This is a genomic window from Prauserella halophila, from assembly GCF_024171895.1.
In the GTDB taxonomy this organism is placed as follows: domain Bacteria; phylum Actinomycetota; class Actinomycetes; order Mycobacteriales; family Pseudonocardiaceae; genus Prauserella; species Prauserella halophila.
In genome coordinates this window covers 1,031,432-1,146,774 of record NZ_JAMTCQ010000008.1, presented here as the reverse complement: position 1 = coordinate 1,146,774, position 115,343 = coordinate 1,031,432, and the positions used below count along the sequence as shown (strand labels likewise).

The following is a 115,343-nucleotide window of genomic DNA, read 5'->3' as shown; positions in this document are numbered from 1 at the left end:
AGCCGGAGCTGCGCTACGCCAATCTGGCCGTGCGCGGGCGCCGCGCCCACGAGGTGCGCGCCGAGCAGCTGTCGCCGGCGCTGGCGCTGGCTCCCGACCTCGCCACCGTCATGGCAGGCGTCAACGATCTGATCCGCCCGCGGTTCGACGCCGCGGCGGTCGCAGGCCACGTCGAGCACGTCCTCGGAGTGCTCGCCGAAACCGGGGCCACCGTCGTGACGTTCACCTACCCCGACCCGGGGCTGCGCATGACCGCCGGACGCCTGCTCACCGCGCGCACCCGCGAGTTCAACGAGCGCATCCGTGTCGCCGCCCGGCGCCACGGGGCGGTGGTCGTCGACCTGTCCGCGCACCCCGTGACGTCGGATCCCCGGCTGTGGAGCAGCGACCGCCTGCATCTCAATTCGGTCGGCCACACGCTGCTGGCCACCGCCGTCGCCGACGCCCTCGCGCTCCCGGGTAGCGACAGTGCGTGGACCCGGCCGCTCGCGCCGCGGCCCGTACCGGGCGGGTGGCGCCGCGCCGGAGCCGAACTCCGGTGGGCGGCGGATTTCGTGGGGCCCTGGCTCATGCGCCGCATCCGCGGCCGTTCGTCCGGCGACGGCCGGCAGGCGAAACGTCCCGCACTCACGCCGGTCGACCGCAGCGCGGCTGCCGGAGGAAACGACGAACCCGAAAGTGATCCCGTATGAACGCCTTTCCGAACCTGCTCGCACCGCTCGACCTCGGTTTCACCAGTCTGCCGAACCGGGTGATCATGTCCTCGATGCATGTCGGCCTCGAGGACAGGGCCAAGCACATCGACGAGCTCGCCGAGTTCTACGCCGAACGTGCCCGTGGTGGTGTCGGGCTGATCGTGACCGGCGGATTCGCGCCGAACCGCACCGGGTGGCTCTACCCGGCGGCGTCGAAGATGAGCACGCGGGCGGAGGCGCGGCGGCACCGGACGGTCACCGCCGCGGTGCACGAGGCGGGCGGCAAGATCGCCCTGCAGCTGCTGCACGCCGGGCGGTACGCGTACCACCCGCTGTCGGTCTCGGCGTCCGCGGTGAAGGCGCCGATCAACCCGTTCCGACCGCGCGCCCTGTCCGACCGCGGCGTGCGCGCGCAGATCGCCGCGTTCGCCCGCTCCGCCGCGCTGGCCCGTGAAGCCGGATACGACGGCGTCGAGATCATGGGCTCGGAGGGCTATCTCATCAACCAGTTCCTCGCCTCGCGCACCAACAAGCGCAGCGACCGCTGGGGCGGTTCGGCCGAGAACCGGCGCCGGTTCGCGGTCGAGATCGTGCGGCAGACCCGCCGGGCCGTTGGCGACGACTTCGTGATCGTGTATCGACTGTCCATGATGGACCTCGTCGAGGGCGGGCAGACCTGGCAGGAGGTCGTCGACCTCGCCGAGGCCGTCGAACAGGCCGGAGCCACGATCATCAACACCGGCATCGGGTGGCACGAGGCGCGCGTGCCCACCATCGTGACGTCCGTGCCGCGTGCGGCCTTCACCGACGTCACCGGCAGGGTGCGAAAGCACGTGTCGATTCCGGTGGCCGCGTCCAACCGGATCAACATGCCGCAGGTCGCCGAAGAGGTGCTCACGCGGGGCGAGGCCGACATGGTCGCCATGGCCCGCCCTTTCCTTGCCGATCCGCTGTGGGTGGCCAAGGCGGAAGGGGACCGGAGCGACGAGATCAACACGTGCATCGGGTGCAACCAGGCCTGCCTCGATCACACGTTCTCCCTCAAGCGGGCGTCGTGCCTGGTGAACCCGCGCGCCGGGAACGAGACCACGCTCCGACTGCTGCCGAGCAGGACGACGAAACGGATCGCCGTGGTCGGCGCGGGACCCGCCGGACTGTCGGCAGCCGTGGGACTGGCGACCCGTGGCCACGAGGTCGACCTGTTCGAGGCCGAGGACGAGATCGGCGGCCAGTTCGCGATCGCCCGGCGCATCCCGGGCAAGGAGGAGTTCGCCGAGACCGTCCGTTACTACCGGCGCCAGCTCGCACTCACCGGCGTCACACTGCACCTGGGCACGAAGGCCGGGGCCGCCGAGTTGCGCGAACGGGGTTTCGACGAGGTCGTCGTCGCCACCGGCGTGACACCGCGGACCCCGGACATTCCCGGAATCGACCACCCGTCGGTGCTGTCGTACGTCGATCTGGTCCGCCGTGGCGCCCCGGTCGGCGACCGCGTGGCCGTGATCGGTGCAGGCGGGATCGGCGTCGACGTCAGCGAGTTCCTGACCCACGGGGAATCCCCGACCCTCGACCTGGACGCGTGGCGGGCCGAATGGGGTGTCACCGACCCCGAGGACGGGAAGGGCGGACTCGCCGCGCCCGCGCCGCACCCGTCTCCGCGGCAGGTGTATCTCATGCAGCGCAAGACCTCCCGCATCGGACGCGGACTCGGCAAGACCACGGGCTGGGTCCACCGCGCCGCACTCAGGGCCAAGGACGTCGAGAAGTTCACCGGCGTCAACTACGAGAAGATCGACGACGCCGGTGTGCACGTCTCGTACGGGCCGAAGCGGGAAGGGGCCACCGTCGTCGCCGTCGACAACGTGGTGGTCTGCGCGGGCCAGGAACCGGTGCGGGACCTCGCCGACGAGCTGCGCGCTTGCGGGACGAGCACCCACGTGATCGGCGGCGCCGACGTGGCGGCCGAACTCGACGCCAAACGTGCCATCGACCAGGGAACCCGACTCGCCGCGACCCTGTGAGCTCGAGCGCTGTGGTCGTGGCGCTGGGACTTCGAGCGCTGGGACGTCGAGCGCTGGGACGTCGAGCGCTGGGACTTCGAACGTTGTGGTCTTCGAACGTTGTGATTGTGGCGTTGTGGTCGCGGCGCTCGTGCTGTCCGGCGGCCCTGGAAGGTGCTTCGCTCCGTCAGCAGCAGATGGCTGCGAAGACACTCAGGTTATCTCACTTCGGTGCTTGACAGAAGTTGTAGTCGTCGCTATTAATTTTGGTGAGAGGTGGATGACCCGGAGTCGGTCGGGAGACGGTCTCGGAGTGGTTCACGATGCTGACGACGAGGGATCGACGATTCGGCGCAGCAGCGCCCGCAATAGTGCCCGCAGCGGCATGTGCAGTTCGAACCTGTCGAACCCACCCGCACCTGTCTAGTCCAACTTCGGGAACAAGTTTCTTGCGTCCATCGTTATCAAGAATGAGGGTCGCCGACGAGGCGGCCATGGTGAACTGTGACGACCGGAGGAGGTAGGTAGTGGCCATGTTGATGCGGACCGACCCGTTCCGTGAGCTGGACCGGATCTCGCAGCAGTTCTTCGGGCAGAACGGAACCTCGGCGCGGCCTGCGGCGATGCCGATGGACGCGTTCCGTTCCGGGGACGACTACGTCGTCAAGTTCGACCTGCCGGGCGTTTCGGCCGAGTCGATCGACCTGGACGTCGAGCGCAACGTCCTCACCGTCAGGGCCGAGCGTGGTCCGGACCACGGTGACGGCGATGAGGTGCAGGTCGCCGAGCGTCCGCGGGGCACGTTCTCCCGCCAGTTGTTCCTCGGGGACACACTCGACGCCGACAAGGTGCAGGCCGGCTACGAGGCCGGTGTGCTGACGCTGCGGATTCCTGTGGCCGAACAGGCCAAGCCGCGCAAGATCGCCATCGCCGGTGGTGAGGGGCGTAAGGAGATCAACGCCTGAGTGTCGCCGCCCGGCACGTCCACCGCGGCCCCACCGTTCGACGACCCCGTCCGGGCCGTCGCGGTGGGGCCGCACTCGTCGGTCCGGACGGGGAGGAGCGACCGGCGAACGGGCTCCGAACGCGGTAGTTTGCGGCGTATGCATGAGATGACGCGTGACGCATGGTGGCGATTCGCGAGCGAGGGAACGCGCACGGGCAAGGTCGGCGTGGTCCGCGCCGACGGCTCGCCGCACGTCACCCCGGTCTGGTTCGTCCTCCACCAGGGCGATGCCGGTGACGAGATCGTGTTCAACACCGGAGCCGACAGCGTGAAGGGCAGAGAGTTGCGCCGGGACGCGCGGTTGTCGATGGCGGTCGACGACCAGGCCCCGCCGTACTCGTACGTGCACTTCACCGCCGAGGCGTCGCTGTCCGAGAACGTCGACGAGATGCTTCCCTGGTCGATTGCGATCGGCGGCCGCTACATGGGGGAGGAGAACGCCGAGGCCTTCGGGAAGCGCAACGCGGTCCCCGGGGAGCTGCTCGTCCGGGCCCGCATCACGAAGGTCGTCGCCCACGCCGACCTGGCCGATTGAGCACGAACCCGAAGTCGCCGGCCAAGTATGTGTGCCCGTTGCGTCAGAACGCCGTCCAGGTCCACGGACGCGATGTTTTGCCTCGCAAGCAGGCGATGCGGTGGCGCGTTTCGAGCGCCGCTACTGGACTGACAGCGGCCTTTCCGAGCACGAAGCAGACCCAACGGAGTTCCTGAATATCTGCGAGTACGCGGAATTTCGGCGTGGTCGTGACGTCGTGGCCTCCGTAGGCGTCGACGAATGCGCGGTAGTCGCCGGTTGTCAGCCGGGCGAAGTCGGTGTGGTCGACGGCAAGCGGGATGAGGCTGCTGAACGGTTCTGTGACATCTGAGTTCGCTTGCCGAGAGGCGGGCGTGGAAGCATGTCATTGTGCCCAAGGCATATCCCCGTGAGTTCCGTGAGGACGTCGTGCGGGTTGCTCGGAACCGGGAACTCGGCGTGACGCTGGCGCAGGTCGCCGCGGACCTCGGTGTTCACGAGATGACCTTGCAGAAGTGGTTGCGCCAGACTGATGTCGATGACGGAGATATTGCTGCCATCGCGTAGCGGCCGGCGCGCCTCGCCGCGCCGCGACCCGGCGCTCATCGGGACGTGTGACCGAGAGCGGGTTAGGCCGCCTGAGCGGCTGGCCACGTGAGGCTTACCGGCGCACAGCCGCCGGTTCGACAACCGGCGTGGCTTTCGCGAAATTGGACTATTCCGTTGTCAGTGGAAGTGGTAGATTATGTGTCATGGCGATACCCGGAGGACGAGGGAGCGGGTCGGCGGACCTCACAGGTCTCGGTGAGCCGCCTGCTCGCGAGTCTGAGGTCTTACGACGCGGGCTGGTGCTGCTGGAGCGGCGACTGCCGTCATCGTGGTCGATGTCCAGCGAACGTGACTTGCGCGTGGATGCCGGCCGACTCGACGCCGTCGTCGAGTTAACCGGGCCGGACGGTGCCGCTTCGCGTATCGCAGTCGAGTCGAAGCTTTCGCTCGTGCGCAGAGATATACCGGCAACGCTCGAACGGATCGACCGTGTAGTCGACCGGTCTGACGTGGATGCCGTCCCGATGGTCATCGCGCGCTACCTCTCACCCCCGGTGCGGGATGAGTTGTTCGAACGAGGGGTTTCCTATGCTGACGCCACTGGCAACCTGCTGGTGCAGTTGAACTCGCCCGCGTTGTTCCTGCGCGATACAGGGGCTGATGGTGACCCATGGCGCGGGCCCGGCCGTCCACGAGGCACATTGCGGGGAACTCCAGCCGCTCGCGTCGTTCGCACTCTCGTGGATTTCATGCCTCCGATGAGTGTCCCGGAAGTGTCACGGCGCTCGCGTGTCTCTACAGGCGCGACCTATCGGGTTGTGGAGCTCCTGGAGCGAGAGGCGCTTCTGGAACGCGAGGAGCGTGGGCCGATCACGGTCGTGCGATGGCGAGAGCTACTCGAGCGATGGAGCTCGGACTACGGATTCCTGCGCAGCAACACGGTCTGCACGTACCTGCACCCGCGTGGACTCTCCTCGGTGACGAGTGCATTGGCAGCACACCGGGATTTGCGGTACGCGGTGACGGGCAGCCTGGCGGCGGCAAAACTCGCTCCGTATGCTCCGGCCAGGCTAGCGATGATGTACGCGGACGACCTGGAAACCGTCGCAGCCGCACTGGGACTCAGGCCGGTGGATTCAGGGGCGAACGTGATGCTGGCGACGACTGACAACGACGTGGTATTCGATCGCACGTTCGAATCTGATGGGGTAAGCTTCGTCGCTCCGGCTCAAGCTGCCGTCGACCTACTGACCGGGCCCGGTCGTAGTCCAAACGAAGCGTCCGCACTTCTCGACTGGATGGAAGCGCATGAACCGCAGTGGCGACACTGATCTGCTCGTCCTCGCACGTAGTGCGCTACTCGACGCGTTGGACGCGCTGCATGATCATCTGGACGGGATTGTTGTCATCGGAGCGCAGGCAGTCTACTTGCACACCGGTGGTGCGAATGTCGCGTTGGCCGAAGCGACCAAAGACAGCGATGTGGCGCTCGATCCCAGGAAATGGACAGACCCGCCGACGATTGAGGACGTGCTTCATGCCGCTGGGTTCACGTTGGACCAGGAGAGTAAGCAGCCGGGATCTTGGCTCAACGGCGCGGGCACGCCGGTGGATCTCATGGTGCCTGAACTGCTGGCAGGCGATGGGGGACGGCGCGGGGTGCGCATCCCGCCACACTGGAAGTTGGCGGCACGACGTGCTACTGGGTTGGAGGCCGCTGTGGTTGACCATGTACCGATACGGGTCGGAGCCCTCGCCGATGGCGATGATCGGGTGCATACCACCCACGTTGCCGGGCCGGGCGCGCTGCTCGTCGCGAAACTTCACAAGCTGGGTGAGCGGGCAGGCAGTGTTCCGGATCGGCTGGTCGACAAGGACGCCCATGACGTCTACCGGCTGTTGATCGCCGTGGACACCGGCGAGCTCGCCGCGTCAATGAAACGACTGTGTCTCGACCCGCTGGCCAGGCCGGTCACTGAACAGGCGCTGGAGTTCCTGCGGCAGCTCTTCGCTGCTGGTGCTGATGCGACCGGATCGATGATGGCGGGACGCGCTGAGGAAGGCATCGGTGAACCAGCCACAGTCGCAGCGTCGACAGCGATACTCGCTCAGGACCTGCTGGACGCAACGCACCGTACTCACGCATAAGGTGTTCGCGAATCAGTGTAGTTCCGTTGTCATCGGAACTGTCGGGTTTCAGTGTTCCAATGCCGCGGCGATGGCCTAGCTGTGTGATTCGGGGAGGTTGGTGACGCGGTCGGCTGGTGGGGCTCCGTGGATTGCGGTGTGGGGTCGGTGGAAATTGTACCAGTCGAGCCAGTCACCGAAGGCTCTCTGGCGTTCGTTTTCGGATTGATAGGGCTGCTGGTTGGCCCATTCGTCGAGCAGGGTGCGGTGTAGCGCTCCACTTTTCCGTTCGTTTGTGGGCGCCAAGGGCGAGTGAACCGCCGGGCGATGCAGCGATGCGCAGCGGCCCGATCTTGTGTTCGTCACGCAGCCGCAGGACCTCGTCCTCGACTACCCGACTGGTGCGTTGCGGGCTCTGGTGCGGACGGCTGGAGCGGTCGTCCATAGCCTGAGTGAACTGGATGTGGTCGAGACGTGGGGAGTGGTGATCAGCAAGGCTGCATCCTGGGTCGTGTCCCGTTCTGGGCAACACTGACCGACGTCGGCGGGTAGTTCCACGTTCCGGGACGAGATCCTCACGAGTTGGTAACTACCCGTGACGGATCGCGGGCGCCGGACGATTCACTTGGTCGGCGGTGCGTCGTGCGGTCCGATCATGCGCCTGGTGCGGATGATCGGACCGGAGATCAGTCGGACCGGAGTCGGCGCTCGTGCACGCGGCTGACGCGCTGTCCACGGCCGTATACCGCGTGACATGGTGGACGGGCGATCAGTGAAGGAGGCGAGGGAGTGCAATCCGACCGCTGGGTCACCGTGAGCCCGTCCCAGTTCCGGCACGAGGACGAGGGCCTGGGCATCATCCGGGACCTGCTGCCGGATGTGGAACCGTTCCGCGCGTGGTCGAACTTCGAGTTCCGCGACACCCGCGGCCGCTGGCACGAGGTGGACCTGCTCGTGCTGGCCAGGGACACGTTGTACCTGGTGGAGCTGAAGTACTACAGCGGCACGCTGCGCGGCAACGACCACCGGTGGCTGCGTGACGGTCGGCCGGCCGAGGACTCGCCGCTGAAGTTGGCGCGCCGGAAGGCGCAGTATCTGGCCAGTGTGCTGCAGCAACGCCTCCGCGAGCACCTGCACGAGCGCGGCGAGCACCAGGTCGACGTCCGCGACTACGTACCGTTCGTGCAAGAAGCGGTGTTCCTGCACCACCCGAAGTTCGAGTGTCAGCTGCCGCAGCACGCTCGTCAGGGCATTTACGGGCTGGACGGCTACGAGGAGACCTCCGGGCTGGCCCCGATCTCGGAGCTGCTACTCGCTCCGGCGCGTCGGGAAACGATTTCAGCGAGGAAGTCGGCCCTGTTCGCCGGGCTGATGCAGCACATCGGCCTGGTCCCCCGGCGCCAGCGTGAAGCGGGCTCGTGGGTGATCGACGACGAGCCACTCGACAACGGTGACGGCTGGCAGGACTGGCCCGCGTTTCACCGGCTGGCGACCACGGACCGCTATCGCATCCGGTTCTTCATTCCGAACCCAGAGGGAACCCGTGCCGAGGAGCAGGCGCTCAAACGGCGGATCGAGTACGAGTACCGGCTGCTGTCCCGGCTGCGGCACGACGGACTGCAGGTACCGCACGACATCGTCTCGGACGAGCTCGGCATCGGCCTGGTCTACCGCGAGGACAGCGGCAGTCGGCTGGACCTGTGGCTGGCGACCGACGGCGGCACGCTCAATCTCGGTCAGCAGCTCGACATCGTGCGCCAGGTCGCCGAGGCGCTGGACTACGCGCATCGGCACCGGGTGGTGCACCGCGGATTGGCCCCGTCGGCGGTGTCGGTACGTGAGCGCAGCAGCGACGGGCACGCGGTTACGGTGGCGAACTGGGACGCCGTCGGCCGGGTGCCGGGGACGCAGCTCAGCCGCGTGTCCAGTACCGGCCAGTCGGAGGTGGAACCGGAGCAGGGCCATCCCGGCGCCGCGCTCGCCGACGAGGACCAACTGTTCGAGGCGCCGGAGGGCCGGTGGAGCCCGAACGCGGACCGGGTGCGGCTGGACGTGTTCGCACTCGGCGCGGTGACCTTCTACCTGCTGACGAACCAGGTGTTGCCTGCCCAGGATCCGGGCGCGCTGGTGGACCGGCTCCGCCGCGACGGCGGTCTCGACCTGGCCGCCGAGTTGCCGCAGATCCCGTCGAAGCTGCGCGAGCTGGTGCTGCAGGCGACGCATCCGCGCCCGTCCGAACGCACTCCCTCGGTATCGGTGTTCCTGCAGCAGCTCGAGCAGGCCGAGAAGGAGTTCGCCGCCCCCGCGCCGGTCGAGGAACCGGACCCGCTGGAGGCTCGCCCTGGCGACGTCCTCGGCGGCCGGTTCACGTATCAGCGCAAGCTCGGTTCGGGTTCCACCGCGGTCGGCATCCTGGTCACCGACTCCCAGGCGGGGGACGCGCAGCGGGTGCTCAAGGTCGCGAAGGACCATGACGCCGCCGAGCGGCTGGAAGCCGAGGAACGGGTGCTCGGCCAGCTCAATCACGACCGTGTGGTGCGCCTGATTCAGCACGTCACGCTCGCCGGACGGCGCGCGCTGGTGCTGCAGCACGCGGGCGAGGCCACATTGGCCGAGATGCTGACGAGCAAGCGCAGCCGGCTGTCGCTGGACCTGTTGGAACGGTGGGGCGGCGACCTGCTGGACGCGCTGGTGATGCTGGATTCGGTGGGCATCAACCACCGGGACATCAAGCCGCCGAACCTCGGCGTCCACAAGCCGGCCGGGGCGAAGACCGAAACGCACCTGGTGCTGTTCGACTTCTCCATGGCGGGCACGGGCGGGCGAGCCCTGCACGCGGGCACGCCGCCGTATCTGGACCCGTTCCTCGGCGGCAGCCGCAGCACCTACGACAGCGCCGCCGAGCGGTACGGCGCGGCGGTGGTGCTGTACGAGATGGCCACGGGCCGGTTGCCGCAGTACGGCGACGACCCGGAGGCGAACCCGGCGAGCGTGAACGACGACGTGACGGTGTCGCTCGAGGCGTTCGACCCGTCGGTGGCCGAGGATCTGGCGGCGTTCTTCCGCTCCGCCCTGTCGCGTGACGTCGGCACGCGACACGACACCGCCGAGGAGATGCTCAGCGCCTGGCGGGCGATCTTCCGCGGGCTCGGGCGGTACTCGGACGACACGAAGCAGAAGGTCGACAGTGCCACGCTGGACACGACTCTCGGCGAATCGGGACTGTCGGCACGGGCGATCTCGGTCGTGGAACCGGCCGGTGTCGGCACCGTGGCCGACCTGCTGGAACTGGACTCGACGCGGCTGAACCGGCTGCTGGATCGCGAAACGAAGACCACCGGCGAGGAGATCCGCAAGCGGATCACGGCCTGGCGCAAGGAGTTCGGTCCGCAGCTGGCGGATCGGCGCGGCCGGGGCAAGCGCGGCGACGACGCGAACACGATGCCGGATCCGATCTCGGCCGCCGAGCTGCTCGCGTCGAAGGAGGTGCATCCCCGTTCGTCGACCCGGCGGCAGGCGGCGCGGTTGATCCTCGGGTTGGAAGCCGGGCTGGATCCATTTGCCAGCCAGCAGGAGCTGGCCCGTGGGGTGGGGCGGTCGGCTCCGCGGGGCCATCAGCTCATCAAGGAGATGCAGGAGGCGTTCTCCCGCGAACAGCGCACCAAGGACCTGCTGGACCAGCTGGTGGAGGTACTCACGCGCGCGCTCGACTCGCTGGGCGGAGTCGCCACGGTGCAGACGTTGACCGGCGAGATGCTGGGTGCGCTGCCGGACGTGTCGGCGGGGTCGGCGGACAAGGCCGACCGGGTGGCGGCCGGGCTGCTGCGGCTGGCGCTGGACCGGTATCAGGAGCATGTGGTGGCCGCGGCCGAAGAGCCGTTGGCGAAGCGGCGGCGGGGTTCGCGGCTGGCGCTGCTGGCCACGGATCCGGTGCTGTTGGATGCGGCGGAGGCCGCGGCCGCGGCGGCGGACGGGCTGGTGGTCGGCGCGGACGAGGCCGGCGAGCCGGTGGTGCCGCAGCAGCGGGCGGCGCGGGAGGTGCGCGCCCGGTTCACCGAGGTGTTCCGCGACGGCAGTGAGCGCAGGCCGCCGGCGATCACGGACCTGCGTCTCGTGCGGCTGGCTGCGCAGACGTCGGGGTCCGCGGCGTTGTCCACGCGGGGTGAGCTGCACCTGCGCACGTTGGCGGCGTCGACGGCGGTGCGGCTGGCGTTGTCGGGGATCGCCCAGCGCACGGAGTTGTCGCCGGAGGAGCTGGCGGCGCGGGTGCGGGCGCGGTTCCCCGATCTCGATCCGCTGCCCGCCAGGCCGGATCTCGACGCGATCGTGGACGCCGCGGGTGTCGGGTTGCGCTATTCCACCGAGCACGGCACCTATCGCGCGCCGGGCGAGGACCGCTCCGACAGCACCGGCTTCCCGACCCACCATTCCGTCCCGGCGCCGACGCCGACTGAGTCGCAGCTGCTGCGCGGCGACCATCTGGCGCGGGTGCTCCGCGACAGCGTGTCGACCCGGTCGTTCCTGGCGCTGGGCATGCCTGCGCCGAACGCGAACGAACCGGGCAGGGCGGCGCGGGTGTTGCGGGAGCGCTACAGCGCCTCGGTGCTGGACGTGACGGAGTTGCTGATCGAGCGGATGCGGGAGACGGCGGAGGGCAGCAACCTGCCGTGGCATGTGGTGCGCGCCGCCGACGCGGCCCAGCCGGGCAGCCGGGACGCGCGCGGCCTGCACACCCTGGTGGACCGTGCCCTGCCCGCGGTGACCGAGTACATCGACGACCTGGTGCTCGCGGGGGAGCAGGCGGCGGAGCCGGTGATCCTGACCGAGTTGTCGCCGCTGGCGCGGTACGGGCATTTGGGCGTGGTGGCGCGCTGGTCGGATCTGGCGGCGAAGCGGACGCGGCCGCTGTGGCTGGTGCTGCCGCAGCTGTCGTGGATGCGGGGTGCCGTGGTGGACAGTCAGCCGTTGCAGCTCGGCTCGAACGGCCAGTTCGTCGAGCTGGACGAGAAGTGGCTGCGGGAACAGGAATCCGAAGTGGACTTCACGGCGGAACGTGACGTGGTGAGCGAGGGCAGCCGGTAATGGCGAAGGTGACGGGACTGGTCGGGGCGCTGCAGCGGCAGGTCGAGGACCTGGAGCAGGATTTGCGGGCGCGGGTCGACGGTCCGGACGAGTTCGCCCGGGACGAGGGTGTGTTCGAGCGTTGGTACGCCGAGTACGAGGCCGCCCTCAAGTCCGACCGCACGGCCGCGTCGTGGCAGGCGTGGCGGGACGAACGCGTGACGCAGGTGGCCGTGGCGTGGGTGCTGGTCACCGTGTTCGCCCGGTTCTGCGAGGACAACCGGCTCGTCTCGCGCGTGTGGATCGCCGGACCGGACCGCACGCGGCGGCAGGACGCCCTCGACGCGCGGGATGCGTACTTCCAGGAGCACCCGGAACACAACGATCGGCACTGGCTGCTGCAGATCGTGGAGCACTTCGCCGGGATGCGCGCCACCGCGGGGCTGGTGGACGGCTACTCGCCGCTGTGGCAGGTCTCGCCGTCGGGTGACGCGGCGTTGCGGCTGCTGCAGTTCTGGTGGGATCAGGATTCCGAGGGCGAGCTGCTGTGGCGCTTCGGCCCGGAGGTCAACCCGGAGCTGGACACCCGGTTCCTCGGTGATCTGTATCAGGACTTGTCGGAGTTCGCGCAGGAGCATTACGCCCTGTTGCAGACGCCGGAGTTCGTGGAGGAGTTCATCCTCGACCAGACCTTTGAGCCTGCGCTGGCGGAACGGCAGCTCGACGGGTTCACGGTCATTGACCCGACGTGCGGTTCCGGCCACTTCCTCCTCGGCGCCTTCGACCGGCTGGTGGACCGCTGGTCGAAGCAGGAGCCGAACCTCGACACGCGCACGCTGGTGCAGAAGGCCCTCGACGGGGTGCGCGGCGTCGACATCAACCCGTTCGCCGTGGCGATCGCCCGGTTCCGGCTGATCGTCGCCGCGCTGAAGGCCACCGGCGACACGTCGCTGGAACACGCGCCCGACTTCCACACTCAGCTCGCCGCGGGCGACTCCCTCATCTACGGCGCGAAGCAGACCAACCTGCACGGCGACCTGTTCAGCACCGACACCGACGGCGACACGTACGCCTACGCCACCGAGAACGCCACACTGCTCAAGAAGATCCTGCACGACCACTACGACGTGGTCGTCGGCAACCCGCCGTACATCACGGCCAAGGACAAGGCCCAGAACAGCGCGTACCGGGCGCTGTACGGCTACTGCAAGGGCAAGTATGCCCTCACGGTCCCGTTCATGGAGTTGTTCTTCAACCTCGCCCGATCCGGCGATCGGCCTGGCTGGACGGGGCAGATTACGTCCAACTCGTTCATGAAGCGCGAGTTCGGCACGCCGATCATCGAGAAGTTCCTGGCGAACAAGGACCTTCGGTCGGTGATCGATACGTCGGGCGCGTACATCCCGGGACACGGCACGCCCACTGTCATTCTCATCGGCCGAAACCAAGGCAAAGTCGACGATACGGCGCGCGCTGTGCTCGGTGTCCGCGGCGAACCGGGGCGACCCGAGGACCCAGCGAAGGGCCTCGTGTGGTCGAGCATCGTCAACCACGTCGACGACCCCGGCTTCGAGAATGACTGGGTTACAGTGGCGAACCTAGATCGAAGCGCGCTCAATGGTCATCCATGGAGTCTCGCTGGAGGTGGCGCAGTCGAGCTAAGTGAAGCCATTCAGGAGAATGCTTCTAACGCCCTTGACTCTGTCATCGCAAGCGCCGGGATAACTGCCGTCACTGGCGAGGATGATTTTTTCATGTTTCCGACGGCGCGTGACTGCGATCGGATTGGTTGGGGGTTAACGACATTTCTTGTTGAAGGTGAGTATGTCCGCGACTGGGACGTTGACGCCGGATTGCAGGCTGCTGGCTGGACGTACGATGAAGCCTTCAAGGTTAAACCCCTGGAAGAACTTGGTTCGTTGGGGCGATGGCTGCAGATGTACAAGTCGGTCCTCGACAAGCGGAAGCGATTTGGCGTTCCTATGGTTGAGCGCGGCTTGGCATGGTATGAATGGCAAGAGCTGTACCTGAGTAAATTCCGTTCAGAATTGTCGATCGCGTTTGCGTTTGTGGCTACGCATAACCATTTTGTGTTGGATCGGGGTGGGAAGGTCTTCAAGCAGTCGGCGCCGGTGATGAAGTTGCCGGAGGGGGCGTCGGAGGACGACCATCTGGAGCTGCTGGGGGTGTTGAACTCCTCGGTCGCCTGCTTCTGGCTCAAGCAAAACAGCCATGGCAAAGGAAACGGCGGTGTCAACGAGGGCTTCCGCGGTGACGAATGGGATGAGTTCTACGAGTTCACCGGTACGACATTGAAGGACTTTCCGCTCCCGGCGGAGTTTCCGTTGGAGCGGGCGCGGCGGCTCGACACCCTCGCGCAGGAGTTGGCTCGGCACACGCCGCAGGCGGTGGCGGAGGCCGGGGTGCCGACCAAGCAGGCCCTGGACGCGGCGTACGCCGAGCACGAGCGCATTCGGGCGCAGCTGATCGCCGAACAGGAAGAGCTGGACTGGGAGTGCTACCGGCTCTACGGACTGGTCGACGAGGACCTCACGTACTCCGGTGAGCTTCCCGGACTGAGCCTGGGGGAGCGGGCGTTCGAGATCGTCCTGGCCCGCGCCATGGCCGAGGGTGAACACACCGCGTGGTTCGAGCGGCACCGTTCCACCCCCATCACCGAATCGCCCGAGCACTGGACTGCCGACTACCGCGACCTGGTGCAACGTCGGCTCGACCTCATCGCGAGCGACCGCAACATCCGCCTCCTCGAGAAACCGGAACACAAGCGGCGGTGGCAGAGCGACCCGTGGGACAAACGCGTCCGGACCGCGCTGCGCGACTGGCTGCTGGACCGGCTCGAAGACCGCTCGCTCTGGTTCGACAAGCAGAACCGCCCGCGGCCACGCAGCATCGCCCAGCTCGCCGACCTCGTCGGCACCGACGCCGAATTCACCGGCGTGCTGGAACTGTGGATGGGCCAGCCCGACGTGGACACCTCGGCCGCCCTGCAACAGCTCGTCGACGACCAGGCCGTGCCGTTCCTCGCCGCCTACCGCTACAAGGAATCGGGCCTGACGAAACGCGCCGCCTGGGAGGACACCTGGCGGCTGCAGCGCCTCGAAGACGACGGCGCCCCGCCCGACAAGCCCATCCCGGTGCCGCCGAAATACAGCAAGGCCGACTTCCAGCGCGGCGAATACTGGCAACACCGCGGCAAACTCGACGTGCCCAAGGAACGGTTCATCAGCTACCCCGACGCAGGCCGCGAAACCGACCCCACCCCGCTGCTCGGCTGGGCAGGCTGGGACCACGCACAACAGGCCCTCGCCGTCGCAACGATCATGAACGAACGCGAACAGGAAGGCTGGACCGACGAGCAGCTCCTCCCGCTGATCGCCGGCCTCGCCGAACTGCAGCCGTGGGTCCGGCAGTGGCACCACGACACCGACCCGAACTACGGCGTCAGCCTCGCCTCGTTCGTCGACGAAGAACTCGCCACGCGTTGTACCCGGGCAGGGACGACCGCCGCCGAGCTCGCCGCGTGGCGGCCCGCGAAACCGGTCAGGCGCAAGCGCAAGACGACCACGGCGAAGGCACAGCAGAACACCGCGAAGGCACAGCAGAGCACCGCACGGCAGAACACGGCACAGCACAACACGGGACACGGGGCACACGATGAGTAAGCTGCTGCGCGACGTCATCACCATCCCGGAGCGCGTCGGCGCCGAGGACTACGTGCTGCGGCTCGCCGACAGCACCGACGCCGACCACCTGGAACACACCCTGAGCCAGTACGTCGTCACCGAGTCGCTGGCACGCAACTTCGACAGCGCGCTCTCCCTCGTGGCCGACGCGCTGCGCGGCAACAGCAGCAGGGGCGCGTTCCTCACCGGATCGTTCGGCTCCGGTAAGAGCCACTTCATGGCCGTGCTGCACGCCCTGCTCGGCCACGAACCCAGCGCCCGCAAGATCCCCGAGATCCAGCCGCTGCTGCCCACCCACGACCCCACCCTGCGCGACGCGAAACTGCTGCGGCTGACCTACCATCTGCTCGGCGCCAACTCGATGGAAGAAGCCATCCTCGGCGGCTACCTCAAGCAGGTGCGCCAGCTGCACCCGGACGCGCCGCTGCCTGCCGTGCACGTCAGCGACGACCTGCTCACCGACGCCGAGAACTACCGCCGCGACCTCGGCGACGACGCGTTCTTCGCCAAACTCAACGGCGGCTCCGACGGCGCCGACGACGCCTGGGCGGGCCTGCTCGGCGCCGGCAACTGGACCGCCGAATCCTACGAAGCCGCCCGCGCCGCCGCCTCGGACAGCGCCGCGCGAGCCGAGCTCGTCACCGCGCTGACCGACACCGTCTTCACCTCCTACACCCAGATGGCGTCCTATGTGGACCTGGAAACCGGGATGCTGGCGATCTCGGAACACGCCAAGTCTCTCGGCTACGACGGCGTGGTCATGTTCCTCGACGAACTCGTGCTGTGGCTGGCGTTCGCCGTGCGCAACACTGAGTTCTTCAGCCGGGAAACGCAGAAGATCACCAAACTCGTCGAGACCTCCGGCAAACCCCGCGCGGTGCCGATCATCTCGTTCATCTCCCGGCAGATGGACCTGCGCAAATGGTTCGCCGACGCCGGTGCCTCCGGTGCCGAACAGGAGACCCTCGCCCAGGCGTTCCGCCACCAGGAGGGCCGGTTCACGCCGATCGCGCTCGGCGACGACAACCTCGCCCAGGTCGCCAACCGCAGGCTGCTCCAACCCGCGGATCAGCAGGCGCAGCAGGTCCTCGACGACGCGTTCGCCCAGCTCGACCGCCGCCCCGCCGTGTGGGACGTACTGCTGGACGGGATGAACACCGGCGAACAGCACCGCGGCGCATCCGAGGCCGAGTTCAAGCTCACCTACCCGTTCTCACCCGCCCTGGTGTCCACACTGCGCTCGCTGGCCAGCGTGATGCAGCGCGAACGCACCGCCCTCAAGGTCATGCAGCAGATGCTGGTGGAGCGACGGGACAGGCTGACCGTCGACGACGTCCTCGCCGTCGGCGACGTGTTCGACTACGTCGTGCATGGCCAGCAGGCACTCGACAACCACGCGGCCAACCTCTTCCGCGCCGCCACCGCGCTCTGGACCGACAAGCTCAAACCCCTGTTGCTGCGCGAGCACGGAGTCACCGAACAGCAACTGGCGGAATCGCCCGAGTCCGTACCGCCCGCGTACTACAGCCAGCAACGGCTGGCGAAGACGCTGTTGCTGTCGGCCGTCGCGCCGAACGTGCCCGCGCTGAAGGAGCTCACCGCCTCCCGGCTCGCCTCGCTGAACCACGGTTCGATCGTCTCCCCGCTGCCCGGCGGTGAGGCACGGATCGTCATGGCCGCCATCAACACCTGGCGCACCGAGGTCCCCGAGATCGAGACGTCGAGCGAAACCGGCGACCCCGTGATCCGGGTGCGGCTGGCCGATGTCGACTACGAATCCGTGGTGGAACGCATCACCGGCGAGGACAACCCGGGCAGGCGCAGGCAGCTCATCAAGGAACTGGTGCACGAACAGCTCGACGTCGACCTGTCCACCACCGACATCGGCTCGGCCGCGACCAAACAGGTCATCTGGCGCGGCTCCCGGCGCGAGGTCGACGTGGTGTTCGGCAACGTGCGCGACCCCGGTTGGCTCGCCGACGAGCACTTCCGCCACCGGCCGGGTACGTGGCGGTTCGTCATCGACTACCCGTTCGACGAGGAGAACCACTCGCCTGCCGAGGACTTCGCCCGCATCGAGCGGATGCTCAGCCGCGGCAACCCGGCGGCGACGATCGTCTGGCTGCCGCGGTTCCTCACCCCGGAGGTGCAGCGCGACCTCATCCGCCTGGTCAAGCTGAACTGGCTGTTCACCGGCTCGGGGGAGCGGTGGCAAACCAACTCCGACCATCTGCCGGAAACCCAGCGCGACCAGGCTCGCGCCATCCTCGAAAACCAGTACCGCTCGCTGCGCGAACGCATGGCGCGCATCCTGCAACAGGCCTACGGCGCGGCGAAGGCCGAGCCGGGCAACCTCGTCGACGACCCGCAGCACGACGGGGTGCTGCGCTCGTTGGACCGGTCGTTCAACCCCGCCGAACCGGTCGGCAGCGATCTGCGCTCGGCGTTCGAGAACCTCATCGACCAGGCCTACCGCAGCAGCTACCCGGCACACCCCGAGTTCGAGCCGAGCGGCGAGGCGATCACCGTCAAACAGCTCGAGACCGTGCGCGGGTACGTGGAACAGGCCAGCATCCAGGAAGACGGCAGGGTGCCGACTCAGCCGGCCGACCGGCAGGTGCTACGGCGCATCTGCACCCCGCTCGGGCTCGGCAAGGTCACCGAAACGCACTTCCTGTTCGGCAAGGACACGGTCGCTTTCTGGGCGGGCGAACTGGACCGGGCAGTGGCCAGCCTGGACGCGGGGTCGCAAGCCGCCATCACCGTGCGGCAACTGCGCGACTGGATCGACAACCTCACCCCGAAATGGGGACTGCGCGGCGAGGTCGCCGACCTGGTGATCAGCGCGTGGGCCCTATTGCGGATGCGTGCCTGGTACGAGGCGAACACCGCCATCGCGATGCCCGGCATCGGCAAGCTCAAGGACCACCTGGAGCTCCGGCCCGAGCCGCTGCCGACCCCGGACGACTGGAAGGCGGCACTGCGCAACGCGGGCCACCTGTTCGGACTGAGCGAGAATTCGTACCTCACCGGAGCGAACGTCGCCGAGTTCGCCACGAACATCGCCGACGTGGCCACCGAGCGGGCGCGCAGCGCCGAATCGCTCGTGGCCGAGCTACGTTCGCTGTACGCCAAGCTCGACCTGGAACAGCGCGCCCCCGACCGGCTCAGCACCGCCGAGGCCACCGCACAGTTCATGACCGAACTGGTGCGCACGACGAACCGGGTCGAGCGCATCGGCAAGCTCGCCCACGCGTCGTTCGACGTGACGCTTCAGGCCGCGGGCAAATCGCTGGCCGACGCGCAACGGGTCGCCGATGCGCTGCACGCGTTCCCGTGGAAACGGCTCAACCCGGTGCTGACGGCGCAACGAGGCGGCGACGCGAGTGCCGGACAGATCCTGCAGCAGCTCCGCGAAGGCGCCGCCGGCGACGAGCTGACGACGGACCTGGTCCAGGCGCTGCGCAAGGCGGAGAACGACACGTTCGACTGGGCTGCCAGCGGTCGAACGGTTGAGCCGACGCCGGAGCCCTCGCCCGCGTCTGCGGTGGACCCGGCTGTGGAGCCGACCCCACCGGTCGAACCGGCTTCGGCCGCGGAGCCGGACCCGGGGCCGGAGACGCGGAAGCGGCACGACCGAATCGCGCTCAATTCCACGCAGGACGTGTCCACAGTGGAAGCAGAACTGAAGCGGATGCTCGCAGAGCACAAGGACAGCACGGTGCATGTGGAGTGGTGGATCGAATGACTGATGAGGGTGTCCAGCGGGCCCGCAACCTGTTCGAATTCCTTCGCCGTGCGCAACAGCTGAAGACCCGGTCCGTCACGGACGTCGAGAAGTTCGCACGGGTCCTGTGGCTCTCGGACTGCCCGGACCACGAGGCCGTGCACACTACTCACGACAAGGAGGCCCCGGCGGTCGACGAACCGCTGCTCGTGGTCGACCGCGTGCCGCACGTCGACCCGCCGGAGCCGGACGCCGAGCTGGCGCCCTGGCTCCGCGGCGAGCTGAACGATCCCGAGAAGGCACCACAGCTGCGCGCCGAGATCGTTCTCGTGGGCAGTGCTCGTTCGGCAGGCAGTGCTCGTTCGGCAGGCAGTGCTCGTTCGACAGGTGAGGCCCGTTCGGCAGGTGGCCGGACCGACCCGGACGAGGCGGAGGAGGCCGAGCAGCAGTCCGAACGCACGGTCTCGCTCGATGAGCGGCCGGATGTCCGGCGTGCCTACGAGGAGTACGTGCGCGACTGGGAAGCCTGGGCCGACAAGGAACTGGCCGACCGGCCCGCCCGGGAGTACTACAACCAGCTGTTCGAAACCTACGTCGAGGTGCGCAACAACCCCGAGCAGGTCGAACTCGTCAGCGGAACCGGCTGTCTGTCCTGGGAACCGGAGGGGCACGATCGGGTTCGGCGGCACATGGTGACGTGCCCGCTCGGGATCGGCTTCGACGACGACACCGGCAGGCTGACCGTGCATCGCGTCGAAGCACCGGTCGCCTTCAAGATCGAACGGGACATGCTCGACCCGGGCCTGGTGAACAACGCGGACAACGTGAACGCGGTCGAGGCCGAAGCCCGGGACCTGGCTGTTCATCCGCTGCACCGCGACGACATCGGCACGCTGGTTCGTCGGCTCGTCCACAGCCTCGACGCCGACGGTGAATATCGCGACGAGGACGTGGCCGCCCAGCCCGGTCAGCACGCGATGGCCACATTCGCGCCCGCCATCGTGCTGCGCCAACGCGGCCAGCAGGGCATGGTCGAGATCTTTCAGACCATTGTCGAACAGCTTGCCGACGCCGAGGACGTGCCGCGCGGCGTCCTCCCACTGATCGACCCCGACAACGCACCGGAGTCCGAACCGAGCGACGCACCCGGGGCCGTGGTCGATGTGGACGACGAGCCGTTCCTGCCGATGCCCGTCAACGACAAGCAGCTCGAGATCATCAAGCGCGTCGACGTGAAGCCGCAGGTTCTGGTGCAGGGCCCGCCCGGCACCGGTAAGACCTACACGGCGGGCGCTCTGATCGCCCACCTGCTCGCGCAGGGCAAACGCGTGCTGGTGACCGCGCAGACCGACCGGGCGTTGCGCGAGGTCAGGGACAAGCTCCCGGACCAGATCAAACCACTGTCGGTCGGCGTGGTCGGCTCGTCCCAGGAGGACATGGCCGATCTGAAAGTCGCGGTGCAGGAGATCGCCACGGCCACCGCGGAGTACGACGGCGACCGGAACGCCCGTGAGATCCAGCGGTGCCTGGACAACATCGACCGGCTCCGGCGCGAGCGTGCCGAGTTCCATCACCAACTGGTCGCCGCGCGTGAGCACGAGGTCATCGAACGCGAACACGCCGGGTACTCGGGCACGCTCGCCGCGATCGCCCGGGAGCTCGCCGCGCAGCAGGACCGCTGCGGCTGGCTGCTCGAGTTCGAGCAGGTCGGAGCGGACGCGCAATGCCCGTTGAGCAACGGTGAGATCGCCGAATGGCGCAACTACCTGCTTGACGCGGAGCTTCTCGCCGACGAGCCGCACTCGCGCCTGCGACTGCTGGAACTCGCCGCGCTGCCCACCGCCGATGTCTTCGCCCAGCAGGTCGCCGATGAGTCCAGGGCAGCGGAGAGCGGCAGGGCGCACGAACAGCTCAAATCGCATACGGCGTTCGACGCGGTGCTGCGGCTGTCCGCCGACCAACGCGAGCAGTTGCGCAGCCGGTTGCACGAACTCGCCGACGAGGCGGACGCGCTCGCGGGACGGCGGGAACAGTGGATGGACGGCGCGCTCGCCGATGTGCGTTCCGGGCGCGCGAGCATGTGGCAGGGCCGTGGCCGCAACATCGACCAGCTCATCGAACACTGTTCCCCGCAGGTGGAACGGCTGGGAGCGCTGACCGAGGTCACCCTGTCCGACGGAGACCCGGGCCGCCTCGGCACGTTGGCCACCGAACTGCGGAGTCACCTGGCCGGCGGCGGCAAGATCAAAACGAACCCCGACGGCAGCCCGAAGTTCGGGATGCTCACCGCCGGTGTCGTCAAGAAGGCACAGGACCTGTTCGACGGCGTCCGGGTCAACGGACAGCCACCGACCACGGTCGAACAGTTGGACACGTTCCTCACGTGGACGGAAGCCACGCGCACGCTGGCCGCGCTGGACAAGGCGTGGCCCGATAACGTGCACATCCCCGCGGAAGACACGCTGCACGAACGGCTGCAGTGGCACGTCACCGAATTGGAACAGTTGCATCGTGTCCTGGCCTTGGGACAGCGGCTGGAAACCGAGGAACGGGCACTCGCGGCGGCAGGGCTGCCCGCGCCCAACTGGAACGACCTGCAGGACGTGCGCACCTACGCTCGGCTGGTCGACGCGGCAGCGGCCGAAGAGGCGTGGACGGCCGCGGCCACTCCGCTGCGCGAACTGGAGGACACGGTCGGCCTCGCAGCGCAGTGGGAGCAGGCGGCGCCGTGCGTGGGCGACCTGCACGCGGTCGTGGCAGGCCGCGATCCGAACGGTTATGCCGACGCGTATCGGCGGCTGTATCGACTGTGGCAGGTACGCAGCATGACCGAGCGGCGAACGGCCCTACAGCGCCGGCTCGACGAGCAGGCGCCGACGTTGTCCCGGGCCCTCACGGACGATCCCGCAGGGCCCGCATGGGACGGCCGGCTCGCCGAGTTCGAGCAGGCGTGGGCGTGGGCCTCGGCTCGGACATGGGTGCGGGAGCAGGACCCCGGGGACGTCAACGCCCTGCAGGCTGCCGTCACGCGTACAGACGACGCCATTCGCGACCAGGTGGAGACGATGGCGGCACTGCGGTCCTGGGACCACGCGGCCTCACCTCAGCGCATCACCCCCGGGGCCAGGGCGGACCTCACGCAGTACGCCCAGCTCGTCAAGCGGGCGGGCAAGATGTCCGGCCCCTATGGGGCCCAACGCCGGTCCGAGGTGCGGGAGGCGATGGAACGATGCCGCCCCGCGGTTCCCGTCTGGATCATGCCGCTGTACCGGATCGCCGAGCAGCTGCGGGTCGAGCCGGACATGTTCGACGTCGTCATCGTCGACGAGGCGTCCCAGGCGGGCACGGAAGCCACGTTCCTGCAGTACCTCGCCAAGAAGATCGTCGTCATCGGTGACGACATGCAGGTCTCGCCCGCGGCCGTGGGCATCAATCAGCAGCAGCTGCGCGACCTCGCAGGCCAGTACCTCGCCGACGACCGCTACCGCGCGTCCTGGCAGGACCCGAAGCGCAGCCTGTTCGACGAGGCGAAGATGCGTTACGGCGGGCTGATCGCGCTCACCGAACACCGCCGCTGCGTGCCCGAGATCATCGGATTCTCGAACCGCATCGCCTATGAACCGGAGGGCATCGCACTCGTGCCGGTGCGCCAGTACGGCACCGACCGGCTCGACCCGGTCAAGGCCGTACACCTCACCGACGGGTACGTGAAGGGCAGCAGCAGTACCCACCAGGTCAACCCGGTCGAGGTCGAGGCCATTGTGGAGCGGATCGAGAAGTGCATCGCCGATCCCGCCTACGACGGCACAACCTTCGGTGTCATCTCGTTGCTCGGTGCTGCCCAGGCGCAGCAGATCCAGGCGGCCCTGCTGGAGCGACTACCGAACAAGGAGTGGACGGCACGGGATCTGCGCTGCGGCGATGCCGCTGATTTCCAGGGGTCCGAACGGGACGTGATGTTCCTGTCCATGGTGAAAGCCACGGAGGAAGGCAAACGCATCGGTTCGCTGACTCAGGATGCGAACGTGCAGCGTTTCAACGTCGCCGTCTCCCGCGCCAAGGACCAGGTGTGGGTGTTCCACTCGATCGGTCTCCAACAGCTGCACAACAGCGCCGACATGCGGTTCGCGCTGCTGGACTACTGCTACGGCGTCATCAACCGTGCGAACGGTTCGGACGACGGTGGACACCAGGAGCGAGTTCCCGAGAACGAGCGCGTCGATCCGTTCGACTCGTTGTTCGAACAGCGTGTTTACAACCGCATCATCGACCGCGGCTACACGGTCCACCCGCAGTACGAGTCGGCCGGATACCGCATCGACCTCGTCGTTCTCGGTGGACAACGCCGACTCGCCATCGAATGCGACGGCGACTTCTGGCATGGTCCCGACCAGTACGAGCGCGACCTGGCACGGCAGCGCGACCTGGAACGCTGCGGCTGGCAGTTCTTCCGCATCACCGGGTCGTCGTTCGACGTGGACCCGGCTGCGGCCCTCGCAGGCCTGTGGGACACGTTGGCGAAACTCGACATCCATCCAGCGGGCCAGGTCAGTGACTCCGCCCCGGTGATCGTTGAGGCCGAGGCCGGAGCCGGCGGAGGGGACGACGAGGACGACGCTGCCGGCGACGACGCTGCCGGCGGCGATGATTCCGGAGGCGATGAGGTCGACGATGACGCTGGCCTCCCTGCCTCGTCGACGGACGGGCCGGACACGCCGCTCGACCAGGAGCCGGCCGAGCATGCGGAGCCGGAGGAACTCGCCGCGGACGTGCCATCCGACGTTGCCGGGCCGTCCGGCGGCTCCGGATTGTCCGACGTTGCCGGGACGTCCGATGTGGTCGGCGAAGAGACAGCAGCGGCCGCGGCGCCCACATCGCCCCGGGCGGGACGGTCAGGGGCGTACGAGCCCTATGAGGAGTTCTCCGGCGCTGTGGTGCCGGTGAACGGGGCCACAGCTGAGCAGGTGCGGGCCGGTATCGAGGAGATCGTGCGAACCGAGGGCCCGATCGTCGGGGACCGACTGCACACCGTCTACGTCCGGGCCTCGGGCGGTTCGCGGGTCGGCAAACAGATCGCCAAGGACCTCAACTCAGCCATCAGCGCCGCGGTGCGGCGAGGCGTGCTGATCGCGGACAATCCTCTTGACGAGAGCGGGGTCAAACCACGTACCTACCGGGTTCCCGAACAGTCGCAGGTCCGCGTGCGTGACCTGGGTCCGCGCGAGCTGAGCCAGGTACCGCCTGCCGAACTCGCCGCGATGATGGCTGCTGCTGCCCAGCAAACAGGCTGGGACGACGAGGGCATCTTGAAGACGACGCTCGAACGACTGGGCTTGAAACGGCTGACGAAGCAGATACGAGAACACCTCGAACCGATCCTCGACCTGGCCAAGGAAGAGTACGGGGCCGACGATCGCGGCTAGAGGTATGGACGTTTCGGCGCATCGGCTTTCTGCGCAACGGCCTTCTGCGCAACGGTTGCCGGGTCAGCGATCTACGGGTCAGTCGGTGGTGGACAGCCGCTCGATCGCCGCATCGTCCGGAAGTTCGTACAAGCCTGCTTCCTCGGCCTCGTGGACCATTTCATCCAGGCCGGCCGCACGGCTGCGCCGAGCACGCTCGCGGTAGGCTAGCAGGTCACCGAGTTTGATCTTGCGGTGCCTGGCGGGCTGTTCGTACGGGACGGAGCCCTCTTCGAGCAGTCGTACCAGTGTCGGTCGCGACACGCCGAGTAGCTGTGCCGCTTCTCCGGTGGTCAGGGTCGTGTGCGTCGGTGCGACCGTGATCGCCATACCGTGTGCCAGTGAACCGAGGACATTGCGCAGGACGTCGTACAGCTCATCCGGCATCGCGACGTGCCGCCCACTTCGTGTGACCAGGGCCGGCGCGCCGGACTCGGTGTCCTCGTCGAGGGCAGCGATCAGTTCGATCAGTTGTTGCGGCTGCTCCGGAGGGAGCACGGTGCGGTCACTCATCGCAGCGGCCATACCAGCATCATAGCTTTAAAACGAACAAAACGAAAATCGACAGGTTGTGAGGTCGCTGTAGCGCACGAGGATGCTCCCGGTTCCTGTGACCCGAACCGATAGCATGCAAGAGGCCGCGTTTAGTCATCGGCCGGGCTGATCCATCGGCGCCGCCCCATCGACGCCGTGCGACTCGGATCTCGCCCGCCAGGGGACGAACCATGAACGATAGGAGCTGTCGATGGCGGTGACCGTGGACGGGCACACGCTGATGACGGCTAGTCCCGCCGTGGTGCGAGCACTGCTGGACAGCCTGGTGGACAAGAACTACCGCGGAGGCGTGCTCGGTGTGCAGGCCGGTGCAGAGTGGGACGGCCCCGAGCAGTTCACTCACCGTGGCCGAGCCGTCCGCGTCGCCGCGTGCCCGTCCACGCTGGCCGTGTGGGAAGCGTTGCACGGTGCACCCGACGTCGACTGGGTCGTCGTGCTGACCCCGTGCACTCGTGACGACCTCGGCGGTGGTGTCCTCGCGCACCTGCTCGGCAATCGCCTGCGCACCCCTGATCCGTGGCAAGCCGTGCAGCAACGATTCGGTGCCGAGCGACTCGATTCCCAGCTGCAGGCGTCGGGGGACAAGCCACGTGAGCTCGCCGGCGGTCTGCTCGCCACGCTCGCCGAACATCACTTCCCGCCCGCTCCGGGTGGGGTACTGACCCGGGACCACGCCCTGGGCAGCGTGGCACGAGCGAAACTCGGCATCGCCGAGGACGGCGCGGAGGTGGACATCACCTCGATCATGGTGTGGACCGTCACGCGTGACGCCACATCGCAGCTTGCGAACCTGCGGAAATCGGGTGGGGATGCACTGACCGAGGAGGTCATCGACTGGCTTGCCGGGCATTGCGGTCTGGCAGCGCATCCGGTGCGCACACTGCTGAGCGCTGGTCGGGTAGCCGACATCGTGCCGCTCGGCATTGTCGCGGGACTGCTCAACTCGCCGGAGCTCTCGGCGAGTCACGCTGCGGGCCAGTTCGCGGGAACGTACGGTCTCGGCCGGCTGAACCCGAGCACCTTGGCCAGCTGGAATGCCGAAGCGGCCGGCCTGGTGACCACATGGTTGGACCGGGAAGCCGCACACGAGGCCCTGCACTCGGCCAATGGACGTGTCAGGGAACTGGGCCTCACGGATCTCGTCCGCACCTCTGATCTGCTGCCTGACGGGCTGAATGCGCGCCTGAGTGACCTGGCCGAAGCCATCCGGCCGCTCGTCGCGGAGGTGTCCGCGGAGGCCGCGGAGCCCGACACTCCGTTGGTGACCGGCGACCTGACGGCGGCCGAGGCAGCGCTCGCCAACGTCCGAGGACATTACCTCGCAGCCGGCGACGACACCGTGCGGAGCGTCGAATCCGCGATGCGGCTGGTCCGCTGGCTGGCCGTTGACACGTCTGTGGCGCCGGCCGAACAACGAGATCTCGGAGCGCTACTGCGACGGCACACCGGTTTCGACAGCTGGGTCGACAGCGCAGTCAACGACGTGGCTCGCGGTGCCGCGGACACGACACTGGCCGAGGAGCTCGGCCGGGTGCTGGCGCTCGTCCGGACGCGGCGAGACGCCCACGACCGCGCCTTCGGCAACGCGCTGGCGAACGCTTCGGGCGACGGAGTGCTCGGCGTGGAGCAGGTACTGCCCACGATCGTGGCGCCGCTGGCTAACCGTCAGCCGACGCTCCTGCTGGTGATCGACGGGCTCAGCATGGCCATCGCGAGCAAACTCGTCGATGACGCCGGCCGGATCGGGTGGGTCGAGCACGCCTTGCCGGGAAACAGCGAACGTGGTGCAGCGCTGGCCGTGTTGCCGACGCTGACCGAGTTCAGCCGGACCTCGCTGCTGTGTGGCGAGCTCCGTCACGGCAACGACGACGCGGAAAGCCAGGGCTTCGCCGAACAGCTCAAACGCGCGGGGCTCCCCGAGGCCTCCGCGGGCGGTGCCAAACGTGCGCCGCTCTATCACAAGAAGGACCTGGACACCTCCGCAGCCGGCCACGCGCTCAGCAGCGACATCCAGAACGCCGTGGCGGACACCGCGCGGCACCCGCTCGTAGGTGCTGTGCTCAACACGGTCGACGACGCACTGCACCACACCGACCCCGCGGGAATCGACTGGAACCTGGGTGCGGTCAAGCACCTCAAACCGCTGCTCGAGGCGGCGCGCCGCGCAGGCCGCAGCGTGGTGATCACCTCCGATCACGGCCACGTCATCGAACGGCGTGAGGGAGAGCTCCACCAGCACGACGCGACGTACGGCGCCCGTGCCAGGGCGGACGTCACCGCCGAGCCTCCGACGGACGGCGAAGTGCTGGTGCGCGGACCACGGGTGCTGACAGCCGGGGGCAGCGCCGTGCTCGCCGTCAACGAACGCCTCCGCTACGGCCCACTCAACGCCGGATATCACGGCGGGGGCTGCCCGGCCGAAGTCGTTGTGCCGGTAGTGGTGCTGCACGCGGGGCAGGCTCCGCCGAAGTCCGAACTCGGTGCTCTCCCGGATCCGAAACCGGAGTGGTGGGACAGGCCGGTACCCGCCGCGGCGGCTACGCCCCCGGCGGTCACAACAGCGGAACCGGCGCAGCCGGACGCGCTGTTCGACCTCGCCCCGGCCAAGCCGACCGCAGCCGAAACCGAGCCCGACGCAGTCGATGCGGAAGCCAAGAAGCTCGCGAAGGCGGTACTCGCGTCGAAGACCTTCAAACAGCAGGTGGCGAACGCGAAACGCATGCCTGTGCGCGAGGAGCACATTCGTGCACTGCTGGAGGCGCTACTGTCCAACCCCGAACGGCGAATCCCGGCCAAGGAGGCGTGCACAGCTTTGGGCGTACACACGTCCCGGTTGCGCGGCGCCCTGTCACTCCTCAAACGACTGCTCGACATCGAGGGCTACGTGGTCATCCAGTACGAGCAGGAGTCAGGCGATGTCGTCCTGGACGAAACGACGCTTCGCGAGCAGTTCGGAGTAACGCGGTGACCGGTCCACAGGGGGCGATCTCACCGCGCCGTCGGCGTGAGGTCCTTGCCGCGCTCCGACGCGGCACCGTACCCGCGCACGGCCTCGATCAACTCGCCGTCGGCCTCGACAAGTTCGCCACCGAGTGCGGCGCGGAGCTCGATGCCGTGGGCAGTGGCGGCGCGGTATTCAAAGCCGTGCGGGGTGATTACGGGGCAGGCAAGACCTTTTTCGCCCGGTGGCTCGCCGACACCGCCCGCAAGAAGGGCTTTGCCAGCACCGAGGTCCAGATCAACGAGATCGACACGCCGCTGCACCGGCTGGAGACCGTGTATCGCCGCATGATCGAGTCGTTGCGGACCGATACGCTCCCGCCGAGTGCGCTGCGTCCGATCGTGGATTCCTGGTTGTTCACCGTGGAATCCGACGCTGCCGACGAGCATGGCGAGGTTTCCGACGAGGCGGTCGAGGCGTTGCTGGAACAGCGACTGTCCGAGGTCGCCGCTCGTGCGCCGGTATTCCCCATGGCCATCCGGACCTATCGGAAGCTTGTTGCGGCGGAGGACAACGAAGCCGCCGACGGCCTCATCGCCTGGTTGGGCGGCCAGCCACACGTCGCTGCCAACGTGAAACGCCTTGCGGGAGTCAAGGGCGATCTCGACCATTACCTCGCGTTCGGCTTCCTCAAGGGACTACTGGCCATCCTGCGCGATTCCGGCCACTCCGGGTTGTTGCTCGTCCTGGACGAGGTCGAGACGCTGCAGCGGGTTCGTAGCGATGCACGCGCGAAAGCGCTCAACGCTCTGCGGCAGTTGATGGACGAGGTGCACGACGGCAGTTTCCCCGGGCTGTATCTCCTGATCACCGGAACACCGGCATTCTTCGAGGGACGCCAGGGGATCCAGCTTCTGCCGCCGCTGGCCGACCGGTTGCACGCCGACTTCTCCCGTGATCCGCGGTTCGACAACCCACGTGCACCGCAGTTGCGACTGAGCGGATTCGATCTCGACAAGCTCGTGGAGCTCGGCACGCGGGTACGTGCTCTGTTCACCGCGGACGTCGAGGATGCGGAGCGGATTCGACGGACCGCTGACGACGAGTTCCTCCGGGCATTCGCCTCGTCGGTAGCCGGTGGGCTCGGCGGCAAGGTCGGCACAGCCCCGCGGCTGTTCCTGCGCAAGCTGGTCGACGTCCTGGACACGATCGAACTGCACCCCGACTTCGACCCACGCACCGACTACGACGTCACGATCACGCCCGCCGAGCTCAACGATGCCGAGCGAGAAGCAGCGGCCACACGCTCCGCCGACGATATCGATCTCGATGTCTGACGGTGCCGCCGACCCGGTCGATACACTGCACCCTGCGGTGCAGTACCACCTCGCGAATACGCTGCGGTGGGACGGCTTGCGCCCCTTGCAGCAGGCGGCGGTGAACCCGGTGGTTGCCGGTCAGGACTGTCTCCTGGTCGCGCCGACCGCAGGCGGGAAAACCGAGGCGGCGGTACTGCCGTTGCTGAGCAGAATGGCCGAGGAGAATTGGCAGGGCACCTCGGTGCTCTATATCTGTCCCCTCCGTGCGCTGCTGAACAACTTGCACCCGCGGTTGGAGTCGTACACCGCGTGGCTCGGCCGATCGGCTGCGCTCTGGCACGGCGATGTAGGTCAGTCGGCGAGAAGGCGCATCCTCCGCGACCGACCCGACATCCTGCTCACGACCCCCGAGTCGATCGAATCGATGCTGGTCTCGGCGAAGGTCGACCCGCGCGTGCTGTTCGCCGGCCTACGCGCCGTCGTGATCGACGAGATTCACGCGTTCGCCGGCGACGATCGGGGTTGGCATGTGCAAGCGGTGTTGGAACGGCTGTCTCGCACGGTCGGCCGCAGCCTCCAACGCATCGGACTCTCCGCCACCGTAGGAAATCCGGAGGAGCTCGTCCGGTGGCTGCAGGGCGGCCGGCCGCACGAGCGCCGCCGGGTCGTCACACCGACCGTTACGGAGTCGGTCGCCGAACCCGAGATCACCCTGGACCATGTCGGTTCGATCGCCAACGCGGGCAAGGTGATCGCGTCGTTGCATGCCGGTGAAAAGCGCCTCGTGTTCGTGGAGAGCAGGCGCAGAGCCGAGGAGCTCGGTGCGGTCCTGCGGGGACACGGAGTGGACACCTATCTGTCGCACTCGTCGCTGTCGGCTGCCGAGCGGCGTAGGTCCGAAGCTGCGTTCGCAGAGTCGAGCAACACGGTGATCGTAGCGACGTCCACACTCGAGCTCGGTATCGATGTTGGCGATCTGGATCGGGTCATCCAGATCGACGCGCCCCGCACCGTGTCGTCGTTCCTGCAACGCCTCGGCCGCAGCGGCAGGCGGGCCGGCACAGCCCGCAACTGCCTGTTTTTGTGTGTGGACGACGATGCCGTGCTGCATGCCGCAGGGCTGTTGTGGCGATGGGCGCAGGGGTGGGTGGAGCCTGTCGTGCCGCCACCGGTGCCCCGGCATATCGCGGCACAGCAGCTGATGGCGCTGTGTTTGCAGGAACACCGCATCGGCGGCAACACGTGGCCGAGCTGGTGGGGCGAACTGGACCTGTTCGACGAACACGCTCAGGACATCGTGGCGTTCCTGCGCGCCGAGGGATATCTGGAGAACGACGGCGAGTTCCTGTTCATCGGCCCGGAAGCGGAACGACGGTTCGGTCGCCGCTACTTCTCGGACCTGACCGCGGTGTTCAGTGCCGCACCGGAGTTCACCGTGCTCCACGGCCGTGAGGAACTCGGCACGGTCGACAGCGAACTGCTCGTGGAGGAGGTCGACGGGCCGCGGACGTTACTGCTCGCCGGCAACAACTGGGACGTGTACTCGACCGACTGGAGTCGCCGCCGCGTGTGGGTCCAGCCCAGCGAGCGTGCCGGGAAAGCGAAATGGGGGATCGGCAGTGGCGGCCTGTCCTTCGAGGTCACGCGTGGCATGCGCGACGTGTTGTTCGGCAACGATCCCTCGGATGTGACGTTGACGCGGCGTGCACGGCGGGTGCTCGAGGAGCTGCGGGAGACGCACGAGGAACACCTCACGGACTCGGGGACCGTGGTTGCCGAGTCGTCGTCGGGTGATCTCCAGTGGTGGACCTGGGCAGGGAACGCCGTGAACCGAACGCTGCAGGCATCGTTGCCGACCATCGTCGACGGTCGGCAACGCGTGACGGACCGGTCGCTGAGGTTGGTTCCCGGGCTGTCCCGGCCCGCGATCCTGGCCGCGATCGCGGGCGCCGGGACACGCAATCCGTATGTCAACAGCGGTGCTGTCGCCGGCCTGAAGTTCTCCGCCGCCTTGCCGCCCGACCTCGCGATCGACACGATCGCGGCGCGCCTGGCCGATCATCCGCACGCCAATGAGGTCCTGCAGGAGCCCGTCGCCTACACCGGGCGTTCGACGTCGTGATGTTACGACTATCCGTCCGGACTCCGACACCTTTGCCCTTTCGCGTCGACGGCGACGGCCGGTTCGGCGGCGTCCCGCAGCCGAAGCCGAGTCCACCCGGTCGTCCTAGCCGGTCGGCAGCCGCAATCCGGTGTCGGCGTGGAGCGCGTACACGTCCTCGAGGCTGGCGATCGCAACCTTGACGGTCTCACCGAGTTTCGGCGGGGTGCAGCCGTCGGCACGGACGACGAATCGCTCGGCCTGCTTCCCGACACGCACCGAGCCGTGCACGTAGGCATCCGCGCCGAGTTCCTCCACCAGCTCGACGGTCATCGCCGTGCGGTCCTCTCCCGCACCGGCCAGCCGGAACGATTCCGGCCGGACGCCGAGGGTCAGGTGTCCCCGGATGCGGCCAGCGTGGCGCGCGGCAGCGGGACACTGAGCCCGTCGAGACGCGCACCGTCGTCGCCGACGGCGACCGTCTTCAGATTCATGGCCGGCGAGCCGATGAACCCGGCGACGAACGCATTGACCGGGCGTTCGTACAGGTTGCGCGGGGTGTCGCAGTGTTGCAGCGTGCCGTCCTTGAGTACAGCGACCCGGTGTCCCATCGTCATCGCTTCGATCTGATCGTGCGTGACGTAGATCGTGGTCGTGCCGAGTTAATCGAGACGCTCACGGACCGCGGAGTGTCGGGCATCGCGTTCGTGTCCGGACTGCACGCCGACACCACCGCGAGTCACGCGCGCTACGAAGGGCTCGTCGCGTCCGGGCTGCCGCTGGTGTTCCTCAACGGCTACGCCGAGGACATCGCGGCTCCGTTCTTCTCCGACGACGGGGCCGCGGTCGAGCGCGCCTTGGCACACCTGCGCAGCGCAAGGCGGCCCGGTTCCGGGAGCTGATGGCGCCTGCGGTCGGCAGCGAGGACGTGGATCAGCTCGTCGTGCGTTCGCTGTTCTCCGTCGAAGGTGGGCATTCCGCCGCGTGGCACCTGCTGGAGAAGGGCTGCACCGCGGTGGTGTGCGGCAGCGATCTCATGGCGCTCGGTGCGATCCGGGTCGCGCGCAAGCGCGGCCTCTCGGTGCCGGGGGACTTCTCCGTGGTCGGCTACGACGACTCGCCGTTGATCGCCTTCGCCGACCCGCCGTTGACGACCGTGCAGCAACAGGTTTCCGCGATGGCCACCGCCGCCGTGCGCACCCTGCTCGACGAGATAGGGGGTGCGAGTGCGACCACCGGTGAGTACCTCTTCCAGCCCGAGCTCGTCGTGCGCGGTTCGACGGCGGCGAGGAAGGCCTAGCCTGCGCCGCGATGATCGGCACCGGCGCCGGGCAGGGGCGCGAGCCGGCCGAGCGAGATGCTCACCGCGAGGACACGGCCGTCGGATCTCGGCGTCCCGTCGGCGACGAAGCCGGTGCCGTACGGCCGTGCTGCAGGGTGTCGGTGATGCGGCTGATCTCGTCCTGTCCGTAGCCGGCCTGCTCGGCGTCGCGGACGCGACGGAGCAGGCCGTCGAGGGCCGCGCTGTCGAGACCGCGGTCCTGCGACGCCGAGACGAGGTGCGTGAGCGAGGACCGGACGGAGTCGAGCGTCGACGTCGGATCGTCGTGCCGGCCGTGTTCCACGCGGTCGGCCAGGTCGTCGAAGATCGCGGGCAGAATCTCCCGGATACCGTGCGCGAACGGCAGGAACTCGTTCGGTGCGATTCCCTCGGCGCGCGCCAACGTCATGGCGTGCAGATACCCCGACATCGTGGTCCAGAACAGATCGAGCAGCGCGACGTCGAATGCCGCGGCGCGTCCCGGCTCGTCGCCGAGCAGGGTGGGAGTGGCCAGCTTCCGCAGCAGCGGTCGCACGGTCGTGAACAGCTCCTCCCGGCCGGACAACAGAATCGAGGCCGACGACGTGCCGATGGTGTAGGCGGGCGTGAGGATCGCACCGTCGAGGTAGTGCCCGCCGTGTGCGGTGATCAGCTCGGCGGTCGTCCGGGCGCGGCCGGGCGTGTCGCTGGTCAGCCCGACGACGGTCCGATCTTCGAGAGCGGGGCCCGCGGTGGACAGGATCGCGTCGGCGGCATCGTGGTCGACGACGGTGACCAGCGTGACGGGACTGGACGCGACGGCCTCGCCCGCCGAGGCCGCCCACCGGGCGCCCTGCCTCAGCAACGGTTCCGCCCTGCTCGGCGTGCGGTTCCACACCGTCACCGTCTCGCCCGCGTCGAGCAGAGCGTGTACGAGCGCTCGTCCCATGGGACCGAGCCCGAGAACGGTCACCGTGGTCCGCGCGGTTTCTGACATCGGGTTCTCTCCTCCGCAGTAGCGCCGACCGGAGTAGTGCCGACCGGATGTCACGAGTCTCGGGAGAACCGCCGTCGCTGTACAGTACGCACTTGATTGTGCGGTACTTACCGTGAGGAAAATGGCGGGTTGTGCCGCCCCAGTGGATGGACGGAGTGCGGGGCGTCAGCCCGTCGTGAGCTCGGCCCCCGCGGGGACGGTGAGGGTGTCGCCGAGATAGCCGTCGACGTCGCCCGTCCCGAGTACGTGTACGGCCCAGCTGCGCCGCTCGTGGTCGATGACGTGCAGCTCCCACACACACGCGAACAGCTCCGGCTGCGCGGGCACGAACTCGCCGCCCTCGCCGCCGCGGAAGAGGCGCTGGCAGAGGATGTCGCCGTCCCACCAGTGCACCAGCAGCCAGGTGGAGTCCTCGCCGCGGTGCACGATCACGAAACCGCAGCCGCCCGGAGCGGGAGCGTCGGGCAACACGGTGCTCGCGATGCCGACGGCCGATTCCAGCAGCGCCTCGCCGGTCGGATTCCCGTCGGCGCTGATGGTGTAGACCTTGAGGTGCCGGCCGCCGACGTCCCGCAGGCCGTGGAAGTCGGTGCGGCGGAGGGCGAACGACGGCACGTGGAGTCCCTTTCGTGTGATCGGCCGGACGGGGCGAGCCTAGCGGCCGACGGGTGCGCCTCGTTCACGTCGCGGCGCGGCCGCGCGGAGACGCGCCTTCCGGCGGGCCTGCGGAGCCGGGGTGAGCACCGGGATCGGTGCCGCTCCCCGGACCGGCCGCGGGGGAGCGGAGCCGTAGCAGTGCGGTGGCCGCCGCGGCCGTCGCGGCGAGGCCGGCCGCGACGAGCAGCGCCGGTCCGTAGCCCCGGGCCAGCAACGGCGCCACCCCCAGCGGTCCGAGTACCTGTCCGAGGCTGTAGCCCGCGGTCAGCAGCGCCGTGGCCCGTGGAACGCCCAGGTGGGACCCGGTCGCGAGCGCCAGGGTGGTGATGCCCATGAACGTGCCGCCGAACAACACCGCCGACACCAGTGCCACCGCGATGCCGCCGAACAGTGCCGGTAGCGCCATGCCCACCGCCTGGAGCAGCAGTGCACCGGTCAGCAGGCTCGGCCGCGAGACGCGCTGGGCTGCTGCGGCCCAGAGCACGCACGACGGTGCGGCAGCCAGTCCGACCAGCACCCAGGCTCCGTTGCCCAGCCACCCAGGGCCGGTGCGGGACAGTGCCGCGACCAGGAACGTGCCCGCGATGATGTAACCGGCACCTTCGAGGGTGTAGCCGGCCAGCAGCACCGCGAACCGCAGGCGACCGCGCCCGGTGTGGGAATTCGGCGGTACCACCGCGGCCTGCGGTGCGGGCAGCCGCCACGCCACCGCGGCGAGCGCCGTGGTCAGCGTCGCTGCGACCCACCACGTCAGTTGCCAGCCGCCGGCCGCGTCGACGGCGAGCACGCACAGGCCGGACACCGCGATTCCCGCGCCGACGCCGCAGTACACCCATCCCGTGAGGTGCTGCGCGTGGCTGCGTAGCCGCTGCAACGTGGCGTTCGATGCGATCACGAAGATCAGTGCGCTCGCGACGCCGGCCACGGCACGCATCCCCAGCCAGGCCACCGTGTCGGTCGTGACCGCCATTCCGGCCAGCGTGGCCGTCAGCAGCACCAGACACGTCCGCAAAGCCGGAATCGACCGCGCGAGCCGTGGCAGCACGATGGCCGCGACCGCACCGGTCAGGTATCCCAGGTAGTTCGCGGTGGCCAGCGCGTTGCCGGTCTGCGCGCTCATGCCGGCCTGCGCCTGCATCAGTGGCAGGATCGGAGTGAACACGAACCGGCCGATGCCCATCGCCGCCGCCAGCGCGAACGCACCCTGCACCACTACCTGCCAGGCCGGGCGGCACTGCTCGCCGTCCCGTTCCGGGCGGGTGTCCACCGATCCCACCGCTCTCACCGATCCGTACCTCCGGTGTCGACATGCCGTCGCGAGCCTGCGACGCGGTCCGCCCGGCATCCCGAGCAGGCGCTGCCCCCGCCAGGTACGCCCACGCTAGGTACTCCGGGGTGCCGCCGTGAAATGCTTGGTGCGGTGGGTCTATGTTCCCCAGACATGGATGTGGAACTGCGGCATCTGCGGGCGTTCGTCGCCGTCGTCCAGCACCGTTCGTACACCCGCGCCGCCGCCGAACTGAGCCTCACTCAACCGGTGCTGTCCCGCACCGTCCAGCAGCTGGAGGCGATACTGCAGGTGCGGCTACTGGAGCGCAGTACCCGTCACGTCCGCGTGACGAGCGTCGGGCAGCAGTTCCTCGGCCACGCCGAACGGATTCTCGGCGAGCTCGGGCAGGCGCTCGCGGCCGTCGGGGTCCAGCGGACCCTGCGGCTCGGATTCAGCTGGCTGCTTCCCGATCCGTGGGCCCAGGACACCGCCGCCGCGTTCGAGAACGCGACCGGTGCCACCGTCACGGTGATGCGGCGCGACGATCCGGTGGCGGCGCTGCACCGGGCCGACGTCGATGTGGCGCTCGTGCGCGGTGACCCCGACCTCGGCGGGGCGGCGGATGTGCACCTGTTCGACGAGGACCGCGTCGCCGTCGTGTCCACCCGGTCCGGCCTGGCGGATCGGCAGCTGCTCGACTGGGAGGAGATCCCGGCGTGGCCGCTGGTCGTCAACACGGTGTCCGGCACCACGGGGGACTGGTCGTGGCCGGGCGGCGAGCGCTCCGTCGAGATCGTGACCTGCACCAATTACGACGAGTGGCTCGAAAACGTTGCCGCGGACCGCGGCATCGGCGTCGTGCCCGTCATGGCGGCCCGCCGCAGCAACCATTCCGGTGTCCGCTTCATCCCGCTGACCGGAGCGCCGCCGGTGCCGGTCCGCCTGGCGTACGTGCCTGCCACGGCCGGTGCGCTGATCCGCCACTTCCTCGACGCCGCCACCGGCACGCCGGTGCGGTGACCGGTTCGCGCGGTCGCGGGTCAGCGCGGGCGGCGGGCGAGGTAGACGGTGCTGGTGGCCTCGCGTCGCAGCAGGGGATTGTCGAAGGTCACGACCTCCGCGGTCACGTCCGTGAACTGCTCGCCGAGTACAGCGGTGAACTCGTCGTCGGGCGGGTCGTCGGACCAGAGGGCGAACACGCCGCCCGGCCGCAGCCGCTCGCGCAGCGCGGCGAGCCCGTCGGGCAGGTAGAAACCGGTGTGGCTCTCGTGCAGCACGTGCCGCGGGGAGTGGTCGATGTCGACGACGACGGCGTCGAACCGGCGGCCCGGCTCCTGCGGATCGAACCCCTGTCCCGAGGCGACCATGGCGAAGAAATCGCCGTGGACGAACCGGCACCGCGGATCGGCGGTGAGCGTCTCCCCGGCAGGGAGCAGTCCGCGTTCGTGCCAGTCGATCACCGGGGCGAGGGCGTCGACGACGACCAGGGAACGCACCCGGTCGTCGTCCAGCACCGCACCCGCGGTGCAGCCGAGTCCGAGCCCGCCGACGGCCATGTCGAGGTCCGTCCCGTCCAGCTGCGCGACGGCCCGGTTGCCCAGTTCGGTCTCCGACACGGTGAACAGGCTGGACATGAGGAACTCGTCGTCGAGTTTGATCTCGTGGACGTCGCGATCGAGCGCGGGGTCACGGCGGACCCGCAACGACAGCTCGCCCATCGGGGTCCGCTGCCAGTCGAGTTCCTGAAAACGCATGGTTACGTGCTCACCTTCGGTTGCGGGTCGCCGGAGGCCGGTAGTTACGGGCCTCGTGCAGCCGGTGGGACATGCTCACCGTCCAGCCGACGATTGTGCGGGAGAACGTATCGTTGGCGAACGCAACATAGACGGTGTCGGCCCACGATGCCACGTGCGTACAGTCGGCCACCCGCAACCGGTTCGGTGCACCGGCGGTGAACTGCCGTTTCACCGGATTGCAAGCCCGAGCGGCGTCGGGGTCAGACACGGTGGTGCGCACAGCTTTCCCGCGCCGGGCCGACCGGAGAGCGCGGCGCAGGTCCTGCCCGCGGTCGGAGTGATTCCGCGGGCAGGACCTGCCGTCGTCGCAGCGACGTTCTCAGCTCGTCGTGTCGGTCTCGGCGCGGGCGGGCTTGGGGCCGTCGAGCTTGGGGCTGTCGGCGAGTTTGAGCCAGACGACACCCGCGATGACGACCGCCAGCCAGAACGCCTTGAGCGGCGTGAGGGTCTCGTCGAAGAACACGGGGCCGAGGACGGCGGCGCCGATGGCCCCGATGCCCGCCCAGACGGCGTAGCCGACGCCGACGTCGATCTTCTTGAGCGCGACGCTGAGGAAGAACAGCGTGAACAGGAAGAACACGACGGCGATACTCGACCAGAGCGGGTCGGTGAACCCGGCGCTGCCGTTGACGCTGAGGGCGTACCCGACCTCGAACGCCCCGGCGACGAGCAGGGCGAGCCACGGCTTGCCTCTCTTCTCGGGTACGGGTGCGGGCGTGCCGGTGGTAGCGGAGGCGGAGGCGGTGGTCACGAGAGCGGGTCCTTTCGCAGCGGTGTGCAGGGTGTGCGGCGGCAAGGCGTCAGGAGGCGCCGGCGAGATTGAGGCCGACGACGCCGCCGATGACGATGGCGATGCCGAGGAGCTTCTTCCAGGTCAGCTTCTGGGAGAGGAATCCGGCGCCGATGACGACGATTCCGACGCCCGCCAGGGAGGTCCACAGGGCGTAGCCGACGCCGACGTCGAAGGTGAGCAGCGCGAGGCTGAGAAACAGCGTGGCGATGGCGCCGCTGACGAGCGTCGCAACGGTCCACCAGAGCTTTTTGAATCCGTCGGCGTTGCCGGCGGAAATACCGACGGCGGCCTCGAATACGACGGCGACGGCCAGGTAGAGCCAGCTCATGACGATGGTCCTTTCGGTGCGGTGTTCGGTGTCGGGAACGCGGGAACGGACGTGTTCCGGTGCAGGTATCGGGTGAAGGGGTCGGTGCCGCGCGGGGTCGGCAGCGGCCGGAACAGCTCGGCACGACGGGTGTCGGTGATGCCGAACGCGGGGTAGCTGGGGCGGTAGTCGAAGCCGAACGAGGCGACCTCGTCGCGATCGACGGCGACGTGGATCGCATCGATGCCGCGGTCGATCGCGTACCGGTAGCACAGACCGCACGGCTCTCCCGTGGCGAGCAGGACGGTGCCGGCGAGGGTGTCGAGGGCGTGCGCCGCCGTCGCATCGCGCATGGCGACGATCTCGGCGTGGGCCATCGGGTCGCGGGTCTCGGCGACCCGATTCACGCCGAACTCCGACAACACTTGCCCGGCGGCGTTCACGAGCACACCCACGAACGGGAGCCCGCCCGCATCGACGTGCGCGAGGCAGGACTCGATCGCGTCGTCCATCACGGGGAGCAGGTCCGCATCCGTCGCGCTCATGACTGCCCCTGCTCGGGCGGTTCCGGCCGGGCGGCGTCCGCCTGCCGGCCGACGTGATCGACGGCCTCCTTCAGCCGTGCGGCGGACGGAACTCCGTGCAGTAGCCGACCCTCGACGAGGATGCCGGGTACCGCATCGATCCCGACGGTGTGCACCGCACGGTCCTGATCGGCGCGCCGGGTGGCGCGACGCTGCTCACTGCGCAGGGCTTCCTCCGCCTCGTGCCGGTCGAGACCGACCGACGTGGCGACGTCGATGATCACGGCGTCGAGGCCGATGTCGCGGTCCTGCTGGAAGAACGCGGAGAACATCGCCGTGGTGTAGGCCTCGGCGAGGCCCCGCTCCTGCGCGAGCTGCAGCACCGTGAACGCCTTCTCCGTCCGCGGTTGCGGCGAGACCGAGGGCAGCGTCACCGGAACGCCGACGCGGTCGGCCATCGGATGGACGGCGTCCTTCCAGACGCGCGGCAGGTAGTCGTCCTCCGGCCTGAGCGTGGGTATCGGGTCGGGCCGCAGCTCGAAGGGCCTGATCGTGACCTCGACATCCCGCTCGCGCTTGAGCTCGTCGATCGCCGGCTCCACGAGGAAGCAGAACGGGCACACGTAGTCCACGAACACATCGATCCGGGTCGTCATGAACGGTCCTTTCTTTTGGTTGCCTGTACATGCAGGTATCTGACAACACAGTGGGGCCGTGGCGGCCCCGGTGGCCGGGTCAGGACGTGAGGAGGGATTCGACCGTGGCCAGTGCCGCGGCGGTCGGCTCGGCGTCCAGGTGGGGGAAGTGTGCGGCGGGCCGGCTCAGTAGTTCTCGAATACGTGCCTCGTAGGGCTCGCGGACCTCGCGCAGGAGCGCCTCTCCCGGTTCGTCGATGACGGCGTAGACACCTCGTCCGTCGTCCTCGCACACGTCGCGACGGGCGAGACCTTTGGTTTCCAGGCGGCTCACGAGGCGGGTCGCCGAGCTCGGGTTGAGTCCGACACGTTGTGCCAGGTCGTTGACGCGGAGTTCCTTGTCCGGCGACTGGCTCAGGAAACCCAGTGCCCGGAACTCGGTCAGCCCGATGCGGTAGGTGTCGGCCAGCCACGCGTCCAGGTTCGCGTCCATTGCGGACGCGAACACCGCCACGCGCGACCAGGCGACGCTCGCCTCGCCTCCCAGTGGGGGCACCGGCGTTGATGGCTGACTGCACATGCAACTACTTTAGCACGGGCCGGCTCGCTGTCACCTCGGCGCCCGCGCGGAGCCGGCTACCGCAGCGGTGTTCCCCGCGGCACTGTCTCCCGGCGCTGTCTACCGCGGCGCCGCCTGCGTCACCACTGCGGTGCCGGAATCCGCGGCGAAGGACAGGAAGCGCGACGGCGGCCCCTCGTGGATGACGTGGAGCTCGTGCATGGCCCTGGTGCAGGCGATGTAGAGCATGCACTTGTCCATCTCGCTGACGTAGTTCTCGTCGTCGGCGCCGGGCACGACGACGTGGTCGAACTCGAGTCCCTTCGAGATGTGCGCCGAGGTGATGATGATGCCGCTGCCGAAGGCCGTGCTGTCGTAGTCGAGCAGGGTCGCCTCGACACCGGCCGCCGTCACCGCGCGATGGACGGCTGCGGCCTGCGCGACGGTTTTGCAGATGATGCCGAGCGAGCGGTGGTCGCTGCGGGAGTGCCGGTCGACGAGGTCGAGCACCTCCGCCTGCTGGTCGGCACAGGCGACGACGCGCGGCGGTGGCCCGTGCCGTTCGATGGGCACCAGCTTGTCGTTGCGGGAGATGTTCTGGGCGAACTCGGTGATCTCGGCCGTGGAGCGGTAGCTCTTGCAGAGCTCGAGACGGTCGGCGTCCGGGAAGATGTCGTGGATCGTGGCCGGGGACGACGAGCTGAACGGGTTCACCGACTGGTTGGAGTCGCCCAGAATCGTCATCTGGCACGAGAACAGCTCGCGCAGCACGGCGTACTGGACGGCCGTGTAGTCCTGCATCTCGTCGACCAGCAGGTGCCGGATGTGGCCGAAGGTCTCCTGCCGGGACGTCCTGAGCATCGTGTAGATCAGCGGGAACACGTCCGAGTACTCGATCTTCTTCTTGCCCAGTGGCCGGAACATGTCCTGCCACTCATCGGAGGAGTAGAAGGTCCTGTAGACGGCGAAGGCGTCCTTGTAGGGCAGCATCGCCCGCACCTGTTTGCGGACCCCGTTCGTGTCCGCCGCACTCCACGTGCCGCCGCGGTCGCGCACCTCGTTCTTGAGCACGTGCACCGCGGTGTCGGCCACGTGCTCGAGCCGCGTGAAGATCGGCATCGCCCGCGCGTCCTCGAAGGCGTCGGCGACCCAGTCTGCCGACAACCGTTTCGTCCGCTGCGCGATCTCGGCCGACGTGAACTCGTCGGCGAGGGAGGCGATCCACTCGTCGAGGCGCGTGACGAACTCGGGCGTGGCCTTGAACCGCATGCGCTCGGCCGCCGCGTCGTCGACCCGGTCGAGGAGTGTGACCACCTGCTCGCCGAACGTCTCGTGGCCGGTCACCTTGTCGAGGAATCTGCTCGCGATCCGGTCGAAGTCGATCTCGGCGACCCGCTCCTCGCCCAGCTCGGGCAGCACGTCGGCGATGTAGTCGCCGAAGACCTTGTTGGGGGAGAGGATCATGACGTTGTCGGAGGAGAGCGTGTCCTTGAAGCGGTAGAGCAGGAACGCCACGCGGTGCAGCGCGATCGACGTCTTTCCCGAGCCCGCGACGCCCTGCAGGATCAGCACGTCGGCGGTGTCGTTGCGGATGACCGCGTTCTGTTCGCGCTGGATCGTGGCGACGATGTTGCGCATGCGGTCGTCGGCCGACTCGCCGAGCTCGCGCTGCAGGATCTCGTCACCGATGTTGAGCGCGCTGTCGAACATGTACTCCAGGCGCCCGCCGGAGATCTTGTACTGCCGCTTGCGCGTGATGTCGCCGTGGGCGGTGCCCTTCGGCGTCTCGTGGGCGGCCCGGCCGGTTTCGTAGTCGTAGAACAGGCTGGACACGGGTGCCCGCCAGTCGTGGATCACGATCTGCTGGGTCTCGGGGTGCGAGAAGTTGTGCACGCCGATGTAGTGGGTCGCGGCCTCGGACTCGCCGTCGGTGTGGAAGTCGACGCGACCGAAGTACGGCGACAGCAGCAGTCGTTCGACCCGCTTGTGCAGCATCTCCGCGTGCTCGGTCAGCTTGATCGACAGGTCGACCTCGCCGCGGTAGTTGGCCTTCTCGGCGAAGTCCATGTCGCGGAGGTTGTCCCACAGGTGCTTCTTGCGGGCGTCGATGTCACCTGCGGCTGTGTCGATGTCGGCGGTGAGTCGCTCCCGCTCCTTGCTCAGCAGGTTGAGCGTCTCGGACAGGTAGTGGTGCTCCTGCTCCTGCTCCTCGTCTCGCGTCTGCGCGCCGGTCAACGCCACCTCCTGGCCGAACAGTGCCTGGAAACCCTCCCGTCACGTAAGGGTAGGACACCGTCCGGGCGGGGCCGACGGCCCGGTGCGGCCGGCGCGGCGACGTGTTCTCCCGTGTCGCCGCGCCGGCCGCCCTCGTCCGGCTGTGGCCGGGGCGCGTGTGTGGGCGCCCCGGCCTCGTCAGTGCGCGCCCGTCAGGTTTCCCGCGAGGGTGGCGTGGCGCTTCTCGCTGTCGTCGTTCATGCCGGTGATCGTGACCGTGGTGCCGCGTGCCTCGTACTTGGTCGTGATGGCGTCGAGCGAGGCGACGGTCGAGGCGTCCCAGACGTGCGCGTCGGAGAGGTCGATGACGACGTTCGACGGGTCGCCCGCATAGTCGAACTGGAACACCAGGTCGTTGCTCGAGGCGAAGAACAGCTGACCGGTCACGTGGTAGATCTTGGTCGTGCCGTCGGGGTCGAGCACGCTCTCCACCGACACCAGGTGCGCGACCCGGTGGGCGAACAGCACCATCGCCACGAGCACCCCGACGACCACGCCGATGGCGAGGTTGTGGGTCGCGACGGTCACGGCGACGGTGGCCACCATGACGGTCGTCTCGCTCTTCGGCATCCGCTTGAGGGTCTTGGGCTGGATGCTGTGCCAGTCGAACGTGCCGACCGCCACCATGATCATGACGCCGACGAGGGCCGCCATCGGGATGAGCCCGACGATCTGGCCGAGCGCGACGACGAGGATCAGCAGGAACATGCCCGCCAGGAACGTCGAGGCACGGGTGCGCGCGCCCGACTTCACGTTGATCATGGTCTGGCCGATCATCGCGCAGCCGCCCATGCCGCCGAAGAAACCGGTGACGATGTTGGCGACGCCCTGGCCCCACGACTCGCGGGTCTTGTCGGAGTGCGTGTCGGTGATGTCGTCGACCAGCTTGGCCGTCATCAGCGACTCCATCAGCCCGACGAGGGCCATGGCGAAGGCGTACGGCGCGATGATGGTGAGCGTCTCGAAGGTGAACGGGACGGCGGGCACGCCGAGGATCGGCAGGCTGTTGGGCAGTTCACCCTGGTCGCCGACGGTCGGCACGGCGATGCCGGCGCTCACCGTGAAAACGGTGAGCACGATGATGGCCACCAGCGGCGCCGGGATGGCCTTCGTCAGCTTGGGCAGGCCGACCATGATCGCGAGGCCGACGGCGAGCAGCGGGTAGACCTGCCACGGCACGTCGATCAGGTACGGCAGCTGTGCCGTGAAGATGAGGATCGCGAGCGCGTTGACGAAGCCGACCATGACGCTGCGCGGCAGGAAGCGCATCAGCCGTGCGACCCCGGCCCCCGCCAGCAACGCCTGCAGCAGTCCGCCCAGAATCACGGCCGCGAACAGGTACTCGACTCCGTACTCACGGGCCAGCGGAGCGAGCACGAGCGCGATCGCCCCGGTGGCGGCCGAGATCATCGCGGGCCTGCCGCCGGTGAACGCGATCGCGACCGCCATGGTGAACGAGGCGAACAGGCCGATACGGGGGTCGACCCCGGCGATGATCGAGAAGGACACGGCTTCGGGGATCAGTGCGAGTGCGACGACCAGGCCGGAGAGCGCCTCGGTGCGCAGGACGCGCGGCGACAGCCAGGCCGGGCGGCCGATCTTCGGGCGCAGGACAGCAGGAAGTGACATCAGCTTCTTTCGTCAGAAGGCGTTCGGGGAACAGGAGGAAGAGGCGGGAGCCGCGTCGACGGGGCTCGTACCGAACGACGGCGACTCTACCGTTACGTAAGGGAAGTATCTGCTGGAATGTGATCCAGCTCCGATGTGATCCGCGACCCATTCCACGGACGCGGCGTCGATCGTGGTGCAGGCGTGTACACCGTCGCGACCGCGGCGACCGGGCACTTACGTAAAGGTAATCTGGTGACGCGGTCGCGTATGTGGGCGGCGCCGGGGCCCGTTACGGTCGGGGTCCTGTCGAGGAAGGGATGCGGTGTGGCCGAGCACATGCAGATCGGCGAGGTCGCCGAGCGCACGGGTCTGTCGCTACGCACGATCCGCTACTACGAAGAGGTCGGCCTCGTCGTGCCCAGTGCGCGCAGTCAGGGCGGCTTTCGGCTGTACCACGAACCCGACGTCGACCGGCTGCTGCTGATCATGCGGATGAAGCCGCTCGGGTTCCAGCTCGAGGAGATGCGCGAGCTGCTTGCCATTCTCGACGCCGCACCCGAGGTCGAGTCCGACGCTGTATCCGAGTCCGGCGCTGTACCCGAGTCCGGGGAGGCGGCACCGGACCGGGAGGCGCGTCTCCGCGAGTTCGCCGGGGTCGCCGAACAGCGATGCGCCGAGTTGCGTTCGCGGTTGAGCAATGCCGAGGAGTTCGCCGGCATGCTCCGCGCCCGGCTGGGCGATGTCGTGTACCCGAGTTCGTAACGGTCGCCGGGGTCGTCGCGGCGGCCTCTTCGCCGGCTCGGTTCAGTTCACCGGTGAGCGGCGTTCGAGCAGCACCGTGTCGTGCCACCGTCCGTCCCGCCGGGCGACGCGTTCGCGCAGGCCCACGGTGCGATAGCCGGCGGCGTGGTGCAGCGCCACGCTCGCGCGGTTCTGCGTGAAGATCGACGTCTGCAACGTCCACAGGTCGTCGGCGTCGGCCTCGGTTACTTGCTTGTACAGCAACGCCTTGCCGATGCCGCGCCCGCGGTGCTGCTCTCCGATGTAGACGGACGTCTCCGCGACGCCCGCATAGCATTCGCGTGTCGAGACCGGTGCTGCGGCGGTCCAGCCTGCGACCTCGCCGTCGAGTTCGGCGACCCAGCGATGGCCGGGCAACCAGGCGGCGTCGAGCTGTGCCTCGTCGGGCACGGTGGTCTCGAACGTGGCGATACCGGTGGCGATGCCCTCGCCGTAGATGCGGCGCACGGCGGGCCAGTCCTCGCTGCGCAGTGCTCGGACGGTGACGTCGGCCGGCAGGTCGTCCGGGCAGCACGGCCGTGGGCCGAGCGCGCCCATGACGGCGTCCGCGGCGTGGGGAAGCCCGGTGCAGCAGGCTTCGTTGACCGTCACGACCGTCGCCGTGCCCTCCTTGTGCGTCTCGACGAACCCGACGTCGGCGAGCTTGCGCACGTGGAACGAGCACGTCGACTGGCTCGTACCGAGGAGCTTCGTGAGTGCACCGACGGTGATGCCCTTCGGGCTGGTGGCGACGGCATGCAGGAGCCGCACGCGGACCGGTTCGGCGAGGCACGCGAACCAGTCCGCGTACGTGCTCGCGGCCGCGGTCGGCAGGATCTGGGCTTCGCGTAGCGCGATCGGCATGACCCCAGTGTATCGACTCCTGTCGATGGTTGCTTCTATCGATGTCGGTCGATACTGTCGGAACAGCTTGATCGACGCCTATCGATGGAAGGGTTGCGGCGATGAACGAGGCACCGGTTGTGGTGGTGGGTGCAGGCCCCGTGGGATTGGCGGCCGCCGCGGAGCTGCTGGAGCGGGGAGTCGAGCCGCTCGTGCTCGAGCGTGGTGAGCAGGCGGGCGCGGCCGTGGCCGAATGGGGACACGTGCGGCTGTTCTCGCGGTGGGCCGAGGTCGTCGCCCCGGCGGCGCTCCGGGTGCTCGAGGACGGGCTACTCGAGGACGGGGTGCTCGAGGCCGGCGGGTGGCACCGTCCGGACGACGACGCGTACCCGACGGGCGCGCAGTGGGTCGCCGACCACCTTCGTCCGCTCGCGGCGGCGCTGGGACACCGCGTGCGGTTCGGCGCCGAGGTCACCGGCGTCGCACGGCGCGGCCGGGACCGCGTGGTGGATGCGGGGCGCGATACCGAACCACTGACCGTCCACGTGCGCACCACGGGCGGCGAGGAGCGCATCACCGCACGGGCGGTGATCGACGCGTCCGGCACGTGGCGGACGCCGAACCCGCTGGGCGGTGACGGACTGCCTGCGCTCGGTGAAGGCGACGCGGCCGAGCGGATCACCCGGCACCTGCCGGATCTGCGCGAGGCCGCGGTGCGGGCGCGCTACGCCGGGCGGCACGTGGTCGTCGCGGGCAGCGGCCACTCGGCGCTGACCGCGCTGATCATGTTCGACGAGCTGGCCGCCGAACACCCGGACACCCGGGTCACGTGGCTGCTGCGCCGTGGTGAGGTCGGCGACGCCTTCGGCGGAGGCGCCGCGGACCAGCTGCCTGCACGCGGTGAGCTGGGCGAACGGGCCGAGGCTGCGGTGAAGGCGGGCCGCATCGCCGTCGAAGCCGGATTCCGCACCGACACCGTCGAACGCGACGTCCACGACAGACTGACTCTGGCCACTGTGGACGGACGCCGTGTCGCCGGTGTGGACGAGGTCGTGGCACTGACCGGGTTCCGGCCGGACCTGTCATGGCTGTCGGAGCTGCGGCTCGAACTGGACACCACACTGCAGGCGCCCGTGCGGTTGGCGCCGCTCATCGACCCGAACGTGCACTCGTGCGGTACCGTGTACCCGCACGGCGCCGCCGAACTCGCCCACCCGGAGCCGGACGTGTACCTGGCGGGGATGAAGAGCTACGGCCGGGCGCCGACCTTCCTCGCGATGACGGGTTACGAACAGGTCCGCAGCATCGCCGCCGAACTCGCGGGCGACACCGAAGCGGCCCGCCGGGTCGAGCTCACCCTTCCCGAGACCGGCGTCTGCGGCGGCGCGGGCCTGTCCGACGGGCAGGCGGGCGGCCCGGCCGGCGACGAGCAGGTGGCCGACTCCACCGACTCCACCGACCCCGCCGACTCCGCCGGTGCCGGGCAGGCGGGCGGGTGCTGCGGCGCACCCGCCGAGACCGCGACCCCGGCCGCGTCCAGCCCGGCTGCGCCCACCTCGGCTGCGAGATGAGCGGGATCTCGGCGGTCTTCCGGGCGAGGCGGAACGCCCGGAAGACCGCCGCTCCGGCCCGCGCCGCTGCTCCGGCTTCCGACGACGAGGGAAAAGGCTGATCCGTGGGCGACGTCGATGCTCTGGTCAGCTCGCACGCAGGCGTTCGGCGATGTCTGAGACGGTCGGCTTGGCGGTGCGGCTCGCCCCGATCAGGGTCGCCGAGGCTGCGCCCGTCCAGTCGCCGTAGCCCAGCAGATACAGCCGCGGTTCGTCGACCGAGCGGGTGCCGACGGTCTTCGGCACCCGCTCGGTCGGCACCCGCTCGGTCGGCGACAGATCCGGCGACAGGTCCGGCGCCAGGTTCAGCGGGGCGAGGTGGTCGAGCGTCGGACGGAATCCGGTGCACCAGACGATGACGTCGCACGGCTGCTCGGCGCCGTCGCCGGTGGCCGCACCGCTCCGGACCACACCGTCCCAGGCCACATCGTCCCAGGCCACGCCGTCGCGGGTGAGCCGGTCGAACATCGGCAGGGCGCGGAACACGCCGCGGTCGCGGGCCTCGCGGACCGGCGGAACCATCACGATGTCGCCGAGCGCCGAGACGCTCTCGGCGTCCGTGCCGGCCCGGCGGGCGGCCTCCCGCCGGGTGGCGACGTCGAACAGCACGCGGCCGTCCACGCCGTCGGGCATGAACCGGGCGGGCCTGCGCGTGACCCAGGTCGTGGTCGTGACCGTGGAGACCTCCGCCAGGATCTGCGCTGCCGAATTGCCGCCTCCCACGACCACGACGTGGCGGCCGCGGAACCGTTCCGGTGAGCGGTAGTCGACGGTGTGGCACTGCTCGCCCGCGAATTCGGCGGCACCCGGGTAGTGGGGCAGCACCGGTGAATCCCAGGTTCCGGTGGCGCTGACGACGAAGGAGGCGTGCCACGTGCCGTGGTCGGTGTCGACGGCCAGTGCCGCACCCGCGTCCCGGACACCGTGCACCCGCACGGGCCGCCGGACCGGGAGGTCGTAGCGCAGCTCGTAGTCCCGCAGATAGGCCGCGACATGACCCGCCGTCGGGAAGAGCTCGCCCTCCTGCCGGGGCATCCACCAGCCCGGCAGCGGGTTGTGCTCGGCAGGGGAGAACAGCCGCAACGAGTCCCAACCGCGGCGCCACGCCCCGCCCGGATCGTCCTGCGCGTCGAGGACGACGAACCGCAACCCGGCCCGGCGCAGGAAATAGCCCGCGGCGAGTCCGGCCTGGCCGCCGCCGATCACGACCACGTCCACGTCCATGTCCACGGTCTCGGTCCCGGCCACGTGCCGTCCTTTCCGCTCCGAGTGGTGGTGCCCCGAATCCGCGCGTGAGCCGGTCAGTCCGTCGCGGGCAGGAGTTCGGCCAGGAGCGCCCGCACCCGCCGGTCGATGTCGTCGCGGATCGGCCGCACGTCGTCGGCACCCCTGCCTGCGGGGTCGGCGAGCTGCCAGTCCAGGTAGCGCTTGCCGGGGAACACGGGGCACGCGTCACCGCAGCCCATCGTGATCACCACGTCGGCGGCCTCGACCGCCTCGGTGGTCAGCGGCTTGGGGAACTCCTTGCTCAGGTCCAGCCCGAGCTCGCCCATCACCTCGCGGACGGCCGGGTTGATCGATTCGGCGGGCGCCGAGCCCGCCGACCGGACGGTCACCCGGCCCGCGGCGTGGTGATCGAGCAGTGCGGCGGCCATCTGCGAACGTCCCGCGTTGTGTACGCAGACGAACAGCACCTCGGGGATGTCGGACACGGGATTCTCCTTCTGCTGCTTGCCGGACCACTGCGGGGTGGACCACTGCGGGGTGGACCACTGCGGGGTGGATTACTGCCGGTCGGACGGATGCGGCTCGGTGGAGGCGGCGAATCGGCGCCGGAGCGCCAGCGAGACGTACACGAGTGCCACCAACACCGGCACCTCGATGAGCGGGCCGACGACGCCGGCCAGCGCTTGTCCGCTCGTGGCCCCGAAGGTCGCGATGGCCACGGCGATCGCCAGCTCGAAGTTGTTGCCGGCCGCGGTGAAGGCGAGCGTCGTCGTGCGTTCGTAGTTCAGGCCGACGGCCTTGCCGAGCGCGTAGGAACCCGCCCACATCACGGCGAAGTAGATCAGCAGGGGCAGCGCGATGCGGACCACGTCGAGCGGGTTGCCGGTGATCTGCTCTCCCTGCAGGGCGAACAGCAGAACGATGGTGAACAACAGCCCGTAGAGCGCCAGCGGGCCGATCCGCGGCAGGAATCGCGATTCGTACCAGGCACGGCCCTTCGCGCGTTCGCCGAACCGGCGCGTGAGATAGCCGGCGAGCAGCGGAATGCCGAGGAATATCAGCACGTTCACCGCGATCTGCCAGGCCGAGACGTCGAGGTCGGCCGTGGGCAGGCCGAGCCAGCCCGGCAGCAGCTCGAGGTAGAACCAGCCGAGTGCGCCGAAGGCGATGACCTGGAACACCGAGTTCAGCGCCACCAGCACGGCTGCGGCCTCGCGGTCGCCGCAGGCCAGGTCGTTCCAAATGATCACCATGGCGATGCAGCGAGCCAGCCCCACGATGATCAGGCCGGTGCGGTATTCGGGCAGGTCCGGCAGCAGCGCCCACGCCAGTGCGAACATGACGGCCGGTCCGAGTACCCAGTTGAGCACCAGCGACGGCCACAGCAACCGGTGGTCCCGGGTGACCGTGTCGAGCCGGTCGTAGCGGACCTTCGCGAGCACCGGGTACATCATCACCAGCAGGCCGAGCGCGATCGGCACCGAAATGCCGCCGACGGAGATGGCCTCCAGCGTCGTGTTCAGACCGGGGATCCACCGTCCGGCGAGCAGGCCCGCGACCATCGCCGCGGCGATCCACAGTGGCAGGAACCGGTCCAGTGTGGACAACTTGCCGACGACGCCGCGGTTCTCGGTCGTCGTCTCCGTGGGGTTCGTCGTCCCCGTGGGGTCCGCGGTCATGCGGGAATCTCCGTCTCGGCGCTCGTCTCGGGAAGGTGAAGAGGGGCGGGCCGGAGGACGGCCGACAGCCGGGCGAGGACGTCGGGAGCCGCCCGGTAGTACACCCAGGTCGCGCGCCGCTCGCTCGTCACGAGCCCGGTCTCGCGCAGGATCTTGAGGTGGTGCGAGATCGTCGGACCGGTGAGGTCGAACGTCCCGGTCAGGTCGCACACGCACGCTTCGCCGCCGGCGTGGGAGGCGATGAGCGACAGCAGGCGCAGGCGCACCGGGTCGGCCAGGGCCTTGAACGCCTGCGCGAGCTCGGTGGCCTGATCCTGCGACAACGGGTCGCCGGACAGTGACGTCCCGCAGAGCTCGGACTCCGGCGTCCCGTGGGGTTCGGACTGCGGTGTCCCGTGGGGTTCGGACTGCAGCGTCCCGCCGGGTACGGTCGCGGCGCCCTCCGACGACTGTTTCGACATTTGTCTATCTTGATATCTATCGAGATGGACGTCAATCGGACGTGAGCGCTGCCTCATCCCCGCGTGTCCTGCGCTCGGACGCGCGTGTCCTGCATCCGGCACCGCGTGTTCTGCGCTCAACACCGCGTGTTCTGCATCCAGCCACGGGTGTGCTGCGTTCGCCCGTCGTCTCGCGCGTCGCGCCCCGCAATCACGGGCCACGGCGCCCGGTCGCGCCCCAGGCACGCGCGGTGTCGTTGACCGGGGGAATCGGATGAACGTGACCGTGGAGCGTGTTCCGCCGGCGCTGACCGCCGGACTGGCCAGTACCACTCCCGTGACCGCACTCGAGGAGGACGTGCCGACCGGGCGCATCAGCGTGTGAGACTGTTCGTCGACGCCGTTTCCGACAGCGGAACCGTGGCCATGACCAGGGCGGGCATCGCCCCGGAGGCCAGTCCGGCTCCGACTCCGACTCCGACTCCGGCTCCGGCTCCGGCGCCGGCTCCGCGTAGCTCGCTCACAGCCAATCGCGCTTGCGGGCGTATCTCGCGGCGTCGTGCCGGGTGCGCGTCTGGGTCTTCTGCATCGTCGTGGACAGGTAGTTGCGTACGGTGCCCTCGGCGAGGTGCAGCTGCGCCGCGATGTCCGCGACCGAATAGCCCTCGCTGGTCGCTCGCAGTACGTCGACCTCCCGGTCGGTCAGCGGGCAGTCGTCGACGACGGCGAGTGCGGACACGTCCGGGTCGATCCATCGCTTGCCGCTGTGGAGCGTCGCGATCACCGAGGCGATGTGCGACGGTTCGGCCGACTTGCTGACGAACCCCTGCACGCCGAGCTTGAGCGCCTTCCGCAGCACCCCGGGGCGCGCATGCCGCGTGAGCATGAGAATCACCTGATCCGGCAGCTCCTCGCGGATCCGCGCGACCGCGCCGAGCCCGTCCACGCCCGGCATCTCGAGGTCGATGACGAGCACGTCGGGCCGGTGCAGCAGGGTCTCCCGCGCCGCGGACTCGCCGTCGCCGGTCTCGGTGAGCACGGTGATGTCGCCTTCCATCGGCAGCAGCGCGGCCATGGCCTTCCGCAACAGTGCCTCGTCGTCGGCCAGTACCACGGTGGTCACACCGGTTCCTCCTCACCGATTTCCGTCGTCCCCGCGTGCGCGGCTGCGGTATCGAACTCCGCCGCGGTGACGAACCGCCCGCCCCGTTGTTGCACCGTCAGCGCACCGCCGGCCTCGGAGATGCGCTCGGCGAGCGTCGTCAGCCCGCCGAGGGCGGGGTTGGTCTCCTGCGCCCCGTCGTTGACGATGGTGATGCCCGACGCCGACAACGTGATGCGGACCTGTTCGGCCTGGGCGTGCCGGAGGATGTTCGTCGTGGTTTCGCGCAGGACCTGGCCGAGCAGTTCGCTCAGTCCCGGAGCCGGATCGTCGTGGCGGTCGATGTCGATGCCGATTCCTGCCGCCTCGAACAGGTTCTTCGCGTTCTCCAGTTCCGCCGTCAGGTTCAGCCGTCGTTGGGCGTAGGCGAGTTCCTTGGTGCGTGTGATCGTCTCGCCCACCAGGTCGTGGATCTCCTGCAGCTCGCCCTCCGCTCGCTCCGGGTCGGTGGCCACGAGCCTGCGGGCGAGGGCCGCCTTGAGTTTGACGACGTGCAGGGTGTGGCCCTGGATATCGTGCAGATCGCTGGCGAACCGCATGCGCTCTCCGGCGACGGCGAGTTCCGCCTCCCGGTACCGCGCGCGTTCGAGGTCCTCCACGACGTCGTAGAAGCGCTTGTTGGGGAACTCGGCGAGGGTCGCCAGGGCCAGCATGCCACCGGGGACGAGCACGTAGGCCAGAAGCGTTCCCGGCACGTCACCGGTGGTCACGAGCAGCCGCATCGCCCCGATCGCCGCGCCGCCGACCGCGAGGAGCACCGTTGCGGCGATGCGGTGACGTGGGAGGCGGGACACGACGAACGGGCCCACGACGAGCAGGGAGAAGAACGCCGTTCGCGTGTCGGAGGCCAGCGCGCCGTAGAGCCACACGCCCGTCGTGAGCGCGAGGCACGGCACCGCGACCCGGAGGATGTCACCGTCGGCCCAGCGCAGGAACGCGTAGGCGGCGACAGCCACGCCGATGCCGAGCGCGACCCGGTCGAGCCATGTGTCGGTGTCGACGATGGCGAGCAGGACGCCGATGCCCACGACCGGCGGCATCAACACGGTGAGATTGAGTTTGCGCAGCCGTGTCTGGGCGTCGCTGCGCTCGTCGGTGCTCGTCACGGGATCCTCGTCGGCTGGAACGGATGCGTCCGTGCCAGCATTCCGTGCTCGGCGCGCCGCCGCCAGTGACACCACGTCATGGGTGTCTACCCGGAAATGTCATGCCCGGGTCGTGACGCCGTGACACTGTTCGCACGGCGCCCGAGGGCGTGGAATCCGGGGCATGAACACCTCAGGGGACACACCGGTCATCGACGTCGAGCGGCTGAACCTCGTCTACGGCGAGTTCCACGCGGTCAAGAACCTCACCTTCCAGGTGCGGCGCGGCGAGTTCTACGCGCTGCTCGGCACCAACGGCGCCGGCAAGACCTCGACGCTGGAGGTCGTCGAGGGGCACCGCACACCCGCCTCGGGCACCGTGCGTGTGTTCGGCCGCAACCCGCGGGACAGGGCCGCCGTGCGGCCGCACATGGGCATCATGTTGCAGGAGAGCGGGTTCTCGCCGGACCTCACGGTGGCCGAGTCCGTTCGGATCATCGGCGCGCTGACCCGGCGCGACGACAGCGTCGACCGGGTGGTCGACCTCGTCGGGCTCACCACGAAGGCACGCACCAAGGTCTCCCAGCTCTCCGGCGGTGAGAAGCGCAGGCTCGACTTCGCCACCGCCGTGTACGGCACGCCCGAACTCATCGTGCTCGACGAACCCACGACCGGGTTGGACATCCAGTCCCGTGACGAACTCTGGGCCGCGGTCGACCGGCTGCGTGAGGGCGGGACCACGGTCGTGCTCACCACGCACTATCTCGAGGAGGCCCAGCAGCGGGCAGACCGGATCGGGCTGATGCACCAGGGCGTGTTCCACCGGGAAGGCACGGTCGCGGAGCTGACGGGCGCGTTGCCGGGCGTGATCACTTTCGGCCTGCCGTCCCAGCCTCTCGCGGGGGTGCCCGCGTTGCCGCTGCACGTGGAGCGGCAGCCGGACGAGACGTTCCGCGTCGCAACGCACCGTATCCAGAAGGACCTGTACACGCTGCTCGGCTGGGCCGAGGACCACGGCATCGACCTCATCGGACTCGAAGCGGGCCCGACCCGCCTCGACGACGTCTTCCGCGCCATCGACTGAGCGCACCGTCCCACTCGAATCCCGACCGTCTCATTCAGGGAGCACACCATGCTCGGCATCGCCTACGGCGAACTCGTCCAGCTCTTCCGCAACCGGCTGGTGCTGGTCACCAGCTTCATCATGCCGATCGCCGTCAGCGCCTTCTTCGTCTACCGTCACGAGATATTCGCCGACATCGGTAGTCTCGGCTACATCGCGGCGCTCGTGGTGTTCACCGTCGGCGCGTTCGGCCTCTACACGACCGCGGTGACGACGCTGGCGTCCCGCAGGCAGAACCTGTTTCTGAAACGGCTGCGGTCGACGGCGCTCGGGGACAGCGGAATCCTCGGCGGACTGTTGCTGCCGGTGACCGTGTTGGCGACCGTCCAGGTGGTCGGGGTCCTCATCGTCCTCGGCGTGGTCGCGGGCGGACCGTCGGACGTCGTGCTGCTCGCCGTGGGAGTCGTCGCGACGCTCGCGATGCTCGTCGGATTCGCGTTGGCGACGGCGGGGCTGACGAACTCGCCCGAACACGCACAGGTCACGACGCTGCCGGTCGCCATCGGCGTCATCGCCGTGGCGAGCTGGATCGGGCTCACCGGTACCGAGGACCTGGAACTGGTCAAACGTCTGGTGCCCGGCGGTGCCGCGACCGAACTGGTGCTGAACGCGTGGAACGGCGGGACGGCGCTGTCGGAATCGCTGATCCTGCTCGCGCCGACGTTCGCCTGGGTGTTCCTGGCCGCGAATCTCGCCGCCAGGATGTTTCGCTGGGAACCGCGCCGATGACGACGACCACCGCCGTGCGGCAGACGGCCGAACGAGTTCCGTCCTTCCGAGCGCGTGGCACGGGTGGACGGCCGTCAGCCTGCCGGGTCGAGGCCGTCGCTGATCGCCTCGGAGCCGCGCATGGAGTCGCGCAGCGCGGCGTGGGCTTTGAGCAGGGTCCCCGCCGTCGGCAGGGAGCTCCGCTCCGGCCACGTGCGAGGATCCCACAGCCCCGACCGGCTGAACGCACGTCCACAGTGGACGAACAGCTCGGACACCGTGACGACGACCGCCAGGTCCGGCGGCGAGCCCTTCACCGAGAGCAGGGAGAGGAGCTCGTCGTCGCGGACGATCGAGGCGGTGCCGTTGATGCGTACGGTGTGGTCGGTACCCGGCACGAGGAACAACATCGCCACCCGGGGGTTTCGCAGGATGTTGCGCATGCTGTCGACGCGGCGATTGCCGGGCCGGTCGGCGAAGGCGACGGTGTGATCGTCCAGCACGATCACACTGCCGTCCTCGTCGCCGCGAGGGGACACGTCCACACTGCCCTCACCCGCCGAGGCCAGCAGGAACAGTGGTGCCGCCTCGAGGAATCGCCGGGACTCGTCGTCGATGGCGGGCGCGGCCTTGTCGGCGATCAGCGGCACCGGCTCCTCGACGACCGCCCGCAACTCGGTCTCCGACGACACGGCCGAATCGGTTCTCGCCACGACCGGTGTCGTGCCCGGTTCCGGTTCGGCGCCACGGGCCTCGGCGGTCTCGGCGGTCTCGGCGAGCCGGGCGTCGGTGACGTGGTGCCTGCCGATCGGCACGATGAGCGGGGTGGCCGACACCGGATCGTCGATCACCCGGTTGGGCAGTGCGAAGACGTCCCGCACCAGGTTCTCGGTGACGACCTCGCGCGGCGCCCCGTCGGCGACCAGTCTGCCCTCGGACAGCACGGCGAGGTGGTCGGCGTAGCGGCACGCGAGGTTCAGGTCGTGCAGTACGGCCACGATCGTCGTGCCCTCGGTGCGGTTGAGGTCCGCGAGCAGGTCCAGCACCTCGACCTGGTGGGTGAGGTCGAGGAACGTCGTCGGCTCGTCGAGCAGCAGCACCCCGGTGCGCTGCGCCAGTGCCATCGCGATCCACACGCGCTGGCGCTGCCCGCCGGAGAGCTCGTCGACCGAGCGGTCAGCCAGTTCGACCGTGCCCGTGGCGCGCATCGCGTCGGCGACAGCCTGCTCGTCGGCGTCCGACCACCGGCCGAACCAGCCCTGATGCGGTGACCGGCCGCGGCCGACGAGGTCGGTCACGGTGATGCCTTCCGGCGCCGACGGTGACTGCGGCAGGATCCCCAGTTTCACCGCGATGTCGCGGCTCGGCATCGAGTGGATGCTCTTGCCGTCCAGGTACGCGGTACCGGAGGTCGGGCGCAGCAGCCGTGCCATGCCGCGCAACAAGGTCGATTTGCCGCACGCGTTGGGCCCGACGACCACCGTGATCTTCCCGGGCGGGATGTCCACCGACAGCTCGTCGACGACCCGCCGGTCGCCGTAGCCGAGGCTGACCCGTTCGGTGCGCACGGTGGACAGCCGCGAATCGCCGCCGGATTCGGCCGCGGCGGGATCGGTCTCGTCCGGAACCGGTTGTGCCGACATGGTGTCCTCTCCGTCATTCGCCGTGTCCGGCGCGGTTGCTTTTCGCGAGTAGCCAGAGCAGATACGGTGCGCCGACGGCACCGGTCACGACGCCGACCGGGAACTGCCGGTCGCCGAACAGGTGCTGGGCCGCAACATCCGAGCACAGCGTCACGAGCGCGCCCACCAGCGCCGCGACCGCGATCCCCGGGCGCGCGCCGCCGAGCAGCCGCGACGCGATCGGCCCGGACAGGAATGCCACGAACGCGACCGGTCCCGCCGCGGCGGTGCCGACACCGATCAGCCCGGTCGCCACCAGCAGCAGCGCCAGTCGCGAGCGTTCGACGGGCAGGCCGAGTCCGCGTGCCGAGTCGTCGCCGAGTTGCAGCGTCGGCAGTGCCCGCGCGAGCAGCAACGCCGCGGGCACGAGCACCATCAGGCAACCCAGCAGCGCCGCGACCTCCTCCCACGAACTGTCGTACAGGCTGCCGGTGCGCCACAGCAGCGCCTGCTGCGCGTCGGTCATGTCGGCGCGTGTCATGAGGAACGAGACGGCGGACAGCAGTGCCGCGTTGATACCGATGCCGATCAGCACGAGCCGGTAGCCGCTGACGCCCTGTTGCCAGGCGAGCGCGTAAATCAGGGCCACCGCGGCGAGGGCGCCGGTGAACGCGCCCGCCGACACGGCGAACCCGCTCGCGCCGAACACCACGATGGCGAGCACGGCCGCGGCGCCGGCACCGGCCGAGATGCCGAGTACATCCGGACTGGCCAGGGGGTTGCGCAACAGGCGCTGGAACACCGAGCCCGCGAGTCCGAACGCGAGACCCACGAGCAGGCCGGTCACCGCGCGCGGCAGGCGCAGGTCGAACAGCACGTAGTCGACCCGTAGTTGGTGCACCCCGATGCCTCGGCCGGTGAGCCTGGCCAGCAGATCGGGGATGCCGATCTGGAAATCGCCCACGGCGAGTGAGCCGAGGAAGACCACTCCGACGGCGGCAGCCAGTCCCGCGCTCACGACGAGCGTCCGCGTGCGTTCCCGGCCGCGGGCACGCGAGACCCGTACGACGTCGGCCCGCGTCGCACGGCCGTTCGCCGTGGCCGGTGGGTCCGTGGCCGGTGGGTTCGGGGTCGGCGGGTTCGGGGTCATAGCCGGGCCAGTTTCCTCCGTCGCACGAGCGCCACCAGTACGGGTGCGCCGAGTAGTGCGGTCACGACACCGGCCTGCACCTCGCCGGGCCGCGCGACGACCCGGCCGAGTACGTCGGCCAGGACCAGCAGTACCGGCGCGATCAGCATCGACAGCGGCAGGATCCGCCGGTAGTCCGGGCCCGCCAGCGTGCGCGCGAGGTGCGGCACCGCGAGCCCGAGGAACGTGATCGGTCCGGCGAGCGCCGTCGCCGCGCCGGAGAGCACGACGACCGCCAGCCCGCACCACACGCGGTCCGTGGTCGTGTTCCGTCCGAAGGAGCGCGCCACGTCGTCCCCGAGTGACAGTCCGTTGAGGACCTTGCCGAGCAGGAGGGCTCCGGCGATGCCGATTGCGAGGAACGGCAGCGCCTGGCCGACGACGTCGGGGTCGCGGCCCGCGAGGGTGCCGACCTGCCAGAACCGGAACCGGTCGTGGGTGGCGGGATCGGTCAGCAGGACGGCGCTCTGCAACGAGCTGAGCGCGGCCGTCAGGGCGGCGCCGGTGAGGGCGAGTTTCAACGGGGACGCGCCGCCCCGGCCGAGCGATCCGATGATGTAGACCGCCGTCGAGGCGGCCGCCGCGCCCGCGAATCCGAACCACACGTACCCGGACAGGCTCGTCACGCCGAACACCGCGATCCCGAGCACCACGAACAGTGCGGCTCCCGCGTTGACGCCGAAGATGCCGGGATCGGCCAGCGGGTTCCGGGTCACGCCCTGGATCAGCGTGCCGGCCAGCCCGAGTGCCGCGCCGACGAACACGCCCGCCAGGGTCCGGGGCACGCGGCGTTCGGTGATGATCAGGTGGTCGACGTCGCCCGGATCGAACGCCGTGAGCGCCTCGAACACGGTGGTCACCGGGATGTCCTTGGTGCCCACCGCCAGGCTGAGCGCACACGCCGCCGCCAGGAGCGCGCCGATGCCGAGTGGTTTCCGCACGTTCGCCGGTGAGTGTCAGTCGCCGAGCGTGGCGGCGAGCTTCGGCACGACCTCGTCGAGTGCCCAGGAGAGGCCGACCACCGAATTGCTGGAGAAGGCCAGCGAGATGTCCTGATCGGCCAGCACCAGGTCGTTGCCTTTCTCGACCGACGGGATCGCCTGGTACAGCGGGTCGCCGGTGACGTCCGCGGGGTCGGCGCCGATGAGGAACACCGCGGTCAGGTCGGCGTCGAGCAGATCGAGGCGTTCGTCGGAGATCGGCACGGTGAATCCTCGTCCGCCGGGTTGGCGCTCGATGCGCGACGAGTTGACGAACCCGAGGCGCTCCATGAACTCGACCCGGCCGTCGCCGTCGCGGTAGGCGCCCCACGCGTCCGGCAGCCGGGAGGCCAGCACCATCTCCTTGCCCTTGAACTCGGGGTGCTCGCCCACGACACGGTCGAACTTCGCGTCCAGGTCCTTCCGCAGCTGCCGGGCCTCGTCCTGTTTGCCGAGTGCCGTGCCGATCATGTCGAGCTGCTGCTGCCACGTCGTGATGTAGTCGTCGGCGTCCTCGGGCAGGCTGACGACGGGAACGCCGACCTCGCTGAGTCGTTCGTGGCGCGCGCGTTCACCGCTCGAGCGGGTGTCGAGGATGAGGTCGGGGTCGAGCCCGGCGACCTTCTCCATGTTGACCTCGAGCGTGCCGAGCTTCTCGGGCGCCTCGTCGAAGGTCTGCTCGGACCACGGGCCGAGCCCGTTGCCGCCGACCTCGAGCCAGTCGGCCACGCCGACCGGCTGCACGCCGAGGGCCATCGCCACCTCGGCGTCGGTCCACCCGAGTGCCACGACGCGCTGCGGCGGCTCCTCGATGGTCACGCCCCCGAACTTCGTGGGGATCGTGACGGGGAACTGCGACGCGTCGGCCTGTGGGTTCAGCTGCTGCTCACCGCCGGAATCGCCATCGGCGCCGGTCGTGGTGCAACCGGTCAGGACCGTGAGCGAGCCGGCGAGGAGCACGGCGAACAGACTTCGGGCGAGGCGGGTGGCGCGGCTCATGGCGGCGGCCTTTCGGGTGGGTGGGGACGAAACGGATATCGGGCGGTTAACTGTGCCTACCCTAACTTCGCGTGTCCGTCGCCGGAACTCACGATGACGTGCGGCGCGTCACGCACCCACCCCGGCGAACCCGTGGAGCCCCATACAGCCCCAAGGGCACTGTGGTTGCACTGGGTGCGACGAATCCTCCCCTCGTGCACGCGCCCGGGTGCCGGTGGGACACGCCGACGCGAGGGGAAGATGTGGGGCTCCCACCCGTCTTCCACTGCCACCCAAGCGGATGCGCCCGGCGTGGCAGTACCGACAAGTGCCCCGAAGGTGCCCTTGGAGGCGCGCGAGGTGACCCGGTTGTGCGGAATTCTTGATTCATTCAAGATTTTCGGGCAGACTCGTCGACGTGCCCACGACCACGGATCTCGAACAGCTGCTGCGCGGGGTCTCCCTGCGCGTCACCCGTCCGCGGGTGGCGGTGCTGTCCGTGGTGCACGAACATCCGCACGCCGACACCGATTCCATCATCGGCCACGTGCGTGAGGGACTCGGTGACGTCTCCCATCAAGCTGTCTACGACGTGCTGCGCGCGTTGACGACCTCCGGACTCGTCCGGCGGATTCAGCCCATGGGGTCCGTCGCGCGGTACGAAACGCGCGTCGGGGACAACCATCACCACGTCGTGTGCCGCTCCTGCGGCCGGATCGCCGACATCGACTGTGCCGTCGGCGAGGCTCCGTGCCTGGACGCCTCCGACGACCACGGCTTCACCATCGACGAGGCCGAGATCATTTACTGGGGCGTGTGCCCCGGATGTTCCGCAGTTAGTTCCTGATCAACGCAGTACCACCCGAAGGGATTTCCATTGTCCGAGAGCAACGAGGCGGCCGCGGGCGGCTGCCCGGTCGTACACGGTGGCGGGCTGCCGCACCCGACGCAGGCCGCCAGCAACCCGGTGTGGTGGCCGAACCGGCTCAACCTGAAGATCCTGGCGAAGAACCAGCCTGCCTCCGACCCGATGGGCCAGGACTTCGACTACGCCGCGGAGTTCTCCTCCCTCGACCTGTCGGCGGTCAAGCAGGACATCGCGGACGTCCTCACCGACTCGCAGGAATGGTGGCCTGCCGACTTCGGTCACTACGGCCCCCTCATGATCCGCATGGCCTGGCACAGCGCGGGTACCTACCGCGTCAGTGACGGCCGCGGCGGCGCCGGCGGCGGGCAGCAGCGCTTCGCGCCGCTGAACAGCTGGCCGGACAACGTCAGCCTCGACAAGGCGCGCCGACTGCTGTGGCCGGTCAAGAAGAAGTACGGCAAGCAGCTCTCGTGGGCCGACCTGATGATCCTCACGGGTAACGTCGCGCTCGAGACGATGGGCCTGAAGACGTTCGGCTTCGCCGGTGGCCGCGAGGACACGTGGGAGCCGGAGGACGACGTCTACTGGGGCTCCGAGACCACCTGGCTCGGCAGCGACCAGCGCATCTCCGGTGGCGAGGAGAACCGCGAGCTGGAGCAGCCGCTCGGCGCCACGCACATGGGCCTGATCTACGTCAACCCGGAGGGCCCGGAGGGCAAGCCGGACCCGGTCGCCGCCGCGCGTGACATCCGCGAGACGTTCGGCCGCATGGCGATGAACGACGAGGAGACCGTCGCCCTCATCGCCGGTGGTCACACGTTCGGCAAGACTCACGGTGCCGCCCCCGACTCGAACAACGGCCCCGACCCCGAGGCCGCGCCGCTCGAGATGCAGGGCCTCGGCTGGAAGAACAGCTACGGCACGGGCAAGGGCCGCGACGCCATCACCAGCGGTCTCGAGGTCACGTGGACCCCGACGCCGACCCAGTGGAGCGGCTGGTTCTTCCACAACCTCTTCGCCTACGAGTGGGAGGTCTACGAAGGCCCGGGCGGCGGCTGGCAGTGGCGCCCCAAGAACGGCATGGCCAACAACACGGTGCCCGACCCGGAGAGCGGTGAGCTCGACCGCCAGCCGAGCATGCTCACCACGGACCTGTCGCTGAAGGTCGACCCGGTCTACGAGCCGATCTCCCGCCGGTTCATGGAGGACCCGGACGCCTTCGCCGACGCGTTCGCCCGCGCGTGGTTCAAGTTGACCCACCGCGACATGGGCCCGAAGGACCGCTACATCGGCGCGGAGGTCCCCTCGGAGGACCTCATCTGGCAGGACCCGGTCCCGAAGCCGGAGTACGTCCCGAGCGAGGCCGACGTCGCCGAGCTCAAGGGCAAGATCGCCGACTCGGGCCTTTCGGTGTCCGAGCTGGTCTCCACCGCCTGGGCCGCCGCGTCGACGTTCCGCGGCAGCGACAAGCGTGGTGGCGCGAACGGTGGCCGGATCCGCCTCGAGCCGCAGATCAACTTCGAGGTCAACGAGCCGGACAAGCTCAAGCCGGTGCTGAAGAAGCTGGAGGAGGTCCAGGCCTCCTTCGGCAAGCCGGTGTCGCTGGCCGACATCGTGGTGCTGGCCGGCGTCGTGGGTGTCGAGAAGGCGGCCAAGGCCGCGGGCGTCGACGTCACGGTGCCGTTCACCCCGGGCCGCGGTGACGCCACGGCCGAGCAGACCGACGTCGAGTCGTTCTCGCACCTGGAGCCCAAGAATGACGGCTTCCGCAACTACTTCGGCAAGGGCAACGCCCTGCCCGCCGAGTACGCGCTCATCGACAGGGCCAACCTGCTCACGTTGACCGCACCGGAGATGACCGTGCTCCTCGGCGGCCTGCGGGTGCTGGGCGCCAACTACCAGGACTCCAAGAATGGCGTGTTCACGTCGAAGCCGGAGGCGCTGACCAACGACTTCTTCGTGAACCTGCTCGACATGGGCACGGAGTGGGAGCCCACCACCGACGCCTCCGAGGAGTTCGTCGGCAAGGACAGCGCGACCGGTGAGGCCAAGTGGACCGCCAGCCGTGTGGACCTCGTGTTCGGCTCGAACTCCGAGCTGCGCGCGGTGGCCGAGGTCTACGCCGCCGACGACGCGAAGGAGAAGTTCGTCAAGGACTTCGTCGCGGCGTGGGACAAGGTCATGAACCTCGACCGGTTCGACGTCACGGCCTGATTCGGGCCTGAGAAGCGGCGAGCGGCCCGCCGCCGGGACCTCCCGGCGGCGGGCCGTCTCGTGCACCGCACGCGGGCTGGACCGCACGCGGGCTGAGCCGCGGGTGGCGTGTGATGCGGGGAGCGAGGAGCCGGACCTCAGGCGCCGTCGGAGTCCTGCTCCTCGTGCTCGGCGCGGCGGCGGCTCTCCCGGTAGCCGTAGGCCGCCTGCCGCACGGCCCGGTCCGTCTCCAGGCTCGAACCGAGCGCGCCCGCGATCCCGCCGAGTGTCGTGAACGCCCATGCCACGGCCAGATACGTGCCGGCACCGGTCTCGGTGCCGAGCATGCCGGTCAGCAGTGACGCCGGCAGGATCAGCCACGCCAGCACGAAGTTCACGACGAACAGGATCGCCAGCAACACGACCACGCCGATGATCAAGGTCAGCACGGTCGAGGCGTTGTACAGCCGCGCCAGCTGCGGATCGGATCGCGGGTCACCGCGCTTCTCCCACAGATCGTGCGCGGCGATCAGCCACGTCACGAGCACCGCGATCGCCGTCGCCGTCGCCAGCACCTTGAACCCGATGCCCAACTGGTCGCCGACCATCCAGATCGTGCTCGAGGACAGTCCGAACGCGCTCGTCGCCACCGCGGCCGCCAGCGCGCGGGAGAGCCCGAACACCAGGCGCCACGGCCGGTTGGTGCGCACCATGCCCGACAGCAGCCGCAGTGTGCCGCTCCTGCCCGGCGTCACGTACCGCACGTCGAGATGGCTGCCTTCCGTTTCGACCGCGGTGCGGCGAATGGGCGCGAGCACCCCGATCATCCGGCCGCTGAGACCGTGCCGGCGCTGCCGGCGCACCCGGCCCGGGTCCCGCCCGTGGTCGCTCCGCAGTTCGTCGAGCACCTGCCGGATCACCTGGTGGACCCGCTTGCGGGTCTGCAGGCCGCCCATGCCCGGAACCGACACCACCGCGACGCCGCGATCGTGATCGATGTCGGCGACGACAGGACCTTCCTCGGACCGCACCGGGAGATCGGTGATGCAGAGGGCGTACGTCCAGCCGCGCGAGTCGCACTTGTGCGCCGTCCGGTCGAGGATCTCCGCGGTGCCCTTGAGCGTGGCCGTCACCGGATCGGCGTCCACCTCGACACGCCATGCACCGTCCAGCTCCTCCGGCAAGGTCTCGGCCAGGTACTCGGCGATCGTCTCCGGCATGTCCGGATCCGCGATCAGGCCGAGCACGGTGACCCGCTCCCCGGAGTGGTCGTCGGCACCCGATTCGGTGTCATCGCTGGAGCGGGACGGCACTGGACTTCCTGCTTTCGCAATCGGTGTCGGCGCGGCGCCGGGTATACGAGGCGCCGGGTATACGGGGCGCCGGGTATATCAGGCGCTGCGGCTTACCACTGGCGCACCGGGTCGTAAACCGGTGGGACCAACCTGCGACAACTACACGACCTGCAGTAACGCGGGCGGGGCCGAACCCTGCGGGCCGTACGTGGTCGGCGGCACCTACAGCTGTGTCGGAGCCGGCGGCACCCAGGTCACGGACAACCGGTGGGCCCGGGTGACCTACCGCGCGCCCGAAGCGGCCTACGTGGCCGTGGCGTGCGCGGCATTCCGCGAGCTGTAACCGCCACGCCCGGGAACGAGCGCGCCTGAGCCCGAGGGCAGTGCCCGTGGGTTCAGGCGGCCGCGGCGAAATCGTCGTTGATCGACACGACCCGTCTGCCGGCCGCGGCCAGCAGCGAGGCGGCGATGCCCGCCCGGTAACCGGATTTGCAGTGCACCCACACCTCGCCTGCGGGGACCTCGTCCATCCGCTCCAGCAGCTCGTGCAGCGGAATGTGCACGGCGTCGTCGAGATGCCCCTCGTCCCATTCGGACCGGCGCCGTACGTCCAGCACGACCACGCGCCGGTGATGGCGGACCTGGGCCAGGTCGGCGAACCACGCCGTCTCGAACGAACGCAGCTCGCCGCCGAACGCCCACTCGCGTACGTTGCCGGTCGCGGCGGCCTCGAGCCGGTCGATACCGATACGGACGAGTTCCCGCTGCGCCTCGGCGATCTGCTCGGGCGTCTCACCGAGCAGCGTCAAGGGTGTACCCCACGGCAGCAGCCAGCCCAGATAGGTCGCGAACGCGCCGTCGATACCGAAGTTGAGCGTGCCCGCGACGTGCCCGGCGGCGAACGCCGTGCGGGTGCGCAGGTCGACGACCCATTCGCCGGCGTCGATGCGGCGCCGCAGCTCGGCGGCGTCGGCGCGGTGCGGGGGAGACAGGTCCGGTTCGGACGGGCCGGCCAGGTTGGCGGGCTCCATGTGCGCGTAGTACGCCGGGTAGACGTCCAGCCCGGCCAGCAGCGTCTCCACGTAGGAGCGCTCGTCGACGGTCAGTGCCGGGTTGACGTGCTTCTCGCGGCCGATGGTCGACGCGTCCCCGGACGTCGGCGTGGCGGAGCAGAAACTGCCGAACCCGTGGGTCGGCAGCACCTGCGTGTCGTCGGGCAGTTCGGTCGCCAGCCGGTGGGCGGACGCGTGCTGGGCGTGCGCCAGGTCCTCGGTGTGCTCCGGGCCGAGCAGGTCCGGCCTGCCGGTCGACCCGAACAGCAACGATCCGCCGGTGAACACCACCGGGGTGTCGTCCTCGCGGGTCGCGGCGTACGACAGATGCGTGAACGTGTGACCGGGGGTGGCCAGCGCGCGCACGCGCATCGAGCCGACCTCGACGACGTCGCCGTCGGAGATCGGCGTGCGCTCGAAGGTGACGGGGTCCTCGCGGTTGACGTGGTAGGAGGCCCCGGTCAGCCGGGCCAGGGCCAGTCCACCCGTCACGTAGTCGTTGTGGATGTGGGTCTCGAACACGGCCGCCAGGCGGACGCCGCGGTCCTCCACCAGCGTGAGCACCCGGTCGATGTCCCGTTGGGGATCGACCGCGAACGCCACCCGCCCGTCGTGCACGAGATAACTGCGATCACCCAGCGACGGTGTATCGATGGTGAGGATCTCCATCGGTGGTGTGCCCTCCCGGTCACTCACGGACAGTGCTCCGGCGGTGCCGGGCTCCTGCCCGCACGGTAACAGCGGGCGACTGCGTTTTCCGTTGTGTCGCTGTGAAGCCGGGCCGCTGTGAAGCCGGGCCGCCGTGACGTCGGGTCGCCGTGCGGCTCAGGCGACCGGGGTGCGCGCGACGAGCAGGATCGACTGCCCGAACGGCACGCGCACGTTCTTCTCGATCGCCTTCGTGACCGGCACGATGTACTGGTCGTACAGCGACACCAGCTTCGGGTTCGGCGAGCCCGTGCCGCCCTTGCGGACCGCGGCCCACCAGGCGAACGCGCCCAGGAAGTTGACCGGCTTGGCGACCTCGGGCGACAGCCCGGCGCGCCGTGCGGCCTGGGCCAGGGTGCGGGGCGTGTAGCGGCGGTGGTGGCCGACCATGCGGTCGAACTCGCCGTACAGCTGCTGGTATCCGGGCACGAACATGATGACCTTGCCGCCGGGCGTCACCGACTGCGACAGGCTGCGCAGTGCCCCGGCGTCGTCCTCGATGTGCTCGAGCACGTTGATCGCCAGGAGTGTCTCGACCGGGTTGCCGAGGCGGTCGTTGCCGTCGCCGTCGAGCTGCTGCACCTCGACGTCGGTGCGGTCGGCGAAGCGCGACTTCATCTGCTGGACGGCGTCCGGGTCGACGTCGGTGACCACGTAGCGCTCCGCGTTGTGGTACCCCGAGACGAACTCGCCGTCACCCGCTCCGATCTCGAGCACGGAGCGCCCGGCGTACGGCCGGATCAGTTCGCGCTGATACTCCAGGTAGCGGGGCTTGGCGTTGTCGCCTTCGAGGCTGCGGCCCGTCGCCGCGGCGAACGCACCGTGTCCTTCGTGCGCCTGCCCGTCCTGTTCCGAAAGCTGCAGTGTCACGCGTTCCCCTTCCGGTTTGCCGGACCCCGGGGTGGGTGTGTGCCGATCACCGTGTGCCGGTCACGAGGTGGACATGCCGCTCACGCGGCACGCTCCCGCATTTGCCCCCGCACCTGTTCGGCCTCGCACCTGTTCGGCCTCACACCTTCGGCGCAGCCGACCCCAGCGCCTGGGCTTGAATCCCGTCGTCCGTTGCCACTTCGGGTTCCCACCGTAGGGCATTTTAGTTATCGGACATCACCCAGGTTGATGCATATATGTTATAAATGCAGGAATACGAGCGTGTACCGCTGATCACGCTGCGCATCACGCACCTGGTCGGTACGGGCGGGCGCGTCATGCATGCAAGTATGCATGATCGAGTCGGGAGTTCGGGCGTGCTTCGGCCCGGTCAACGAACCATCACGAAAGGGTCGTTCCGGCCGGGTGGCGCAGCGGGCCCGGACGCCTCGGGTGGGCCGGGGCGTCCGGGGCGGGGCGTTCGGAGCGGGGCGTTCGAGGACGGGGCGTTCGGGTCGGAGATGCCGAGCGGGCGGGGTTTGCCCGGTGATCGCGCATCGTGGGCGGTCACAGACGTCACGGACACGCCCCGCGTTGCCGGGGTGCGGGGTGCGCGGGAGGGGGGAGAAGCAGGCACCCGCCGGGCGATGCCGGGGGACCACCGCCCGACGGGTGCCGGGTCACGCCACGTGCGGAGTCGAGTCCGTACGTCGGCGGCGTGCCAGTTCGCGGCGCTCCTCCTGGGTGAGGCCGCCGAAGATCCCGAAGTCGAGACCGTTGTCCAAGGCCTGCTGCAGACACAGGTCACGGACGGGACAGCGGGCGCAGACCGCTTTCGCCCGTGCGGCCTGCTGTGAGCCCGGGCCCGTGTCGGACACGGGGAAGAACAGTTCGGGATCCTCGTCGCGGCAGGCGGCGTCCTGCACCCACTCGAGGCTCTGTGGCCGGGTGAACGTTTCCATGGTGTGGGCGCCCTCCTTTCGCGGCGCAGTTCGGCGTCGGAGCCGAATTCGAATCGTGTGTGTTCGCCGAACCGCGGCCGGGCACGCGGCGCTGCGCTTGCCGTCTTCCGGGCGGATCCTGCCGTCTACCGGTTGAGATCCTGCCGTCTTCCGGCCGGGGATGAACGCGTGAGAACGGGCGAACACTTCGTCCAACGAACCGGGCTCGGGACTTTGTTCCGCGTGCACTTCTGCGCCGGGCGCGATGTCCGTCACGTGCCGCGTGTGCCACATTCGCGAAACGCCCGGCGCAGTGGCCGTGCCGGGTGGAGAACGGGAAACGATCATGCCGTGCGGGCACGGGCGGCGACGCGCGGGGACGACGCGCGAGGAGGGCGCATACTGAACGATGTGGACTGGATACTGCACGTCGATCTCGATCAGTTCATCGCGGCCGTCGAGATCGCGCGTCACCCGGAGTTGCAGGGCAGGCCCGTCATCGTCGGCGGCAAGGGTGATCCTGCACAGCGCGGTGTCGTTGCGACGGCCTCGTACGAGGCGCGGGAGTTCGGAGTGCACTCCGGGATGCCGTTGCGGACGGCACAGCGGAAATGTCCCGACGCGGTTTTCCTGCCTTCGGATTCGCCGGCCTACGAAGAGGTCTCCGAGCGCGTCATGGCGGCGTTGCGCGAACTGCCGGTCGTCGTGGAAATCGCCGGCTGGGACGAAGCGTTCCTCGGCGCCGGAACCGACGATCCGGAAGGCCTGGCGCAGCGCGTCCGCGACATTGTGAAGCAGCGCTGCGGACTGGAATCCTCGGTCGGAATCGGGGACAACAAACTGCGCGCCAAGACCGCGACCGGATTCGCCAAACCGGGCGGAATCCACCGCCTCACGCAGGCGGACTGGCTGCCCGTGATGGCCCACCGGCCACCGGACGCGCTGTGGGGTGTCGGCAGCCGTACGGCGGCGAAGCTCGCCGAACTCGGCATCACGACGGTCGGGCAGCTCGCCGAGGCCGACCGGGACGAGCTGGCGGCGCGGTTCGGGCCGACGATGGGCCCGTTCTTCCGGGTGCTGGCCCACGGCTGGGGTGACCGCGAGGTCACGGCGACGCCGCAGGTGCCGAAGTCGCGCAGCCGGGAGACGACGTTCCAGCAGAACCTCACCGACCGCGCCGAGGCCGACGCGGCCGTGCGTGACCTCGCCCGGCGGGTCGCCGACGACGTCGCCGCCGAGGGCAGGCCCGTCGCGCGCGTGGCCGTGAAGGTGCGGTTCGCGCCGTTTCTCACCAAGACGCGCAGCACGACCCTGCCGGAACCGGTCGACCCGGTCGCGCGCCTCTCGCCGGGCGAACGGCAGGAGCAGCCGGGACAGGAGCGGGAGCAGCCCGGGCAGCCGGGGCAGGAGCGGGAGCAGCCGGGGCAGCCGGGGCGCGGCCGGGTCGGCGAGGTGCTCGAACGGGCCGCGCTGGCCGTACTGGGCCGGTTCGAGTTCGACCGCCCCGTGCGGTTGCTGGGGGTGCGTGCCGAGTTCGTCATTCCTCCCGGCCACGACCGCGAGGAATGAGCTGAGTCACATACCCGCCCTCGATCCGGCGCTGTGTGCCCGGTGGGTGCCCCGGAATGTCCGACTGTGCAGATACCCTGCAGTACGGTGCCTTCCCGCCGGGTCCGGTGAACCTGCCCGGTGCCCGCAGCCCGCACGAGGCGGCCCGCCCGCTGGGCGCACGGGAGGCCGCCATCGCATCACGAGACCGGGAGAGACGACCCTGTGACTGCTTCGGCCGAGACCCTGTACGGGGCCGACGACCTGACCCACCTCGAGGGATTGGAAGCGGTGCGGAAGCGGCCCGGCATGTACATCGGGTCCACCGACAGCCGCGGCGTGAACCACCTCTTCGCCGAGATCGTCGACAACTCCACCGACGAAGGCGTGGCCGGCCACGCCGACCGCGTCGTGGTCACGCTGCACGCCGACGGCAGTGTCGAGGTCGACGACAACGGCCGCGGCATCCCCACCGGCAATCACGCCAAGTCGGGGACCTCGGGTGTCGAGCTGGTGCTGACGCGGCTGCACGCGGGTGGCAAGTTCGGTGGCTCGGGCTACAAGGCCTCCGGTGGTCTGCACGGCGTCGGAGCGTCGGCGGTCAACGCGCTGTCGCTGCGGTTCGACGTCACGGTGCGGCGCGACGGCAAGGTCCACGAGATGTCGTTCGCCCGCGGTACCGCCGGCGTGTTCGACGGACCCGGCCCGAAATCGAAGTTCACGCCGCAGTCGGGGCTGCGGGTCGCGCGGAAGATGAAACGCGGCGAGTCCACCGGCACGTCGATCCGCTACTGGTACGACGCGCGGTACTTCGAACAGGGCGCGGCGCTCGACGTCGAACACGTGCGCACGAAGCTGCAACACACGGCGTTCCTCGTGCCCGGCGTCACGTTCGTCCTGCGAGCGGCCACCGACGGCGAGGTCGGTGCGATCGAGGAAGAGACGTTCCACTATCCGAACGGGCTCGCCGACATGGTCGAGTACCTTGCACCCACGGGCGACCGTGCGGTGTGCGGGACCATCACGATCTCCGGCGAGGGCACCTACAAGGAGAACGCCGCCGACGAGAACGGCGTCATGCAGTCCAACGTGGAACGCCGCGCCGAGGTCGACGTCGCGCTGCGCTGGGGAACCGGCTACGAGCGCACCGTCGAGTGCTTCGCCAACACCATCCGCAACGTGCACGGCGGCACGCACCGGAAGGGCTTCGACCGGGCGCTGACGAAGTCGCTGCAGGATGCGATCTCACGCACCAGGGGGCTGCTCAAACCCAAGGAGGACCCGCCGACGCTCGACGACATCACCGAGGGCATGACCGCGGTGATTCACGTGCGCATCCCCGAACCGCAGTTCACGTCGCAGACCAAGGACGAACTGTCGACCGCGGGCATCACCAAGGTCATCCAGGGCATCGTGGACAAGGAGATCCGCGCCTGGGTCGACAACCGCAAGACCAAGTCCGAGGCCAAGACGGTACTGCAGAAGATCGTCGACGCCTCGCGGGTGCGGATCACGCAGAAGCAGCAGAAGGACGCCGCGCGGCGCAAAACGGCACTCGAGGGCGCCGCCATGCCGCCGAAGCTGGTCGACTGCCGTGCCACGGGCATCGCCCGCAGCGAGCTGTTCCTCGTGGAGGGCGACAGCGCCCTCGGCTGCTTCACCGGTGATACGCGGGTCGCGCTGGCGAGCGGCGGGAGCAAGACGTTCTCCGAGTTGGCCGACGACTGGGCGCAGGGGATCAGTCACTTCGGTTACACGACGAATTCCCAGGGCCGGGTGGTGGTCGCTCCGCTGGTGGAACCGCGGTTGACCAAGCGCGACGCGCCGCTGGTGAGGGTGCGGTTGGACAACGGAGAATCCGTGCGCTGCACCCCGGACCACCTGTTCCGGCTCCGTGACGGCTCGTACCGGCGCGCGGATCAGCTGACCGCGGGCGATTCGCTGATGCCGCTCTACCGTTCGGTGTCCGCCAAGTCCGCGGGGGACAAACTCGACGGCTACGAGCGCGTATGGATGAACGACCGTGACGAGTGGGTCTACACGCACTACATCGCGGATGCCTACAACCTGCGGCACGGCCTGGACAGCGCGGACAACGGCAACGTTCGCCACCACGTCGACATCGAGAAGCGCAACAACGATCCGCGCAACTTACGCCGGATGACCTGGGAGGACCATGCCGCGTTGCACGCCTCGATGATGGGTGAGCACGTGCATGCCGGTTACCGTGCCTGGCTGGCCGACGGTGGTCTCGAGTTCAAGTCCGCGATGCTGTCCGAGCAGTGGCAGGACCCGGAATTCCGTGCCGCGTGCCTGGCGCGATTGGCCGAGCGCAATGCGGACCCACAGTTCCGCGAGCGGATCGAGCAGGGTTTCCAGGAGTGGTGCGCGTCGCTGAGCGACGCCGAGCGCTCCGCGTACGCGGAGCGGATGCGTGCCATGCAGGCGGAGTACTGGGCGAATCCTGCGCACCGGGCTGATGCCGCCGAACGGGTTCGGATATTCTTCGCCGAACCCGGCAGACGAGCCGAGTGGAGCGAGCGTTCCAAGCAGCAGTGGCAGGACGAGGACCTGCGTGCATGGCGTTCGCAGAAGACGGTCGAGCAGTTCTCCGACCCAGCGGAACGTGAGCGGCAGCGGGAAGCTGTCGTCGCGTGGCACAAGGCGCATCCGGAGTTCGGACAACGGCACTCGACGCGTATGAAGCTGCGGATGCTGGACCCGGACACCGGTCACCTGGCGCGGGTGCAAAACGGCCGTGCGCGCTACGTCGAGAACGTCCCCCGTGCGGAGCGGGTGGCCCAGCAGAACGAGGGCAGGAGGATCGCGGCGCTCAAGCGGCTCTCCGACGTGCTGGACGTGTCGGACGAGGAACTCGCGGACGCGTACGAAACGCTCCGGCTTTCGAGCGCGCGGACCGGTCTGCGATTCGAGAAGCTGCTCGCGCATTACCAGGGCGACTACCGCAAGCTGCGCGAAGCCGCGACGCACCTCAACCACCGTGTCGAGTCGGTGGAGATGCTGTCCGAGACCGCCGACGTCTACGACCTGACCGTCGACGGTTACCACAACTTCGCACTCGAGTCCGGTGTGTTCGTGCACAACAGTGCCCGCAGCGCCCGTGTGTCGGAGTACCAGGCGTTGCTGCCGCTGCGCGGGAAGATCCTCAACGTGCAGAAGGCCGGTCTCGGCGACGCGCTGAAGAACGCCGAGATCTCGAACATCGTCCAGGTCCTCGGCGCGGGGACCGGGCGGACGTTCGACATGCCCGCGATGCGCTACGGCCGCGTGATCGTCATGGCCGACGCCGATGTGGACGGTTCGCACATCCGCACCCTGCTCATCACGTTGTTCGCCCGCTACATGCGGCCGGTGATCGACGAGGGCAGGCTTTACGCCGCGATGCCGCCGCTGCACAAGGTCGTCACCAAGGGCAAGAGCGAGGAGACGCACTACACCTTCACCGAGCGCGAGATGCAGGAGAAGGTCGCCGAACTCGAGGCAAAGGGCAAGACGATCAAGAAGCCGGTGCCCCGGTTCAAGGGTCTCGGCGAGATGGATGCCGACGAGCTGTGGGAGACGACGATGAATCCCGCGACCCGCGCCGTCCGCCGCATCACGCTCGACGACGCCGAGGCCGCCGAGGCCGCGCTCGAACTCCTCATGGGCGAGAAGGTCGAACCGCGCCGCAACTGGCTCGTCTCGTCGTCCGAACGCGTCGACCAGGCCGCGATCGACATCTGACGCCGCCGCACCCCGTATCCGCAGCACGTATCCGCAGCCCGTATCCCAGAGCCAGCGCACGAACCAGGAGCCGGACACCACGATGGCACGCCGAAAGAATCCGACCACCCGCGTCGATCCGGCCGCGTTCGACCAGGCCGGCGCCCAGGTCTACGACAACTCGCTCACGGCCGAGATCGAGGACTCGTACTTGGAGTACGCCTACTCGGTCATCCACTCCCGGGCCCTGCCGGACGCCCGTGACGGCCTCAAGCCGGTGCACCGCCGGATCCTGTTCTCCATGAACGAGAACGGCTACCGGCCCAGCCACGCGTACGTGAAGTCCTCCCGCGTGGTGGGCGACGTGATGGGCCGCTACCACCCGCACGGCGACGTCGCGATCTACGACGCGATGGTGCGCCTGGCGCAGGACTTCTCGATGAACGTCCCGCTGGTGGACGGGCACGGTAATTTCGGAAGCCCGGACGACGGACCGGCAGCCTCGCGTTACTGCGTCGTGGGTGACACTCGTATCCGGCTCGCGGACGGGTCGAGCCCGCGTATCGCCGACATGGTCGATCTGTCCGAGAACTCCGAGGCGGATGCCGACTTCGAGGTGCTCGACAAGGACGGCAAGGCCGTTCGGGTGAACAAGGTCTTCAACTCCGGGGTGCATCCGACCCTGCGCATGACCACGCAGTCCGGGTTCTCACTGCGTGGCAGCGAGAACCACCTCGTACTGTGCCTCGAAGCGCCTGCCGGTGTCCCACTGTTCCAGTGGCGCAGGTTGGACGAGGTCGAGCCGGGATCGGTCGTCTGCGTGGCACGCAACGCCTGGACACAGGTCGTGCCCACCGCGCGCGAGTACATGCTGGGTGTACTCGCAGGTGCGTGGGTCTCGGAAGGTTTCGCCGGCGAGAATCGCGCCGGGTTCAACAACACCGACGACCACTACTTCGACGAGGTGTTGCACGCCTACGACCAGGTTGTCGGCGGTCAGCGGTACGTGTACGAGCGGGAGACACGCCGCGACCGGAAGCGGATTCGTGAACTGGACATCCGGGAGTACGCGGGCGGCATGGACGCGTTCCGGCGTAGCCCCTTGGCCGAGTTCATCGGGCACGGGGCCAAGGAAAAGTTCGTGCCGGAACATGTCTGGACGGGCGGCTGGGGAACCAAGCGTGCGTTTCTGATGGCCGCGTTCGAGGGCGACGGTGGCGTTCGTCGGGCCGACAACTCGTTCACCATCCAGTACAGCACCTACAGTGAGCGTCTGGCATCCGAAATGCAGGAGCTGCTGGCGGAGTTCGGTGTCATGGCGCGAATCTGTGCCTACACGCGGCAGAGCGGTTCGATCGAGCGGCGACTGGTCATCGCGGGCCCGCGCAATGTCAAGGCCTTCGCCGAGCGCGTAGGGTTTCTCAAGACCAAGCAGGCCACATTGCAGGAGTTGCTGCAGTGCTCGCCGCTACGCCCACACCGGTTGAGCTCCGACCACGTTCCGTTCGTGGCCGACTACGTGCGCGGTGCCTTGGACTTCGACCGGCGCGGCAGCGGGCGGAAGTGGCTCACGCAGCACAATTTCGACCGGATGGAGCGTTGGGAGACCGAGCGTCTCCGCATCATCGACCGGATCAAGGACACCGAGGTCCTGAAGACGATCCTTCCGATCATGGATTCCGGGTACCGGTTCGAGCAGGTCACCGCCGTCGAGGAGGCAGAACCGGCCGAAGTGTACTCGGTTCGCGTCGAGTCGGACGACCATTCCTTCCTCGCCGGCGGTTTCGTCAACCACAACACGGAAGCTCGCATGTCGCCCGAGGCGATGCTGCTCGTCGGCGAACTCGGCGAAGAGACCGTCGACATGCGGCCGAACTACGACGGCGAACTGCTCGAACCGTCGGTGGTGCCCGCGTCCTTCCCGAACCTGCTCGTCAACGGCACGTCCGGGATCGCCGTCGGCATGGCGACGAACATGATCCCGCACAACCTCAGCGAGGTCATCGCCGCCGCACGCTGGTTGATCAACCATCCGAACGCCTCGCTCGACAAGCTGATGGAGTTCGTGCCGGGGCCCGACCTGCCCACCGGTGGGCAGCTGCTCGGCCTGGACCAGGTGCGCAAGGCCTACGAGACGGGCCGCGGTGTCGTGCGGATGCGGGCGACCGTGGAGACCGGCCCGGTCGAGGGCAGCAGGCGGCAGGGCATCACCGTCACCGAGCTGCCCTACGGCGTCGGCCCGGAGAAGGTGATCGAACGCATCACCGACGAGGTCAACAAGACCAAACGGCTCACCGGCATCGCCGACGTCAAGGACCTCACCGACCGCGAGAACGGCACGCGGCTGGTCATCGAGTGCAAGGTCGGCGTCAACCCGCAGGCGCTGCTGGCCGACCTGTACCGGTTGACGCCGCTCGAGCAGTCGTTCGGCATCAACAACCTCGTGCTCGTCGACGGGAAACCGCAGACGCTCGGGCTGAAGCCGCTGCTCGAGGTGTTCCTCCAGCACCGCTACGACGTCGTCACCCGCCGCACCCGCTACCGCAGGCGCAAGCGGGAGGAGCGGCTGCACCTGGTGGAAGGCCTGCTCAAGGCGCTCGTCGACATCGACAGGGTCATCAAGCTCATCCGGCAGAGCGACAACGCGCAGGCCGCGAAGGATGGCCTGATGAAGCGGTTCGAACTCACCGAGATCCAGGCGACCTACATTTTGGACACTCCGCTGCGGAGGCTGACCAAGTTCGACAAGCTCGACCTCGAACAGGAGGACGAGAAGCTGCGCGCGGAGATCGCGGAGCTGTCGAAGATCCTGGACGACGACAAGGAGCTCAAGAAGGTCGTCTCGGCCGAGCTGGCGACGATCGCCAAGGACTTCCCGACCGAACGGCGCACCGCGCTGATCGACGGTGACCTCAAGGAGGTGCTGGCCGCGTCCAAACCGGCCGGGCCGCTGGAGGTCGCCGACGACCCGTGCCACGTGGTGTTGTCGGCCACCGGCCTCGTCGCCCGCACGGCGGCGGAATCGGAGGAGGCGCAGGAGAACCGCCGTCGCAGCGGCCGCGTGAAACACGACGCGGTGCACGGGCTCGTGCGCACGACCGCCCGTGGCCAGGTGGTGCTGGTGACGAGCGCTGGACGCGCGTTCAAGGTGGACGTGCTGCCGCTGCCGGTGCTGCCGGAGCAGAGCGGAACGGTGTCGCTGCGCGGTGGAATGGCTTCGAAGGAGCTCGTGCCGTTGGCGAAGGGCGAGCGGATCGTCGGACTCGCCCCGCTCGGGGACCACATCGGCGACTCGCCGGGGCTGGCTCTCGGCACGAAGGCCGGTGTGGTCAAGGTGTGCGCGCCCGACTGGCCGGTGCGGTCGGAGGAATTCGAGGTCATCAACCTCAAGGAGGGGGACGAGGTCGTCGGAGCCACGTGGCTGACCGACGGCGAGGAGGAGCTGGCGTTCGTGACCTCGGCGGCGTCGCTGCTGCGCTACTCGGCCTCGCTGGTGCGGCCGCAGGGGCTCAAGAGCGGAGGCATGGCGGGCGTGAAGCTGTCCGGCGACGCCGAGGCGGTGTTCTTCGGCGCGGTGCGCACGGACGACGACGATCACGGTGAGCCGCTCGTCGTCACGGCGACGGGCGAGACGGTGAAGGTGACGCCGTTCGCGGAGTACCCCGCCAAGGGCCGTGCGACCGTGGGTGTACGCGCGCACCGGCTGCTCAAGGGCGAGGACGCGATCCGGGTGGCGTGGATCGGACCGAGGCCCGCGGGCAGTTCCCGCAAGGGAGACGCGGTGGAGCTGCCCGAGATCGACGACCGCCGCGACGGTTCCGGCGCGGCCCACCCCGGCCCGGAGGTCATCGGCCACCGCATCGAACGCGGCTGAGCCCGCCGGTGGCGGGTGTCGGCGTTGTGGGTGGTCGGCACACGCGCGCATCGACGATCGGGCGGACTTGCGCTTACGTGACGGTGGTCGGGCTGAGCTGAGCGGAGCTGTTCCGCGTCAGTAGAGCACGTCGAGAGTTACAGTTCGGCTATGGCGTCGGTGCTGGAGCTGCTGGAGGGTGCCGGGCTGTACCGGCCACCTGTCGGCAGGCTGTGTGATCTGGAAGAACTTCCGCCGGTGGCGGATGGCCACCGCGAGCTCACCGATGTCCTCTCGGATATGCGGGACGAGGAACGCTGGTGACCTGTGCTGACTTGTTCACGTGCCGCGGTGGTGGTCCGAGACTCGATCTGCCTGCCTGCCTGCCTGCCTGCCTGCCTGCCTGCCTGAGTCCGAGTTCAGGCGGGCCAGGCCGACAGGGTGCGGCTGCTCTCGAACCGGCGGTGCTCGCCGGTGAGCGGGTCGGTGAACTCGAGGACCTTCGCGAGCAGCTGCAGCGGGTTGCGGAAGTCGTCGAGAGCGGTCTCGTAGGTCACCGGGTAGAACGAATCGCCCACGATCGGCGTGCCGAGCGAGTTCAGGTGCACCCGCAGCTGATGGGTGCGGCCCGTGGCGGGGACGAGCCGGTAGCGGCCGAGTCCGTCGCGGGCCTCGAGGAGTTCGACGTACGTCTCGGCGTTCGGCTCGCCCGGAACCTCCTCGGCGGTGACGACCTCGCGGCGTTTGACGATCCGGCTGCGTACCGTGCGCGGCAGTGTCAGCTCCGGGTTCTGCGGGGCGATCGCCTCGTACTCCTTGTGCACCACACGGTCGCGGAACAGGTTCTGATACGGCCCGCGCAGTTCCCGCCGCACGGTGAACATCAGCAGCCCGGCGGTCACGCGGTCGAGCCGGTGCACGGGACTCAGCTCGGGCAGGCCCAGCTCGTCGCGCAGGCGCACCAGCGCGGTCTGCATGACGTGATTGCCGCGCGGGATCGTCGCGAGGAAGTGCGGTTTGTCGGCCACGACCAGGTCGTCGTCGCGGTGGACGATGCCGATGTCGAACGGCACCGGAACCTCGTCGGGCAGGTCGCGGTGGAACCACACGAACTCGCCCGGCACGTACGGGGTGTCCACCGACACCGGCCCCGTGGCCGTCACGAACCGGCCCGCGGTGAGCATCTCGTCGATATAGGTGGGTTCCAGCCGGTGCAGCCGCTGCACCAGGTGTTCGCGCACGGTCGCCCACGTCCCGTCGACGGGCAACCGGATCCGCGCCGCGTCGAGCCCGTTGCGCTGCGGCAACGGCGAGACGGGGCGTTTCATGCCCCCAGGATACCGGCGGCGTGCCGTGCCGATCGGGGAGCGGAGCACGGAGACCGGGCCGTCCGGCGGGCGCGACGGTCGCAGCGCCAGGCGCAGGCGCGTGTGCCGGTGACAGCGCAGGTCGCAGCGCGGGCGTCACATGCAGAACGCCCGGCACACCCACCGAGCGGAGGCGTGCCGGGCGTTCTCCTCATCCGGGGCCCGCAACGAGGGGGGAGGTGCGCGGTCCCCGGGGCTTTCGTCCCACAGCTGCGACCACCATACGACGCGCAACGTCGCCGGGCTATCGGCTGTGCGGACGACGTCGTACCCGCGAGTGTCCGACACCGCGGCCACGCATGCTGCGCCGGCAGGCGGGCGGTTAGCGCCGTGGGGCGACGGGTATCCGGCGCGGGACGCGGACGAGACGAGCGAGGGAGTTCGCCATGCTGAGTCGTCGCGAACGTGAGGAACTCGAGCGCATCGGTGGCAGGATCCGAGACGACGACCCCGAGCTGGCACGTGCGTTCGGCCGGGGCGGCCCGCCGCGCCGGTGGGCGGGTGACCGGGTGCTGCGCCGTGGCCTCGACATGTTCGCGGGCGTGCTCATCGTGCTCGGCCTGGTGACGTTGAACTTCGGCCTCGTGCTGCTGGCGGCGATCGTGCTGATCGTCGCCGCGTTCGCCCACGTGCAGGGTCGGGGCGGTTCGCCGAGCTCCGGGGCACCGGACAACGACGGCTAGCGTCCGATCCCGGTCCGCATCCGCCCCGGCAGGTCGAGCCCGCCTACGACCCCCAGGTCTCGCCGGTGATGCGCTCGTAGGCCTCGGCGTAACGGGCGCGGGTCGCCGTCACGACGTCGGCGGGGACCTCCGGCCCCGGCGGGGTCTTGTCCCAGCCGGTCGAGGTCGCCCAGTCGCGCACGAACTGCTTGTCGAACGCGTGCTGCCCGCGCCCGGGCTCCCATTCGTCGGCGGGCCAGAACCGGGAGGAGTCCGACGTCAGCACCTCGTCGCCGAGGGTCAGCACGCCGTCGGCGTCCCGGCCGAACTCGATCTTGGTGTCGGCGACGATGATGCCGCGTGCCGCCGCATGTTCGGCGCCCGCCCGGTACAGCTCCAGCGTGAGTTCCCGCAGGCGCTCGGCCGTGTCGCCGCCTTCCTGGGCGACGACGTCGTCGAAGGTGATCGCCTCGTCGTGCCCGGAGTCGGCTTTCGTCGTCGGCGTGAAGATCGGCTCCGGCAGCTTGCTGCCTTCGACGAGCCCGTCGGGCAGTGCCACACCCGACACGGTGCCGTGCTCGCGGTACTCCTGCAGTCCGGAGCCGGACAGGTACCCGCGTGCGATGCACTCGACCTTGACCATCGTCAGCGGCTTGCACCGCAACGCCCTGCCCGCGAACTCCTCCGGGACGTCCGTCGCCGAGAGCACGTGGTTCGGCACCAGCTCGGCGAACCGCTCGAACCACCAGCGGGACAGCTGGGTGAGCAGCGCGCCCTTGTCGGGGATCGGCGTCGGCAGTGTCACGTCGTAGACCGATATCCGATCGGAGGCGACGAGCAGGATGTCGCCGTCGTCGTCGTAGAGATCCCTGACCTTGCCCGCGTGGATGTGCTTCACGCGCCTCATCGTACGACCGGGTGCTGTGGCTCCCGGCGGGTAGCCCGAGGCCCGGCCGCCGACCTCCCGTGTTGCGGATTCCGGGGGCCGTGTTGCGAGTTCCGGGGGCCGTGTTGCGGGTTCCGGGGGCTGTGTTGCGGATTCCCGTGACCCGGGTTCCCGTGACCCGGGAGGTCAGCGGATCGTGAATTCCCGGGTCACGCCGGTGATCGGCGCGACGCGGCCGAGGGCGTTCCTGGCGTCGCCGCGGTAACGGATCCGGTGGGTGCCTGCGGCGTCGGCGGGTGGCTGCCACGTGATCGTGACGCGGGAGGCCGACACGCCGCGGCGGGTCCAGTGCAGCGCCGTGGACCAGTCGCCGTCGTCGGCGACCGGCTGCCACGCGCGGCCGTCCCAGCGCTGGATCTCGAGATACGTTCCCCCGCGGTGCAGGTCGTTGCTCGGGTGGGTGCCGGCGAACGTGGCCGACACCTGCTCGCCCGCGGAGTATGCCTCGGCGGGCTGGCTCAGTACGTCGCCGAATCGCTTGCCGAGTGGGGGAGTGTCGAGCACGACGCCGGGCTGGAGCCGGAACTGGTTGCCCGGCAGGTCCTCGGGCTCGTCGCCGGGCGGCACGTCACGGCCGTCGCGCAGGGCGGTGGCGAGCTCGTGCGCGGTCTGCTGCAGCGCAGGCAGCTGCCAGCGGCCGAACAGCGTGCTGCCGCCCTCGTAATGCTGGGCGTCGTACTCCTCGGGAGTGGTCAGATAGTGGAAGTAGGAGTTGGCGTAGCCCGCGACCAGGACGTTCTGCAGGTCGGCGCCGACAGCCTCGGCGACGGTCCGCCGCAGCCGCAGGCCCGCGGTGATGGTCACTTCGCCCGGCACCCCGATGAGGTGCAGCTCGCCGACGCGCATCAGCTGCACCGGCACGATCTCCTGCACCCACGGGTGGACCTTGTTCATCGCACCGACCGGCGCGAACACGCCTTTCGGAGCCTGGCATTCTTTCAACTTCGGCGATGCGCGGTACAGCACCGAGTGGGAAACCTTGTCCCACAACGGATTCTCGCCCTCGTCGAAGCCGGGAAAGCCCGGCCCGTCCTCCAGACTGCCCGCCGCCATGGCCGCGCCGACGGCAGGCTTGCAGGTGCGATGGGTCCGGCCGTCGCCGGTGAATTCGGGGCGGACCTCCACCTCGGACAGGTTCAGGTGCACCAGCCGTGAGTCGACACCGCCTGCGATCGCGGTGCCGTCGGCGGTCAGCTGCCGTTTCGCGGCCCGGTACTGTTTCTCGCCGTTGGCCGTGGTGCGCTGGAAGTCCTCGGGCGTGCTCGGTGGCGTCAGGTCGAGGTTGGGTGTCAGATCGCCCGCGTTGGTCTGGGCGAACGCCGAGACGAACGCCGGTGCCGGGTCGCCGCGGTAGTCCACGCCCGCGTCCTGCCGTTCCCAGCGGTAGGCGGCGTATCCCTTGTTGTCGGAGCTGACGAGGCGGTTGTCGCCGGACATGCTCGTGGCGTGGACGGGGAACCAGTTGATCGCCCCGACGGGACGGCCGTCGCGTTCGATCCGCAGCAGCGAGGTCTGCGGATCGACGGCGTCGGGGAAGTGAGCCTTGTCGCGGGCGGGGTTGCGGTCGAACGCCGCGCGGGACCGGTTGGCGCTCGCGTCGGCGAGTTCGTCGTGGGTGAGCGTCAGCGACGCGGGCGCGAGGTCGGAGTGGGCCTTCTCGACCGATTCGACGATGCCGGATGTGACCGCCTCGAACGTCTTGCGGTGAAAGCCCAGCGTGGTGATGTTGTACAGCAGGTGGTGCGCATGGCCCCCTGGTGTGGCATGCGAGTGCGTGGCGGTCAGCATGACGTTGCGCTCGGTGTAGGTGTCGCCGTAGCGCTCGGCCAGTCGGCGCAGCACCTCCTGGCGCACGCTGTTGAAGATCATCGGTGCGTCGACCACGACCAGCAGCACGCGCTCGGACGTGTCCCGGTCGGCGACGACGAACGCGCGCGAGCGCTGCCGGTTGTGCAGGCCGGCGGCCTGCTGGTCGATGCGGCCGTAGCCCATCAGTCCGACCTCGGCGATCTCTCCCGTCGCGTCGGCGATGCCGCGTCCCACGAGATACGGCTCGGCTGCGTGCACGGAATCCTCCCCCTCGGGTGGCGTCGCACCGGCAGGAGCGGGGAGCAGGGACGCGCCGAGAAGCAACGTCGTGACCAGGACCAGCGCGCGCTTCGTCCTCCGTTCACCCGTCCGCCGGAAGAACGTGAATGAGATTCGAATTTTCGGGGTCGGGGTCCGGTCACGCAAGGGCGAATCCGGCGGAAACCGGCCACGACCGGGTGGAACCCGGTCTGCATCACCCGGGTGGCGGCGCGGGAACGGCTCCTCAGTGCCGGTGGAGGTGGTCCAGCAGCAGGGCGGTCATCTGTTCCGGGGCCTCCTCGGGCACCCAGTGGGTGACGTCTTCGAGCATCCGGAACTCGTACGGCGCGCTCACCCACTGTTCGGTCGCCAGGGCGGCCGTCGAACCGAACGCGACGTCCTCGGTGCTCCAGACGTACAGCGTCGGCACGGTCACCGCCTCGATCGCCGCCTTCGGACTGCCCGCCCGGTACCAGTTCAGCGCCGCGGTCAGGGCGCCCGGCTCGGCCAGCCGCGTCAGGTAGTCGTCCGCCCGGCCGCGCGGAACCTTCCACTCGAACATGCGGCGCAGCGGCTCACCGTCGTCGGCCAGCATGCGTTTCTCGGTGTCGGAGCTGCGCCAGTCACGCATGTACTGCGAGCGCATCGCCTGGTCCTCGTCGGTGCGGAGCGCCTCGCCCAGGGCGCGAGGATGCGGTGTGGACACCGCGGTGAGCGTGCGCAGCCGGTCGGGATGCCGGTCGGCGGTCCACCACGCGACGGCACCGCCCCAGTCGTGCCCCACCAGATCGAACCGTGACCATGCGAGCGCGCCCGCCATGGCGACGACGTCGTCGACCAGGTGGTCCATCTCGTAGTCGGCGACGTCGGTGGGCCGGACGCCGGGGGAATAGCCGCGCTGATCCGGTGCCACCGCGCGGTATCCCTCGCCGCCCAGGCGTGCGACCTGGTGTTCCCACTCCACGGCGGCCTCGGGGAAGCCGTGCAGCAACAACACCGGACGACCGTCGTGCGGCCCTGCCGCGATCGCGTCGAAATCGCCTGCGGACGTGGGAATGACGAGATGTTCGATCACGTGGTCACGGTAGCGGACCGGGTCAGACGCCCCAGTCCGGGCGCAGCGGCATCGACGCGTCGCCGTGCTCGCCGACCTTCACGCCCAGCACCTGCTGCAGCTCGAGCTGATGACGTTCGAACGAGAGCCGCGAGGCCGCCATGTACAGCGCCCACACGCGGGCGCGCTGCACGCCCGATTCCGCGACGGCGGCGTCCCAGTGCGTGTCGAGATTGGCACACCATGCGGCCAGCGTGCGGGCGTAGTGCTCCCGCAGGTTCTCCGCGTGCCGCACCTCGAACCCGTTGTCCTGCATGGCCGACACGATCGCCCCGACTCCTTCGAGCTCGCCGTCGGGGAAGACGTAGCGGTCGATGAACGGGCCCGTGCGGTGCGAGTCGTACGTGTGCGGCCGCACGATGCAGTGGTTCAGCAGTCTGCCGCCCGGCCGGAGTTTCCCGTGCAGGAACCGGAAGTACGACGGGACGTTGCGCGCGCCGATGTGCTCGGTCAGCCCGATCGACGACACCGCGTCGAAACCGGATCCGGTCACGTCGCGGTAGTCCAGGTGGTGGACCTCCGCACGGTCGGCCAGACCGCGTTCGGCGAGATCGCGCTGTGCCCATTCGGCCTGCTGCCGCGACAACGTCACGCCGATCGCGCGCACGCCGTAGTGCTCGGCCGCGTGCGCGACCATGCCGCCCCAGCCGCAGCCGACGTCCAGCAGCCGCATTCCGGGTTCGAGCGCGAGCTTGCGGCACACCAGGTCGAACTTGTGGAACTGAGCGTCCTCCAGGCTCGCCGCGTCGTCGGGGTAGCAGGCGCACGTGTAGGCCATCGACGGGCCGAGCACGAGCTCGTAGAAGCGGTTGGACACGTCGTAGTGCCGGGAGATCGCCTCGCTGTCGCGCGTCTTCGAGTGCCGCAGTCCGCGGGCCGCCCTGCGGATGCGCGACGGCGCCTCCTCCGAGGGGATCGGTGCCGGCCGCAACTGGTCGGTGAACTCGCGCGCGAGCCGTGCCGCCAGCAGCATCCGGTCGGCTCTGGTCAGCTCGTCCGCCGTCGTCAGTGCTCGCAGCACCGCGTAGAGGTCACCGATGACGTCGAGCTGCCCCGTGATGTAGGCCCGGGCCAGGCCCAGTTCGTTCGGCGCGGTCAGCACGTAGCTCAGGGCGGCCGGGGTGCGGACGTGCAGGCGCAGTGAGGCATCGGGGTCACCGAGGACGGTGCCGTCGAAGGCGGTGATGCCGACCGGCGGATCGTCGCCGAGTGTGCGGCGCAGGATCAGGTGGAGTGCCGCAGGCCTCACGGCCGTCGACGTCGGTGCCGGCGGCGGGGACGCCGGCCGGGAGCCGAGTGCTGTCGAGAAGGGGCGGCTCGCTCCCATGACTCATCACCTCGCTTGAACGCACTTGGCGTACAGGTCCAGCAGTCGCCCGTCCGGGTCGTAGCGGTGCTTCAGGGCGTGGTACATCGTTCCTTCGTCCCCTCCGTACAACCGCCAGAAGGTGTCCCGGTCGTAGAAACTCTCCGAGTACAGGGATTTCCGTCCTCCGAGCTCGGTAACCACGTTCTCGACGCGCCGGTTGTGCGAGCCACGGGACTCGCCGGGTGCGAGCGGGACCGTGCCCCAGAACCCGAAGTTGACGTACAGCTCGCGGGGGTCGAGCTCGTAGAGCGGCCAGCGGCGGGAATCCCGGCCTGCGAGCGGGCAGATCCAGACGGGACTGATCGGGATCTCCCGGTGCAGAAAGGCGAGGAACTTCTCCGCGTGGCCGACCGGCACCTCGATGTCCTGCATCACCGCTTCTCGTGGCGGCCTGCCGAGGAACCGGTCGACGCGGGCCAGCAGGCCGTGGCGCCGTTCGAACCCGACGACCTTCCAGTACACATCGGATCGCAGCAACGTCGGGCCTGCCAGCAGCCGGACGAGCCGATGCTGTGCTCCGAGCGCGCGTGAACACCAGAACCAGTCGGTGTCCCAGCGCCACAGGTAGTCGCGGACGGGCAGGTGGTCGACGGTCTTCTCCCTGATGGACCGGTAGTAGACGTCCAGCCAGGTGTAGTCGCTGACCTCGGCGGGCTTGCCGGTGAACGAGGCGAGTGTCAGGTACAGCTCGGCAGGGCCGAACACCGTGCCGTCGACGAAGTCCGCCTCGTTGTCACGGCACGCGCGGGTGAGGCGGTCGAAATAGCGGCTCGGGTCGGAGAACCGCAGATGTTCCAGTCGCACGTACGGGCGTACGGGCGTGAGTTCGATGCGCAGCCTGAGTGCGTAGCCCAAGGTGCCGTAGGAGTTGGGGAAGCCGAAGAACAGCTCCCGGTGCTCGCCGTCCGGTGTGGCCGTCACGACGTCCCCGTTGCCGGTGAGGATGTCCATGTCGAGCACCGATTCGTGCGGCATGCCCTCGCGGAAGGACGAGGACTCGATGCCGAGTCCGGTGACCGCGCCGCCGAGCGTGATCGTCTTGAGCTGCGGCACGACGAGCGGCATCAGCCCGTGCGGCAGCGTGGCGTCGACGAGGCGTTCGTAGGTGACCATGCCTTCGACGTCGGCGGTGCGGGACTCGGGGTCGACCGACAGCACGTGGTCGAAGGCCGACACGTCGAGTCCCGTGGCCGCCTGAGCACGGGGACGGAACAGGTTCGACGTGCGTTTGGCCAGCCGCACCGGCGCGTCCGAGGGCAGTGCCGCCAGGTCTTCGCGCAGCGCCGCCACACGCCGGGCGTATCCACTGTGGGTGGCGTGCCCGGCGTTCCCTGCGTGTCCGGACCCGGTCGGATCGGCGGCACTGCTGGAATGCATACCCCGATCATGGCCCCGAACATCGTGGCCTGCCAGTGCGCGTCATGCGCTCGGAGGAACGGGGCGGCCACCGCAACACGCGTCCTGGCCACGGCCCCGCGCCGGCGACGGGTGGCGGTCGGCCCCCGGAATCCGCAACACGGCCTCCGGAATCCGCAACACGGCCCCCGGAATCCGCAACACGGGCTCCGGAATCCGCAACACGGGCTCCGGAACCTGCAACACGGCGGCGCGTGCTCGGGGTGCGGGTGGTCAGTCGGGTTTGCGGGCGACGCCTCCGAGGACGCGCGATTCCGACGGCGTGTGCGCGAACAGCGTGCCGGAGTCGGGGCGCCATGCGGGTGCGTAGACCAGGCCCGGGTCGACGAGTTCGAAATCGCCGAAGAACCGGGCGAACTCCTCGGTCGTGCGCAGCTGACCCGGGTTCGTCGTGTTCTCGTAGAAGTCGACGAGGTCGTCGAGGGCCTTGTGCTCGGACTCGCTCGCCGGGTTCTCGTTGGTCATCTGCGAGAGCACGAGCAGTGACCCCGGTGGCAGCTGCCTGCGGTAGAACTCGAGTATCCGGTCGGGGCAGGTCTCGTCCTTGAGGAAATGCAGCACGGCGTTGACCAGCATCGCGACGGGTTCGCCGCGGTCGATCAGGCCGGTGGCCATGACCCGCGACCACAGCTCGTCGGGCTGCATCACGTCTGCGGCGATCGCGATGTGCCGTGAGCTGTCGGCGCTGTCGGCCAGCAGCATTTCCGAGTGGGTGAGCGCGATCGGCTCGTTGTCGGTGTAGACGACGCGAGTGTCGTGCTGCGGCCGGGTCTCGTCGGCGACCTCGTGGACGTTGCCCACGGTCGGCAGGCCGGAACCCAGGTCGACGAACTGGCGGATGCCCGCCTCGGCCACGCACCAGCGGACGGTGCGGCCGAGAAACTGCCTGCTCGTCCTGCAGTACTCGCCGAGCTGCGGAACGCGCTCCCGTACCTTCTCGGCGAAGGCGCGGTCGATCGCGTAGTTGGTGACGCCGCCGATGAAGTAGTCGTAGATCCGGGCGGCGGACGGCTTGTCCAGGCTCTCCTCGATCGCGCGCAGCGCGTCGTCGGATTCTGCGCTCACGGTGCCTCCACGCTCACGGTGCCTCCAGCCGTCGCTTCCCTCGTGAGGGGGAATGATCGCATCCTGCGCAACGCCCCGGTGTGCCCGAAAGGTCCGTGCCGCGCTGCACCGCGTCGGTCCGCTCTGCTATCGTAGATCCGCGGCGGCGATCCGGCAGCCGTGCAGGAGATCGGGGATGGATGAACTGGGGGCCGGAATGATCCGCCGTGACCGGGAACTGCTCGTACACCTGTCCGCCGTGAACACGCGGCTCGGTGAGGCGGTCGTCGAACTGTGCACACACCAGGACGGCGGGCAACTGCCGGCCGACGGACTGCGTGCACTGGGAGAGCACCTGCAACACGTCGCCACGCGGCTGCTGACCCGCGCGTCCGAACTCGAGTCGGCCGCGCCGGCGACGGCCCTGGATCAGGAGCCGTGACCCAGCCGGGCGCGCACGGCGGAGGCCAGGTCGTCGGCCCAGGTCTCGAGGAGTTGCCGCCCCTCTTCGGCCGAGGCGTTCGCGGGATCGCCCAGCACGCCGTTCGAACTCACCGCGCCGACCCCGCCGCCGCGCAGCGCATCCAGCAGTTCGGGGAGCGGCGCGGTGACGCCTGCCACGGCGACGTCGAGGTGCACGTCGTCCGGTCGCAGCCGCAGCATCGCCGACGTCTCGGTGCGGCCCGCGTGGCTGTCGTCGGCCGGTCCCGACGGTGCCCACGCGAGGACCCGCCGTCCTTCGCCGTGCAGCAGCCGTACGGCAGCCTGCAGCGCCTCGGTGTTGCCGCCGTGGCCGTTGACGAACACGACCCCGCGGAACCGGTCGGCCGAGCGGCCCAGTTCGACGAGCAGGTGTTCCAGCGCGCGGGTACCGATCGACAGCGTGCCGGGGAACCCCGCGTGTTCGCCGCTCGCGCCGTACGGCACCGCGGGGGCGACGACGACGTCCGGCACCCGTGCGGCGAGCCTGCGGGCCAGGTCGGCCGCGATCGCCGTGTCCGTGTCCAGCGGCAGGTGCGGCCCGTGTTGTTCGGTCGCCCCGAGCGGCACGGCCAGTACCGATTCGCCGACCTCCGGCCAGCGGGCCCGGCCGAGCTCGGCGCCGGATTCGCGGTCGCCGTCGGCTACGGGGGAGCCGTCGGGTGCGGGACCGCCGTCGGCGCCGGTCACCGGCCCCGGCCCTGGGCGAACGGGCGCTCGGTGAACTGCGGGAGCAGCGGAGTGGCCGTCCGGTGCCGGACACACCCGGTCCACACGCCGGCGCCGTAGGCCACGTCGTCGGCGATGCGCAGTGCCAGCCGCCCCGGAGAGGCGGTCTGCGCGGCGAACGGCAGGTAGGCGGCCGCCAGTACCCGGCGGCCGTGCCTGCTCGGCAGCAGCACCGGCCACCACACCCGCCGGGAGGCGGCGGCCAGCAGCCTGCCGGCACCGAGCTGGCCACGGGCGGCGAGCCGGACGACCTCCGCGGGGGGCACGTCGCGCGTGGACGTCGACAGTCGCCGGGCCAGCAGCGCCGTCGCGCCCGCGGCCACGGCGGCTGCGGGCACGGGATGCCCCACGGCCGCCAGCGCCCAGGCGGCCGTCGTGACCGCGGACACCCGTGCCGGGGCGAGCCGTTCCGGATGCCGCTGCGACAGCGGGGCCGCCGACGTGCCGTAGTCGAACCGCTGCCGCAGCCACGCGCGCACCGTCGGGCGCGGTTCGTGCCGCACCACTGAGGCGGGCTCGTACCGCACCGCGCCGACGTCGAGGAGCCGCCACACGAGGTCGACGTCCTCGCCGTAGCGCAGCTGCTCGTCGAAGCCGTTCGCGGCCGTCAGCGCGCCGCGGCGGACCACGAGTGCCGCCGTCGGCACGTAGCTGACCTTGCTCATCGGGCGGACCGGGGCCGGCTTGGCACCGAGGTCCAAACTGGACTGTTCGAGTTCGTACTGCGCGAGCAGGCCGTCGCCTGCGGAGCTGCGCACGCGTGGTGCGACCGCGATCACCGACGGGTCGCTGAAGTGGGGCAGCAGCGCGTCCAGCCAGCCCGGTTCGGGCACGGTGTCGGCGTCGAGGAAGGCCACGAACTCCGTGGCCGCGCTGCGGCTTCCCGAATTGCGGGCCGCGGCCGGACCGCGAGGTGCCTCGTGGCGCACGTCGGCGCCGGGAACGGGCTCGGCCGAGCCGTCGTCGACGACGACGTGCCCGCCGCATTCGGCCGTGGCTTCGCGCAGCCGCCGCATCCGGGTCGCGTCGTCCTTCACCGGCACGACCACGGTGACGTCGGCCGGTGACGGCCCGGCCGGCGGTTTCGGATGGAGAATGCCCGCGTCGACGAGCTTGCGCGCGAGCCGCAACTGGCCGGGCGATTCGGTGAGCGGTTCGCCGGAGGTCCACCGGTCCAGCATCCGCGTGCCCGCGGAGCCGAGCCGCACCAGGCGCAACGGGGAACCGCCGATCACGACGGCGCCCGTGCGGCGCGCGGCGACGTCCAGCGTGAACTGCGTGCCGGGCTTCACGGCCGGAACCCGCCGTCCGCGTGCACGACGGTGCCCGTGATCGCCGAGGACTCCGGTGAGCACAGGAACGCCACGACTGCGGCCACCTCGTCCGGGTCGAGGAGTCGCTGGTGGAGCTGGTGGCTCGCGAACTCGTCCATACTCCCCAGATCGTAGAGGTGTGCGGTCGCGGCGAGGAGGTCGGTGCGGGTCGAGCCGGGCGAGACGGCGGTGGCGCATACGCCCGTGCCACTCAGGTCCGCAGCCAGGCCCTTGATCAGCCCGACGACGGCGTGTTTGGCCGCGTTGTACCCGGCCAGGTGCCACAGTCCGTGATGGGCGGCCGAGGACGCGAGCGCGACGAACCGTCCGTGCGGCGATCGCAACAGCGCGGGCACGGCTGCTCTCGCCAGGTTCGCCACGCCGGTGACGCCCGTGTCGAACAGCGCGGACCATTCGGCATCGCTCGTTTCCCACAGGGGCGTGCCGCCCGCCATCACCGCGGCGCACGCGACTGCGGCGTCGAGGCCGCCGAACTCGGCCTCCGCGACGGCGACGGCCGAGCGCAGCGCGTCGGCGTCGCGTACGTCCGCCACGACGTCGAAGACGGCACCCGGGAACTCACCGGCCACAGTGGCCAGTTGCTCCCGGGTGCCGAGAGGGTAGGCGACGTCGGGAAGCGCGTCGGGGTCACCGCCGGGTTCGGCGGCCACGTCGACCGCGACGACCCGCCAGCCCGCCGAGGCGAGCCTGCGGACCACCGCGGCGCCGATCCCGCGCGCCGCCCCGGTCACCAGCGCGACCGCCACGCCGGGTCACATACCCCGTGTGAAGCCGTCCGGCACGACCACGTCGCTCGGATCCAGGTCGTGCACCGACCTCTTCCCGAGCCCGTACAGCGTGCTGTCGATGCCCTGGCGGAAAATCTCCAGCACGTTGTGCACGCCGCGTTCGCCGCCCGCGGCCAGGCCCCACAGGTAGGCACGGCCGATCAGCACGGCGTTGGCACCCAGGGCAAGGGCCTTGACGACGTCGCTGCCGCGCCGGATGCCGCCGTCCAGCAGCACCTCGATCTGCCCGCTGACCGCGCCGGCCACGCCGGGGAGCGTGCGGATCGTGGCGGGTGTCGAGTCGAGGTTGTTGCCGCCGTGGTTGGACACCGAGATCGCGCTCGCTCCGATGTCCACGGCGCGTTTCGCATCGTCGGGGCGGTAGATCCCCTTGACTACGAACGGACCGTCCCACTGGCTGCGCAGCCACGCCAGGTCGTCCCAGGACGGGGGAGGTGTGCCCATCCACTCGCCGTAGGCGCCGAAGAACGGCGGGCCCTTCTCGCCCTTGCCGACGATGTTCGGGGTCGTCAGGTCCGGCAGCGAGCCCGAGCGCAGGTACGTGGCGAGCCAGCCGGGCCGCGTCAGGACCTGCGGCGCGAACTTGACGGCCGTCTTCAGGTCGACCTTCTCGGGAATGGGTGGCGAGCCCCAGTCGCGGGCGGTCGCGAACACCCAGTCCAGCGTGACGATGAGCGCCTTCGCGCCTGCCCGCTTGGCACGTTCCATGCGCGCGAGCATGTCGTCGCGGCTGCCCTGCCAGTACACCTGGAAGTGTGTGTTGTCGTTGACCGCGGCGACCTCTTCGATGGGCTTGGAGGCGAACGAGCTCAGCCCGATCCCCGTGCCCGACTGTGCCGCGCCCTTGGCGACCGCCACCTCGCCGTCCGGGTGCACCGCCTGCACGCCGGTGGGCGAGACGATCACCGGCAGGGAGAGATCGGAGCCGAGGACCCGCGTCGCCTGCTCCCGTTCGGCGGGCAGGTCGGCGATCCGGGGCCGTAGGCCGAGTTCGGCGAACGACGCCGTGTTGTCGGCCAGCGTTCCGCCGGCCTCGGAACCCGCGTGCAGCGCCAGGAACACCGGTTTCGGCAGCCGCTTGCGCGCGCGCTCACGCGCCTCGGCGACGGTTTCGAACCAGTCCTTCGTGCTCGCCATCAGCGCATCTCCTTCGGGGCAGGCATACCCGCCAGCGGGCTGGTGTCACAGGCACGGTCGGGCAGGCGCTCCGGTTCGGGCGGGCCCCAGCCGATCGCGACCGGCACGCCCGTCTGCTTCTTCTTGCCGGGGCGGGAGTGGTCCTTGTCCGGCGTCGGTTTCGGCGCGCCCGCTCCGACGAGTTCGAGGGCCCGCTCGCCGTTGCCCTTGACGCACTCGGGATCCGGGCCTTCCAGGGGAAGTCCGGTGAAGAACTTCGCCGCCATGCAGCCGCCCCGGCACGTGTCGAACGCCGAACACGAACTGCACGCCCCGCCGGTCTGCGGTTCGCGCAGGCGGGTGAACAGGCCGGATTCCCGCCACACGGACGTGAAACCGCCCTCGTCGCGCACGTTGCCCCCACGGAACTCCTCGTGGATGGCGAACGGGCAGGCGTAGACGTCGCCGACCGGGTCGATCAGGCACACCACGCGTCCCGCACCGCACAGGTTCAGCCCCGGCAGCGGCGTCGAGCCCAGCGCGTTGAGGTGGAAGAACGAGTCGCCGGTGAGCACGTTGTCGCCGTGGGCGACGAGCCAGTCGTAGAGTTCGAGCTGCTGCTCCGGCAACGGGTGCAGCTCGTCCCAGGTGTCCGCGCCGCGCCCGGACGGACGCAACCGGGTGATCCGCAGCTGGGCGTCGAACTCGTCGGCGATGCGCTTGAACTCGTCGAGCTGGCCGATGTTGTGGCGGGTCATGACCACGCTGATCTTGAACCCCGTGAAACCGGCGTCGCGCAGGTTGCGCATCGCGGTCATGGTCGTCTCGAACGAGCCGTCACCGCGGACCGGGTCGTTGACCTCGGGGGTGGCGCCGTCGAGTGACAGTTGCACGTCCACGTAGTCGGATTCGGCCAGCCACTGCGCGCGTTCCGGCGTGATCCGTACCCCGTTGGTGGAGAACTTCACGCCGACCTGGTGGGCGACGGCGTATTCGACGATCTCCCAGAAATCCGAGCGGATGGTCGGCTCGCCACCGCCGATGTTGATGTAGAACACCTGCAGCCGTTGCAGGTCGTCGATGACCGCCTTGCATTCCTCTGTGGACAGTTCACGGGGATCGCGGCGGCCGGAGGAGGACAGGCAGTGCACGCACGAGAGATTGCAGGCGTAGGTCAGTTCCCACGTCAGGCAGATCGGTGCGTCGAGTCCGTGCTGGAAATGCTCGACGAGTTTCATGAGTCCTGGTCACCTCTGGCTTCGATCGTGCCCGCGGAGGCGAGCCCCGCGAGGGCGTCGAGGTACTGGTCGTGTTCACCGTCGGGTACCTCGGCCGACCGCAGTGCCGCGTGTGCATCCGGCGCCGCTTCCAGCGCGTGCACGACGTCGACGAGCAGTCGGGTCTTCAGGAAGGAGAGTTTCCGCGTGGTGAAGTCGTAGACGAGCGCCCCGAACGGTTCCGGCCGCAGAGCGACACTCGGGGAGAGCCGGTACGGCCGGTCCGGGGCGAATGCCTCAGTAGACACCGCACATTCCGTCGATGGAGACCTCCTCGACGAGCAGGTCTTCCTCGACGTCGGCCTCGGCCGTGGTGACAGTCGTGTTCTCGGGCATGGCAGGCTACCTTTCACGTCGTTGTGTGGTACAGCACACCCGACGGTAATGACACCGGGTGTCAAATGGAAGGGGGTCGAGTGAGCACCGCGGCAAGTTCGCCCGGACGGCCGGGTCGGCGCCCTTCGACCAGTCAGGTCGAACTGGAGAAGGTCGCGTTCCGGCTGTTCGACCGCGACGGCTTCGACGCCACCACCGTCGACGACATCGCCACAGCCGCGGGCATCGGCAGGCGCACGTTCTTCCGGTACTTCGACTCGAAGAACGACGTCGTGTGGGGCGCGTTCACCGAGCAGCTCGACCAGATGCGAGCAGGATTCTGTGCGCGGCCGGACAACGAACCGCTCATGGAATCGCTGCGCGCGGTCGTCGTGGAGTTCAACCGTGTCGCACCCGGCGAGACCGAACGGCATCGCAGACGCCTCGAGCTGATCCTGCGCGTGCCCGCGCTGCAGGCGCATTCGACCCTGCGCTATGCCGACTGGCGCGCCGTCGTCGCCGAATTCGCCGCCGACCGGCTCGGCGAGGAGACCGGCGGGCTGCGGCCGCAGGCGATCGCCCACGCCGCGCTCGGCACCGCACTCGCCGCGTACGAACACTGGCTCGGCCGTCCGGGCAGCGATCTGTGCGCCGTGCTGGACACCGCCTTCACCGACCTCGCTCGCGGATTCGGCGGGGCCGGCGAGGGTGCGGCCTCCGGACGGGGCGCTGATTCCGCGGCGGGCGCAGACTTCGGAGAGGAGACGCGAGGCAGCTGACCGAGACGTCCGACCGGCGCGGCCGTACCGTCCGCCGGGCCTCGCACGCTCCGCACTCCCGCATGCCCCGCACGTCTCGCAGTCGCTGCCGAGTCCGCGGAGCGGTCGCGTTCGTCACAGCGACATATCGGTCAATCGGTCACGATTCTCTCCGTTCACCCGGAGGAGGGGACAAGATCGTTTCGATGTCGGCCACCGGTTCGGTGGCACGGCCAGGCTGACGGCATGGCCAAGCAACCCACTTCCCGAACCCGAACGCACCGGCCCCGGCTGCGTGCGCTGCTCGCCGTGGTCACCGGCGCGGCCCTGCTGGCACAGCCCGGCATCGCCGCGGCCGAAGGGCCGGAGCGATCCGGTGGTCCGGCCCCGGCCGACCAGCGGCCCGGCGATCCCGGCACGACCACGTTCGACGTCTTCAGCGACATCCAGGGACACATCGACGACTGGGACGCCGTGCTCACCGACGCCGAGCAGGCCGCGCCCGGATCGGCCGCCACGGTGATCAACGGCGACATCGTCGATCGCGGCTATGCCGAGGAGTACGCCGAGGTCCGCGAGACCATGGACGCACACGATCGGGACCAGCCGCTGCTGACCTCGTTCGGCAATCACGAGGCCTACGCGCCCGCCTGGTGCGACCAGCAGACCCTGTGCCAGTCCGGCTGGCCGAACGGCTTCACCCCCGAGGACCTCTACGGCACCTACTTCGACTTCGCCGGAACCGACAAGGTCTACGGCGAGCGCGTCGTGAACGGTGTCCCGCTGATCGGCATCGGACCCGACAAACTGATGTGGTGGGAGGACTCGAACCTCGACGATCACGTTCACATCGGCGAGCAGCAGATGGAGTGGTTCCGGGACCGGGTGGAAGCCCGTGGCCGCAGTGGCGAACCGTTCTTCGTCTTCACGCACTATCCGCTGTCGGACACGGTGACCCGGTCGGACGGTGACGCGGGCCGTTACCACCTGATGGAAGAGCAGATCCGCGAAGTTCTCGGCGACTATCCCCAGGCCGTGCTGTTCACCTCCCACACCCACGCGGACATCGGCCAGGACTGGTGGGCCGAGCGGGTCCAGGTTCCCGGCGGCCACCCGGACGGCTTCACGGCCGTGGACACCGGCGCGGTGCTGAACCGGCAGTACATCCAGGTCACGACCGGCCACGACGGTGCCGTCGTCCGTGCACGCGATGCGCGCGACGGCAGCGTGATCAACGAGCTGACCGTGCCGAAGGCGCAACAGGGCGCCGGGCGGACCACGCTCATACTGGACACCCCGGTGGAGGCCGTGGCGCCGGGACGGCAGGTGGACGTCACGGCGACTCTCGCCCGGCTCGGCAACGGCGCGCTCGGCGGCGCGACCGTCGAACTCGAACTGCCGGACGGCTGGGAGGTGGAAACGGGCACGACGCGCTCCGTCGGTCCCGTCAAACCGGGACAGCGCGAGCGGCAGACCTGGACGTTGCGGGCGCCGGAGACGTCCGGGGACGCGGGCGTCGGCGTCGTCGCACGGGACCGGGCGGGCCGGGAGGTCGCCGCGGCGTCCCTGGACGTGGAAGTCGCCACGGCCCCGAGCGGCGAGACACGCGTCTCCGACCTGCCGTTTCTCGCCGAGAGCAACACCCACGGTCCGGTCGAGCGTGACCGCACCAACGGCGGACCGGCGCCGGCCGACCGCGGAGCGATCGCGATCGATGGTGAGACCTACGAGCACGGCCTCGGCATGCTCGCCCCGGCTTCGGCCACGGTCTACGCGGGTGGCCGGTGTTCGCGGTTGACGGCGGAGGCCGGGCTGGACGACAACATCCCGCAGGGGTCGCAGCGGCGTCCGCTCCCCGGTGACGATTTCGGGGATGTCGAGTTCGTCGTCGAGGCCGACGGCGAGGAGGTCTACCGCAGCGGGGTGGTCCGGCAGGGCGAGGCAGCGGTGACGGTGGACGCGGCGATCGTCGGTGCCGACACCGTGCGGTTGATCGCCGAGGACGCCGACGGTTCGTCCTCCTGGGACTACGCCGACTGGGGTGAAGCGAGTCTGACCTGCGCAGGCTGAGTCACACCGGCAGAACCGGGTGAGCGGGCCCGGCCGACAGGACGTGAGCCGGCCCGGTTCCCCTGCCGCGACAGCGGTGGCGGGGACCGGGCCGGCTCATTCCGTGGCAACGACGCCCGCCGCCGCGGTGGTGCCGCGGGGACCAGAAGGACTCCATCATCGCCTTGTCGTAGCAGTCGCCGCTGCTGCCCATCGAGGGAACGAGTCCCTCGCGGTCAGGGGTGACGGTTGGGGGCACGTTTGGCACTCCGGCCAGGCGAGTAGCGCCGTCAGAACCACGCCACCCCTCCATAGGAACGTTGGAGCTGCGCGCCGTCACATGATCGTTACGACGTTCACGAGCTTGAGTCCGTCTTGAGGAGGACAGAATCCGTTGCGGGACGGCGGATCCGCTGAACGGAGCACCACGGGTACGGACATCGGCGGCTTGCGGACGCATTGCGGTTCTGGATTTCTCGTGCAGACCCATGCTGTGACGTGATCTCGGCTACACGACGCGTCTGGGCGTGACAGGGTCGGCGAAGCCACTGAAGTTTGCCACCGTTTTCGCTGGTCATCGTCGGGAATCGGGCCGGTCCGAGTCGATAACGGGTATCGGGCACTGCTGGAAGGTCCGGTATTGATCATTCCTGCGATCTCCCCTAACGTCCCGGCGCGTTTTGGTCTGTTCATCCGCTTCATCCACTTCGTGTATCGCACTGGATGAGTTCGATCAGCGCCGGGCCGATCGCGGCTCGGCAGACTGCGAGGGGTCTTCATGCAATCTGGGGGGTCGTTCCGCGGCATCCGCCTGTTCGCGATGACGGTTGTGTTCGCGCTGGCCGTCGGATCGGTGCCGTCCTTGTCTGGCCCGGATCTCGCCAGTTCTGCTGACCTGCCGGAACAGCATCAGGGAAGTGCCGCAGACCGCGGACACGAGGTTTCCGCGGAGGAGACCAGCGAACGGGCGGGTCTGGCCGACGCGAGTCATAACGCTGAACCGGCCAATAACGGTCTCGGACCGGATGAACGGCGGAAGCAACCAGTGGTGGATGGTTCCGGCCAGGCCGAGACGGGCGTTGAGGTGCAGGAGACCGAGCCAGAGCGGACACGTCGGGCCAGCTCGCCTTCGCCGGACGCGACTCCGGAGAAGCGCGGCCCCCGGCACGCGGTCTTCGACAACGGTGACGGCACCAAGACGCTGCGTCAGTACCAACATCGCCGGAACTACCGAGCGGAAGACGGCAAGTGGAAGAAGATCGACTCCACACTGGTGCGCGGGAATGGTGGCGGCTGGAAGTCGAAGGCGGACTCGGAAACGAAGCGTTTCGCGCCGTCGGCTAATGCTTCCGAGGTCGCGCGGTTCAACGTCGACACCGACAAGTCCGTGGGTTTCGGCGTTGCTGGAGCGCGGGACGTGCAGGGCGACGCGTCCGGGCAGAGCATTACCTACCCGGATGTGCGTGCTGGGGCGGATCTCGAGATGCGCGCCACCGCCACGGGGATCAAGGAAACGATCGTGCTCGAATCCCCGGATGCGCCGACGGAGTGGAAGTTCCCGCTGGAGCTCGAAGGTCTGACCGCCCGCATGACCGACCACGGCGGGGTGGAACTGGCCGACGGCGACGGTGCGGTTGAGGCGGTGATCCCGCCGGGTTACATGGAGGATTCGGCGGTCGATGAACGCTCCGGCGACGGCGCCGTCTCGCACGACGTCAACTACGAGCTCTCCGGAGAGCCCGGTAGCCAGGTCCTGCATGTGTCGGCTGACCAGGAGTGGCTCAACGATCCGGCCCGCGAGTACCCGGTGTCGGTTGATCCGACGGTGGTTCGTAAGGACTCGAACGGGTCCACCTATGTTATGTCGCCGTACACCGACGACTACTCCGGCGAGCCGAACTTGAAGGTGGGGACATACAACGGCGGAGACAACGTGGCCGCCGCGTTCCTGAAGTTCGACAAGGTCTCGACCGACCTGTCCGGAATGTACGTACTGGGCGCCCGGCTGAATGTGTACAACACCTATTCGTACTCGTGCGACCCGCGGCCCGTGTGGGTCCGCACGGTGACCGAACCGTGGTCTGTCAGTGGCAACAAGTCGTGGCCGGGACCAGCGGCCGGTGAGCGTCTCGCTCGCAAGGATTTTGCCCACGGGCGGGATGGCTGCGGATCACGGTGGGTGAATATCGACCTCGGCACCGCCGGACGTGACCTGGTACACGGATGGGCACGTGGTGGACCGAATTTCGGCTTGCGGCTCGGCTCTTCTTACACGGACTCGTACGGTTGGAAGAAGTTCGCCAGCGCCGCATCGGCCAACCCTCCGGCGCTGGACGTGACCTATACGCCCTACTGGGCGCTGTACCGGAATCTGCAGATGACGGACACCGTCACCAGCACCGATGACGGAACGATGCAGGTCACGGTCACCAACGATGGCAAGGACACCTGGACACCCGACAACGGGTACGAACTCGGCTACCGGATCTGGGACGGCGACGGGAACGAGCTGCCATACCAGGAGTGGGCAGCGTTCACGAAGATGTCCAAGAGGGTCGAGCCGGGACAGTCCGCGACGGTTGATGCGCGGGTGAAGTCCTTACCACCGGGCGATTACACGATTCGCTGGGACATGGCCAAGCGGGGAGAGACCCGATTCTCGTGGAACGACGTGCCGATGTCGGCAAAGGTGAAGCTCACCATCCCGAACCAGGTTCCCGAGGTCGAGTCGATGTCGCCGCCGAGCGACTACGACGCGGGTTCACTCACCCCCACTCTGTTGCTGGAAGGACAGGACAGGGACGACTGGCCGGGGGATGGCCTGCAGTACGAGTTCCGGATTTGTGACGAGGGCGGGGACAACTGCACGTCCTCCGGCTGGCTCGACGAGGGAGTCTGGTCCGTCCCGGACGACACCCTGTCTTGGGGGAAAACCTATTCGTGGCAAGGCCGGATCACCGATGGCAAGGACTCCAGCCGCTGGACGCGTGCTGCCTACCTGAACACCAGAGTGGCGCAACCGGCGATCACCAGCAGGCTGGCGTCGGCATCCGACGCCGACAGCGACGTTGATCCCGGGGTGGGCAACTACACCAGAGCCGACACCGATGCGGAAGTGAGTACCGCCGGTCCGGCGTTGTCGGTGCGCCGCACCTACAACAGCCTGGATCCGCGTGGTGATCTGGTGTTCGGCTCGGGCTGGACCACCCGCTGGGACATGCGGGTGGTACCGGACGACGACGGCTCCGGAAACGTGGTGGTGACCTATCCGGACGGACGGCAGGTGCGTTACGGGCAGAACCCGGACGGAAGCTATGCCACCCCGGCCGGTGAGTCGGCTACCCTGGTAACCGACTCCGGGGACTGGGTACTCCGCGCGAAGGGCGGAACGACCTACCGGTTCGATGAGTCCGGTCACCTGACCAGGATCACTGATGCTGCCGGGCGCAACCAGAAACTCGACTACGACGATTCGGGACAGCTGAGCAGGGCCACCGACGAGGCTTCAGGCCGGTACCTGGACTTCAGCTTCTCGGATGGGCACGTCACGGGGGTCACCACTGGACCGGAGCCCGCGGCGACGTGGAGTTACGAGTACACCGGCGATCGTCTCGTATCCGCATGCGACCCGACCGGTGTGTGCACCAGCTACGGCTACGAGCAGGGTGGGCAGTATCGCCCGACCACACTGGATGCCAATCCGCACGGATACTGGCGGCTTGCCGAGACGTCCGGTGAGACCGCGGACAGCGAACAACCGGGATACTGGTCCGATCGGACCGCGGACTACTCGGACGTAGAACTGGGACGCGAGGGGCCGCTCACGGACGTTCCCTCTCGCGCGGCTGAGTTCAACGGCACGTCCAGCTACGTGAAGCTGCACGGAAACCCGGTCCACGACTCCGAGTACCGCGCGGTGGAACTCTGGTTCAACACCAGCGCCGACCAAGGCGGCGTGCTGTTCTCCCAGGGCAATTTCCGCCCTGGCGACGAGATCGGCGAAACCGGGTCGACTCCGGTGCTGTATGTGGGCACCGATGGCAAGCTGTACGGGCATTTCTGGAACGGGAATGTCGCCGGGATATCGACCAGCGACGCGGTCAACGACGGTCAGTGGCACCATGTCGTGCTCTCCAGCGAGCCGGATTCGCAGACCCTGTACCTGGACGGGCAGAAGGTGGGTTCGCAGGACGGACGCGTCCGGGACTACTACGGGAATGCCTACATCGGCGCCGGCGTCGTGACGACCTTGGACTGGCCTGCTCGTCCGGAACACAGCTGGGGCAATTTCAGCGGGCGGATCGGCGAGGTCGCCGTCTACCAGCGTCCTCTCGGTCCCACCACGGTGGCTGAACACCACGCGGCGCGGGCCGCTACGGACCGCCTGACGTCGGTGACCGAGTCCGGTGATGTGCGCAAGGCGAGCATCAGCTACGACAACGCCACCTCGCGCGTGACGGAGTACACCGACGCCAATGGCGGGACGCACCAGATCGGCATGCCGCGCGTCGAGGGGGACGGCCATCGATTCGGCGAATCGGTGACTCGGTCGGGACCGGACGCGTACTGGCGGCTGGACGAATCGAGCGGTGACCGGGCGGGGGGAAAACCGGAGCTGCGCCGGGCCAGCTATTACGCCAAGGTTGGCACGCGCGTGTCGGGACCACTGCCCGACTCGTCGGCACGGCAGTTCGACGGGGAGAAAGCCAAGGTCACACTGCCGATGCACGCGGCCAGTGCCAACAACGAGATGTCTGTTGAGCTGTGGTTCAAGACCAGCTCGGATGAGGGCGGCGTACTGTTCTCCCAGGGCAACTTTCGCCCTGGCGACGAGATCAGCGAAACCGGGTCGACTCCGGCTCTGTATGTGGGCACCGATGGCAAGCTGTACGGGCATTTCTGGAACGGTGAAGTGTCCGGAATCGCCAGTTCGGACGCCGTCAATGACGGCCAGTGGCACCACGTAACGCTGTCGGCCACGAGGAACCAGCAGACGCTGTACCTGGATGGCGCGAAAGTGGGTAGTGAGTCCGGGCAGATCCAGACACGCTACTTGCATGCCTACGTCGGAGCCGGTGTGGTGACAACTGCTGGCTGGCCGGAGCGGCCCTCGGACGCCTGGGGGCACTTCGACGGGGCGATCAGTCAGGTCGCCCTGTATCAACGGCCGGTCTCGGCGGATGAGGTCAGCACCCACTACACCGCCCGGGGCGGTCGCGCGGACTACCGGAACGCGGTACGGGACAGCGGCCCGCTCGCCCTGTGGGGATTGGAAGAGAAGTCGTCCGCACTCAGAGCGGAATCGGATCCGGCGCTCTCCCACGGTGCCTATCACAATGTGGGTCGCGACGCCGTGCCTGCGATGAACTCGGCAGGAGCCGCACAATTCAACGGAGCGGACTCCTACGTCCGTCTTCCGGACGGGCTGGTGCAGAACCGCACCCGTACGTCCCTCGAGTTGTGGTTCAAGACCAGCTCCGACGGCGGCGGCGTCCTGCTGTCCAATGCGGACTCGTTGCCCGGGGATACGGAAACCCCCGGCGCGATGCCCATCCTCTATGTCGGAACAGACGGCAGGCTGTACGGGCATCTCTGGAACGATAAGGCGAAAGGGATCGTTACCGACGAGACGGTCAACGACGGCGAGTGGCATCACGTCGCGCTCACCGCGAACCTGGACTGGCAGTGGCTGTACCTGGACGGCAACGAGGTCGGGCGCCAGAAGGGCGAGATCGACAGCAGGCGGCGGCACCACTTCGTCGGCACCGGCAAGATGACCCAGGGGCCGGACTGGCCGGCGCGTCCGGACGAAGCATGGTCCTACTTCGACGGGTCGATCGGCGAGGTCGCCATGTACCGTCGCGCGCTGAGCTCGGCCGAGGTATCCAAGCACTACGCCGCCAGTGTGGCCGCGCACAGTGTGGAGGTGACCGATCCCGCCGGGAATGTCACGCGTCGAACCTACGATCCGACACGTGGCGGCAGACTGGTGTCCCGGACGGATCCGGGTGGCGGAACCACGGTGTACAGCTACGACGCCGGCGGGTTCGTGCGCACCATCAGCGACGAGAACGGCCACGTGACCCGATTGCGGCACGATGAACGGGGCAACCGGCTGTCCCGCACTCGTTGCCGCACGGACAACACCGAAGCGTGTTACACCGCCTACTGGTCGTACTTCCTGAACGAGGACGATCCGCTCGACCCGCGCAACGACAAGGTCACCGAGTTCCGGGATGCGCGGTCGGCCGGACAGGGCGACGGGCGGTATCTCACCACCTACAGCTACACGAGCACCGGGCAGATCACGGAGATCAAGTCTCCCGACGCCAGCAATGGTGCACAGCTGTCGCAAACCCGAACCTATACCGACGGCACGGAATCAGCACCGGATGGCGGAACCCAGCCGCCCGGACTGTTGGCCACAATGACGGATCCGAAGGGCGGAGAGACCAGCTACGCCTACAACAGCGCGGGAGACCGGGTATCCGAGACCGACCCCGTGGGCTTGGTTACCGAGTACAGCCACGACGGGCTCGGCCGGGTGACACAGGAATCGGTCGTGGCCGCCAGCTCCGGGCAGACGACGCGGACCACGTTCGACTACGACGCGGCCGGCCGCATACTGTCCGAGACAGATCCGCAGGTGACCAATCCCATCACCAATGAGCCGCACCAACGGCGCTTGGTGAACAACTACAACGCGCATGGGCGACTGGCGTCCTCGACCGTCGAGGACATCGCTGGAGATGATCCGTCTCGTACCACGAAGTACGGCTATGACGAGCTGGGGCGACGAAACACGGTCACCGACCCGGAAGGCGGTACCGAGCAGGTTACCCACGACCAGTTCGGCGAGGTGCAGCGGCGGACCACCAAGGCCGGAACGGTGTTCAGTTATACCTACACTGCCGACGGACACCGCTTGGCGACCACAACCGTCCATGACTTCACCGGGGACGGCGGAACCGGGCGTGACGTGGTCCTTGAATCCCGTGCCTACGACCCGGCGGGAAGACTCGCCGAGGTGACCGACGCGATGGGTAACACCACCGCGTACACCTATTACAACGACGGATTGAAGGCCACGGAGCATCTTGTCGGCTACGAGGATCCGGACACCGGCGAGACCCGCGACCTGCTGCTGAGCAGCTATGCCTACACCGGGCACGGCAAGGTCACCAAGGAAACGCGGGGACAGGGCCGATACTCCACGGTGACCGAGTACGACCCGGGCGGTCGTGCCTACCGGACTACCGACTATGACGGGGATGAGGAGCTGCGCTCCACGCGTACCCGGTTCACCGAACTGGGCAACCCGTCCAGGGTGATCGAGCGGAACGCGGCCGGCGATCAGCTGACGAGGACGGACTATGCCTACGATGCCGTGGGCGAGACGATCCGGGAGACCGTCCATCCGGGCGGCGGCGAAACCCTGGTTACCACGACGCAGCGGGACGAACGTGGCCTGCTGGTCAGCGTCACCGATCCACGCGGTACCGCGGAGGGAGCGGACCCGGCGAAGTTCACCACAGAGTACGAGTACGACCGGCTCGGACGCGAGATCAGTGCGACCGGTCCTGCTGTGCAAGTGGAGTCGAACGGTGAACAACCGTCGACCTCGCGGCCGGTGAGCAAGACCGGATACAACACGTTCGGTGATGTTGTCGCCGAGCAAGACCCGAACGGCGATGTCACGCGCCACGGTTTCGACCGAGCCGGACGGCAGACCAGCACGACACGCCCGTCGTATACTCCTCCGGGCGCCGATCAGCCGATCACCGCCACGACCACGGCGTCGTACGACGCCGCCGGGCGGGTGTCCAGTGGAACTGACGAAGCCGGGCACACCACGAAGTTCGAGTACGACGAGCTGGGCAACCAGCGCAAGAAGATCGATCCGTCCTTGTCCGGCGACGGATCAGGCGGGGTCACGACCGCGACGTATACGGCGACCGGCTGGCAACTGTCCGTGCGGGATGCGAACGGCGCGCGCACGCACGCCACCTACGATCAGCTGGGTCGCAAGATCACCGAGTCCGTGGTGGAACGCGAGCCTTCTCCGGAGCAGGCACTCACCACGAGGTTCCGCTACGACGATCTGGGCAATCTGGCGACGAGGACCGACCCTGCGGGCCGGGCAACCACCCTGGTGCACAACGACCAAGGCGATCCGGTGTCGATGACCGACGCCGCTGGTACGGAAATCACCGCACAGTACGACGCTGCCGGGCGTCCGGTGGAGGTGAGCGATCCGGCGACGGCAACCACTCGCTTCTCCTACGACAACGCCGGCCGGGTTACGTCGGAGTCCGATGTGGCTTCGGACGGCGAAGTGTTGGCCACCCGAAGCTTCGGCTATGACCGTGCGGGCAACCGGACCGAGAGCACCAACGAGCTCGGGCACACCACGACTCGGGAGTTCGACGCGTACGACCAGCTGCGCGCGGTGACTCGCCCGGTGGACGGGGACACCTCGATCACCAGGAGCTACGGCTACGACGCTGCGGGGAACCTGACCCGCGCCACCGACGGCAACGGCAACGCCACGGTGTTCACGGCCAACTCGTGGGGTCTGACCGAGTCGACGATCGAACCGGCCACCGAGCAGACACCGGACCAGGCCGATCGCACCTACACCGTCGCCTACACCGAGCGCGGCAACGTGTCGAGCCTGTCCAAGCCGGGTGGCGTGACGATCAACAACTCGTACGACCCGATGGGCAATCTGGTGAGCCAAACGGCCACCGGCGCGAAGGCCGCCACCGCGGATCGGGAGTTCACCTACGACGAGACGGGGCGGATGCTGAGCGCTTCGGCCCCGGCCGGGGAGAACACGTATGAGTACGACGACCGTGGCAATGTGGTCGCGGCACACGGTCCGTCCGGCTCTACCGAGTTCTCCTGGGATGACGGCGGGCAGCTGACCAAGGCGGTCACCGATGCGGGGACCGTGGAGTACGGCTACGACGCCGCGGGCAGGCTGGCTTCGGCGGCGGATCCGGTGTCCGGGACCACCGCCTCCTACGGCTACGACGAGGCGGGTCGGATATCGACCGTGGATTACGGGGACGGCGCGTCCCGCTCGTACGAGTACGACGAGTCGGGGCGGCTGCTCGGGGACACGGTCACCGACGGCGGTGGAAGCCAGATCGGGTCGATCTCGTACGGGTACGGTCCGGCGGGCCGGCTCGCCTCGAAGACCACGACCGGCGTGGCCGGGGCGGCGGAGAATACCTACACCTACGACCGGGCAGGCAGGCTCGGTTCGTGGAGTGATGGGTCCTCCACGACGAACTACGAGTGGGACGCTGCCGGGAACCTGGTTCAGCGTGGTGATGAGTCGGCCACCTACAACGCGCGAAACCAGCTGCTGTCCTTCGGGGACACGTCGTACTCGTACACCGCGCGCGGCACGCTGTCCTCTCGCACACAGGGCGGGCAGACGACCGACGTGGTGTTCAACGCCTTCGACGAGCTGGTCTCGGACGGTGGCACGAGCTACTCGTACGACGCGTTGAACCGGCTCGTGAACGCCGGCGAGCGTCAGCTGTCGTATGTGGGTAAGAGCCTGGACATCGCCTCGGACGGGTCGAGCAGTTACACCTACACGCCGGGCGGTGACTCGCTGGGTGCCGCTGGTGGGATCGCGTGGTCGGATCGGCACACGGATCTGGTCGGGGTGCTTGATCCGGCTGAGGGGAGTCTGGCGGGTTCGCGGAGTTTCGGTCCGTTCGGTGCGGTGACCGCGTCCGGCGGGGCGCAGCCGGATGTGGGGTTTCAGGGCCAGTTCACCGATGCGGGCTCGGGCAACGTGAGTATGGGCTCGCGGTGGTATCGGCCGGGGACGGGTGCGTTCGCCTCGCGGGACACGGCGGCCCTGGACCCGCGGGATGGGGGGAATGCGAATCGGTATGCCTATGCGGGTGGGGATCCGATGGCGCGGGTCGATCCGCGTGGGTACTTCTGGAGCGAGATCTGGGACGGGGTCGTCGAGGTGACCAAGGAGATGTCCGGTTACAACGATTTCATGGGCTGCGTTGGTGGTTCGTGGGGTTCGTGCGGGTCGTTCGCTGTCGGGTTCACGCCGGTCGGCAAGATCGCGAAGGGGGTCAAGGCCGGCTATCGCGGTGCGCGGAAGGTCGTCGGGGGTGGTAAGGCCGGTTCTGTCGGTCAGTCGTCGAGGCGCCATGTCGGGGCGGGTAAGACGGCGAAGCCGTCGCCGAAGCGGTCGTCGAAGCCGTCGTCGAAGCGGCCGTCGAAGCGGTCGTTCCGGCGTGATAGTGGGCGCGTGGTGCGGTCCGGGGCGCGGTCGGTGGTGCGCCGCTCGGCGGTTGTGGGTGTGCGTGGTGTGGTCTCGTCGGGTGGTTCGGCTGCCTCGCGGGCGGCTGCGGCGGCTGCGGCGCGGGAGGCGGCGCGGGTGGCGGCGCGGCGGGCGCGGGTGCGTCGGGCGGCGTTGACGCCGGCGGCGGCTCCGCCGAAGTCGGTGGCGATCTCGCCGGGGGTGCAGCGGCATCTGGATCGGTTGCGGAACAAGCCGACGATCGATCTGGGTGTTGTCGGGGGGAGGGCGGCCTCGGGTAAGACGGCGCCGCGGTTCGTGCCGGACAGTGTGGGGGGTGCTGCGCGCGTGTCGGTGTCGGCCGGTCCGGCTCGGTCGGGGTCGTCGGTGCCGTCGGTGGGGCCGCCGAGTCCGGATGCGGGGTTGCCCTCGGCCGTGCCGAAGCGGGGCACGGGCTCGGTGTGTCGGCCGAACAGTTTCGTGCCGGGGACCGAGGTGGAGTTGGCTGATGGGTCGCGCCGGCCGATCGAGGAGGTGCAGCGCGGCGACCGGGTGCTGGCCACGGATCCGGAGTCGGGTGAGCAGGGCCCGCGTGAGGTGACCGAGGTGATCACCGGTTCGGGACGCAAGAGCCTGGTGACACTCACCGTGGACACGGACGGGCCCGCCGGTGACGAGACGGGCAGTGTCACCGCCACGGAGGGGCATCCGTTCTGGATCGACGATGAGGGCCGGTGGCTGGCGGCCTCGCAGATCGAACCCGGCGACCTGCTGCGCACCGCCCAGGGCGAGCGGGTGCGGGTGGTGGACACGGACACCACCCAGCGGACCCAACGAGTCCACAACCTCACCGTGGACGGCATCCACACCTACCACGTGGAGGCGGACACCCTCGCCCTCCTCGTCCACAACACCGGGCCCGGATGCGAACCGGGTGCGGGGATCCCATCCAGCGTGGCCGAAGGTGCTCCCCTGAAGGAGCACCGCCGCCTCCAGAAGAAATACGGGAAGGCGGCTACACGCGAACTCCCTGACGGCAGAATCCGGTACTATCGCAAACTCCGCCCTGCGAATAACCCTGGCGAGATGGCAGGAATGAGAAAGGTTCGCGAATGGGATCCGGTGCGGGATATCAAACGGACGTGGATGGAGACGGTGGACCATAGTGGGAAGATCCGACAGGTGCGGCCCGATTTTGATGGCCGTGAGGGGCCTCATTACCGGTTTGACGAGCTAGGAAGGTTGGTGGGGTCATGGTGAGTGTCCCGAGTCGGGATGAAGTGCGGCAGGCGATCGTGGACTTGCTGGAAGGGCGCCGGTCCCGGGAGGAGGTCGATCGCTGGGCGGCGCCGTGGGCTACGTTGGATGATCTTCCGGAGATAGACGATGAGCTTGTGTGGGATACTTTGGACTGGCTTTTTGGGTGTGCGACAATAGATCCGTCTAATCTGGCTAATAACGGCTATCTTTTTGGTGAAGCGGATTTTCGTGCGTGGTTGGAGGAGTTTGATGCGGCGGTGGCGCGTGGGGAGTAGGTGAGGCGCACGGGTCTGCGCCGTCGGCTGGACGCTTCGTGACCGTCCTGGAATAGAACAGGGTTTGCACATTGTCGCGTGAATTCTTCGAAGGGCGCGAGGTTGAGGTCATTAGGTTATTTGATCCTGACATAGATCAATGGGTGCTAGAATTTCACGATTCTCTTCAAAATAAGAGGGGTCAGAATCTTGCGATATGCGTCCCAGAAGGGGGCGAGTGGTCGGATGCGGTCTTGAGTATTGATCCCCAAACTCCCGATGTTCCTATCCGCTTTGTTCTTTGGTCTATCAGAATAGCTGAGCAAAGGTTTACTGAGAACGGATTCCTCGGAGGTTCGCAGTAAACTGGCTGCCCAGTCGCGAGCAGTTTCGTATCCTCGTGATGAGGACACGGGCAGTGTTACGGCCACGGAGGGCATGCGGTTTAAGTCTGTGACGAGGGTCTTGGCGGGCAATTCCCGGCTATCGAATCGGGCGATCTACTGCGTACTGACGAGTGCGAGCGGATACGACAGGTGCGGCTCGGTCGTGATGGCGGCAAGGGGTCACATTACCGGTTTGACGAGCTAGGAAGGTTGGTGGAGTCGTGGTGAAGTTGCCGAGTCGGGATGAAGTGCGGCAGGCGATCGTGGACTTGCTGGAAGGGCGACGGTCTCGGGAGGAGGTCGATGACTGGGCAGCGCAGTGGCGTACGTTGGATAATCTTCCGGAGATAGACGATCGCCTGGTGTGGGATACTTTGGGCAGGCTTTCTGGGTGTGCCACGTTGGATCCGTTTGATCCGCAGAATGACTACTATCTTCATATTGAAGTGGATTTTCGTGCGTGGTTGGAGGAGTTTGATGCGGCGGTGGCGCGTGGGGAGTAGGTGAGGCGCGGGTCTGCGATCGGTCGTGGGGGTGCGGTACGCGCATCGTCGGCACGTGTGGCGGACTGATGCGCGTGTGGCGTGGGTCGGAACCCGACGAACAGCAAGAAATTGTCCTTCTTCGTAAGAATCTGAACCGGCCCGGCGTGTCCGGAGACTCCGTTCTTGTGGGAAGGATGGAGTTGTGTCGGGGAGTACGTCGACGAGGTATCCGGCCGCGTTGCGTGCGCGGGCGGTCCGGATGGTCGGTGAGGTCCGGGCCGAGCACGATCTTCCCGGGTTCGCGGAGTTTCGGTCCGTTCGGTGCGGTGACCGCGTCCGGCGGGGCGCAGCCGGATGTGGTTTTTCAGGGCCAGTTCACCGATGCGGGCTCGGGCAACGTGAGTATGGGCTCGCGGTGGTATCGGCCGGGGACGGGCGCGTTCGCCTCGCGGGATACGGCGGCCCTGGACCCGCGGGATGGGGGTAATGCCAACCGGTACCGGTATGCCGGGTCCGATCCATTACGCCATACGGATCCGACTGGGACGTTGGTGCACTGTACGGCGGCGGCTGCAACTGGGCCGGCGGCGCCTGCTATGGGGACCGCGTGTGTCGCGGTGAGTTCGGCTGCTTTACTCGGCGGGTTTCTGGTGGGGGTCGTGGCCGGAACGTCTGCTGACGCTCCGGCCTCGCGACCGACGAAAGCGGCGCCGCGGCCCACGCCGGTACCGTCCTGGCGGGTTGACTGGAGTCATTCCCATGTGAGGCCCGGTCCTCCGGGGCCTCGGGGGCCCGGCGTGACCGGGTCGCCTGGATCCGGAAGCGCGTGTGGGGCGCTGTGTACTGGTGGTCTGGCGGCGGCGGGCCAAGACGCGGCCAAGCAGGGAGCCGAGGCCGCCCGGCGGGCGCAGCGGGCGGCACAGATCAGGCGGGACGCGATGACACCGCATCCGCAGCCCGATCCAGTGGAGACGATCGCAGCGAATGTCCAAGGGATCCTGGACGCCGCCGCGAACGCCGATCCGATCCACCTGGGAGTGCTGGATCCGTACAGCAACAACACGGACATAGACGGTGGCGGCCCGAAGCGATTCGAGCCGGACGAGGTCGGAAACCCCGCTAGTGGCCCGGGCCGGAGCGGACGTGTTCGTGTCGAGGACGACACCGACTGTGTCACCGGCGGTCATACTCGCTCGGACGGCACCCGCACCAACCAAATCTGGCACTGCGGGGAACCTGACCAGCCATCGGAAAACGCGAGCTCCACTTCATCGATACATCGGGGTAAGCAAGACAAGCAGATCCCGTGGATAACTGGCAAACTTCCTGCTCCTGAAGAGGATGCGCTGGCAGACATTTTGGCACATATTGATGTCGGTACGAAGTCGTCCGGATCGACAGCGAAGAAATGGGGCGCGAATTTTAAGAACCGGAGCGGTTATCTACCTGAAGCAAAGGGCGAGCACTCTCCGTACCACGAATACGGGGTCGCTCCGCCTCCTGGGACTGCTGGACCTGGCCCACTTCGTGTCGTCAGAAACTCCCAAAGTAGGGAAGTGTATTATACTTGGACTCACTACGGTGACTCAGGAAGTCCATCATTCGTTCGGGTTCGGTGATGCGGCATGGATTTTGGGTCGGGTGTAAGTTTTGTCGATCCTGGGACTGCGGAAGAGGTGATATCGACGGGCGGTCCGCGTGCTTCGGCTGTTCTCGTATTCTCGATACGAGACAGCACTGGGCGTAAATCGTTCTTCGAGGCAGTTCGTGCTGGTTTGCCGTTAGATCCTCCGTTGGTTAGCTCTCGGAGTTGGGATGCGCTTGCTGATTCGGTTTGGGAAGGTATATATAAACTTGAAACTGATAGTGTTATTATCGTCTGGCCCGATGCTACGCGTTTTAAACGTATTTCCAGCGAGGAATTTCATACGGCTGTTTCGGTGTTGAGCGATATTTCCGCATCCTTGGCGGACAGTGACGAGACGGATGGTCGACCGAGAAACGTCGCAGTTTTGGTTGGTATAGGCGAATGATTGGTCGTCCACGTTTACCGCACCTGGCGACGTCGTCCAGGTGCGATGGTCGCCACGAGTGTGAACACAGGTGGGTAAGCACAGGTCGTCGCCTGGGGTGGACGGGCCGGATCATCAATCGATGATTTCCTGTGCTAAGCGAAGCACAATACCGTCGTGCGGGTGGTGAACGTGGTTAACGTGTGCCGCTGCTACGTCTGAGGTGTATCAAGAAAGGTTTGCATTATCTGTTTGACGCGGCGGGGAAGTTGGTGAAGTCGTGGTGAGTGTCCCGAGTCGGGATGAAGTGCGGCAAGCGATCGTGGACTTGCTGGAAGGGCGCCGGTCCCGGGAGGAGGTCGATGACTGGGCAGCGCCGTGGCGTACGTTGGATGATCTTCCGGAGATAGACGATCGCCTGGTGTGGGATACTTTGGGCACGCTTTTTGGGTGTGCGACGTTGGATCCGTCTGATCCGGAGAATCCCGGATATCTTCATGATGAAGTGGATTTTCGTGCGTGGTTGGAGGAGTTTGATGCGGCGGTGGCGCGTGGGGAGAGGTGAGGCATGGGTCTGTGATCGGTCAAGGGGGTGCGGTATGACGTAGAGGTTCCATAGAGGAGGAAAATGTACCGAATATTCGAGGGTGACCACCTGTATACCGGGCTGGACGATGCGCCGGACGTTCAGGTAGTGACGAAGCCGAATGGGAACGGGGTCGAGATGTCGATAGGGTACGTGTCGGCTCTCGCAGGGGGACGAAGGACCATCGTCTTCTTTCCTGCGGTATTTGAATATCGGTGGGTCGACGACGATTACAGTAGTGTCTGGCCACACAAGGATCACTACGAATTTTCATTGATCGAAATATTGGATTCAGAATATATCAGGCGAATGGTTCAGTCCGCACCCTTTGGGCGCAGTTCTCCGGGTTACGAGCTTGGCGGGGTACTGAAACTGGAAGATGTTCATCATTATCGGATTGGCTTCGATGGCCACGGAATATATGATATCGTCTCGACGGAATGTTCCGTCGAGGTTCATGAACTGTCGCCGCCGCCCGCCTGAACACCTCGTTCTCCTGGTCCAACAGCCGATTACGGCGCTTGAGCTCCCGCAACTCGGCCGCTGCGTCCGAGGGCACACTCGACTTGGCGCCGTCCTCGCCATCGGCCACGCGCAGCCATTTCTGCAACGTCTTCGGATGAACACCGAGATCGCCGGCGACCTGCGCCAGCGTCACACAAGGCCCGCGGTTACGCGCGACCCGGACCACGTCCTCACGGAACTCACGGGGATAGGGCTTGGGCACAGTGGCATCCTTCCACGCCCGCACATCAGCAAGCGAACCCAGATGTCACAGAACCCTGCAGCAGCCCCGTTACCGTGGATCAGCGATTGGTCGATAAACTGACTCAAGATCCCGGGATGCCCCTTCGGCTTTATATCGCTTCCCCTCTCGCTCGAAAATTGCGGAGAAATATTTCCCGATCGGCAGACGGAATCGGCAACTTGAAATCGGGTTCGGTAAAATCGGCCAGGGCCGTTTCAGGTCGTACGAATTCGACTCCGGTAGACCGCCAAGGTCCATCTTTGAACTTCGATGCAATTATCGCGAGGTCCCCTGGGGTGGCGGACTTCACGCATGTTTCGACATGGTCGGGCCGGCGCTACACCGCGTTCGTCACCGGGCACCTACGCCCGTCGGATCCTGGGCTGGTCAGTGGCCACGACGGCGACCAGCCGACTCGTCTTCGACGCCCTCGAGATCGCCACCGCGGAATGGGTCGACTGGTTCAACCACAGCCGACGGTCCGAGTACTGCGACAAACCCCACACCCCTCGAGGTCGAGGGGTCGAACCCCTTTCGCCTGGCTGGTCAGAACACCCTAGCGCTCAACCGAAATGTCCGGATAGGCTGGCTGGAGATGAGCAATGCACGAAATGCGCCGACGCGTGATCGGCGGGACCGGCGGATCGCGCTGAGCAAGGAGCTGGCGCGGATGCTGCGGCACCGGCCCGACCGGTACGGCCTCGAGCTCGACGACGCCGGATGGGTGGCCGTGGACGAGGTGCTCGCGGCGCTGTCCCGCCACCGTCGGTGGTCCGATGTCGCCCGCGAGGACTTGGCCGAGGTAATCCGCGGCTCGGACAAGCGGCGCTACGAGCTTTCCGGTGCATCGATCCGGGCGCTGTACGGGCACAGCACGTCGGGGCGGATCGCGAGGACCGCCCAGCGACCACCCAGCACGCTGTTCCACGGCACCGCGACACACACCGTGTCGGAGATCCTGACCACTGGGCTACTGCCGATGCGGCGGCAGTATGTGCACCTGTCCACCGACCGGGAAACCGCCACACAGGTCGGCGGGCGCAAGGCCGTCGATGTCGCGATCCTGGAAGTGGACGCCGCTGCGGCCCACGAAGCCGGGGTCGAGTTCTTCCGCGGCAACGACCAGATATGGCTCGCCGAATCGGTTCCCCCGCGATTCCTACATCCCGAGGCACGGGACTGAGACCAGGGCCACGTTCCTTCAGGGTGGCGGTACGGCGCGGATTTCACCGAGTTGCCAATCCATGTAAAGACCAAAGGTTTGCATCATCTGTTTGACGCGGCGAGGAAGTTGGTGAAGTCGTGGTGAATGTCCCGAGTCGGGATGAAGTGCGGAAAGCGATCGTGGACTTGCTGGAAGGGCGCCGGTCACGGGAGGACGTCGATGACTGGGCAGCGCCGTGGGCTACGTTGGATGATCTTCCGGAGATAGACGATGAGCTAGTGTGGGATACTTTGGGCTGGCTTTTTGGGTGTGCGATGCCGGATCCGTCTAGGCCGCATAATAACGGCTATCTTTTTGGTGAAGTGGATTTTCGTGCGTGGTTGGAGGAGTTCGATGCGGCGGTGGCGCGTGGGGAGTAGGTGAGGCACGGGTCGGCGCCGTCGGCTGGACGCTTCGTGACCGTCCTGGAGTAGAACAGGATCTGCACATTGTCGCGTGAAGTCTTCGAAGGGCGAGAGGTTGAGGTTATTAGGTTCTTTGACCTCGGCATGGATCAATGGGTGCTAGAATTTCATGATTCCCTTCAAGGTAAGAGGGGTCAGTCTCTTGCGATCTGCGTAACAGAAGGAGATGAGTGGTCGGATGCAGTCTTGAGTATTGAACCCTCAACTCCCGATGTTCCTATACGCTTCGTTCTCTGGGCCATCCGATTAGCTGAGCAAAGATTTACTGGGAGCGGATTCCTGGGAGGCTCGCAGTAAACCAGCTGCGCGGTCGAGCGAATTTTCGTCTCCTCGTGGTGAGGCACGGGTCTGCGATCGGTCGTGAGGGTGCGATCCGCGCATCGCCGGAGGTCCAGCGGTCCAGCATTCGTGTGCCGGAGGCCCCGAGCCGCACCAGGCGCAGGGGCGCCCGCCCCGAGGACGCCGACGGTCCGCCTCCTGATACTACGCCGACTGGCGAGGGCGCCCCCGACCTCCACAGGCTGAGTCCACCGGCAGGGTCACACCGCCAGAACCGCGCGGGCCCGGTCGACAGAGCCCGGTGAGCCGGCCCGGTTCCCCTGCCGCGACAGCGGTGGCGAGGACCGGGCCGGCTCATTCCGTGGCAACGACGCCCGCCGCCGCGGTGGTGCCGCCGCGGCGGCGGGCGGAACTCAGCCGGGGAGTGTGAGCTCGACGATCTCCGCCGACACCTGGCCGCCGGGCGTGCGGTAGGTGATCGTGTCGCCCGCCGCGTGGTCCGCGATCGCGCGGCCGAGCGGACTGTCGGCGGTCAGGCTCGACTGCTCGTCGTCGGCCTCGGCCGCGAACCCGACCACGAGCAGGTCCTCGGTGTCGCCGTCCGCGAATTTCAGCGTCACCTGCGTGCCCGAGGGCAGCAGCCCCTCCTCCTGCTCGGCGGTCGGACCGCCCTGCAGCAGGTCCGTGATCTCGGCGATCCGCCGGTCGAGTTTCGACACCGACTCGGCGCGCTCGAGCAGATCCGCCTGGTCGGCGCTGTCGCCCATCGGATCCTCTCCCAGCCGCGGAGCCAGCGACTCGCGCTGTTGCCGCAGCGCATCCAGTTCCTGCTGGAGGCGCTCACGGGTTTTCGCGCTCAAACCTCCGGTCGACGTCATCCGGTCCTCCCTCACGTGATCCGGCGACGTTCGCGCCGCGATCTACGACATTGTCGACGTTGTGTGCCCACCTCGCCACGTGTTCTCCGGCTCGATCGTGTTCGCCGAGGTCACGCGAGGGAGGAATGGGCCCGTGCCTGCCGGTCAGTCGTTATAACCGGCCTTGCGGAGGGCGTCGGCCATCGCGCCGCCCGCCGGAGCCTGCTTGCCGCCCTGCCGGTTCTGCTTGCCACCCTGCTTGCCGCCCTGCTTGCCGCCCTGCTTGGCACCTTGCTTGCCACCCTGGCGTCCGCCCTGCTTACCGCCCCGGTCGCCGCCGTCACCCTGCTGCCGCGTGCCGCCACGGGGCTTGCCGCCGTCCTGCCCACCCGGCGTGACCTCGTCGTCCAGGCGGAGCGTCAGCGAGATGCGCTTGCGGGGCACGTCGACGTCGAGCACCTTCACGGTCACGACGTCGCCCGGCTTGACGACCTCGCGCGGATCGTTGACGAAGTTGTGCGACATGGCCGACACGTGCACGAGACCGTCCTGGTGCACGCCGACGTCGACGAACGCACCGAAGGCGGCCACGTTCGTGACGACCCCCTCCAGTCGCATCCCCGGATCGAGGTCGGACAGGGTCTCGACGCCGTCCGCGAACGCCGCGGTCGTGAACTCGGGACGCGGGTCCCGGCCGGGCTTCTCCAGCTCGGAGAGGATGTCGGTGACGGTCGGCAGGCCGAACGTGTCGTCGACGAACCGCTCGGCAC

At 68.4% G+C, this 115,343-nt stretch carries 82 protein-coding genes and 7 pseudogenes (2 of these 89 running past the window's edge); 42 read left to right on the top strand and 47 right to left on the bottom strand.

All coding sequences use genetic code 11. The features are described 5' to 3' along the window. The 8 genes from LY41_RS05465 to LY41_RS05430 form a co-directional block, all read left to right on the top strand. Positions 1 to 692, top strand: partial view of an SGNH/GDSL hydrolase family protein gene (locus tag LY41_RS05465; protein ID WP_253862682.1) — the 3' portion only. It extends 151 nt beyond the left edge of the window; the window shows 692 of its 843 coding nt (coding positions 152–843); its start codon lies beyond the left edge, outside the window; the stop codon is at positions 690 to 692. Further along, the gene (locus LY41_RS05460; RefSeq protein WP_253862681.1) at positions 689 to 2,716 is read left to right on the top strand and encodes an NADPH-dependent 2,4-dienoyl-CoA reductase; all 2,028 of its coding nucleotides are present in this window, start codon (positions 689 to 691) and stop codon (positions 2,714 to 2,716) included. Before LY41_RS05465 ends, LY41_RS05460 begins: the two co-directional genes overlap by 4 nt. 512 nt (positions 2,717 to 3,228) lie before the next feature. Next, positions 3,229 to 3,660, top strand: a complete 432-nt coding sequence (locus LY41_RS05455) for an Hsp20/alpha crystallin family protein (protein WP_253862915.1) — start codon at positions 3,229 to 3,231, stop codon at positions 3,658 to 3,660. A 138-nt stretch (positions 3,661 to 3,798) separates the two neighbouring features. Beyond that, positions 3,799 to 4,236: a PPOX class F420-dependent oxidoreductase gene (locus LY41_RS05450; RefSeq protein WP_253862680.1), complete on the top strand. Its 438-nt coding sequence runs from the start codon at positions 3,799 to 3,801 to the stop codon at positions 4,234 to 4,236. 100 nt (positions 4,237 to 4,336) lie between these two features. After that, the gene (locus tag LY41_RS05445) at positions 4,337 to 4,567 is read left to right on the top strand and encodes a hypothetical protein (protein ID WP_253862679.1); all 231 of its coding nucleotides are present in this window, start codon (positions 4,337 to 4,339) and stop codon (positions 4,565 to 4,567) included. A gap of 38 nt (positions 4,568 to 4,605) precedes the next feature. Further along, on the top strand, positions 4,606 to 4,782 hold the full coding sequence (locus LY41_RS23550) for a transposase (RefSeq protein WP_308292207.1): 177 nt from the start codon (positions 4,606 to 4,608) through the stop codon (positions 4,780 to 4,782). A 281-nt stretch (positions 4,783 to 5,063) separates the two neighbouring features. Next, positions 5,064 to 6,095, top strand: a complete 1,032-nt coding sequence (locus LY41_RS05435) for a type IV toxin-antitoxin system AbiEi family antitoxin (RefSeq protein ID WP_253862677.1) — start codon at positions 5,064 to 5,066, stop codon at positions 6,093 to 6,095. Next, a complete protein-coding gene (locus LY41_RS05430) occupies positions 6,073 to 6,912 on the top strand; it encodes a GSU2403 family nucleotidyltransferase fold protein (protein ID WP_253862676.1) in 840 nt (279 codons plus the stop codon). The genes LY41_RS05435 and LY41_RS05430 overlap by 23 nt, the downstream gene beginning before the upstream one ends. 75 nt (positions 6,913 to 6,987) lie before the next feature. Here LY41_RS05430 and LY41_RS05425 read toward each other — a convergent pair. Next, a pseudogene (locus LY41_RS05425) lies at positions 6,988 to 7,220 on the bottom strand (integrase core domain-containing protein); the annotation flags it as partial. Between the two features lie 460 nt (positions 7,221 to 7,680). Between LY41_RS05425 and pglW the strand changes: the two are divergent. The 4 genes from pglW to LY41_RS05405 are packed head-to-tail and all read left to right on the top strand — an operon-like array spanning position 7,681 to position 24,806. Then, positions 7,681 to 11,973: a BREX system serine/threonine kinase PglW gene (gene pglW, locus LY41_RS05420; RefSeq protein ID WP_253862675.1), complete on the top strand. Its 4,293-nt coding sequence runs from the start codon at positions 7,681 to 7,683 to the stop codon at positions 11,971 to 11,973. Continuing rightward, positions 11,973 to 15,635: a BREX-2 system adenine-specific DNA-methyltransferase PglX gene (gene pglX, locus LY41_RS05415; protein WP_253862674.1), complete on the top strand. Its 3,663-nt coding sequence runs from the start codon at positions 11,973 to 11,975 to the stop codon at positions 15,633 to 15,635. Before pglW ends, pglX begins: the two co-directional genes overlap by 1 nt. After that, complete coding sequence (locus tag LY41_RS05410) at positions 15,628 to 19,404, top strand: DUF6079 family protein (RefSeq protein WP_253862673.1); 3,777 nt, start codon at positions 15,628 to 15,630, stop codon at positions 19,402 to 19,404. Before pglX ends, LY41_RS05410 begins: the two co-directional genes overlap by 8 nt. Beyond that, positions 19,401 to 24,806: a PDDEXK-like endonuclease domain-containing protein gene (locus LY41_RS05405; RefSeq protein WP_253862672.1), complete on the top strand. Its 5,406-nt coding sequence runs from the start codon at positions 19,401 to 19,403 to the stop codon at positions 24,804 to 24,806. The genes LY41_RS05410 and LY41_RS05405 overlap by 4 nt, the downstream gene beginning before the upstream one ends. Positions 24,807 to 24,884: 78 nt before the next feature. Here LY41_RS05405 and LY41_RS05400 read toward each other — a convergent pair whose 3' ends face one another. Continuing rightward, positions 24,885 to 25,370 carry an excisionase family DNA-binding protein gene (locus tag LY41_RS05400; protein ID WP_253862671.1) on the bottom strand — a complete coding sequence of 162 codons (486 nt, stop codon included), beginning with the start codon at positions 25,368 to 25,370 and terminating at the stop codon, positions 24,885 to 24,887. Positions 25,371 to 25,590: 220 nt separating this feature from the next. Between LY41_RS05400 and pglZ the strand changes: the two genes are divergently transcribed. The 3 genes from pglZ to LY41_RS05385 are packed head-to-tail and all read left to right on the top strand — an operon-like array spanning position 25,591 to position 31,782. Then, a complete protein-coding gene (gene pglZ / locus LY41_RS05395) occupies positions 25,591 to 28,368 on the top strand; it encodes a BREX-2 system phosphatase PglZ (protein WP_253862670.1) in 2,778 nt (925 codons plus the stop codon). Next, positions 28,365 to 29,678 (top strand): BREX system ATP-binding protein BrxD, encoded by a 1,314-nt coding sequence (gene brxD / locus LY41_RS05390; protein ID WP_253862669.1) that lies wholly within the window; start codon positions 28,365 to 28,367, stop codon positions 29,676 to 29,678. The genes pglZ and brxD overlap by 4 nt, the downstream gene beginning before the upstream one ends. After that, positions 29,671 to 31,782, top strand: a complete 2,112-nt coding sequence (locus LY41_RS05385; protein WP_253862668.1) for a DEAD/DEAH box helicase — start codon at positions 29,671 to 29,673, stop codon at positions 31,780 to 31,782. The genes brxD and LY41_RS05385 overlap by 8 nt, the downstream gene beginning before the upstream one ends. A 105-nt stretch (positions 31,783 to 31,887) precedes the next feature. Here LY41_RS05385 and LY41_RS24000 read toward each other — a convergent pair. Further along, positions 31,888 to 32,423 (bottom strand): annotated as a pseudogene (locus tag LY41_RS24000) (TOBE domain-containing protein); the annotation flags it as partial. Here LY41_RS24000 and LY41_RS05365 point away from each other — a divergent pair. Next, positions 32,421 to 33,061, top strand: a pseudogene (locus LY41_RS05365) (substrate-binding domain-containing protein); the annotation flags it as partial. The pseudogenes LY41_RS24000 and LY41_RS05365 sit on opposite strands and share 3 nt — an antisense overlap. Before the next feature lie 61 nt (positions 33,062 to 33,122). On the opposite strand, the gene LY41_RS05360 reads toward LY41_RS05365, so the two are convergent. The 3 genes from LY41_RS05360 to LY41_RS05350 all read right to left on the bottom strand — a co-directional run bounded on the left by LY41_RS05360 (position 33,123) and on the right by LY41_RS05350 (position 35,982). Beyond that, the gene (locus LY41_RS05360; RefSeq protein WP_253862665.1) at positions 33,123 to 34,058 is read right to left on the bottom strand and encodes an NAD(P)-dependent oxidoreductase; all 936 of its coding nucleotides are present in this window, start codon (positions 34,056 to 34,058) and stop codon (positions 33,123 to 33,125) included. 165 nt (positions 34,059 to 34,223) lie between these two features. Further along, positions 34,224 to 34,673 (bottom strand): hypothetical protein, encoded by a 450-nt coding sequence (locus LY41_RS05355; RefSeq protein ID WP_253862664.1) that lies wholly within the window; start codon positions 34,671 to 34,673, stop codon positions 34,224 to 34,226. Between the two features lie 64 nt (positions 34,674 to 34,737). Continuing rightward, on the bottom strand, positions 34,738 to 35,982 hold the full coding sequence (locus LY41_RS05350) for a YbfB/YjiJ family MFS transporter (RefSeq protein WP_253862663.1): 1,245 nt from the start codon (positions 35,980 to 35,982) through the stop codon (positions 34,738 to 34,740). Positions 35,983 to 36,156: 174 nt separating this feature from the next. Here LY41_RS05350 and LY41_RS05345 point away from each other — a divergent pair, with 174 nt between their 5' ends. After that, on the top strand, positions 36,157 to 37,005 hold the full coding sequence (locus LY41_RS05345; protein WP_253862662.1) for a LysR family transcriptional regulator: 849 nt from the start codon (positions 36,157 to 36,159) through the stop codon (positions 37,003 to 37,005). Between the two features lie 20 nt (positions 37,006 to 37,025). Here the strand turns inward: LY41_RS05345 and LY41_RS05340 are convergent, their stop codons facing one another. The 8 genes from LY41_RS05340 to LY41_RS05305 all read right to left on the bottom strand — a co-directional run bounded on the left by LY41_RS05340 (position 37,026) and on the right by LY41_RS05305 (position 44,502). Continuing rightward, a complete protein-coding gene (locus LY41_RS05340) occupies positions 37,026 to 37,739 on the bottom strand; it encodes a polyamine aminopropyltransferase (RefSeq protein ID WP_253862661.1) in 714 nt (237 codons plus the stop codon). A 361-nt stretch (positions 37,740 to 38,100) separates the two neighbouring features. Beyond that, positions 38,101 to 38,532 (bottom strand): DMT family transporter, encoded by a 432-nt coding sequence (locus tag LY41_RS05335; protein ID WP_253862660.1) that lies wholly within the window; start codon positions 38,530 to 38,532, stop codon positions 38,101 to 38,103. Positions 38,533 to 38,581: 49 nt separating this feature from the next. Continuing rightward, positions 38,582 to 38,902, bottom strand: a complete 321-nt coding sequence (locus tag LY41_RS05330) for a DMT family transporter (RefSeq protein ID WP_253862659.1) — start codon at positions 38,900 to 38,902, stop codon at positions 38,582 to 38,584. Next, positions 38,899 to 39,426 carry a deaminase gene (locus tag LY41_RS05325; protein WP_253862658.1) on the bottom strand — a complete coding sequence of 176 codons (528 nt, stop codon included), beginning with the start codon at positions 39,424 to 39,426 and terminating at the stop codon, positions 38,899 to 38,901. The genes LY41_RS05330 and LY41_RS05325 overlap by 4 nt, the downstream gene beginning before the upstream one ends. Beyond that, positions 39,423 to 40,061 carry a DsbA family oxidoreductase gene (locus LY41_RS05320; RefSeq protein ID WP_253862657.1) on the bottom strand — a complete coding sequence of 213 codons (639 nt, stop codon included), beginning with the start codon at positions 40,059 to 40,061 and terminating at the stop codon, positions 39,423 to 39,425. Before LY41_RS05320 ends, LY41_RS05325 begins: the two co-directional genes overlap by 4 nt. A gap of 79 nt (positions 40,062 to 40,140) precedes the next feature. Beyond that, positions 40,141 to 40,620: a MarR family winged helix-turn-helix transcriptional regulator gene (locus tag LY41_RS05315; protein WP_253862656.1), complete on the bottom strand. Its 480-nt coding sequence runs from the start codon at positions 40,618 to 40,620 to the stop codon at positions 40,141 to 40,143. A 99-nt stretch (positions 40,621 to 40,719) separates the two neighbouring features. Then, complete coding sequence (locus LY41_RS05310; RefSeq protein ID WP_253862655.1) at positions 40,720 to 42,834, bottom strand: HelD family protein; 2,115 nt, start codon at positions 42,832 to 42,834, stop codon at positions 40,720 to 40,722. Between the two features lie 177 nt (positions 42,835 to 43,011). After that, positions 43,012 to 44,502 (bottom strand): SulP family inorganic anion transporter, encoded by a 1,491-nt coding sequence (locus LY41_RS05305; protein WP_253862654.1) that lies wholly within the window; start codon positions 44,500 to 44,502, stop codon positions 43,012 to 43,014. A 306-nt stretch (positions 44,503 to 44,808) separates the two neighbouring features. Between LY41_RS05305 and LY41_RS05300 the strand changes: the two genes are divergently transcribed. Further along, a complete protein-coding gene (locus tag LY41_RS05300; RefSeq protein ID WP_253862653.1) occupies positions 44,809 to 45,246 on the top strand; it encodes a MerR family transcriptional regulator in 438 nt (145 codons plus the stop codon). Between the two features lie 42 nt (positions 45,247 to 45,288). On the opposite strand, the gene LY41_RS05295 is transcribed toward LY41_RS05300, so the two are convergent. Continuing rightward, positions 45,289 to 46,128, bottom strand: coding sequence for a helix-turn-helix domain-containing GNAT family N-acetyltransferase (locus tag LY41_RS05295; RefSeq protein WP_253862652.1), 840 nt, complete (start codon positions 46,126 to 46,128; stop codon positions 45,289 to 45,291). 101 nt (positions 46,129 to 46,229) lie between these two features. On the opposite strand from LY41_RS05295, the gene LY41_RS05290 reads away from it, so the two are divergent. Further along, entirely contained in the window at positions 46,230 to 47,678 is a 1,449-nt protein-coding gene (locus tag LY41_RS05290; protein ID WP_253862651.1) for an NAD(P)-binding domain-containing protein, read from the top strand. A gap of 126 nt (positions 47,679 to 47,804) precedes the next feature. On the opposite strand, the gene LY41_RS05285 is transcribed toward LY41_RS05290, so the two are convergent. From LY41_RS05285 to LY41_RS05255, 6 genes are all read right to left on the bottom strand, one after another. Next, a complete protein-coding gene (locus tag LY41_RS05285; protein ID WP_253862650.1) occupies positions 47,805 to 48,965 on the bottom strand; it encodes an ArsO family NAD(P)H-dependent flavin-containing monooxygenase in 1,161 nt (386 codons plus the stop codon). Positions 48,966 to 49,018: 53 nt separating this feature from the next. Beyond that, complete coding sequence (locus LY41_RS05280) at positions 49,019 to 49,429, bottom strand: arsenate reductase ArsC (protein ID WP_253862649.1); 411 nt, start codon at positions 49,427 to 49,429, stop codon at positions 49,019 to 49,021. 72 nt (positions 49,430 to 49,501) lie between these two features. Then, positions 49,502 to 50,623, bottom strand: a complete 1,122-nt coding sequence (gene arsB, locus LY41_RS05275; RefSeq protein ID WP_301296492.1) for an ACR3 family arsenite efflux transporter — start codon at positions 50,621 to 50,623, stop codon at positions 49,502 to 49,504. Further along, on the bottom strand, positions 50,620 to 51,084 hold the full coding sequence (locus LY41_RS05270; protein WP_308292206.1) for an ArsR/SmtB family transcription factor: 465 nt from the start codon (positions 51,082 to 51,084) through the stop codon (positions 50,620 to 50,622). Before LY41_RS05270 ends, arsB begins: the two co-directional genes overlap by 4 nt. A gap of 499 nt (positions 51,085 to 51,583) precedes the next feature. After that, complete coding sequence (locus LY41_RS05260) at positions 51,584 to 52,186, bottom strand: response regulator transcription factor (RefSeq protein WP_253862648.1); 603 nt, start codon at positions 52,184 to 52,186, stop codon at positions 51,584 to 51,586. Continuing rightward, positions 52,183 to 53,331, bottom strand: a complete 1,149-nt coding sequence (locus LY41_RS05255) for a sensor histidine kinase (RefSeq protein WP_308292205.1) — start codon at positions 53,329 to 53,331, stop codon at positions 52,183 to 52,185. Before LY41_RS05255 ends, LY41_RS05260 begins: the two co-directional genes overlap by 4 nt. 163 nt (positions 53,332 to 53,494) lie before the next feature. Between LY41_RS05255 and LY41_RS05250 the strand changes: the two genes are divergently transcribed. Together LY41_RS05250 and LY41_RS05245 are read left to right on the top strand one after the other, a co-directional pair. Further along, positions 53,495 to 54,394, top strand: a complete 900-nt coding sequence (locus LY41_RS05250; RefSeq protein ID WP_253862647.1) for an ABC transporter ATP-binding protein — start codon at positions 53,495 to 53,497, stop codon at positions 54,392 to 54,394. Positions 54,395 to 54,442: 48 nt separating this feature from the next. Then, the gene (locus LY41_RS05245; RefSeq protein WP_253862646.1) at positions 54,443 to 55,162 is read left to right on the top strand and encodes an ABC transporter permease; all 720 of its coding nucleotides are present in this window, start codon (positions 54,443 to 54,445) and stop codon (positions 55,160 to 55,162) included. Positions 55,163 to 55,236: 74 nt separating this feature from the next. On the opposite strand, the pseudogene LY41_RS05240 reads toward LY41_RS05245, so the two are convergent. The 5 genes and pseudogenes from LY41_RS05240 to LY41_RS05220 form a co-directional block, all read right to left on the bottom strand. Continuing rightward, positions 55,237 to 55,806 (bottom strand): annotated as a pseudogene (locus LY41_RS05240) (MSMEG_1061 family FMN-dependent PPOX-type flavoprotein); the annotation flags it as partial. 129 nt (positions 55,807 to 55,935) lie between these two features. Further along, a pseudogene (locus LY41_RS05235) lies at positions 55,936 to 56,784 on the bottom strand (ABC transporter ATP-binding protein); the annotation flags it as partial. A 13-nt stretch (positions 56,785 to 56,797) separates the two neighbouring features. After that, positions 56,798 to 57,913 (bottom strand): FecCD family ABC transporter permease, encoded by a 1,116-nt coding sequence (locus LY41_RS05230; RefSeq protein WP_253862645.1) that lies wholly within the window; start codon positions 57,911 to 57,913, stop codon positions 56,798 to 56,800. Continuing rightward, positions 57,910 to 58,893, bottom strand: a complete 984-nt coding sequence (locus LY41_RS05225; RefSeq protein ID WP_253862644.1) for a FecCD family ABC transporter permease — start codon at positions 58,891 to 58,893, stop codon at positions 57,910 to 57,912. The genes LY41_RS05230 and LY41_RS05225 overlap by 4 nt, the downstream gene beginning before the upstream one ends. 15 nt (positions 58,894 to 58,908) lie before the next feature. Continuing rightward, positions 58,909 to 59,931, bottom strand: coding sequence for an ABC transporter substrate-binding protein (locus tag LY41_RS05220; RefSeq protein ID WP_253862643.1), 1,023 nt, complete (start codon positions 59,929 to 59,931; stop codon positions 58,909 to 58,911). A 397-nt stretch (positions 59,932 to 60,328) separates the two neighbouring features. Here LY41_RS05220 and LY41_RS05215 point away from each other — a divergent pair, with 397 nt between their 5' ends. Continuing rightward, complete coding sequence (locus LY41_RS05215) at positions 60,329 to 60,757, top strand: Fur family transcriptional regulator (protein ID WP_253862642.1); 429 nt, start codon at positions 60,329 to 60,331, stop codon at positions 60,755 to 60,757. A gap of 30 nt (positions 60,758 to 60,787) precedes the next feature. Beyond that, positions 60,788 to 62,992 carry a catalase/peroxidase HPI gene (katG, locus tag LY41_RS05210; protein WP_253862641.1) on the top strand — a complete coding sequence of 735 codons (2,205 nt, stop codon included), beginning with the start codon at positions 60,788 to 60,790 and terminating at the stop codon, positions 62,990 to 62,992. Between the two features lie 137 nt (positions 62,993 to 63,129). On the opposite strand, the gene LY41_RS05205 is transcribed toward katG, so the two are convergent. Next, positions 63,130 to 64,284, bottom strand: coding sequence for a hypothetical protein (locus LY41_RS05205; protein WP_253862640.1), 1,155 nt, complete (start codon positions 64,282 to 64,284; stop codon positions 63,130 to 63,132). A 121-nt stretch (positions 64,285 to 64,405) separates the two neighbouring features. Here LY41_RS05205 and LY41_RS05200 point away from each other — a divergent pair, with 121 nt between their 5' ends. Continuing rightward, complete coding sequence (locus LY41_RS05200) at positions 64,406 to 64,609, top strand: hypothetical protein (protein ID WP_253862639.1); 204 nt, start codon at positions 64,406 to 64,408, stop codon at positions 64,607 to 64,609. A 52-nt stretch (positions 64,610 to 64,661) separates the two neighbouring features. Here LY41_RS05200 and LY41_RS05195 read toward each other — a convergent pair whose 3' ends face one another. The 3 genes from LY41_RS05195 to LY41_RS05185 form a co-directional block, all read right to left on the bottom strand. Then, on the bottom strand, positions 64,662 to 65,987 hold the full coding sequence (locus LY41_RS05195; protein ID WP_253862910.1) for an MBL fold metallo-hydrolase: 1,326 nt from the start codon (positions 65,985 to 65,987) through the stop codon (positions 64,662 to 64,664). 156 nt (positions 65,988 to 66,143) lie between these two features. Continuing rightward, positions 66,144 to 66,896, bottom strand: a complete 753-nt coding sequence (locus tag LY41_RS05190; protein ID WP_253862638.1) for a class I SAM-dependent methyltransferase — start codon at positions 66,894 to 66,896, stop codon at positions 66,144 to 66,146. Between the two features lie 680 nt (positions 66,897 to 67,576). Next, positions 67,577 to 67,858: a WhiB family transcriptional regulator gene (locus LY41_RS05185; protein WP_253862637.1), complete on the bottom strand. Its 282-nt coding sequence runs from the start codon at positions 67,856 to 67,858 to the stop codon at positions 67,577 to 67,579. Positions 67,859 to 68,239: 381 nt separating this feature from the next. On the opposite strand from LY41_RS05185, the gene LY41_RS05180 reads away from it, so the two are divergent. The 4 genes from LY41_RS05180 to LY41_RS05165 all read left to right on the top strand — a co-directional run bounded on the left by LY41_RS05180 (position 68,240) and on the right by LY41_RS05165 (position 77,285). Further along, entirely contained in the window at positions 68,240 to 69,406 is a 1,167-nt protein-coding gene (locus LY41_RS05180) for a DNA polymerase IV (RefSeq protein ID WP_253862909.1), read from the top strand. A 204-nt stretch (positions 69,407 to 69,610) separates the two neighbouring features. Further along, the gene (locus LY41_RS05175) at positions 69,611 to 73,129 is read left to right on the top strand and encodes an ATP-binding protein (RefSeq protein ID WP_253862636.1); all 3,519 of its coding nucleotides are present in this window, start codon (positions 69,611 to 69,613) and stop codon (positions 73,127 to 73,129) included. 82 nt (positions 73,130 to 73,211) lie between these two features. Next, complete coding sequence (locus tag LY41_RS23995; protein ID WP_253862635.1) at positions 73,212 to 76,982, top strand: DNA gyrase subunit A; 3,771 nt, start codon at positions 73,212 to 73,214, stop codon at positions 76,980 to 76,982. A gap of 150 nt (positions 76,983 to 77,132) precedes the next feature. After that, the gene (locus LY41_RS05165) at positions 77,133 to 77,285 is read left to right on the top strand and encodes a hypothetical protein (protein ID WP_253862634.1); all 153 of its coding nucleotides are present in this window, start codon (positions 77,133 to 77,135) and stop codon (positions 77,283 to 77,285) included. A gap of 95 nt (positions 77,286 to 77,380) precedes the next feature. On the opposite strand, the gene LY41_RS05160 is transcribed toward LY41_RS05165, so the two are convergent. After that, complete coding sequence (locus LY41_RS05160; protein ID WP_253862633.1) at positions 77,381 to 78,289, bottom strand: RluA family pseudouridine synthase; 909 nt, start codon at positions 78,287 to 78,289, stop codon at positions 77,381 to 77,383. 425 nt (positions 78,290 to 78,714) lie between these two features. Here LY41_RS05160 and LY41_RS05155 point away from each other — a divergent pair, with 425 nt between their 5' ends. Continuing rightward, positions 78,715 to 79,011: a DUF3040 domain-containing protein gene (locus LY41_RS05155; protein WP_253862632.1), complete on the top strand. Its 297-nt coding sequence runs from the start codon at positions 78,715 to 78,717 to the stop codon at positions 79,009 to 79,011. 43 nt (positions 79,012 to 79,054) lie between these two features. Here LY41_RS05155 and LY41_RS05150 read toward each other — a convergent pair whose 3' ends face one another. The 6 genes from LY41_RS05150 to LY41_RS05125 all read right to left on the bottom strand — a co-directional run bounded on the left by LY41_RS05150 (position 79,055) and on the right by LY41_RS05125 (position 86,970). After that, on the bottom strand, positions 79,055 to 79,897 hold the full coding sequence (locus LY41_RS05150; RefSeq protein ID WP_253862631.1) for a phosphoribosylaminoimidazolesuccinocarboxamide synthase: 843 nt from the start codon (positions 79,895 to 79,897) through the stop codon (positions 79,055 to 79,057). A 165-nt stretch (positions 79,898 to 80,062) separates the two neighbouring features. Beyond that, a complete protein-coding gene (locus LY41_RS05145) occupies positions 80,063 to 82,138 on the bottom strand; it encodes a neutral/alkaline ceramidase (protein WP_372493118.1) in 2,076 nt (691 codons plus the stop codon). Positions 82,139 to 82,250: 112 nt separating this feature from the next. After that, a complete protein-coding gene (locus LY41_RS05140) occupies positions 82,251 to 83,081 on the bottom strand; it encodes an alpha/beta fold hydrolase (protein ID WP_253862629.1) in 831 nt (276 codons plus the stop codon). Between the two features lie 22 nt (positions 83,082 to 83,103). Beyond that, a complete protein-coding gene (locus LY41_RS05135) occupies positions 83,104 to 84,447 on the bottom strand; it encodes a class I SAM-dependent methyltransferase (RefSeq protein WP_253862628.1) in 1,344 nt (447 codons plus the stop codon). 6 nt (positions 84,448 to 84,453) lie between these two features. Beyond that, positions 84,454 to 85,866 carry an FAD-binding oxidoreductase gene (locus tag LY41_RS05130; protein ID WP_253862627.1) on the bottom strand — a complete coding sequence of 471 codons (1,413 nt, stop codon included), beginning with the start codon at positions 85,864 to 85,866 and terminating at the stop codon, positions 84,454 to 84,456. Positions 85,867 to 86,118: 252 nt separating this feature from the next. Continuing rightward, the gene (locus LY41_RS05125) at positions 86,119 to 86,970 is read right to left on the bottom strand and encodes an SAM-dependent methyltransferase (protein WP_253862626.1); all 852 of its coding nucleotides are present in this window, start codon (positions 86,968 to 86,970) and stop codon (positions 86,119 to 86,121) included. Between the two features lie 175 nt (positions 86,971 to 87,145). On the opposite strand from LY41_RS05125, the gene LY41_RS05120 reads away from it, so the two are divergent. Beyond that, positions 87,146 to 87,391: a hypothetical protein gene (locus tag LY41_RS05120; protein WP_253862625.1), complete on the top strand. Its 246-nt coding sequence runs from the start codon at positions 87,146 to 87,148 to the stop codon at positions 87,389 to 87,391. Here LY41_RS05120 and mftE read toward each other — a convergent pair. The 7 genes from mftE to mftA are packed head-to-tail and all read right to left on the bottom strand — an operon-like array spanning position 87,379 to position 93,009. Next, entirely contained in the window at positions 87,379 to 88,119 is a 741-nt protein-coding gene (gene mftE, locus LY41_RS05115) for a mycofactocin biosynthesis peptidyl-dipeptidase MftE (protein WP_308292204.1), read from the bottom strand. The genes LY41_RS05120 and mftE overlap by 13 nt on opposite strands. After that, positions 88,116 to 89,450: a mycofactocin biosynthesis glycosyltransferase MftF gene (mftF, locus tag LY41_RS05110; protein WP_253862624.1), complete on the bottom strand. Its 1,335-nt coding sequence runs from the start codon at positions 89,448 to 89,450 to the stop codon at positions 88,116 to 88,118. Before mftF ends, mftE begins: the two co-directional genes overlap by 4 nt. Next, positions 89,447 to 90,238, bottom strand: coding sequence for a mycofactocin-coupled SDR family oxidoreductase (locus LY41_RS05105; protein WP_253862623.1), 792 nt, complete (start codon positions 90,236 to 90,238; stop codon positions 89,447 to 89,449). Before LY41_RS05105 ends, mftF begins: the two co-directional genes overlap by 4 nt. Before the next feature lie 6 nt (positions 90,239 to 90,244). Continuing rightward, positions 90,245 to 91,417 carry a pre-mycofactocin synthase MftD gene (mftD, locus tag LY41_RS05100; RefSeq protein WP_253862622.1) on the bottom strand — a complete coding sequence of 391 codons (1,173 nt, stop codon included), beginning with the start codon at positions 91,415 to 91,417 and terminating at the stop codon, positions 90,245 to 90,247. After that, on the bottom strand, positions 91,417 to 92,634 hold the full coding sequence (gene mftC / locus LY41_RS05095; protein WP_253862621.1) for a mycofactocin radical SAM maturase: 1,218 nt from the start codon (positions 92,632 to 92,634) through the stop codon (positions 91,417 to 91,419). Before mftC ends, mftD begins: the two co-directional genes overlap by 1 nt. Beyond that, a complete protein-coding gene (gene mftB / locus LY41_RS05090; RefSeq protein ID WP_253862620.1) occupies positions 92,631 to 92,921 on the bottom strand; it encodes a mycofactocin biosynthesis chaperone MftB in 291 nt (96 codons plus the stop codon). The genes mftC and mftB overlap by 4 nt, the downstream gene beginning before the upstream one ends. Then, a complete protein-coding gene (gene mftA, locus LY41_RS05085) occupies positions 92,911 to 93,009 on the bottom strand; it encodes a mycofactocin precursor MftA (protein ID WP_253862619.1) in 99 nt (32 codons plus the stop codon). The genes mftB and mftA overlap by 11 nt, the downstream gene beginning before the upstream one ends. Before the next feature lie 65 nt (positions 93,010 to 93,074). On the opposite strand from mftA, the gene mftR reads away from it, so the two are divergent. The 9 genes from mftR to LY41_RS05045 all read left to right on the top strand — a co-directional run bounded on the left by mftR (position 93,075) and on the right by LY41_RS05045 (position 111,543). Continuing rightward, complete coding sequence (gene mftR / locus LY41_RS05080; protein ID WP_372493093.1) at positions 93,075 to 93,767, top strand: mycofactocin system transcriptional regulator MftR; 693 nt, start codon at positions 93,075 to 93,077, stop codon at positions 93,765 to 93,767. A 225-nt stretch (positions 93,768 to 93,992) separates the two neighbouring features. Continuing rightward, positions 93,993 to 95,816 (top strand): NPCBM/NEW2 domain-containing protein, encoded by a 1,824-nt coding sequence (locus LY41_RS05075; RefSeq protein WP_253862617.1) that lies wholly within the window; start codon positions 93,993 to 93,995, stop codon positions 95,814 to 95,816. A 1,027-nt stretch (positions 95,817 to 96,843) separates the two neighbouring features. After that, positions 96,844 to 107,337 (top strand): LamG-like jellyroll fold domain-containing protein, encoded by a 10,494-nt coding sequence (locus tag LY41_RS05070; RefSeq protein WP_253862616.1) that lies wholly within the window; start codon positions 96,844 to 96,846, stop codon positions 107,335 to 107,337. Further along, entirely contained in the window at positions 107,331 to 107,612 is a 282-nt protein-coding gene (locus tag LY41_RS05065) for a YxzC family protein (RefSeq protein WP_253862615.1), read from the top strand. The genes LY41_RS05070 and LY41_RS05065 overlap by 7 nt, the downstream gene beginning before the upstream one ends. A gap of 586 nt (positions 107,613 to 108,198) precedes the next feature. Then, positions 108,199 to 108,480: a YxzC family protein gene (locus LY41_RS05060; protein WP_253862614.1), complete on the top strand. Its 282-nt coding sequence runs from the start codon at positions 108,199 to 108,201 to the stop codon at positions 108,478 to 108,480. Between the two features lie 68 nt (positions 108,481 to 108,548). Continuing rightward, positions 108,549 to 110,081: an RHS repeat-associated core domain-containing protein gene (locus LY41_RS23990; protein WP_372493092.1), complete on the top strand. Its 1,533-nt coding sequence runs from the start codon at positions 108,549 to 108,551 to the stop codon at positions 110,079 to 110,081. 6 nt (positions 110,082 to 110,087) lie between these two features. After that, positions 110,088 to 110,495: a barstar family protein gene (locus LY41_RS05055; protein WP_253862613.1), complete on the top strand. Its 408-nt coding sequence runs from the start codon at positions 110,088 to 110,090 to the stop codon at positions 110,493 to 110,495. Between the two features lie 259 nt (positions 110,496 to 110,754). Then, positions 110,755 to 111,039, top strand: a complete 285-nt coding sequence (locus tag LY41_RS05050; RefSeq protein ID WP_504966152.1) for a YxzC family protein — start codon at positions 110,755 to 110,757, stop codon at positions 111,037 to 111,039. Between the two features lie 63 nt (positions 111,040 to 111,102). Further along, the gene (locus LY41_RS05045; RefSeq protein WP_253862923.1) at positions 111,103 to 111,543 is read left to right on the top strand and encodes a hypothetical protein; all 441 of its coding nucleotides are present in this window, start codon (positions 111,103 to 111,105) and stop codon (positions 111,541 to 111,543) included. An 88-nt stretch (positions 111,544 to 111,631) separates the two neighbouring features. On the opposite strand, the pseudogene LY41_RS23985 reads toward LY41_RS05045, so the two are convergent. Continuing rightward, positions 111,632 to 111,718, bottom strand: a pseudogene (locus LY41_RS23985) (hypothetical protein); the annotation flags it as partial. A 386-nt stretch (positions 111,719 to 112,104) separates the two neighbouring features. Here LY41_RS23985 and LY41_RS05035 point away from each other — a divergent pair. From LY41_RS05035 to LY41_RS05025, 3 genes and pseudogenes are all read left to right on the top strand, one after another. Further along, positions 112,105 to 112,249 (top strand): annotated as a pseudogene (locus LY41_RS05035) (IS3-like element IS987 family transposase); the annotation flags it as partial. A 154-nt stretch (positions 112,250 to 112,403) separates the two neighbouring features. Continuing rightward, a complete protein-coding gene (locus LY41_RS05030) occupies positions 112,404 to 112,991 on the top strand; it encodes an RNA 2'-phosphotransferase (protein WP_253862611.1) in 588 nt (195 codons plus the stop codon). A gap of 119 nt (positions 112,992 to 113,110) precedes the next feature. Beyond that, complete coding sequence (locus LY41_RS05025) at positions 113,111 to 113,392, top strand: YxzC family protein (protein WP_504966150.1); 282 nt, start codon at positions 113,111 to 113,113, stop codon at positions 113,390 to 113,392. 737 nt (positions 113,393 to 114,129) lie between these two features. Here LY41_RS05025 and LY41_RS05020 read toward each other — a convergent pair. After that, entirely contained in the window at positions 114,130 to 114,594 is a 465-nt protein-coding gene (locus LY41_RS05020) for a GreA/GreB family elongation factor (protein WP_253862609.1), read from the bottom strand. 144 nt (positions 114,595 to 114,738) lie between these two features. Continuing rightward, positions 114,739 to 115,343, bottom strand: the end of a protein-coding gene (locus LY41_RS05015) for a Tex family protein (protein WP_253862608.1). 1,831 nt of this gene lie beyond the right edge of the window; 605 of the gene's 2,436 nt are visible here — the last part of the coding sequence; the start codon falls outside the window, past its right edge; it ends in the stop codon at positions 114,739 to 114,741.

Bases quoted from the DNA above. Each gene is read 5' to 3' on its own strand.
- LY41_RS05405 (WP_253862672.1), top strand. From the start codon at position 19,401: ATGACTGATGAGGGTGTCCAGCGGGCCCGCAACCTGTTCGAATTCCTT.
- LY41_RS05165 (WP_253862634.1), top strand. From the start codon at position 77,133: ATGGCGTCGGTGCTGGAGCTGCTGGAGGGTGCCGGGCTGTACCGGCCA.
- mftR (WP_372493093.1), top strand. From the start codon at position 93,075: ATGGAAGGGGGTCGAGTGAGCACCGCGGCAAGTTCGCCCGGACGGCCG.
- arsB (WP_301296492.1), bottom strand. From the start codon at position 50,623: ATGACCGCGGACCCCACGGGGACGACGAACCCCACGGAGACGACGACC.
- mftC (WP_253862621.1), bottom strand. From the start codon at position 92,634: ATGAAACTCGTCGAGCATTTCCAGCACGGACTCGACGCACCGATCTGC.
- mftD (WP_253862622.1), bottom strand. From the start codon at position 91,417: ATGGCGAGCACGAAGGACTGGTTCGAAACCGTCGCCGAGGCGCGTGAG.
- LY41_RS05455 (WP_253862915.1), top strand. From the start codon at position 3,229: ATGTTGATGCGGACCGACCCGTTCCGTGAGCTGGACCGGATCTCGCAG.
- LY41_RS23990 (WP_372493092.1), top strand. From the start codon at position 108,549: ATGCGCGTGTGGCGTGGGTCGGAACCCGACGAACAGCAAGAAATTGTC.
- LY41_RS05290 (WP_253862651.1), top strand. From the start codon at position 46,230: ATGAACGAGGCACCGGTTGTGGTGGTGGGTGCAGGCCCCGTGGGATTG.
- LY41_RS05120 (WP_253862625.1), top strand. From the start codon at position 87,146: ATGGATGAACTGGGGGCCGGAATGATCCGCCGTGACCGGGAACTGCTC.
- LY41_RS05185 (WP_253862637.1), bottom strand. From the start codon at position 67,858: ATGGAAACGTTCACCCGGCCACAGAGCCTCGAGTGGGTGCAGGACGCC.
- LY41_RS05155 (WP_253862632.1), top strand. From the start codon at position 78,715: ATGCTGAGTCGTCGCGAACGTGAGGAACTCGAGCGCATCGGTGGCAGG.
- LY41_RS05325 (WP_253862658.1), bottom strand. From the start codon at position 39,426: ATGAGCGCGACGGATGCGGACCTGCTCCCCGTGATGGACGACGCGATC.
- LY41_RS05345 (WP_253862662.1), top strand. From the start codon at position 36,157: ATGGATGTGGAACTGCGGCATCTGCGGGCGTTCGTCGCCGTCGTCCAG.
- mftA (WP_253862619.1), bottom strand. From the start codon at position 93,009: ATGCCCGAGAACACGACTGTCACCACGGCCGAGGCCGACGTCGAGGAA.
- LY41_RS05340 (WP_253862661.1), bottom strand. From the start codon at position 37,739: ATGCGTTTTCAGGAACTCGACTGGCAGCGGACCCCGATGGGCGAGCTG.
- LY41_RS05245 (WP_253862646.1), top strand. From the start codon at position 54,443: ATGCTCGGCATCGCCTACGGCGAACTCGTCCAGCTCTTCCGCAACCGG.
- LY41_RS05135 (WP_253862628.1), bottom strand. From the start codon at position 84,447: ATGGGAGCGAGCCGCCCCTTCTCGACAGCACTCGGCTCCCGGCCGGCG.
- LY41_RS05055 (WP_253862613.1), top strand. From the start codon at position 110,088: ATGGATTTTGGGTCGGGTGTAAGTTTTGTCGATCCTGGGACTGCGGAA.
- LY41_RS05330 (WP_253862659.1), bottom strand. From the start codon at position 38,902: ATGAGCTGGCTCTACCTGGCCGTCGCCGTCGTATTCGAGGCCGCCGTC.
- LY41_RS05400 (WP_253862671.1), bottom strand. From the start codon at position 25,370: ATGGCCGCTGCGATGAGTGACCGCACCGTGCTCCCTCCGGAGCAGCCG.
- LY41_RS05430 (WP_253862676.1), top strand. From the start codon at position 6,073: ATGAACCGCAGTGGCGACACTGATCTGCTCGTCCTCGCACGTAGTGCG.
- LY41_RS05295 (WP_253862652.1), bottom strand. From the start codon at position 46,128: ATGCCGATCGCGCTACGCGAAGCCCAGATCCTGCCGACCGCGGCCGCG.
- LY41_RS05160 (WP_253862633.1), bottom strand. From the start codon at position 78,289: ATGAAACGCCCCGTCTCGCCGTTGCCGCAGCGCAACGGGCTCGACGCG.
- LY41_RS05030 (WP_253862611.1), top strand. From the start codon at position 112,404: ATGAGCAATGCACGAAATGCGCCGACGCGTGATCGGCGGGACCGGCGG.
- LY41_RS05020 (WP_253862609.1), bottom strand. From the start codon at position 114,594: ATGACGTCGACCGGAGGTTTGAGCGCGAAAACCCGTGAGCGCCTCCAG.
- pglX (WP_253862674.1), top strand. From the start codon at position 11,973: ATGGCGAAGGTGACGGGACTGGTCGGGGCGCTGCAGCGGCAGGTCGAG.
- LY41_RS05195 (WP_253862910.1), bottom strand. From the start codon at position 65,987: ATGGAGATCCTCACCATCGATACACCGTCGCTGGGTGATCGCAGTTAT.
- LY41_RS05385 (WP_253862668.1), top strand. From the start codon at position 29,671: ATGTCTGACGGTGCCGCCGACCCGGTCGATACACTGCACCCTGCGGTG.
- LY41_RS23995 (WP_253862635.1), top strand. From the start codon at position 73,212: ATGGCACGCCGAAAGAATCCGACCACCCGCGTCGATCCGGCCGCGTTC.
- LY41_RS05315 (WP_253862656.1), bottom strand. From the start codon at position 40,620: ATGTGCAGTCAGCCATCAACGCCGGTGCCCCCACTGGGAGGCGAGGCG.
- LY41_RS05220 (WP_253862643.1), bottom strand. From the start codon at position 59,931: ATGAGCCGCGCCACCCGCCTCGCCCGAAGTCTGTTCGCCGTGCTCCTC.
- LY41_RS05270 (WP_308292206.1), bottom strand. From the start codon at position 51,084: ATGTCGAAACAGTCGTCGGAGGGCGCCGCGACCGTACCCGGCGGGACG.
- LY41_RS05075 (WP_253862617.1), top strand. From the start codon at position 93,993: ATGGCCAAGCAACCCACTTCCCGAACCCGAACGCACCGGCCCCGGCTG.
- LY41_RS05460 (WP_253862681.1), top strand. From the start codon at position 689: ATGAACGCCTTTCCGAACCTGCTCGCACCGCTCGACCTCGGTTTCACC.
- LY41_RS05045 (WP_253862923.1), top strand. From the start codon at position 111,103: ATGTACCGAATATTCGAGGGTGACCACCTGTATACCGGGCTGGACGAT.
- LY41_RS05130 (WP_253862627.1), bottom strand. From the start codon at position 85,866: ATGCATTCCAGCAGTGCCGCCGATCCGACCGGGTCCGGACACGCAGGG.
- LY41_RS05230 (WP_253862645.1), bottom strand. From the start codon at position 57,913: ATGACCCCGAACCCGCCGACCCCGAACCCACCGGCCACGGACCCACCG.
- LY41_RS05410 (WP_253862673.1), top strand. From the start codon at position 15,628: ATGAGTAAGCTGCTGCGCGACGTCATCACCATCCCGGAGCGCGTCGGC.
- LY41_RS05065 (WP_253862615.1), top strand. From the start codon at position 107,331: ATGGTGAGTGTCCCGAGTCGGGATGAAGTGCGGCAGGCGATCGTGGAC.
- pglZ (WP_253862670.1), top strand. From the start codon at position 25,591: ATGGCGGTGACCGTGGACGGGCACACGCTGATGACGGCTAGTCCCGCC.
- LY41_RS05360 (WP_253862665.1), bottom strand. From the start codon at position 34,058: ATGTCAGAAACCGCGCGGACCACGGTGACCGTTCTCGGGCTCGGTCCC.
- LY41_RS05450 (WP_253862680.1), top strand. From the start codon at position 3,799: ATGCATGAGATGACGCGTGACGCATGGTGGCGATTCGCGAGCGAGGGA.
- LY41_RS05320 (WP_253862657.1), bottom strand. From the start codon at position 40,061: ATGACGACCCGGATCGATGTGTTCGTGGACTACGTGTGCCCGTTCTGC.
- LY41_RS05305 (WP_253862654.1), bottom strand. From the start codon at position 44,502: ATGTCACTTCCTGCTGTCCTGCGCCCGAAGATCGGCCGCCCGGCCTGG.
- LY41_RS05250 (WP_253862647.1), top strand. From the start codon at position 53,495: ATGAACACCTCAGGGGACACACCGGTCATCGACGTCGAGCGGCTGAAC.
- LY41_RS05150 (WP_253862631.1), bottom strand. From the start codon at position 79,897: ATGAGGCGCGTGAAGCACATCCACGCGGGCAAGGTCAGGGATCTCTAC.